The following is a 112,937-nucleotide window of genomic DNA, read 5'->3' on the forward strand; positions in this document are numbered from 1 at the left end:
TTGATGCCTTCGTGAGTCAGGCCGGCGAAGATAAAGAGCCGGATCCATTCCTCGCGCAGGATCACCGACGAATAGTCCAGATAGAAGGCGTACAGCCGTTCGGTCAGCGGCAGGGAGCGGTCCGTGATCTGGCGATCCCAGTCCGGACGCCATTGGAAAACCTCGTTGTAGACACGCTCGATCAGCGCGTCCTTGCTGGCGAAATACCGATAGAGAAGGGGCTGTGTGACGCCGATCTGCTTGGCAAGCTCACGTGTGCTGCCGCCGAAGCCATTTCGCGTGAAGTGTTCGATGGCCTTCTCGACAATCTGCTGCTCCCGCTCCTCAGGCAGCAGGCGCCGCGTGGATTTTTCGATGCCTTCGGTGGCGCTTCGTTCCATGGCTGTCTCTCTCGGGCCTGCTGTTCGGGTAATGGCCCGATTCTACCAATCACCCGATCAATAAGAAAAGGCGACGCCCCAGCGCGCTGGCTGCCGCCTCGAAGCGAGGTCGGCAGCCACGCGTCAGTGGCCGGACTTGGCCGTGATACCGAGTTCGCAGTCCACGCGCTGGTTCTGGTAGGCGTTGCGTTCCCACGCGCCGCGCGCTGAGCGATCGGTCACCGAGAACACGTAGATGCCTGCAAACGCCACCAGCATCGAGAACAGTGCCGGATACTCGTACGGATAGATGGCCGACGCGTGCCCGAGCACCTGCACCCATACCGTCGGGCTCAGGATCGTCAGCACCACGGCGGTAATCAGGCCCATCATGCCGCCCATGACCGCCCCGCGCGTAGTCAGGCCGCGCCAATAGATCGACAGCAGCAGCACGGGGAAGTTGGAACTGGCAGCAATCGAGAATGTCAGGCTCACGATGAACGCAATGGTCTGCTTCTCGAACAGGATGCCCAGCAGGATCGACAGCACGCCCAGTACCAGCGTGGTGATGCGCGACACACGCATCTCGTCCTTGTCCGACGCGCGGCCCTTGCAGATCACCGTGGCATACAGGTCGTGCGAGATGGCGGAGGAGCCCGCCAGCGTCAGGCCCGCCACCACGGCGAGGATTGTCGAGAACGCCACCGCACAGATGAACCCCAGGAAAACGCTGCCGCCCACGGCGTGGGCCAGGTGTACGGCCACCATGTTGATGCCGCCAATCACCGCGCCAGAAGGCGTGTGATAGAGCGGATCCTTGGCGACCAGCGCAATCGTCCCGAAGCCGATGATGATGATCATTGCGTAGCCCATGCCGACGATGCCGGTGGCATACAGCACGCTCTTGCGCGCGGCCTTGACGTTACTGACCGTGAAGAAGCGCATCAGGATATGAGGCAACCCCGCCGTGCCGAATATCAGCGCCAGACCGAGCGACACCGCCGAGACCGGATCGGAGACCAGACCGCCCGGGCGCATGATGGCTTCCTGCTTCCCGTGGGCGGCGATGGCATGGTCGAACAGGCTGTTCAGGCTGAAGCCAAAGCGGCTCATCACCATGAACGCCATGAACGCGCAGCCGGCCAGCAGCATGACCGCCTTGATGATCTGGATCCAGGTGGTGGCCAGCATGCCGCCGAAGAACACGTAGACGACCATCAGCACGCCAACCAGCACCACAGCCGACGTGTAGTTGAAGCCGAACAGCAGTTCCACGAGCTTGCCGGCACCGACCATCTGCGAGACCAGGTACAGCAGCACGATCACGATGGAACTCGACGCCGAGAACGCACGTATCGGCCGTTGCCGCAGCCGATACGACAGCACGTCGGCCAGCGTGTAGCGCCCCAGATTGCGTAAGGGCTCGGCAATCAGGAACAGGATGATGGGCCAGCTGGCCAGAAAGCCGATGGAATAGATCAGGCCGTCATAGCCGCTGGTAAACACCAGCGCCGAGATGCCTAGCAGCGAGGCGGCGGACATGTAGTCGCCGGCGATCGCCCAGCCGTTCTGCATGGCGGTGATCTTGCCGCCGGCGGCATAGTGGTCGGCCACGCTGTTGTTACGACGGGCCGCCCAGCGAGTGATGGCCAGCGTGGCCACCACGAAGACGACGAACATGGCGATGGCGATGCCGTTCAGGCCCTGGCCCACCGGCGGCGTGGCAGCCAGGGCGGGCGTGGCAACCGTCAGTACGGCGCAGAAGGCAAAAGAGGCGCGCGTGCGATTCATGACGGCTCTCCGTCGCGGATGTCCGCGATCATCCGGTCGTAGACCGTGTTGGTGCGATACACGTAGATGGCGACGAGCGCGAAGGTGAACGCGAACATGCCGAAACCGACGGGAATGCCGATGCTCATCGGCTGGTCCGGTACCAGCCGCATGGCGAGCAGGTCGGGACGGAAGGCCAGCGTCAGGATGAAGCCGAAGTACACCAGCAGCATCGCGGCGGTCAGTGACCACGAGAAGCGCCGCCGGGTGCGGTGCAGTCGCTCGAAATCGGCGCGGCCCAACATTGGATGCGGTGCCAGCGGGGCGTCGATGGCCTCCGGGTCTTCATGGGTGTTGTAAGGCGCGACGGGGGGCGCGGTCTGTGGGGCGGCTTGAGGCATGGTTGTCTCCTTGTGTTGTTGTCCTTGGCGGTCAGAACCGGCGCGACACGGCGGTCTCGCGCATGACCGCTTCCGGGGTTCGGTAGCGTTCGGCCATGGCGCGGTCTTCGTCGCTCTTCAGTTGGGCCTGCATGTAGGCGCCAAGGTGGCGGGCGTGCTCGACAATGGCCTGGCCCACCTGCACGCGTTCGGCGCTGTAGGCTTCGAGCCCGGCCTCGATGGTCGGCGCGTCCGACAGCGCGCGCGCGAGCGCCATCGCATCGCCGGCCGCCTTGGTGACGCCCATCCCGCAATGGGGCCGCGCCACGAAGGCGGCGTCACCCAGCAGGGCCACGCGACCAAACGCCATTTGCGAAACGGTGAGGTCATAGATCGGCTGGAACAGCGGGTGTGCAGTCCGCCTCACCACTTCGGCAAACTGGGGCGCTAGGAGGTCAGTCGCTGCGCTTTCCATGTCGGCGATGACCTCGGGACGGATCAGGCCCGGAGGAATGCCGGTGGACCAGCATTTGCCGTTGGCATCTGTGAGCAGATCGGCTAACTGGTTGGCACTGGTGGCGCGGTACCACACGAAGTTGAACCGTCGCTGGCCCAGCGTGGTGCTGTTGCGCTCGCCAGCCACCGGGTAGCCGAGAATCTGTTCATGCGGCGGCAGGCAGAACGCGAACTTGTCGAATATCGCGGCGTGCGTCGCCGGTGTCAGGTCGGTCTCGTCGACCAGTCCGCGCCAGGCGATATAGCCTGCGTATTCCAGCTGAGCGGCCGGCAGCAGTTGTTCCCGGATAGTGGACCGGAAGCCATCGGCGGCGATCACCATGTCGGCGCGGTGTATCGAGCCATCCTGCAGCGTGACTTCCGCATGGCCGGTGTGCGATGCCACCGCCGTGACATGCGCGCCGGTGCGATAGAGATCCGGAAACGCCTTACCCAGTACCTCGTACATCTTGCCCCAGGCGGTCAGCGTCTGGGGCAGCTCACGATCCGAAACCGCACTACCATCGCGAGCCAGCGTCACGCGGGTATTGACCGAGACGCCGATGCTGTCGTCGACGGTCACGCCGGCAGCGGCCAAAGCTTCGAACAGTTCCGGGTGCGTGACGATGCCGGCCCCACGACCGGTCAGCGCTTCGGGCGTGCGCTCGAAAATCTCGACTTCCCAGCCAGCCCGTGTCAAAAGGTTGGCGGCAAACAGCCCGCCTACGGAGCCGCCGATGATGATGGCCTTGCGTGGGGATGATGGGATGGGCGTCATGCTGTGGCTCCTGCTTCGGCTTGCGATTGCTGCGGCAGTGCCAGGCCTGCCACTTCTTCGGCGGGGTAGTTGAGTTCGATGGTGACGCCGGACGGGTCTTCGATGAATACCTGGTGCAAGCCCAGGCTGGGGACGGTGCGGTCGCGCCAGGCGATGCCCTCGGCGCGTAGCGTCTGCCACATGGCAGTGACGCCAGTCGCCAGGAAGGCAATATGGTCGACGGTGCCCGTGCCGGCTTCCGGCAACGCCTTGTCGCCGAGATAGGCAGTCAGCCCCGCCGGATTGCTCGGGTCGATGCCGATGATGTGCACGGTGCCGAAGTCCCGTTCGTCGTCGCCCATGTAGAGCCAGGCGCCGGGGAAGTCGAACGGCGGCCGGTACCCACGCCGGAACCCGAGAATGCGTTCGTAGAATGCGCACGACCGTTCGAGGTCCGCCGTGCGGATTGAATAGTGTGCGAGCTTGGTGATCGCCATGCTGTCTCCAACAAATTATCGATCGATTAGTGATCGTGTGATAAATGTAGTTCGGAAGAGGGACGCAGCCAAGCTCCGGAACGGTAGTGTTTACCCTTGCTCACGTCTTTCCAAGGGGAACCTCAGGGGGCGTGCTGGGACATGGCCACCGGCATCTTGGACGCCATACCGGGCCAGTGCCACACTGCTGGCCGATGGCCGCTCGAGATTGGCTGCGCCGCCAGCGACTTTGTGCCGCGCGCCCCGTGGGCCCTTGATGAATATGGCCGCCTAAGGGGGTGTAACAACCTCCGACAGGCTGCGGCACGCCGGATCGTCAGCTAGCAGGTCGCGGTTATCGGCATGACACACTTTTCTCTTCAGCTTTCGAACAACGGTCCGCGTGACTGGCGTAATCCTGCCGAGACCTCGATCAGCACTAGGGATTGTCCGGATGCTCCCGTAAGTGTTTGATTTCCATGAACTGTCATCCTGAATCGGATGGCTCGCCACATGCTCCTGCGGTTGTCCCCCTTGCCCTCAGACCGAATTCGACCATAATGCAAACGTTTGCATAAACGGGAGACGGTATGGAGACACATCACCTCGCTACGAAGGCAGAGTCCTTGCGTACGGTTGCGCTAATCGAGGGAGAGGATTCCGTGACAAAGGTCGTTCTGGAGGCTATGGCAGGGACAGAAGACCCGCGTCTGCGTAGAGTGATGGCCGCGTTGGTATCGCATTTGCACGCCTTTTTGCGCGAGGTTCGGCCCTCCGACGAGGAGTTCGAACGAGCGCTCGCATTCGTTGCCGCATTGGGCCAATCCACCCATGCGACAAACAATGAGGTAGTGCTGGCCGCCGATGTGCTCGGCTTGTCGACTCTGGTCACCACCATTAACAACAGCACCCACGATGGTCGTACCCCCGGTGCATTGCTGGGACCGTTCTATCGTGCCAATGCCCCGCGCTACGACTGCGGCGACTGCGTTGTCCAGGACGATCCTCCCGGCTTACCGCTGTTCGTCAGCGGTAAGGTGCGCGCGACGGATGGCTCGACGCTGGCCGGAGCGATGGTGGAGGTCTGGCAAGCCTCGCCTGTCGGCCTTTATGACAACCAGGATCCCCAGCAGCCCGACCGCAACTTGCGGGGCGTGTTTCATACGGACGCCAGCGGCAACTATCATTTCCGAACTGTCCGCCCGGCAGGCTACCCGGTTCCTACCGATGGGCCCGTCGGCACACTGCTTGCCGCCCAGAAGCGCCATCCATATCGCCCCGCGCATATCCATTTCATCGTCGCTGCACCTGGATACCGCACCCTAGTGACACAGGTCTTCGCCGACGACTCCGACATCCTGGAAACCGACGTTACGTTCGGCGTCCATCGCCAGTTGGTCGGCGCCTTCAGGCTGGTGGAAACAGGCTTGAGTCCATGGGGAGGGCTGCCGGCCCCGTTCTACACGCTGCAGTTCGACTTTACGCTCGAACCGGGCGAGCAGACGTTTCCCACACCTCCCATTGACTGAATCATCCCCACCAACTCACAAATGGGGCCATCTCGGCCACTCACTATCCCAAACCATGACTATTTCCAATCTCTCTGGCAAGGTTGCCGTCATCATCGGAGGAACCGGCGGCATTGGCTTTGCTGCTGGCCGCGCGCTGGCCAACGTGGGCGCCAGCGTCGTACTGACCGGGCGTGACGCCGAACGCACGGCAAAGACGGTCGAAGACCTCCCGGCTGGCAATCATATGGCCGCGCGTGCCGAAGTGGCCGATAGCGCCTCGCTGCAGGCGCTGGCCGCCGATGTGCTGCACCACTACGGCCGCGTGGACATCCTCGTTAACACGTCGGGCTTCACGCGCGCCATTCCCCACGCCGATCTCGATGCGCTGGACGACGCCCTGATCGACCAACTGTTCGCGGTCAACTGGCGCGGCCAGTTCGCGGCAATCCGGGCCTTCGCGCCGGCATTGCGGGCCGGCGGCGAAGGGCTGGTTGTCAACGTCGGATCGATTGCGGGGCGTACGGGGCAGGGCAGCAACGTGGCCTACTGCGCCGCCAAGGCCGGCCTCGACGTGATGGCGATGTCGCTGGGCCGGGCGCTGGCCCCCGAGATTCGCGTGCTCAATGTGTCGCCGGGCGTGGTCGACACGGGCTTCGTGCCGGGTCGCGACAGCTCGTTTAACGATCGGGCCGCCAAGACCACGCCGCTGCGGCGCATCGGGCATGCGCAGGACGTGGCGGACGCCATCGTCGCGTGCGCCACGTCGCTGCGGTTTGCCACCGGCACCACCATTGTGGTCGATGGCGGACGCCAGCTCGGCTGATCTTTTTTCCTTACGTGTTTTCCTTTTTCCAATCATCCATGCACGCCAGAAAGACCATCATCACCTGCGCGGTGACCGGCAATATCGTCACCCCAGAACAGCACCCCGGGCTGCCGGTGACACCGGCGCAGATTGCGGAAGCCGCGCTCGAAGCCGCGGAAGCCGGTGCCGCTGCCGCGCACATTCACGTGCGCGATCCGGCCACCGGGCGGCCGTCGATGGAACTCGACTACTACGCCGACGTCATCGACCGCATCCGCGTCCGCAATCGCAGCCTGATCATCAACCTCACCACCGGGCCGGGTGGGCGCTTCGTGCCCGACGAGAACGAGCCGCGCGTGGCCGCGCTCGGCACCACGCTGCTGCATCCGCTCAAGCGCGTGGCGCATATTGCCGCCTTGCGGCCGGACGTCTGCTCGCTGGACCTCAACACCATGAATTCGGGTGCAGACGTGGTCATCAACACGCCCACGAACGTACGCAAGATGGCCGAGGTGATCCGCAGCGCAGGTGTCATGCCCGAACTGGAGATTTTCGACTCCGGAGACCTGAACATGGCGCTCGACTTCATGCGCGACGGCGTGCTGGACGGCCCCGGCCTCTGGACCTTCGTGCTGGGCGTGAAGTACGGCTTTGCCGCCACGCCGGAGACGATCTTCTATGCCCGCAACATGCTGCCGACCGGCGCGCAATGGTCTGCGTTCGGTATTGGCCGCGCGGAATTCCCGATCGTCGCGCAGGCGTGGCTGGCGGGTGGCCACGTCCGCGTTGGCCTGGAAGACAACATCTATCTGGAAAAGGGCGTGCTGGCACCAAGCAACGCCGCGCTGGTGGCCAAGGCGCGCGACATCGTCAAGTCGCTGGGCGGCGAAATCGCGTCCGCGTCCGACGCCCGTGCGCAGCTTGGCCTGCGTGAAGCCTGAGGCCTGAGCCCTTCCGTATTCAATTTTCTATTGTCACGACATTTATCATGAATACCATTCAGGTTCACCAGAAAGCCCCGACCATCGACGCGCTGGAACTGTCGCTGATTGGCATGCCACGCCCGGAGGCCGGCGTCGGCCAGTGCATTGTTGAAGTGGCCAGCGCGGGGGTGAATCCCAGCGACGTGAAAGCCACGCTTGGCCTGATGCCGCATGCCGTGTGGCCGCGCACGCCGGGCCGCGACTATGCCGGCGTGGTCGTCGACGGACCGAGCCAATGGCTCGGGCAACAGGTTTGGGGCAGTGGCGGCGAGCTCGGTATCCGTCGCGATGGCACGCATGCCAAGTACTTGCGCATCGGTGTGGAGGCAGTTCGTGCCAAGCCGCCAGCGGTGTCGCTGATCGAAGCCGGCGCGGTGGGCGTACCCTTCATCACGGCATATGAAGGCCTGCGGCGCGCTGGCATGCCCAAGGCGGGCGATGTGGTGCTGGTGGGCGGCGGCAATGGCAAGGTAGGGCAGGCGACGATCCAGATTGCCACCGCGTTGGGCGCGCGCGTCTTCGCCGTGGAGCGCGGATCGGAACCGTATCGCGGTCACGCCAGCGGCCCGGTGCGCATGATCGATGCTAGCCGCGAAACCATTTCCACGGTGGTTCGGGACGAGACCGGAGGCCATGGCGCCGATATCGTCTATAACACCGTAGGCAGCCCGTATTTCGAGCAGGCCAACCTTGCCATGGCCATCGGCGCCACGCAGATCTTCATCTCGACCATCGAGAAGCCGGTGCCGTTCGACATCTTTGCGTTCTACCGCGGCCAGCACACCTACGTGGGCGTCGACACCCTGGCGATGGACAGCCAGGCCTGTGCCGCGATCCTGGATGCGCTCGCGCCGATGTTCGCCGCCGGCCAGCTCAAGCCGTTCCCGGTGTTGCCTGACTATACGTACACGCTGGCCAACGCCAAGGACGCCTACCGCGCCGTGCTGCAGGGCGCCACCGAACGCGTGGTGCTGACGCCATGAATACGACCCGATTCGACCAGGCGCCGGCCTACTACCCGGCCAACCACGAGGGCATGCACTGCCTGCGCCTCCAGGGGCACGAGGCGGGTCCTTCCGAAGCCCTGTGGCTGGGCGTCTCGGTGATCCTGCCAGGTGGTCACACGTCGCTGGACGCGTCACTCGTCGAAAAGCACTACGTCGTGCTGCAGGGCGAGGTCTGCATCCGGACCCCGTCGGAGAGCGTCACCCTGCGGCGCTTCGATTCCGTGCGGCTGGCGCCCGGAGAAGCCCGCCAAGTCAGTAATCCATCCAATCTTCCGGCCATGCTGCTGCTGGCCATGCCGTATCCCCCGCCCGTGGCACCGTAATTTTTTGATCCGGTTTTGCAAACGTTTGCAAAGCATCCATAACAACGAGGAGGAGACCCCCACGATGCGAAAGACCTTCAGGCGACACCGCATGGTCCCGCCAGCCCTGGTACTGGTGTCCGCCGGCATAACTGCCGGGACAACCGCCCCCGCAATGGCCGAAGATGGCGTGACGATCTACGGACGGCTCAACACGGCTTTCGAATATTCGCGCGCCAGCACGGCCACCGATGGCACCAGGCTTGGCAGCACGGCGCGGGTGACTAACAACCGGTCGGTGTTCGGCTTTCGGGGAGAAGAGGGCTTGGGCGGCTCGCTCAAGGCCGTCTGGCAGATCGAAAGCAACGTTTCGCTGGATACCGGGCAGGGGCAAATCGCCGGCCGCAATTCGCGGGTCGGCCTGCAGGGAGACTACGGCCTGGTATTCATGGGGCACTGGCAGACGCCCTATACCGAATCGACGGCGGGCTACGACCCCTACTACCCGACCACTGCCGGCTACATGGCGCTAATCGGCAACGGGTCGACGTCCAGCTCGGACAACGTGCAGGACACAAGTTCCTTCGACCGCCGCCAGAAGAACATCGTGCAGTACCGGTCGCCGCAGTTCTGGGGTGCCAGCCTGTGGCTGGGCTGGGGGCTGCCGGAGGAAAAGAACGCCGTTCTGCGCAATCCCGCGCTCTATTCGGCTGCGCTGGTTTACGACCAGGGGCCGCTCAGTGCAACGTTCGCCTACGAAATGCACCAGCACTATCAAGCTGCCGGGCGCAACGACAACGCACTGAAGGTGGCACTGGCTTACCAGTTACTTCCCGGCACCCGTCTGGCGGCGGTCTACGAACACCTGCACTACCGTACCGACACGGGGGACCTGCAGCGCAACGGCTACTACGCGTCGCTGGTGCAGAAGCTGGGGCCGGGCAGCGTGCGCGTGGGCGTTGCGTTCGCGCCCAACGGCACTGGATCGTCCACGGACACCATCGGCTTCTTCCGGAGCGGCCCGGAAACCGGTGCCACGCAGTTCACCGTGGGGTACGACTACCCGTTGTCCAAACGCACGACGCTTTACGCGTACTACAGCCGTATCAACAACAGGAAGAACGCGATCTACGACTTTGCCATCAACGAGCTTGGCGTCAGCGCCGGTGCCGATCCGCAAACCTTTGCGCTTGGCATGCGGCATTTTTTCTGACGCTGGCCCGGACATTGTTGCGAGGAGACCATCATGATTCGACAGTTTTTCAGCACCGTTGCCGTTCGCCCCATTGCCGCACTGGCGCTCGCGGTGGCTGCCGCCATGCCGATGCAGACGAGCGCCCAATCGCAGTTTCCGGCCAAGCCGATCCGTCTGGTCGTGCCGTTTTCGGCTGGTAGCGCCACCGATATCCTGGCGCGCATCATCGGCGCCAAGATGGGCGAGTCCGGCCCATGGCAGGTCGTGGTCGATAACCGGCCGGGCGCAGGCGGCACGCTGGGTGCCACCACGGTGGCAAAGGCTGTACCTGATGGCTATACGCTTGTCCTGGTGTCCGTGGGGCATGCCATCAATGCCACCTTGTACCCGAAGCTGAGCTATGACACGCTGAAGGACTTTGCCCCGGTATCGCTGGTGGCTTCGGTACCGAACGTGCTGGTGGTCAATGCTGCCAGTCCGTACAGGTCGGTGCGCGACATCGTTGCGGCGGCCAAGGCCAGGCCAGGCGCCTTGAACTTCGATTCTGCCGGGTCGGGCAGCTCCACGCACCTGAGCGGCGAGATGTTCAAGATGCAGGCAAAGATCGACATTGTGCATATCCCGTACAAGGGAACTGGCGAGGCCTTGACCGATGTGATGGCCGGGCGGGGCGACATGATGTTTGCGCCCAGCGTGTCGGCGATGCCGTTTGTCAGGCAAGGCAAGCTCCGCGCACTGGCCGTCACCACGGCCAAGCGCGCTGGTGTGCTGCCCGATATCCCCACCGTGGCGGAATCGGGGCTGCCTGACTACGCCTTCGACTCGTGGTTCGGCGTGCTGGCGCCGGCGTCGACCCCGAAGGAGATCGTCAACGCCCTCAATGCCGAAATTGGCAAGGCGCTAGCCGCTCCCGACGTGCGGGAGCGGCTGGCCGCGCAGGGTGCGGAGCCACGGGCCAGCACCCCGCAGGAATTTGCCAGCTATATCCAGGCCGAGGTCGTCAGGCTGGCTCCGGTGGTCAGGCAATCCGGGGTGCGCGCGGGAGAGTGACGTAAGCCTGCCGGCAGACGCTAGAATGGCGCATCTCAATGATCCAGCCTGGCGTCCGCCGTTCCATGTCCGATAGAAAGCGCGTGACTATCAAAGACCTTGCCGCAGAGGTGGATGTGCATTACTCCACGGTGTCGCGGGTGATGAATCCCGCGACGCGTCACCTCGTCGGCGAAGAGGTGGCGACGCGCATCCTCAAGTTGGCCGAGGCGCGCGGCTTCCGCCCGAACCGCATTGCCGCGGGACTGCGCACGCAGCGCTCGGGGATGGTTGGCGTGATTCTGCCCGATATCGCCAATCCGGTGTTTCCGCCCATCCTGGCGGGCATCGAGTCGGTGCTGGCCCGGATGGGCTATGTGCCGATCGTGGTAAATGCCGGCATCGAGCGCACGCGGCAGCGCTTTGTGGTCGACCAGTTGTTGGCGCGCCAGGTGGAGGGGCTGATCCTGGCAACCGCCGAGCGCGACGACCCTTTGCTTGAGTACTGCGTGAAGGTGGGCATCCCCGTGGTCATGGTGAATCGCGGCGAACACACGGGCCGCGCCTCGTGCGTGGTCAGTGACAGTGCGCTCGCAATGGCGTTGACGGTCGATCACCTGGTCTCGCTTGGCCATCGCTGCATTGGGCACATCGCTGGTCCGGCTAGTACTTCCACCGGCGAGTCGCGCCGCGAGGGTTTCCTGCGAGCGGTCAAGCACCATCGACTCCGGCGTAGCGAATATGGTGTGGTTGAGGCCGAAAGCTATGCGCGCGAAGCGGGTCGCAAGGCTTGCGCCCAGTTGTTCGATGCGCTGCCCGGCTTGACCGCTATCGCCGCTGGCAATGACCTCGTTGCCATGGGTTGCTACGACTACCTGCGAGAGCAGGGTATCCGCTGTCCGGACGACGTATCGATCGTCGGCCACAACGACATGCCTTTCGTCGATGCGCTGACGCCTCCACTCACTACCGTCCGTATTCCAGTGCATGACATGGGTGAGCAGGCGGCAGAATTGCTACTTCGGCGGATCGCCAGACCGCTGACGGCCAGTGTCGTGATCGAACTGCGTCCAGAACTTGTGGTGCGGGGGTCTACAAAAGCACCTCGGGCAGCAGCGAGCTAATTGCTAGTAAAGCGAACTATCCTCTTTCGTCAAACTTGGGTGGGCCTTTGAGGCTGAAGGGCATTCACCGCGTAACGCGATCCGTACACCGACGGCGCCTGAGTGCAATACCGATTGCAGAAATAGGAACGGCGTCAACCCAAACGTTGACGCCGTTTTTCTTATGCCGGTTGCGGATACCGTGCAGCCATTCAGGTTTCGCACGATGCGATGCCCCTCCCTGCACAGTTGCGCCGCCGTGTCGCCCCGGCCGGTCCAGAGCGTGGACATCACCGCGTACTCGGTTCGGACGCCAAACCGATCCTGGCGAACATGAGGCACGAATTCTGGATTAATTGTTCGGCGTTTCCAAAAATAGCAATGGCTTCTTGTCGCCAACCCCATGTCGCATTCCCGGGAAAAACCCTAGGATGCCCCACTAGATTGCTGCTGCCCGCCAGCACGACCTGTGTCCGCGATGGGTCTTCCTGCCGACGCCTTCACGCGAAGGCGTCGACGGCGTTTGATGACCCTGTCGCGCGATCGAACCCTTCACATTGCAAGAGGAACGCACAGTGAAAATTGAAGACATCCGTCGCAACGCCTTTGCCATGCCGGTCCACAATCCAGCCGGCTCTGACGTCACCCCAATCGAACACCCTGTTGCTCGCGCCGGCAATCGTGAGGTCCGGGCGGCATGAACGCGAGGATATGCGGCATGTACGCCTGGCCGCACTACTTCTGAATCCGTGATGAATGTTCCACGATTAATATCCCTCGACCTGAAGGCGCTGGCCCGCTTGCCGTCGGACCCTGCATGGTCCGGGTGGATATTTGCCATCCGTACCACGGCAGCCTCGCTGATCGCGCTTTACATCGCCTTCCTGATGAACCTGGACGATCCGAAGTGGGCGGCGATGACCGTATGGATCGTGGCGCAGCCCCATCGGGGCATGACACTCTCGAAAAGCCAGTACCGGATCGTCGGGACGGTAATCGGGGCCGTGGTGGCGGTTGCACTCACCGCGCTCTTCGCGCAGACGCCTGAGTTGTTCCTGCTGACGCTGGCAGCGTGGATTGGCATCTGCACCGCCGTGGCGACCTCCCTGCGGAACTTCCGGTCCTATGCCGGCGTGCTTGCCGGCTACACAGCCGCTATCGTTGGAATGGGTGCTGGCACTGCGCCACTGCACGCATTCGATATCGCCGTCGCCCGGTGCCTGTACATCATTCTGGGCATTGTGGTGGAGGCGGCGCTGACCAGTTGCTTCGCGATTGGTGAGCCGGATCGCGACCTGCGCAACCGGTTTGACCGCTACGTGGCGCAAGCCTCCGGCATGTGTGCCAGATTGCTGCGCCGGGATCAGGATGGCGAGGCGATGCACCGGCTCTTTGCCGGGGCGATGGTGCTCGATACCGCAGCGGAGTTCTCCGCGGCGGCGTCGTCCACGGCCAGGCGAAAGCTCGGGCACTTCCGCGAGCTGGCCGTGTCCGTGCTCGCGCAATTGGCCGCTGCGCAGACGCTGGGCGAGCAGTTGGCTCGGCATCCCGAGATCGACAACGGGCTGGTGGAGGACACCGCGTGTCTGCTCGATCGCGTGACCAAGGCGCCGGATGGCCTGCAGACGGACATTGCCGCAATGCAGTGGCGGGTTGACCAGGCGCTGCAGCGCGAGGGCTCGCGGACCGATGGCGACGCCGCGCCGCAACTGATGGTGCTGAATCGGATCCGCCTGCTGCTGGCCGCCCTGCAGGACGTGACGACGCGTGCCGCGCAGGTCGACCAGCCCGAGGTGGGGGCGTCGCGCCAGCGCCTGACCTATCACATCGACGCTGTCCTGGCATGGAGAAACGGCATGCGGGCCTTCGCCGCAGTGCTGGCTGCCTCGGCGTTCTGGATCTTCAGTGCGTGGCCGTCCGGTGCAGGCTTCGTGACGATTTCGGGGGTGGTGAGTGCGTTGTTTGCGACCCGACCAAACGCCGTGGGTGTCTCACTTGCCTTTCTCAAAGGAGCGGTGTGCGCGGCGCTGGTGGCGGCGTTGTGCAACTTTGCGTTGTTGCCTGCAATCTCGGGGTTCGTACCGTTTGCCTGCGTGGTGGGGTGCTGCATGGTCGCCGCGGGGGTGGCGATGTGCAATCCGCGCATCGCCGCGATCGGCAATGGCGCGGCGGTCTTCTTTTGGAACTTCATTTCCCCGCTCAATGGTGCGCGTATCGCGGATGCGGCATTCCTCAACGGGGCGGTCGCCACCCTGATCGGCATTGCCTTTGGCGCCGCCGCGTTCTCGATCCTGTTGCCCGCGGACCCGGATGCCGTGCGACGGCGGCTACGGCGTGCCGCCTACCAGGACCTGATCCAGATCGCCGACCGCCGCAGGGGATGGCGCGCCAAAGCATGGCTTGGTCGGACTGCGGACCGGTTGAACCGCCTGACGGCGGTGGGCAGCACCGATGGCGCCGTCGGGGAAGCCGACGTTCGTGGCCATATCGCCGCCTGGGCAATTGGCTACAGTTTGCTGGCCATGCAGGAGTTGGCCAATACCAGCGGCACCGTGCGCCGTCTCCTGGCGGTGGTGCAGCGGCACATTCAACAAGGGGATCTGGATCGCGTGGTGCGTGTCTGCCGGTCGGCGGCAAGTCGACTGCAGGGCAGGGGCAGTGGACTAAGCGATGACAGACGCGAACGGCTGACAACGGCCATCCTGCTGCATTCCATTGCGGACCGGGCCAGTACGCACGGCGCGTTCCTGCAGGGCCAGGCGCCGGCGCACTGAGCCTCGAAACGGCAGTCACGCGCACTGGCGATCGGATCATTCTGCCATCGACGCACTTGCTCAGGAACGCTACCCCAAGACACCGAGCGGGGACCAACCGCTTGACAGCAGAGGCTAGATATCGGCCTGCAGTCCTGCGTAGACCATTCTCGTAAATTGATCGCCATTGAAGACGAAGTTTCCCCATTTGGCATCGAAGTCTGCTGTTGGCTTGGCTGCGACGATCTCCTCTAGCGTCTTTCCGGCCTTCTTGAGCGCCGCTACGTTGTTGCGCACAGTCACCAGCATGTCGCGAAACTCGATGAGCTGAGCCCGCGTGCCTACGGCCCCATGCCCAGGAATGACGATCGTGTGGGAGGTCGTCCGGGCTACCGCCTTGCTGGCCCATTTGATCGCGCCGTCGATGCTGCCCCCATCTTCGTTGTCAATATACGGATATAACCCGTTCCAGAAAGTGTCGCCCAGCACCAGCACGTCGGCGTTCCTGAAGTAGACCCATAGATCCCCGTCCGTATGACCTTGGCCAAAATTCTCCACTTCGATCATGGCGCCGCCAAAGTTGAACGTCATCCCGTCGTCGATCAACAGCGTTGGGCGTGCTGATTGTTGGACCGGGTCAAACGTCCAGTTCCAGGCATTCACATGTGTTCTTTCGGTAAGGTGCTTATAGGTATTCCTATGCGCCACGATCGTGGCACCTGCCTCATGCATCCAAGCATTGCCATCCGTGTGGTCCCAGTGCCAATGCGTATTCACTACGTACCTGAGCGGGCGTGGTCCGATTTCCTTGATGGCTTCCTGGAGCTTTTCCTGTGACTTGCTGATGCCGGCATCGACCAGGAAATTGCCCTCCCGAGTCGCGAGCACAGTGATGTTGCCGCCGGAGCCCATCAGCACGGTGATATTGCCACGCACCGGCTTCCTGACGAGATCCTTGTCGGCGCGGCGCAAATATCTTGCGCCAGCCCCCGTATGAAAATAGTCGTCAGCCGTCACCTTGGCATCGGCGACGATCTGTTGGGTGAAATCGGAGGCCGATGCAGCGGTGGGGGCGAACGCAGCGGCGGCAAAGCTGATCCCTGTCAGCAAAAGGCTGAGCAGAGTGTTCACGTTGGATCGGAACGTCTTGAACTTGAAAAGGGTGGTCATCTTGATACGTGTTGTGCAGTGTCGCCATCCATGTGTGGCGGAGCGGCGTCTGTTCGGACGAACATTGGGATAGCCGCGATGGGATTACCGACCGGCAGTGCCGGGAAAGCCCAATAGGCGCGCGAAGTCCCCCACGCGTGCGCGTGGCATCCTCGTCTGATTGACCTCGGCTTCGGTGTCACCGAAGCCCAACGCCATACCGAAAGCAGTGACTTCCTCGGTAGGCATATTCAAGTACGATGCAATCTGCTCGTGGAACGGTGCGAAGGCGACCTGGGGACATGTGTCAATGCCCCGCGCCTTCGCGGCAATCATGAGGTTCTGCGCGAAAAGCCCGATATCGATCCAACTGTGCGGCTTCAGTCTGCGGTCGATGCTGATGATGAGACCCACCGGAGCGCCGAAGAACGAGAAATTCTTTTCGGTCTGGCGCGAGCGCGCCGCCGTGTCGTTGCGATCGATACCAAGCGACGCGTAGTAGCGTGCGCCGAAATCAATTAGTCTCGTGCGAAAAAGGTCAGGCAAGGGCTCAGGAAAGTGAGCGGGAGCGGGAGCCAACCCGCCCCTGTGAGCCGCGACCAGGATGTCGGCAAGTTCGTCCTTGACGGTACCTGTAACCACGTACACGCGCCAAGGCTGAATGTTGGCTCCGCTCGGCGCGGCGGCCGCTTCCTGCAGGATCTGCTCGACCACGTCCTGGCGCACGGGCTCTGGCTTGAACGCACGGACTGACCGCCGCGAGGTGACTACTGAGGCGACACATTGCGTGATCGCGTCCTGGGACCATTTACTAATCGTCTGGACCATGACTCACTCCTGCGGGGCTTCGTGATAGGAAATGCGCCCGGAAGGCAGGAAGAACAACGCGATCACTGCACCCCCTTTTGCTTCGGGGTAGTGATGGCTCCCAGGAGCGGGGGCGGTCCAGCCACCCGTACACCAGCCATTCGGACCGTTGAGTGCCGCGCCAGCATTCAAAGGCACGACCATGTTGAACTCCCCATATGGATGGCCGTGGTATTGCCCGCGGAACCGACCGTCCAGATGTCCCTGGGCATTGCCAGTGCTGTCCATATACACCGCAGTGATGCTGAAGTGCAGCGTGCGCTCGGAGGGCTCCGCGATGCGACTACGGCGATAGGTTGGGCCTTCAATATCGATGTTGGCCGCCCAGCCATCCTCCACACCCTTGCGCACCAGGGAAGACAACGTTCGGTACAGCTGGCTGGCAGGTCCGTATTTCCGGTTGAGCCAGCTTTCCACCTCGGTGCCGGTCGTGAGGTCCTTCACTTCCTCAAGGAAGGGGATGCATCGCTCGATCAATGCTTCGCGATCGCTGTCCAGTGTTTCTGAAGTCATGGTTCGCTTCCTGTCCAATAGTGGAAGCCATAATGCGCCGCCAGTGAATGGAATGGAATTGATGTCTGTGCATCTGCATAATGAAGGCAATTCAATGAGCGAGCGACACCATTATGAGCATTGGACGTACGGATCTGAACCTTCTGAAGGTTTTCGAGGCCGTCTATGAGGAGCGGAATCTGATCCTGGCCGGCAAGCGTCTGCACCTCACGCAATCTGCGGTAAGCCATGCGCTACGCAGGCTTCGCGAACTGGTGGGTGACGAGCTTTTCATACGGAGGGGCAAGGGCATGGTGCCTACCGGGCGTGCCCTGTCGATGGCGCCAACGTTGCTGGATTCGATTCGCCGTATCGAGAACGCCTTGGGCACGGAGCCGTTTTCTCCAGGCCAGTCCAGGCGTAGGTTTGTCATAGCGGCGAACGACCACGTTACGGAAGTAGTCGTAGCGCCACTTTCGCGGGAGTTGCAGAAGTCGGCGCCCGGCGTGGACCTCGTCATTCGGCCGTCGACACGACTGGATCTCGCGGAGCAGATCGACTTGGGGCGTATCGATATCGCCATCGGCATCTTCTCCCAGGTTCCACATCGCCTGAACTCGTGCGAGCTGATGTCCCAGGGTGAGTCGATCTTGATGTGCAAAGGACATCCGGCCTCACGAAGAAAGCTCAGACTCGAGGATCTGGCGACGTACCCGCTTGTCACGCTGTCAGTGGGCGGGCAGGAGGAAGGGGCGGTGGGGGGATTCATCGTCGAGCGCGGGTTGGCTCGCCAGTCCGAGATGTTCGATCGACGAGCATTGGAGGAGGCGCTCCTTGCGTCCGGTGCGACGCCGCGGCTGAGAGTCACGGTCCCACACGCGCTCGCCATTCCGGCCATGCTTCGCCAGACGGACATGCTGTCGATCGTGCCGGCGTCGCTCGCCTTGGCACTCGCAGATCGTGGGGGCCTGACTCGTCGCGCACCACCTTACCCATCACGCACGGAAATCATGCGCGCGGTCTGGCATGGCCGTGACGATGACGATGTGGGGCATGCCTGGCTGCGCGAGATGATTGTGAAGATTGCGCAGACTTCAGAAGCAGCGCTGAAGTAGGCAGAAGGCGGCCGCCTGGACCGGGTCGTCGCTCGCTTGCCGTCGAGCAGGCCAGCGTCTGCCAGTACGAAGACACCGGTGCAGAGGCCGGCGGTTCGGCGCGAGCCCTCCGACGCCGCGCGGACGAAGGTCAGTTCCGCAGAGGTGCTGGCGCGCTGGGTTGGATTGACAATGCCACTGATCATCCAGGTATCGGCGTCGGTGGCGCGGTGGACGGGTTCGGTCTTGACGGAGACGCCGAGCGATGCATGGACATCTCCACCCTGCATCGAATAGACGGTCGTGCTCAGCAAGCGTGCGGCCGCTTGGCGGCTCCTTCTTCGCCAAGTTGGGCCGCCAATAACAGTGGCTTCCTTGGGTATGCAAGGCGTGCTCCGGGCAACGCCGCGTTCACGGCGGCCCACGATGGTGTCCCCAGAGCAATCGGCGGCGGCCTGCTGATTCCAAAGTGTGAAGCCTAATCAGATTTAGTTAGGCCACTAGTCGGATATCCGATTCCGTCCTCTGGCGGAGTTTCTCGTCGACTTCCTCCGTGTAATTTTTACGAAAACGGAGAAATCAATGAAAAGACGCTATGTGGCATTTGCAACGATTTTGCTAATTGTCTTCCTTTCGGGATGCGGAGGAGGTGGCGGCGAAACTCCGACACCGGTCGCGAGCGGCGGCGGGTCCCCGCCATCAGAGCCGAGTGGACCCGCCGCGCCCCCCAGGCCCTCCTCGCCGTCACCGTTGACAGATCTGGAGGCCACGAAGGCTTTGCTCAAGGCGGCCATGTCGGCTGGCGGAGCGCCCGCCACGATGGCATCGCCTCCCATCGTTACGCCGGGCATTGCCAATATGCCGTCCAGCATCAAGGACAGCAGGCTGGTGCCGCCGGACAGCCCAGCGCTGCGATACATCGGCGCAGTAAAACAAGCAGGGCCCGACTATCCGGACGACCAACTGGTCAAGAACACAGCGGTGAACTACGGCGTGCTCGGTCCCGACTCCAACATCTATTACATCGAGTTCGTGACCGACGCTCCCACCTTCGAGATCATGGTTAAAGGAAACGTGGAGGCTTCCGCGCACCGGCTTCTCGTGGATGGCGCGTACGCCACGACCTCGGCCGTCGCTTATCCTGACGATGGCAACCTGTACCTCACGCGAGTCGACTTCCAAGGAGGTCGGAAGTCGAGGAACATTCGGATCGAGACGCCCAACATGCGATTCGGCGGGCTACGGATTGCCCCGGGCGACTCCATCTCAGCCCCGCCCGCTGAGCCGAGGCGGCGCGCAGTCATTTTGGGTGACTCGATCACGGAAGGGATGGCCGGGCAAGGATATAGCTTTGACAACTACGCCACCCGGCTTGGATATCTGATGGGCTGGAAGGACATGTATCAGTCCGGTGTCGGCGCTACGGGATACCTGGAGGCCCCCGACGGCAAACTTAAACTACGCGATCGACTTTCCACCGACGTCCTGCCATTCAGCCCACATGTGCTGGTTATCGCGGCCGGCACTAATGACACCGGTCATCCGAAGGCCGAGTTGCAAGCCGAGGCGACAGCTCTCTTTGATGCCGTGGAAAAGCAACTGCCGTTCACTGTTGTTTTTGTTCTAGGCCCCTGGTCACCAGGTTCCACATTTATCGATCAACGGGATGCCATCAAGGCGGCGGTTGGAAGTCGCGTCAATTTTCACTTCATCGACAATGTCGGCGAGCGCTGGCAGACCGGCACGGGGAATGCTGGCGATCTGAATGGAGATGGCAATGGCGACATCTATGTGTCTGAGGATGGCACGCATCCCACACCCGCCGGCCATGTGTATCTAGCAGGCAAGGTCGCCGATGCGGTGATGAAAGTTGTGAAAGGGTTCTGACATCCTAATCTGGCGTGTCAGGCCTCCACCATCCCCAGGAACTGCTGGAGTTCCGACGTTTGGGGACGGTTAAAGACCTCCTCCGGGGCACCGATTTCGTGGACCTTCCCCTGGTGCATGAACACCACGCGGTCGCACACCTCGCGCGCAAAGCGCATCTCGTGCGTCACCATCAGCAAGGTCATGCCGTCGGCGGCCAGGCCCCGCACCACCTGCAGCACCTCGTTGACGAGTTCGGGGTCCAGCGCGGACGTGATCTCGTCGCATAGCAGTGCGGTGGGTTGCATGGCCAACGCGCGGGCGATGGCAACCCGTTGCTGCTGCCCGCCGGACAACTGGTCAGGATAGGCGTCGAATTTTGCGGACAGTCCCACGCGCGCCAGGTTCAGTTCGGCGAGTTCCCGGGCCTTGGCCTCTGGCACGCCCTTGACGATCATTGGCGACAGCATCACGTTGCGCCCGGCGCTCAGGTGGGGGAACAGATTGAACTGCTGGAAGATCATGCCCACCTTCAGCCGTAGCGCGCGCAGCTGCAGTTCGCTGTCGGCCAGATGAGCGCCTGCTACGGTGATGGCCCCGGCATCGATGCGCTCCAGCCCGTTGATGCAACGCAGAAGGGTGCTCTTGCCCGAACCGCTCTTGCCGATGATGGCAATGACCTCGCCGGGTTCCACGGAAAGCGAGATACCTTTCAGGACCTCGTTGCTGCCAAACGACTTGCGGACCTGATCAATGGCGATGAGCGGCATGAAATTTCCTCTCCAGCATCTTGCTGTATTGCGAAAGCGGCCAGCACAGCGCGAAATACATCAGCGCGACGGCTGCATAGACGGTAAACGGTTGGAACGTGGCGTTCACGATCATCGTGCCCGCCTTGGAAAGCTCGGTAAAACCGATGATGGATGCAAGGGCCGTTCCCTTGATGACCTGGACCCCGAAGCCAACGGTGGGGGCCACGGCTATCCGAAGCGCCTGCGGCAGGATTACGTGGCGCATCTGCTGCACGTAGCCCATGGCCAGGCTGCCGGAGGCCTCCCACTGACCGCGCGGGATGGCTTCCACACAGCCGCGCCAGATCTCGGCCAGGAAGGCCGAGGTCCACAGCGTCAACGCCAGCCCCGCAGCCAGCCAGGCCGGCACTTCGATGCCGAACAGCGCAAGTCCGAAGAACGCCAGGAACAGCTGCATCAGCAGCGGCGTGCCCTGGAACAGCTCGATATAGCCCTGTGTCAGCCGCCTTGCCCACGGCCGCTTGCCTGTGCGCAGCAACAGCACGAGCAGGCCCACGATGCCGCCGCCTACGAAGGCGACCAACGACAGCAACACGGTCCAGCGCGCCGCCAGCAGCAGGTTACGGACGATATCCCACAACGAAAACTCGATCATCCCACCCTCCGGACGAATAGCTGCCGGCCGATGCCGCGCAGCAACTGCCGCAGGGCAATCGCAAGCAGCAGGTAGATGCAGGTGGTGACCAGATACACCTCGAACGCGCGGAAGTTGCGGCCCTGTATGAAATTGGCCGCGTACGTCAGGTCCTGGGCGGCAATCTGCGAGCACACCGCGGACCCCAGCATCACGATCACCACCTGGCTCGAGAGCGCGGGCCAGATCTTCTGCAAGGCCGGGCGCAGCACCACATGGCGGAACACCTGGAACGGTGACATGGCAAGACTGGCCCCCGCCTCGAACTGTCCGCGCGGCGTTGCTGCCAGGCCGGCGCGCACGATCTCGGTTCCATAGGCGCCCAGATTGATGACCATGGCCAGCGACGCCGCCACCATTTCCGGCAGATGCACACCGAGGCTGGGCAGCCCGAAGAAGATAAAGAACAGCTGGATCAGAAACGGCGTGTTCCGGATCAGCTCCACATAGGTGCCGACGACTGCGCGCAGCCAGGCTAGGCCCTGGGTCTTGGCCCAGGCGCCCGCCACGGCGACGGCCACGCCAAGCACCCCGCCGGTGAGCGTCAGCTGCGCCGTGACGGCGATGCCTTTCACCAGCACGTCGGTGTAGTCCAGCACCGAAACGAAATCGAACGCGTAAGCCATGCTATTACCCGGGCGGCGCGTGTCAGAGCTGGGCCGGCAGCGGACGCAGCAGCCACTTGATCGACAGCGTATTGAGCGAGCCGTCCTTCTTGGCTTCGGCGAGGATGGCGTTGACCTTGTCCTGCAAGGGTTTTTCGCCCTTGTTCATGCCGATGAAGCACGGCGAATTCTTGATCAGGAACTTGGTCTCCGGCGCCTTGGGCGGGTGCTTGGCGATCAGCGACGAAGCTACCACGTTGCCGGTGGCAATCAGCTGCACCTGTCCGGACAGAAAGGCCGAAATCGTGGCGTTGTTGTCTTCGTAACGCTTGATGTTCGCGCTGGCCGGCGCGATCTTGCTCAATTCCAGATCTTCGACCGCACCACGCGTGACGCCAACGGTCTTGCCCGCCAGGTCAGCCGCACTTTTCACGGGAAGGTCCGCCGGTCCGAACACGCCGTTGAAGAAGGGCGCGTAGGCCTCCGAGAAGTCGAGCACTTTTTCGCGCTCAGGGTTCTTGCCCATGCTCGAGATTACAAGATCCACCTTGCGCGTCTGCAGATACGGCACGCGGTTGGTGCTGGTTACCGGGACCAACTGGAGCTTGACGCCCATCTTCCTGGCCATCAGCGCGGCCACGTCGATATCGAGGCCCTGCGGCGTCATGTCGGCCCCCACCGAGCCGAACGGCGGGAAATCCTGTGGCACGGCCACGCGCAGCACGCCGGCCTTGGTAATGTCGGCGAGCGTATCGGCCTGCGCGGGCAGCGCGGCCACGCAGAGGGCGGCCAGCAATGCGCACATCACGCCACGACGGGAAGACTTGGATTGGGACAGGGCTTGGAACATCGCGTGTTTCCTCAGTTTCGGGATGGGGATGGGGATGGGGATGACATTGGCTGTGCCGCGGAAACCTCCGCGGCGGGCGTTGTGGCGTGGGGCGTGCGCGTGGGATCGACCGGGGCCAGCGCCTGCCGCAGGTGCGCAAGCGGGTCGGCGGGCCCCACGGCATCAAGGCTGGTATGCACTTCGCCAAGATGTTCGGCCATCAGCCGCGCGGCCAGCGCGCCATTGCCCGCGGCCAACGCATTGACGATGTCTTCGTGCTGGCTGCAGGAGCGGTCGGCATCGGCGGCGGACTGATTGCGGCTGGCCACCAGCGTCGTGCGTGCCGTCAGGTCACGCAGCGTGTCGACAAGCAGGCCATAGCCCAGCGAGGCGCATAGACAAACGTGAAAATCGCCCAGCAGAAAGCTGCGCATGCTGGCGTCGTCGCCCTGGAGCGCAGCCTTCTCGCGTGCGATATGCACCTTGAGCGTGTGGATGGCCTGGGCGCCGGGCGGGCGCTCCGGCCCGATCTCGCGCAGCAAGCCGGTTTCGATAATGCGCCGGGCGTCGAACGCCGCGCGAATGTCGTCGGCACCCGGTTCCACCAGGAACCAGCCGCGCCGGGCGCTGACGGTCACCATGCCGCGCGCCGCCAGGCGCGACAGCGCCTCGCGCACCAGCGTGCGGCTCACGCCGAACAGCGTGGCGAGCTCCTGCTCACCCAGGCGCGAGCCGGGCAGCAGCTTCTGGCCAAGCATCGCCTCGGTGATGCGATTGGCAATATCGGCGGGAGAGTTTTCAGTCGTTGCGTTCACGGGTACCACTTGAGCAAGTGGTATGCCATGCTTGTATGCAAGATTTGTCGCCAGAATGCGGCCTATGCGGCCATTCGGGGGCGGGGCGGATGTCGGTGTATCCCCAGCGCGGGGCGCTGCGCGCCAAGACGGTGCGACGCGTTCCGGGGCCGGGGGCGGATGCCCCAGAAACGGACCGCCAACGGGCCCGATACTGGCTCCCGCAGCTGGATATGCCGTGGCAGTACTGCCACCACGAACGAAAATGCCCCGCATCGGCGGGGCGTCAGTGCTGCGGTCTCTTCGAAGGGAAGCGCGGACGCGTCCGGCTTAGTCGGCCTGGATGCCAAACTCCTTGACCAACCGGGTATAGCGCGCGTAGTCGGCGGCGATCAGCTTCTGCAGCACGGCCGGCTCGCCGCCCACAGGCGTCACGGCGATCGTGGCCATGCGCGCCACCACATCCGGCTGCTTCAGGATGTCGTTGACGTGGCTGTTCAGCAAGCGAACGATTTCCGGCGGCAGGTTCCTGGGCCCAAGCAGGGCTTGCCATGCGCCGATCTCGACGTCCTTGTAACCCAGTTCGCCCAGTGTCGGCACGTTCGGCGCAAAGGGGGAACGCTTCGGGTCGGCCACGGCAAGCGGTACCAGGGTTCCGTTGCCCACGTACTGCACCACCGCGCCGTAGGTGACATAGGTCATCGGCACCTGGCCGCCCAGCACGTCCACGATGGCGGGTGCGGTGCCGCGGTAAGGCACCTGCGAGATCTTCACGCCGGCGGACTTGTTGAAGAGTTCACCCATGATGTGCATTGGCGATCCGTTGCCCGGGGTGGCATAGGTTTCCAGTTTGCCGGCTTTTGCGCGCGCCACCAGGTCACCCATCTTCGCGATGCCGCTGTTCTTGTTCACCACCACGAACAGGGATTGCGTGCCAAGCTGGGCGATGGGGGTGAGATCGTTGAGCACGTCGTAGCTGGCGCCGGTGCCGGCCTTCAGCACCAGCGGTGCGATCGACACTGTATTAGGGGCCAGCAGTAGCGTGTAGCCGTCGGCGGCCGCGCGTGCCACATAGGCACTTCCGATCGTGCCCGCCGCACCCGTGCGGTTTTCCACGACCACTGACTGCTTGAGGCGCGCGGCGAGCTTTTCGGCCATCAGCCGGGCCAGCACGTCGGTGTCGCCGCCGGCGGGGTAGGCCACCACGATGGTGATGGGCTTGTTCGGATAGTTGCCCTGGGCCATCGACGGGGCCGTGGCAAGCAGTGCGGCCGTGCCGATGGCCGCGCCAATCGCGCCCATGACGACGCGGCGGATAACGTTGGGTTGCATGTCGGCCTCCTTAGAAAATGTGCTTGATGCCGACCATGGCGCCAAACTGCTGGCCGCCCGGTTTCGGGTTTGCGCCAGCCTGCGCGCCGCTCACGGACATCGCCAGCGTGCCGTCGTTGTTGATATAGCCCGCCGTCGCGTACACCGCCGTGCGCTTGCTGAAGTTGTACATGCCGCGCACGGCGTACAGCATCGCCTTGTTGTCGCTGTTCTGATAGTTCAGGTAGTAGACCTGGCCTGCCAGCGTGAAGGCCGGGGTGATGTCGTAGGCCGCCCCGATGTAGTAGAGCTCCGAGAGCGGCGTCGGGCTGCCCTGGTTTTCGCGGCGGATCACGCCGGCGCCAATCTTCGTGCGATCCAGCAGGACGTAGCCGGCAATCGACGCGCGGTCGTCGCGCAGGCTGCTGCTGGTCAGGCCGCCGAAGGCGCCCGGGCCGCCGCGCTGGGAGTCATACGCGGCCGTGATGCCCCACCACTTCTGGTCCCAGCCAATCATGGCCGACCATTCGCGGCACTGGCTCTTGTTGGCGGGGTTTTCGCCGGCGCAGTTGGTGCCGGAAGGGCTGGGGCCCGCGTTGGCCGTATCGCGTCCAAAGCTGTACGTGGCGCCCATGGTCAGCCCGCCAAACGTGCCCTTGTAGGCAATGGCGTTGTCGGCACGGGTGTTCGGCAGATAGCTGTCCAGTGACCCCGAGCCGAATGAGTTCGGCCCCAGGATGTCGGTGTCGAGCGTGGCCCAGAACAGCATCGTGTACTGGCGGCCAAACGAGATCTGGCCCCACTGGTTCGATTGCAGGCCTACCAGCGCCTGGCGGCCGAACAGTCGACCGCCCTGGTTGGCATTCCCGGAATCGGGGGCGAATCCGCCTTCGAGCACAAACACGCTCTTCAGCCCGTTGCCGAGATCTTCCGTGCCGCGCAGGCCCCACCGCGACGGTACGGTGCCGGTCAGCGTGTTCATGCGGACCACGCTGTTACCGGCCGCGCCGACGTTGTTGACGAATTCCACGCCCGTGTCCACCACGCCATACATGGTGACGGACTGGGCGCAGGCCAGCAGGGGCGCGGCTGCGAGCAGGCCCGCCGCGTACTTTGCGATCTTCATCTACCGTTTCCTTCTCTTGTCTTGTGGGCTTCTCATGGACGTTTCCGTCGGCAACGGTATGGTGGCTGCCGCATTGTCGTGTTTCATTAGTAAAACAATGAACTACATAGGAAACGATGAGCGGAATATAGGCAGAGGGCGTGAGGCCGTAGATAGGGGCGAACCCTAATGAGGCTCCGGTGTGACAAGGCGGCGTTGTCCGGATACCGCGGCTGATGTGGTGCGCGCCGCACCGCCTCGGCGCATTGCGATGGGCGGCGTTCCGGCACCTCGGTCGGGCGACTCAAGCCCGGCGCGGTTCTTTGCCTGCCGCCACCCCAGCCCGCTGGCGAGGCGGATTTCACGTGTTTCGCACCGCTTTCGGGCGTCCCGCAAACACCGCGGTTCTTCTCCCTGTTTACCCTGATCGCCCCCCACAAAGATATGCGCCTATAGTCGAGAAGTTTTATTTGCAAACCTACATTTCATACATGGAACAAAGTGCGACCCCTTCTGCACCCGCTCCAGGCGTCGACCTGCTGGCCGCGCTCGACAGCCATTTCGCCGAACGTCTGGTGATGACTGGACCCGACGGCGCCCGGGTGGCCTGCCGCATCGGCGGAACACGTGGCCCGGTGGTCGTGCTGTTGCACGGCATCAGTTCGGGGGCGGCGTCGTGGCTGCCATGCGCCAGCCTGCTGGCGGCGCATGCGCGCGTGATTGCCTGGGATGCGCCCGGCTACGGCCAGTCGTCGCCATTGCCGACGCCGGCGCCGACGGCGCGCGACTACGCGCTGCAACTCGGCGCCATGCTGAGTGCGCTGCAGGTGCGGCCCGATCTGATCGTCGGGCACTCGCTCGGCGCGCTGATGGCGGCCGGCTTTGCGGCCAACGTGCCCCCGTGGCTTCAGCCGGACAGGTTTCTGCTGTTAAGTCCCGCCTTGGGCTACGGGGCGCCAGGCAAGGAAGACAAGGCGCGCGAAGTGGCGGGGCAGCGCATTGCGTCGCTGGAATCGATGGGGGTGGAGGGCCTGGCGCAACGCGGCCCAGCCAGGCTGCTGAGCCCGGCGGCCACGCCCGATGCCCAGGCATGGGTGCGCTGGAATATGCAGCGGCTCAATCCGGATGGCTACCGTCAGGCCGTGGCGCTGCTGTGTGGCGACGATATCGGCCGGTATCTCGCAGCGCAGGGGCGACCTGTGGAGGTGGGTTGCGGCGCGCAGGACGTGGTCACCACGCCCGAGGCGTCCGCTGCGCTGGCCGACCGCTTTGGCCTGCCGTTCCATCCCATCCCCGACGCCGGTCACGCGTGCTACATCGAGCAGCCACAAGCCGTGGCCCGCCTGATTCGCAGCACGCTTTCTCGTTCCTGAGCGTTCCGCCCGCGCCAGCCTGGCCGGCTATCAGCCAGCGCCCCGCCCTCGGCGCGGGTTAACCCCGATCAATCTTTAAACCGTCGTTGTCTATAGTCGTACCTGTGTTCAATATTTAAACTCGTGTTTCATAGGTAAAACGACTAGCGTGTCTACCTGAGGATCGCGACAGTGGATTGAGCCAGCCGTCCCCCACCAAGCAAGCCATGGAGCAAAGCGCAATGGAAAGCGTCGCGTACAACCCGAACCTGGTTCCCTGGGAGCGTCCCGCGCCCAACAACGTTGCGGGCAAGGGTCATATCGAAAAGCCGGGCCACGTCACCAACATCGTCTGGCAGACGCGCGCCGCCGTGCCCACCGCCTACGAGAACGCGCTCGGCGACGCGCTGGAAGCTGCGTTCGCGGGCGGCGCCAAATCCCCGGAAGACGTCGTGCGTGCGTTCAATCACGCCGGATTCCTGGCGGCCGACGGCCAGTCGTGGACCGAGGAACGCTTCCTCTCCGAAATGCGCCGCCTGGGCGCCTGAGCGCCGGCCGAGACGACAAGCGAGAAGACAGACATGGAATCGAACAAGCAAGCACGCGCCGAAACGCGCCTGAATACCGGCCTGCGCAACTACTGGTATCCGGTGGCGGCGTCGTGGCAGGTCACGCATGCCCCCATCGGCATCACGCGGCTGGGCCAGAACATCGTGGTGTGGCGTGACAACGCCGGCAAGCTGAACGCGCTGGAAGACCGCTGCCCGCACCGTGGCGCGCGTCTGTCGATGGGCTGGAACCTGGGCGACCGCGTGGCCTGCTGGTACCACGGCGTGGAAGTGGGCGGCGACGGGCAGGTGAAGAGCGTGCCGGCCGTCGAGAACTGCCCGCTGGAAGGCCGCACGTGCGTGCGCAGCTATCCCGTGGAAGAACAGGCCGGTGCCATCTTCCTGTGGTTTGGCGATCGCGCGCCCACCGACGCCGACGCGTTGCGGCTGCCCGAGGAACTGGTCAGCGCGGAACACAGCAACTTCCTGTGCGTGGCGCATTGGGACTGCAATTACCGCTATGCCATCGACAACGTGATGGACCCGATGCATGGCGCATACCTTCATGCGGTGTCGCACTCGATGGCCAGCGGCGAAAAGTCCGCCGTGATGCAGGTCGTGGAAACCGATCACGGCCTGGTCTTCGAGAAGACCGGACAGCGCGGTGTGAACTTCGACTGGGTGGAATTCGGCGAGACCGGCACGCTGTGGCTGCGCCTGTCCATCCCGTATCGCGACAAGGTCGGTCCCGGCGGGCCGTTCGGCATCGTTGGCATCGCCACGCCGGTCGATGAAGAGCACTGCATGGTGTTCTTCTGGCGTACCCGCCATGTGCAAGGCTGGGAGCGGGACGTCTGGCGCTTCCTGTATCGCAATCGCCTGGAAGGCCTGCACTGGGACGTGCTGGAACAGGACCGCGTGGTGCTGGAATCGATGGCGCCGGCTGCGCGCGATCACGAGATGCTCTACGCCCACGATGCCGGCATCACGCGGGTACGCCGCCTGCTGAAGCGCCGCGCCGAAGCAGAGGTCGCCGATGAGCCTGTGGCGATGCTGCAACCGGTGGCCGGAGCCCACAGCCATGCCTGATCGTCAGTACGCCAACCTGCTGGCCGGCCGCAAGGTGCTGATCACCGGCGCCGCGCGCGGCCTGGGCCTGGCCTTTGCCACGGCCATCGCCGAAGCCGGCGCCAGCGTGGCCATGGCCGACATCCTGGTCGACCGTGTCGAGGAATCGGCCGCCGCGCTGAAGGCGCGGGGTTTCCACGTGGTGCCGCTGCAGCTCGACCTGAACGATCCGGCATCGGTGCAGGCCTGTGCCAGCGCCGCCGCGGAGGCGCTCGGCGGCCTGGACGGCCTGGTCAACAACGGCGCGGTCACCGACTCGGGGGGCCGCAACCTGACCGAGCTGGACATCGCCACGTGGGACCGCGTGATGAACGTCAATGTGCGTGGCACCTGGCTGATGACCGCCGCCTGCACGCCGGCGCTGCGCGCCAGTGGCCGGGGCGCGGTCATCAACCTGGCTTCGGACACGCCGCTGTGGGGTGCGCCCAACCTGCTGGCCTACGTGGCCAGCAAGAGCGCCATCATCGGCATGACCCGCTCGCTGGCGCGGGAACTTGGCGATGCCAATGTCACGGTCAACGCCGTCGCGCCGGGCCTGACGCTGGTGGAAGCCACCGAATACGTGCCGCAGCACCGGCACGACCTCTACCGCGACCAGCGCGCCATCCAGCGCGAGCAGGTTCCCGATGACGTCTGCGGCGCCGTGCTGTTCGCGCTGTCCGACCTCGCCCGTTTCGTGACCGGCCAGACGCTGGCGGTCAACGGCGGCTTTGTCATGCATTAACCAAACACTCCAGAGGAAATGGAAATGAGCGATCTGTCGCAACAGGAAAACATCAAGCGCAGCTGGGAACAACCTGAAGGTGCCTCGTTCGACAAGTGGATGGAATCGCGCGTGGCGCGCTTCAGTACCCGCCGCTACGACTGGGACGCGCTGAAGTTCCAGGCGGACTACGACCCGAAATACCGTCGCGCGCAGATGCGTTACCTGGGCACGGGTGGCACCGGCGTATCGGCCGACACCAATACGGTGCCGTCGGAGCACTTCACGTTCTCCACGATGATCATCCCCGCTGGCCACGAAGGTCCTTCGCACCTGCACACCGACGTGGAAGAGGTGTTCTTCATCCTGCGCGGCAAGATCAAGCTGATCCTGGAGAAGGACGGCGAACGCTATGAAACCATCCTGACCGACCGTGACCTGGTGTCGGTGCCGCCGGGCGTGTACCGCGAGGAAATCAATATCGGCGAGGAAGACGCGCTGATGTGCGTGATGCTCGGCGCCAAGAAGCCGGTCACGCCGACGTACCCGCCCGAGCACCCGCTGACCAAGGTCAAGCGATAAGCCGCGAGCGAGCCGAGCGATGAGCGCCAACCCTGAAACCGCAGCCGCATTGAATGCCGAAGGCCTGGACAAGTACATCGTGCCGGGCCTGGAGCGCGGACTTCGCCTGCTGGCCGAGTTCAGCGCACGCGACCGCGTGTTGAGTGCGGCGGATCTGTCGCGCCGGCTCGATGTGCCGCGCTCCACGGTGTTTCGCCTGCTGGCCACGCTGGAATCCACCGGCTATGTGGAACGCGCCGACGGCGGGCGGGAATACCGGCTCGGACTGGCGGTGCTGCGGCTCGGTTTCGACTATCTGGCGTCGCTGGAACTGACGGAGCTGGGCGGTCCGCTGCTGAACCGGCTGCGCGACGATATCGAGTATCCCTGCAACATCGTGGTGCGCGATGGGCGCTCGGTGGTCTACGTGGCCAAGGCCGCGGCCTCACGGCCGTTTGCCAGCAACGTCAACGTCGGCGCACGGCTGCCCGCGCATGCCACGGTGCTGGGCCACGTGCTGCTGGAGGACCTGGATCTGGAGCAGCTGCGAACGTTGTATCCGGAAGCCCAGTTGCAGGTCTATTCCGACAGTACGCCCCGTACGGTGGAAGCCCTGCACACGCTGGTGCAGCAAGTGCAGCAGCGCGGCTACCTGCTGCAGGAAGGCTTCTTCGAAGCCAGCATTTCCACGATTGCCGCGCCGGTGCGCGACCGTACGGGCAAGGTGGCCGCCGCGCTGGGAGCCACGATTCCGGCGTCGCGCCTGCTGCAGGAAGAACTCGACCGCATGGTCGGGAAAGTCAGGGAAACCGCGGGCGAACTGTCGCGCCTGCTCGGATACCGGCCGCATCGGCATGCCAGGCGCGTGCCGGGCCAGGCGGTAGCCATCTATCGCGAATGAGGGGAGAGGGGATTCGATGTCCATGATTGAACTCGACGGCAAGGTCGCCGTCGTGACCGGCGGGTCCTCCGGCATCGGCCTGGCCACGGTCGAATTGCTGCTGGAGGCGGGTGCCGCCGTTGCCATGTGCGGCCGCGACGCCGCGCGCCTGCGCAGCGCCGAAGCCTTGCTGCGCGAGCGTTTCGCCGGGTGCCGGCTGTACGCCGCCACGTGCGATGTCTTGCAACCCGAACAGGTCAATGCATTCGCCGCAGACGTTGCGCGCGAACTGGGTCCGGCCGACATGCTGGTCAACAACGCCGGCCAGGGCCGGGTGTCGACGTTTGCCACCACCGAGGACGCTGCCTGGATGGAGGAACTGCAGCTGAAGTTCTTCTCGGTGATTCATCCGACGCGTGCGTTCCTGCCGCAGCTGGCGCAATCGAAGCAGGGCGCAATTGTTTGTGTGAACTCGCTGCTGGCCACGCAGCCGGAGCCCCACATGGTGGCCACGTCGGCCGCCCGTGCCGGCGTGCACAACCTCGTGCGGTCGCTTGCCACCGAATTCGCGCCCCGCGGCGTGCGCGTCAACGGCATCCTGATCGGCCTGGTGGAATCGGGTCAATGGCGTCGCCGCTTCGACGCGCGCCCCGAGGAAGACCGTCATCTGGACTGGACCGCGTGGACCGCGCGTCTGGCCAAACAGAAGCACATTCAACTGGGCCGCCTTGGCCTGCCGCAGGAAGCCGCGCGCGCCATCCTGTTCCTTGCCTCGCCGTTGTCTTCGTACACCACGGGCAGCCATATCGATATTTCCGGAGGACTCTCCCGTCATGCGTAACGAGCAACAACAAGTCACCGTGGGCTGCGCCATTGCAGCCTTCCTCGAACAATGCGGCGTCAAGGCTGCATTCGGTGTGATCTCGATCCACAACATGCCCATCCTCGACGCGATGGGAGAGCGCGGCAAGATCCGCTTCGTCCCGGCGCGCGGCGAAGCCGGTGGCACGAACATGGCCGACGCCTATGCCCGGACCACCGGCAGCCTCGGCGTGTGCCTGACCAGCACCGGCACCGCCGCCGGCAACGCCGCCGGCGCCATGGTGGAGGCGCTGACCGCCGGCACCCCGCTGCTGCACATCACGGGCCAGATCGAAACGCCGTACCTGGACCAGAGCCTCGCCTATATCCACGAAGCGCCCGACCAGCTCACGATGCTCAAGGCCGTGTCGAAGGCGGCCTTCCGCATCCGCAGCGCCGATACGGCGATCTCGACGATCAAGCTTGCCGTGCAGACCGCGCTGACGGCACCGACCGGCCCGGTCAGCGTGGAGATCCCCATCGACATCCAGGCGGCGCTGATTCCAATGCCGAACGACCTGAAGCCGCTGCCGGTGCCGCAGCACCAGCCGTCGGCCCACGCGCTTGATGCGCTGGCCGAGCGCCTGCTGAAGGCCAGGCGTCCGATGCTGTGGCTGGGCGGCGGCGCGCGCCACGCCAGCCAGCAGGTCAGGCGTCTGATGGACATGGGCTTTGGCGTGGTCACCTCCACCCAGGGCCGTGGCATCGTCCCCGAGGACGACCCGCGTTCGCTGGGTGCCTACAACCTCCACAAGCCCGTCGAGACGTTCTATCAGACCTGCGACGCGATGGTCGTGGTCGGCTCGCGCCTGCGTGGCAACGAAACGCTCAAATATGAACTGAAACTGCCGCGCCCGCTGCTGCGTATCGACGCCGACCCGGCATCGGAAGGACGCTGCTACCAGAGCGACTATTTCGTCAGCGGCGACGCCGCGCTGGCGCTGGACGGCCTGGCCGACCGCCTGGAAGGCCGCATGCAAATCGATGGCGGCTTCGCGGCCGACCTGCGCCGCGCCCATGAAGCCGCCGCGGGCGCGCTGGTCGAGGGCCTGGGGCCTTACAGCGCGCTGGTGCAGGCGCTGCAGCAGGCCGTGGGCCGCAACTTCAACTGGGTGCGCGACGTGACCGTTTCGAACAGCACCTGGGGCAATCGCCACCTGCAACTGTTCGATTCGCGTGCCGGCGTGCATGCGCTGGGCGGCGGCATTGGCCAGGGCCTGGCCATGGGGATTGGGGCCGCCGTCGGCGCGGCTGCCACGGCGTCGGGCAAGAAGACGTTCACGCTGGCGGGCGACGGCGGCTTCATCCTGAACCTGGGCGAGCTGGCCACGGCCGTGCAGGAACGTGCCGACATGGTCATCGTGCTGATGAACGACAAGGGCTATGGTGTCATCAAGAATATCCAGGACGCGCAGTACGGCGGCCGTCGCCACTATGTCGACCTGCACACGCCCGACTACGCCCAGCTGTGCCAGTCGCTGGCGCTGCGCCACCGTCGCGTAAGCAACCTGGCAGACATCGGCGCTGCGCTGGAAGCCGCCACGGTGGAGCCGGGCCCGTTCCTGCTGGAAATCGACATGCTGTCGATTGGCAGCTTCAAGACGGTGTTTGCCGGCCCGCCGGTCAACAAGCAGGCCCCGATCGCCAATACGGCGGCGGCAGCGGCCTGAAGGGGGATGTCCATGCTGCATGTGTCGATGGTGGGCTGCGGCGCGATTGGCCGTGGCGTGCTGGAGCTGCTGAAGTCCGACCCCGATGTCGCGTTCGACATGGTGATCGTGCCGGAAGGCGGGATGGCCGCGGCGCGCGGCGCGCTGTCGACGCTGGCGCCGAACGTACGCGTGGCGACCCGGCTGGCCGACGGCGACCGGCGGCCGGATCTGCTCGTCGAATGCGCGGGCCACCAGGCGCTGGAGGAACACGTCGTGCCGGCGCTGGAACGCGGCATTCCGTGCCTGGTGGTGTCGGTGGGCGCGCTGTCCGAGCCCGGCATGGCCGAGCGTCTGGAAGCGGCCGCACGACGCGGCCATACCCAGGTGCAACTGCTCTCGGGTGCCATTGGCGCCATCGACGCCCTTGCGGCGGCCCGCGTGGGCGGCCTCGATGAAGTGGTCTACACGGGCCGCAAGCCTGCGCGCGCCTGGACCGGTACGCCGGCGGAGCAGTTGTTTGACCTGAACGCGCTGACGGAGCCGACCGTGATCTTCGAAGGTACGGCGCGCGATGCGGCACGGCTCTATCCAAAGAATGCCAACGTGGCGGCCACGGTGTCGCTGGCGGGGCTGGGGCTGGACCGCACCGCGGTGAAGCTGCTGGCCGACCCGTCGGCGGTGGAAAACGTCCACCACGTGCTAGCGCGAGGCGCCTTCGGCGGCTTCGAGCTGACCATGCGCGGCAAGCCGCTGGCTGCCAACCCCAAGACGTCCGCGCTGACCGTGTTCAGCGTGGTGCGTGCGCTCGGCAACCGCGCCCACGCGGTGTCGATCTGAAGCGAGTAATCCCCCATGACGACGCAACAAGTCCTTCCCATCCTGATTGCCGGCGAATGGCGCCTGGGCGGCGGCGACCGCTACGCCACGCGCTATCCGGCGACGGGTGAAGTGGTGGCAGAACTTAACGCGGCCAGCCTGGCTGACGTCGAAGAAGCCATCCAAGGTGCCGATCGGGCCTTCCGCCAGAGCGGCTGGGCCCGGCGCAAGCCGCACGAGCGCGCTGCCGTGCTGTACCGCGTGGCCGAATTGATCCGCGCGAAAGCCGAAGGGCTGGCCCAGCGCCAGCGGCTCGACAACGGCAAGCCGATCAGTGAAACGCGGGCCCTGGTCGCCAGCGCCGCCGGTACGTTCCAGTTCTTTGCCGCCGCGCTGGAAACGCTCGAAGAGCACATCACGCCGCAACGCGGAGACTGCCTGACGATGAGCGTCTACGAGCCGATGGGCGTGGTCGCTGCCATTACGCCCTGGAATTCGCCGATTGCCAGCGAGGCGCAGAAGATGGCGCCCGCACTGGCCGCGGGCAATGCCGTCATCGTCAAGCCTGCCGAAGTCACGCCACTGATGGCACTGGAACTGGCTGCCATCTGCGAGGAAGCCGGCGTCCCGAAAGGGCTGATCAGCGTACTGCCGGGCAAGGGCTCCGTGATCGGCGACGCTATCACGAAGCATCCGTTGGTGCGCCGCGTGTCGTTCACCGGCGGCACCACCACCGGCAAGCACATCGCGCATATCGCGGCGGAAAAGATGATGCCGGTGTCGCTGGAACTGGGCGGCAAGTCGCCGACCATGGTGTTCGACGATGCCGACCTGGACCATGCAGTGAACGGCGTGCTGTATGGCGTATTCAGTTCGTCGGGCGAATCGTGTATCGCCGGTTCGCGCCTGTTCGTGGCGCGCTCGCAGTATGAGCCGTTCATCGAACGGCTGGCGGCTGGCGCGGCAAAGCTGCGCGTGGGCGACCCCGCCGACGAGCGCACCCAGATGGGGCCGCTGATCACGGACCGGCACCGCGACAGCATCGAATCGTATGTGGCGGTGGGTGTGGAAGACGGCGGCCAGTTGCGCACCGGCGGCATCCGCCCCGACGTGGCGGGCCTGGCCAATGGCTATTTCTATACGCCGACGATCATCGAGGGTCTCGACAACCGCGCACGGATTTGCCAGGAAGAGATCTTCGGGCCGGTGCTGGTGGCGATGCCGTTCGATGACGAAGACGACCTGATCGAGCAGGCGAATGACAGCGTCTACGCGCTGGCGGCAGGCATCTGGACGCGCGACTACAAGCGTGCATGGCGGGTGGCACGATCCGTGCAAGCCGGCAATGTCTGGATCAACACGTACAAGCAGTTCTCGATCGCCACGCCGTTCGGCGGCTGGCGAGACAGCGGCCTCGGCCGCGAGAAGGGGCGGCTTGGCATCCTGCAGTACATGGAGCAGAAGAGCGTGTACTGGGGCTTGAACGAACAACCGCTGCCGTGGGCCAACTGAGGCCATCGCACATCATTGCAACCGGCAGGACGGAGACTGGAAATGAAGGTAGTGGGAATTGACGAGATCGTCTACGGCGCCGACGACTTCGATGCATGTCGCGGCTTCTTTGGAGACTGGGGTCTGACGATCAGGCGCGACGACGCGCAGGGTCTGGACTTCGAAACCCTGAACGGTTGCCGCGTGCTGGTACGCAAGGCTGGCGACCCGGCGCTGCCGCCGGCCATCGAGGAAGGCCCCACGCTACGTGAAGTGGTATGGGGCGTCGACAACGAAGCATCGTTGGCGGCGCTGCGCGACCGCATCGGCAGTGAGCCGACCTTCGTGTCGCTGGAGAACGGCGCCCGTATCGGGTGCACCGACCCGAATGGCCTGGCCGTGCGCTTCCAGGTCACGCGCAAGCATGACGTCCAGGTGGACTGTGCGGTGATGAACACGTGGAACGACAAGCCGCGCATGAACCAGCGCAGCCCCATCTACGAGCGCGCCATTCCCATCGAGGTGGGCCACGTGGTGTTCTTCGTGAAGGACGTGAAGGCCACCGAGCGGTTCTACATCGATAGATTCGGCTTCGTGCAATCCGACAATTACCCCGACCGTGGCGCGTTCCTGCGCTGCACCGCCGAAGGGGGGCACCACGATCTGTTCCTGCTGCAGCTGCCGCATGGCAAGGCTGGCCTCAATCACGTGGCGTTCACGGTGCGCGATATCCACGAGGTATTTGGCGGGGGCATGAACATGTCCCGCAAGGGCTGGGATACGCAGCTCGGACCGGGCCGCCATCCCATCTCGTCGGCGTACTTCTGGTACTTCAGGAATCCGGCGGGCGGGCTGATCGAGTACTACGCCGATGAGGACCAGCTCGATGCCCATTGGGAACCGCGGGCATTCGAGCCCGGCCCCACCATGTTCGCCGAATGGGCGATCGAAGGGGGCATCGATGGCAATACCCGTCGTCAGAAGAATGCCGGCGGTCCGGAAGGCAAGTTCCTGACGGAAAAGCGTTAAGCATCCGGAAAGTCTTGAAGTAGAAGGAAGTCCCATGAGTGCGAGCCCATCTTTAACCCTGCGCGTGCAGGCCATGCGCTACGAGTCGCGTGGCGTCGTCAGCGTGGAACTGCGTGACCCCGACGGTGCGCCGTTGCCCGAATTCGCGCCTGGCGCCCATATCGACCTGCACCTGGCCAACGGCCTGGTGCGCAGCTACTCGCTGTGTGGTGCCCCCGAACAGCGCGACCGCTATACGGTGGGCGTCCTGAACGACCGCAACAGCCGCGGCGGCTCCCGCTTCGTCCACGAGCAGTTGCGCGTGGGCGCCACGCTGACGGTGGCGGCGCCGCGCAATCACTTCGCGCTGAACGAGGATGCCGCGCATACGGTGCTGGTGGCCGGCGGTATCGGTGTGACGCCGATCGTATGCATGGCGCGGCGCCTGGCCGAACGCGGCCGGGCGTTCACGCTGCTGTATTGCGCGCGTTCGCGTGCCGAGGCGGCGTTTATCGAGCCGCTGTCGGCCTACGGCGATGCGGTGCGCTTCCACTTCGACGACGAAGTGGGCGTGCCCCCCGACCTGAACGCCATGCTGGCAGGACAGGACGCCGGCACGCACTTCTATTGCTGCGGTCCGGGGCCGATGCTGACGGCGTTCGAGTCGGCCTGCGAGATGCACGGTTACGCGAACGTGCATATCGAGCGGTTTGCCGCCGATCCGGCGACGGAAGCGGTGCAGGAGGGGGAATACAGCGTCCAGCTACAGCGGTCGGGCAAGAACGTGCGCGTGCCGTCCGGCAAGTCGCTGCTGGACGCCCTGCTGGAGTCTGGCGTGGCTGTGGAGTACAGCTGCCGCGAAGGTGTGTGCGGATCGTGCGAGACGGCTGTGCTCGACGGTTGTCCGGATCACCGCGACAGCGTACTCAGTAGCGGCGAGCGTGCATCGAACAAGACCATGATGGTTTGCGTGTCCGGTTGCAAGGGCCAGCGCCTGGTGCTGGACCTTTGACCGACCCACGCCGCGCCATGACCGGTGCGGCGACGAAGACTGCCCGCCGGCAAGGCAGAGCCGCACGTTCAGGGACGAAGCGGCCACGCGGGTAACTGCCCTACACGTTTCAGGAATAGATACCCGTGTTGATTCAGAGACAAGACGCCGCACCTTCGCTGCAGGGTGCACAGGCGGGCGCTGTGGCCTGCGGCGGCGCAGCAACCGGCGAGACCGCCGCCACATCCCAGACGACATCGGCCGCCAAGGTCACGCGTGGCCAGATCGTCGCGCGCATCGAGCGCATGCCCGGCAACATGATGCATGTGCGTGCGCGGCTGCTGATCGGGCTGGCGACGTTCTTCGATGGCTTCGACGTGATCGTCATTGCGGCAACGCTGCCGCTGCTGATCGCGAAATGGTCGCTTTCGCCTGGCCAGATCGGCTTGCTGATCGCCGCGCCGTCGGTGGGGCAGCTGGTTGGCGCGCTGCTGTTCCCTGCATTGGCCGAACGGTTTGGCCGCTTGCGTTCGATTGGCTGGAGCGCCGGCATCATCGGCCTGATGAGCCTGGCGTGTGGCTTCGCCCCGTCATTCGAGATCTTCCTGCTGCTGCGCATCGTGCAGGGGCTGGGCCTGGGCGGCGAGTTGCCTGTGGCGGCCACCTACATCAACGAGGTCACGCGTGCGCATGGCCGTGGCAAGTTCGTGCTGCTGTACGAGATCGTGTTCCCGATCGGATTGATGGTGTCGAACGCGCTGGGCGCGGTGCTGGTGCCGCGCTACGGCTGGGAGGTGATGTACTTCCTCGGCGGCGTGCCGCTGGTGCTGTTCTTCGTGCTGCCCCGGCTGATTCCCGAGTCGCCGCGCTGGCTGGCGGAAAAAGGCCGCATGGCCGCAGCCGACGATGCGCTGCGCCAGTTCGAAGCGCGGGCCACGCAGCCATTGGCGCCCATCGGGGATACGTCGAGGTTCGATGCGATGGGCGACCGTCCGCGCCGCCGCGTGCGCGATCTGGTGGGCAAGGCCTATCTGGGACGAACGCTTGCCGTGTGGATGTTGTGGGCCACCTGCGGGTTTATCCAGTATGGGCTGTCGACCTGGCTGCCGACGGTCTACCAAACCATCTACCACGCACCGCTGCAGCTTGCACTGAACCTGGCGGCAGGGGCCTCCGTGCTGGGCGTGGTGGGGTCGTTGATCTGCGCGCTGGTGGTGGACAAGGTGGGGCGCAAGCCGGTGATCAACGTGTCGTTCGTGCTGTGTGCGGCGTCGCTGATTCTGGCAGGCGTGTTCCACGCGTCGTCGGTTTATGTGGTGGCCACCTTCTGTGCGCTGGCGATGGGCTTCCTGGCCTGCGGCTTCATCACGGCCTACGTCTATACCCCCGAGCTTTACCCGACGAGCGTGCGGGCCATGGGGTGTGGCCTGGGCGGGGCGTGGCTGAAGGTATCGGCGATCTTCGCGCCGGGCATCATCGCCTCGACCATCGGCACCGGCAATCTGAGCACCGCGTTCTTCGGGCTGGCGGTAGTGCCCCTGCTCGCCGCGGTCACCGTGTTTTTCCTCGGCATCGAAACCAAGGGCCAGGTTCTGGAAGAACTGGAGGTGTGACGCCGCCCGGCGTTGAACGGTGAGCCTACGCTTGTCATTGCGCCCCGCTGCCGACTGCCCCGGCATGCGGGGCGTTGTGGCTTGGCGAGCGGTGCGTGGGAGGCGAGGCCCAAAGATCCAAAGAGCAAAAGATCAGGGTTTTCCTTAAGTTGATAAATCAACAAAGGCGTTTACAGTGAAATCGTTCCTGTTGTGGATCTTGGTTTTATATATGGAACAAATCTGCTAGTGTTCGGAAGAGCGCCGAGTGCCCGCGCGTCGGGCCACGGGCGAAGCATGTTATATCGACATGCCTTGCTGATCATCGGCAAACCGAACGTCAAGCAGAGAGAGACCATGAATACAACCGCTCCCACGGAGGAGACGCAGGACAAGTACATCGTACCGGGGCTTGAGCGCGGGCTCAGGCTGCTGGGCGAATTCAGCAGCAAGGACCGCACGCTGTCGGCGGCGGAGCTGGCGAGGCGACTGCAGGTGCCGCGTTCAACGGTGTTCCGGTTACTCGCCACGCTGGAAATGATGGGATTCGTGGAGCGCACGGACGGTGGGCGCGAGTTCCGGCTGGGGATGGCGGTGTTGAGGCTGGGGTTCGATTACCTGGCGTCGCTGGAACTGACCGAGCTGGGCCGGCCGTTGCTGGACCGGCTGCGCGACGAGATCCACTATCCGTGCAATCTCGTGGTGCGCGATGGCCGGTCGATCGTGTACGTGGCGAAATCCGTGGCGGCCCGGCCGTTCACGAGCACGGTGAACGTGGGCACGCGCCTGCCTGCGCACGCCACGGTGCTGGGCCGCGTGCTGCTGGAGGACCTGACGCTGCCGGAGCTGCGGGAACTGTATCCCGAGACGCGGCTGGAAGTGTTCTCGGAAAGCACACCGCGCACGGTGGAGGAGTTGTACGAGATGGTGCAGCGTGACCGCCAGCGCGGCTACGTCCTGCACGAGGGATTCTTCGAGGCAAGTATCTCGACCATTGCCGCGCCGGTACGCGATCGCACCCGGCGCGTGGTGGCGGCACTGGGCGCGACGATTCCGGCAGCACGGATCGATCCTGCCCAGCTCGAACCGATGGTGGAAAGAGTGCGGGAGGCGGCAGCGGAATTGTCGCGCCTGCTGGATTACCGGCCAATGCCCGAAAGCACGGTGGCCGGCCAATGACAACGCGACGCTAGCGATCGTAACGATCGAAGGGACAGGCAGGAACAGCATGCAGCACCGCAGCCACAACGCAAAGGCAACCCAATGGACCCGGCGGTGGCTGGGCGCAGCGGCAGCAACGGCGGCCTTCGCCACGGCTGGCGCAGCGCAGGCCGATCCCTGCTCGAGCGTGCGGATCGTGGTGCCGTTTCCGGCCGGTGGGGCGGCCGACCAGCTTGCCCGCACGCTGTCCGTGGGGCTGCAGCAGCGCAGGGGCATGCCGCTCATCGTGGACAACAAGCCCGGTGCCAACGGCAACATCGGCATCGATGCGGTGCGGCGCGCGGCGGGGGACGGCTGCACCTGGCTGGTCGTGCCGGCCGGCAACCTGACGATCAATCCAACGCTGTTTCCGCAGCTTTCCTATCACGTCGCCCGCGACTTCCGGCCGGTATCGCTGCTGGCCAGTTCTCCCAACGTGCTGGCCGTGCATCCTTCGGTCAAGGCGCACACGGTCCCGCAACTGATTGCGCTGGCAAAACAGGCGGACCAGGCCGGGACGCCGCTGGGCTATGCCAGTCCCGGGGTCGGCAGCGGCCTGCATCTGGCCGGCGAACTGTTCCACCACAAGGCAGGCGCGAACATGCTGCATGTGCCGTACAAGGGCACCACGCAGGCCGTCAACGACGTCGTGGGCGGGCAGGTGCCGGTGCTGTTCGGCACATGGCCGACGCTTGCGCCGTTCATCCAGTCCGGGGCGCTGCGCGCGATCGCCGTGACGCAATCGAAGCGGTCGGCGGCGGCGCCCGATGTGCCATCGCTGGCAGAGCAGGGCATGCCCGGCATCGACGTGAGTTCGTGGTATGCGCTGCTCCTGCCCTCGGCGACGCCCAAGCCGCTGGCCGATGCGCTTGCCGTTGACGTACAGACCTTGTTTGCCACGCCGGCGATTCGCGCCGATCTGCAGCGCCAGGGCCTGGAGCCCGTGGCGAGCACGCCAGATGCCCTCGCGGCACGGATTCGCAGTGAAACCGCGTCGTGGGCCACGCTGATTCGCACGTACCACATTACGGCGGACTAGCGGAAATCGTTCCAGGGCGCCCAGCCGGCGCCATCCCAATCCTTTATTGAGTCGTATCCGGCCGCACCGCGCGCAGTGCGCGGTGGCATGCGGCCGTCTTTTCTTGCACTGTCGAGGCCAAAGCGAGGCAACCATGGATTTTGTGTTGAACGGGAAGGCGACACACTTCGCCGGCGACGGCGATACGCCGCTGCTCTGGGTGATACGCGACGATGCCGGGCTCACCGGCACGAAGTATGGCTGCGGCATCGGCGCATGCGGGGCATGCACGGTCCATGTCGACGGCCACGCGCAGCGGTCGTGCGTGACGCCTGTGTCCGCCGTGGCGGGGCGCAACGTGACGACGATCGAAGGGTTATCCCCGGATCGCTCGTCAAAGGTACAACAGGCGTGGATCGCCAAGGATGTGCCGCAGTGCGGGTACTGCCAGTCCGGGATGGTCATGGCGGTCAGCGCGCTGCTCAAGCAGAACCCACATCCCACCGACAAGGACATCGACGCGGCCGTGAGCAACCTGTGCCGCTGCGCCACGTATCACCGCATCCGGGAGGCGATCCATGCCGCAGCAAAATGACATGCCGATGCGTGCCACACGGCGCGGCTTCCTCAAGGGCAGTATCGCGGTTGCGGGTGCACTGTGCATTCCGCTGCCGGTCCTGGCCAGCCGCACCGTGGACAGCGGCCCGCATGGTACGAACGAGATCACCGACTGGATCTGGATCGAGCCCAATGGCCGGATCACGCTTGGCTTGTCCCAATGCGAATGCGGGCAGGGTGTCTACACGGGCATGCCGCAGGTGCTTGCCGACGAACTCGATGCGGACTGGCAGAACATCGCGGTGACGTTCGTCACCGGGCGCGATGCCTACCGTACCGGGGCGGCGTACGAGGAGCCGCAGCAGTTCGTGGGCGCGTCGATGTCCGCCACGCTGTTCTACCAGCGCCTGCGGATTGCCGGCGCGCAGGCGCGCGAAGTGCTGATGATCGCGGCGGCAAGGCGGCTGCAGGTGCGCCCGGGCCAGTGCCATACCGACAAGGGGCGCGTCTACCATGGCGCCACGGGGCGATCGCTGTCCTATGGCGAACTGGCCGAGGAGGCCGCGAAGCTGCCGCTCAATCCGACCCCGCGCCTGAAGAACGAGGCCGCGCACAAGCTGATCGGCAAGGATCTGCCGCGCATCGATACCCCGGCCAAGGTCGACGGCTCGGCCCGGTTCGGCATCGACGTGCAGGTGCCGGACATGCTGTACGGCGCCCTGAAGATGCCACCCACGGTCACCGGCAAGGTGACAGGCATCCGTAACGCCGATGCGGTGAAGGCGATGCCGGGAATCCAGGCCGTGGTGCAGGCGCCCGATGCGGCGATCGTCGTGGCGACAAGCTACTGGCTCGCAAAGAAGGGCGCTGACGCGCTGGAGATCGATGTGGACCCGGGCGCGTCAAAGGACCTGGACAGCGACAACATCATGGCCGCACGCCAGGCTGCGCTGGGCGCACCCGAAGCGGTTGTCGCCACCCGGCTTGGCGACCCCGACGCGGTACTGTCGGCGGGTGGCCGGATCGTCGAGGCCGACTATCACACGCCATACATTGTTCACGCGACGATGGAGTCGGTGAATGCCACCGTGCATGTGCGCGATGACGCGATCGAGGTCTGGGGGCCGATCCAGGGGCAGGACTTCGTGCGAAACGCGCTGGGCAAGCTGTACAGCCGCAAGCCCGAGACGGTGATCGTGCACACGACGTTCCTGGGCGGAAGCTTCGGCCGCAAGTTCCTGCCGGACTTCGTGATCCATGCCGCGCGCGCCTCTGCCGCGGTCGGAAAGCCCGTCAAGGTGATCCGCTCGCGCGAGGACGATATCCGGCATGGCTTCTACCGCCCTGGTGTCTCTGGACGTTTTCGCGCGGTGCTCGACGACAAGGGCATGCCGGTAGCCATGCACGCGCGCATGACCGGCCAGTCGCTCTATGGCGTGATCAAGGCCGAGCGCATGGCCAGGCAAGGTGGCTGGGACGAGACGATGCTGGAGGCCATCTACGATTGCGTCTACCGCGTGCCGAACCTCAAGGTCGACATGATCGACGTGAAGCAACCGATTCCCGTGAGTTTCATGCGCAGTGTTGGCTCGACGTCCAGCGTTTTCATGCTGGAGAGCTTTGTCAACGAGATGGCGGATGCCGCCGGCATCGATCCGTATCGCTACCGGCGGGCGCTGCTGGCCCACAACCCGTTGGCACTGCGCACGCTCGACGCGGCGGCAAAGGCCGCCAACTGGGATCGCAAGCCCGCGGCCAATGTCACACGCGCCTTCACGTTCAATCTCTACACCGGCCGTGGCGAGGCATTCCAGACCTACGTGGCCATGGCGCTGGAGCTCGAGCGCGCGGGCAAGTCATTCGCGGTAAAGCGGGTGGTGTGCGCGGTGGAGTGCGGCAGGGCCATCAATCCCAATCTGATCCGGGGCAACATCGAGGGCGGGATCGGCTTTGCGCTGACGAATACGCTCAATAGCGAGATCACCTTCAAGGCCGGCGTGGTGCAACAGAGCAACTTCCACGACTATCCGTTGCTACGTCTGTCGGACATGCCGAAGATCGAAGTCGTCATCGTCGACAGCGATCGTCCGCCGCAGGGCTGCGGAGAGGTTTCGCTCGGGCCTGTCGCCCCGGCCGTGGCCCATGCGCTGTACAAGGCAACCCGGTCGCGACATCGGTCGATGCCGATGAAGATGGAAGCCTGAAGCCGGGCGGCGCAGCGTGACGCGCCGCCCGTTATCTCGTGGCCCTCTACCTCTAGGGCTTGCGATACCCCAGTAGCGCCGACAGATCCCTGGCAGCGGCCTTGACCTCCTTCTCGGCCCGTTCGCGCAACGCGCCATCGACTTCGAAACGCTGCTGTGGACCCGCCACGCTGATCGCCGCGATGACATTGCCGCCGGCGTCGCATACGGGTGCCGCGCACGAATCAATGCCAGGTTCGAAGGCCGAGAAGCTCCATGCGCAGCCGCGTTCGCGGTCGGCCGCGAGAATGTCGGCGAGCCGCGCATGGGTGGCCGGGCTCTGCCGCGTGACCGTCGGCAGGGGATCGTCGCCGAGCCGTGCCCGCAGCTCTTCGGCGGAAAGATGGGCAAGCAGCATGCGGCCAGGGGTGGTCAGGTGCGCCGGCACGCGGCTTCCCACCTGGATGTTGCTCACCAGCCCGGTGTCAGGCATGTCGCGCAACAGGTAAAGGACGTCTCCGCCATCCGGCACCGCGAGATAGGCCGAAAGCTTGAGCGAGCTGCTCAGTTGCGCGAGTATGCGCCGCGCGAAGGTCGTCAGGTCGTTGGCAGCCAGCACGCGCGAGGCCATCTTCAGGAACGCGAAGCCAACCGTGTGGCCGCCCTGCGGAAGGCGCTCGACCATGCCCTCGTGCTCCAGCGTGTCGAGCAGCCGCATGACGGTCACGCGGTTGACGTCGATGCGCCGGCCCACTTCACTGAGGTTGGCAGTGGAACCGCCCTCGGCGATGAAGCGCAGCAGGCGCAGGCCGCGCATGACCGGTGTCACCAGTTGCGGCGATGCGCCGGCTGCATCGGCGGCGGCGTCGGCGTCGGCGTCGGATTCGGAAGGGCGGTTGCGCAAGGAAGCGGACGTGGGCATGAATGATCGGGCGATGACGGGGAACGGCCTCAGTGCAGCGCCGTGTTCCAGGCGTCGTAATCGTACACCCAGTCGGCATTGCCGCCGGCCTTGAGCCACTCATTGCCGCGCGATCCGATCTGGATGCGGCTGGTACGTGCGTGACGGGCTGACTGGTAGCGCGCCAGCGCAGCGGGAACGTCGGCAGTGCTGGCGTCGGCGAGGCAGCGCGCCAGGACCACGCCGTCCTCGATGGCCATGCCGGCCCCTTGCGCCATGAATGGCATCATCGGATGGCAGGCGTCGCCCATCAGGGTGATGTGCCCCGCGGACCATGCGGGCAGTGGGTCGCGCACGTACAGCGCGGAGATAAGGACGTCGTCGCAGGCGTCGAGCAGCGCCCGTGCATCGGGATGGAAACCCGCATAGGCGGCACGCAGGTCTTCCACGCGGCCCGGCGTGGTCCATGACTCGTTGCGCCAGCTCTCCTGTGCGACGGTGGCAAACACAAAGATCTCGCGGCCCCGGTTCAGCGGGAACGTCACGATCTGGCTGGTCGCTTCGGGTCCCCACCATTTCGTGAACGCCCCGATGTTCGGAACGCCTGCAAGGCGCTCGGCAGGCACCACCGCCCGGTAGGCGACGACACCGGTGAACGTGGGATGCTCGTCGCCGAGGATCGCCCGACGCACGACGGAATGGATGCCGTCGGCGCCGATCAACACGTCCACGTCGTCGCTGGACCCGTCGGAAAATTGCACGGTGGCACCGCGCTCGCGCGGGACGATCGCAATGGCCTTCGATGCCAGCTTCACATTGGCCGCGGGGACTGCCGCTTCGAGTGCCGACATGAGGTCGCCCCGGTGCATCGTCAGCTGAGGGGCGCCATAGCGGCGCTCGGCTTCATCGGACATGGCCAGGCGCGATGTTTCTTCGCCGCTGTCCCAGATCCGGCTGATGCGATGCGTAGGGCGAGCGGCCGTCTCGCGGAGTGCATCGCCGATGCCGAGCCCGTCCAGTGCGCGCACCGCGTTGGGGGTCAGGTTGATGTCCGCGCCGACACGCGCAAAGCGGGGCGCCTGCTCATACACGACGACGTCCATGCCGAGCTTGCGCAGGGCAATGGCCGCCGCCAGCCCGCCAATGCCGGCGCCATTGATGCCGATCCTTCCTTGAATCATGGGATGCTCCTGTCTGTTCAAAAATGAACGTAATGTTCATAAAACAGTCGCATGTTTGCGGGGGGCCGTCAAGCGCTGCGGGGGATACACAGCCGTTCCGGCTTCCGGAACCCGGGGCTCGGCCGGTAACGGCCGTTGACGGCCCCGGGGCGCGATGGCTAGGGCAGCAAGGTTTGCAAGGCCGCCTGGGCGTCGCGCCGCAGGCGTTCGATGTCGAGCCCGACCACGGCACCGTCACGCACCACGTGCCGGCCGCGCACGAACACGTCGCGCACCGGCGTTGGCTCGCCGGCCGCAACGGGCGCCGTGGCAATGTCGTGGAAGCCGGCAAAGCGCAAGCCGCTGACGTCGTAGATGGCCAGGTCGGCGGACTGGCCCGGCTGGAGCGTGCCGATGCCTGGCAACCCGAGCACCTGCGCACCACCGGCCGTGCCCCAGTGGATCACCTCTTCGACGCGTGTCTGCGATGCGCCGCCCAGCGCACGATGGATCAGCCAGGCGAAATTGGCTTCGTGGACCATGCTGCCCGATTCGTTCGACGCGACGCCATCGACCCCGATCGACACCCGCACGCCGGCGTCTGCCATGGCACGCACCGGCGCGATACCGCTGCCCAGCCGCGCGTTGCTGACCGGGCAGTGCGCCACGCCGGTCGCCGTCTGGCCGAGCATGCGGATCTCGTCGGGTGTCACGGTGACCAGGTGGGCGAACCACACGTCGGGGCCCAGCCAGTCGTGATCGGCCACGAACTGCACGGGCGTGCAGTGGAATTTTTCGGCGCAGAAGCGCACATAGTTGTCGGTTTCCGACAGGTGCGTATGGAGCCGCAACTGCATGCCGCGCGCGAACGCCGCCACTTCGCGCAGCATCGCGGGGGGCATCGAGAACGTGGGTGTGGTAGGCGCCACCACCACGCGCCGCATCGCGTCGGGGCTGGCATCGTGATAGCGCGACTTGAGGCGTTCTATGTCGCCCAGCATTTCGTCGAACGTTTCGGGCACCAGTGCCGTGGCGCGCATGCCAGGATGATTGGCCTTCGATTGCACGGCGCCACCGCGACACAGCACCAGGCGCATGCCGAACTCTTCGGCCACGTCGAACAGCACATCGCCCGTTTCGGCGCCATGGCCGTGGTGATACAGGTAGTGGTGGTCGGCGCAGGTGGTGGTGCCCGACAGCAGCAGTTCCGCCATGCCCAGCCGGACGGCGGTGCGGAAGCTGTCCGGCGTGAAGCGGTCCAGCCGCGGATACGGCACGCTGGCCAGCCATTCCTGCAGATCGGCGTTCATGCCCGCGGGCACGGCCTTGAGCAGGTTCTGGAACAGGTGGTGGTGCGTGTTGACCCAGCCGGGATAGATCACGCAGCCGGTGGCGTCGATCACGGCTTCATCGGACTGCGGCGTCAGGTTGGCGGCCAGTTCGGCCACGCGGCCGTCGCGGATGCGGATATCCACGGCACCGGCCCGGGCGTTGGCACCGGCGCGGCCGGTCATGACGGCGGCGGGGCCGCGGATCAGCATCGGACTTGTCGTCGTCATGATTCAGACCTCCGGAAAGTGTTCGGGCACCACGGCGTGCTGGGCCGGCTCGACGCTGTCGTCGCGCGCCGGAATGCCGTTGAGGACGAGATTCAGAAGCACCGACACTACGCACGAGATGATCACGCTGCTATGCAGGAACGGCTGCAGCGGGGCGGGCAGCTTTTCCAGCAGGTTCGGCATGATCACGGGCATCAGCGAGCAGGCCAGCGTGATGGCCACCACGCTCAGGTTGGCGGGTTCGCGTTCGTAGTCGACCTGGCCAAGCGTGCGTATGCCGGCGGCTACCACCACGCCGAACATGACGATGGTGGCGCCGCCCAGTGCGGCGGCCGGAATCGACGAGAACAGCGCGCCGATCTTCGGCACGAGGGCCACGGCGCACAGCATGACGCCGCACACGGCCACCACCCAGCGGCTGCGCACGCCGGTGACGATGACCAGCCCGACGTTCTCCATGAAGGCGATGAACGGGAAGGCGGCGAACATGCCACCGATGGCGCTGGCGAGACCGTTCGCGCGCAGGCCCGCCGTGGCTTCCTGTTCGGTGACAGGCCGCTTGACGATGTCGCCGATGGCGACGAACAGGCCCATCGATTCCACCATCTGCACGACCATCACGATCACCATCGTCACGATAGCGCTGGCATGGAACGTCGGCATGCCGAACGCGAACGGCGTGACCATGGTGAACCAGGGCGCGCGGGCCACTTCGTCGAAGTTGCCCATGCCCATGAGCCAGGCGGCCGCGCCGCCCAGCATCAGGCCGATCAGGACGGCAAGGCTGCGCACCAGCCGGCCGCCGTGGCTGTTGGTGAACAGGATCAGCGCTACTGTGCCGAAGGCGACGATAAAGAACAGCGGCGAGCCGAATTCCTTCGCGCCATGGCCGCCGCCAGTCCATTGGTAGGCCACCGGAAACAGCGACAGGCCCACCGAAGTGATGATGCAGCCGCTGACCACTGGCGGAAAGAACCGCTTGAGCCGTCCGATCACGGGCGCGAGGAACATCGTCACCACGCCCGCTCCGATCACCGCGCCGCAGACGCCGGTAAAGCCCAGCGACGGATCGGTGCCGATGGCGATGACCGGTCCTACCGATCCGAACGCCACACCCTGCATCAGCGGCAGGCGCACGCCGAACTTCCAGAAGCCCACCGTTTGCAGCAGCGTGGCAATGCCGGACGTGAACAGCGCGGTACTGATCAGCAGTGTGGTTTGCGCCGGCGTCATCTTCAGCGCGCCGGCGACGATCATCGGCACGGCGATCGCGCCAAGATAACTCACCAGCATATGCTGGAAGCCCAGCGAGATCATGGCCCGCGCGGGCAGGATCTGGTCGACGGGATGGACGGGGGTTGACATGGCTCTCTCCTGCCTTGGACGTGTGGGGTGTGCACCCAAGGTAGCGAGCCCGCAACCGCGTGCGTAGCAACATTGCGAAGGCGGGCGCACGGAACCGAAATACAGCGGGTTTTCCTTAGCTTGCATGAAACGTGCATGGCTCCCTAGCATGCACACATTCCCTGCCGTTCGTCCCTCCGTTTGCACCATGGGCCATCATGCTGCACCAAGAATGAACACTGCGAGCCATGCGCGTGCACTGGATCACGTGCAGGCGCTGTCCGCGCGCGTGTTCGGTCCCACGCGGCTGCACACGGACGATGCCGACCCGGAAGTGGCGCTGCAAAGCTGCCAGATCGGCCACCTGACCCTGGCCACCACGCGCTATGCGCGCGACATGATGGTGGAGCCGGTGCCCGGCAAGGACGAGTACGTGATCCAGACCGTGATCTCGGGCCAGTGCAACGTCGAGGTCGAAGGCGTATCGGTCACGATGGAGCCCGGTAGCACGTGGGTGTTCTCGCCATCGCTGTCCGTGCGGCTGCGGCTGGAAGCCGGATGCGAACGCTTCAGCGTTGTGGTGCGGCGGCATGCGCTGGAGGATGCGTTCCGTGCGTGCTTCCACTTCGATCCACCGAGCCCCATGTTGTTTGCATTGCAGCCGTTGCCCGATGCCCAACGCGCCGGACGCTGGCGCGCCTTGATGACGTGGATGCGCACCGAAGCCGCAATGCGCGAGGGCCGCCACGGCCTGCCCGCCGTCGATGCGGCCATCGAACAGCTTTGCCTGAATACCTTGCTGGTGGACCATTTCGGCGAGGACGGCAGCCTGCTGCCGCGCGGCTATCTGCCATCGTTGCCGGCCTATGTGCGTCGTGCCATCCGGTACCTGCGCGCCAATCTGGACAAGCCGGTGATGATGCAGGAACTTGCCGCCCATTGCGGCGTGTGCGAACGCACATTGCAGCTTGGCTTCCGCAAGAGCAAGAACACCACGCCGATGGAATACCTGCGTGTGCTGCGCCTGCAGGGGGCGCACGCCGACCTGCAACGCGCGATACCCGGCCCGGGCGTGGTGTCGACCATCGCATTGCGGCACGGGTTTACGCACCTGAGCCTGTTCGCGCGCGAGTACCGGCGCGAATTCGGTGAATCGCCTTCGGCCACGCTGCGTCGCGCGGGATAAAAAAATGACGCAGCCGACGTGAGACGGCTGCGCCATCAAAACACCCGCCAGTATCGTGGCGGGGTCCCAGAGCGGGTCTGGCCGCGTTGGCGGCTGCGTGCTATGCGGGTAGTGGCGTGGGCTGGCACACGCCCAGCAGCGTCTGCAGCCGCGCCCGGTCGAGATTGCGGCCGATAAAGACGAACTTGCTTTCGCGAGGCAGGTCGCCCCATGCGTCTGCCGGATGGAAGTCCATCAGCCGGTGCACGGCCTGGAGCACGTACCGCCGGTCGTCGTCGTGCACGGCCACGATGCCTTTCATGCGGAAGACGTCGTCGCCTTGCGCGGCCAGCAATGCGCGCAGCCCGTGTTCCAGCCGCTGGCGGTCGAACGGCGTGTCGAACACCAGCGAAACCGACGTGACCGACGGATCATGTCGATGTGCGGGGTCGTTCTCGTCATGGCCGTGGTCGCAACGTTCGTCGCAGACGTGGTTGGCGTCGTGGTGATGGGCGTGGTCATCGTCGGGCAGTCGCGCGGCACCGGTCGTGAAGCCGCCAATGCCGAGAATGCGCGACAGATCCACCTGCGCGTAGTTGGACGGCAGGATCTGCGCGCCTTCGTTCAGGTGATGCAGCCGGTGCGCCAGCGCGTCCAGCCGCTCGGCGCTCACGAGGTCGGACTTGTTCAGGATGATGCGGTCGGCGGCTACGATCTGGTCGAGGGCCTGGTTGTCGAAGCCGGACAGCTGCGGATCGTCGAGATGGTCTTCGATGTGCACCGCATCGACCAGCGTCAGGATGCCGTCCAGGGTGACCTGCTTGGCCACGTCGTTATCCATGAAGAACGTGGCGGCCACCGGTGTCGGGTCGGCCAGGCCACTGGTTTCCACCAGGATATGGTCGAATCGCTTGGGACGCTCCAGCAACTTCCGCAGGATGGCCACCAGATCGGTCCGTACGTCGACCACGCAGCAGATGCAGCCGTTTGTCATTGTGTAGATTTCTTCGTCGGACGTCATGACCAGATCGGAATCGACATCGACCTCGCCAAACTCGTTCTCGATCACCGCGATGCGGTGCCCGTGCTTCTGCGTCAGGATGTGGTTGAGCAGTGTGGTTTTTCCCGACCCCAGAAAGCCGGTCAGGATGGTGACGGGTACCGGCGGCTGGGTGTGGCGATGCAATTCGTTCATGGTGTCTCCCGGGTGATGACTTCGGCGTTGACGGCGGCAAGTGTGGTGCGCATGCCGGCCCAGCGCGAGAGCAGGCCTTCATGCGGAATGTCGAACAGGTCCAGAACGCGGCCCACGGTGTGGTTGACGATGTCGTCGACGTGCTGCGGATGGGTATAGAACGCTGGCATCGGCGGCATCACGATGGCCCCCATTTCGGTGACGGTGGTCATGTTGCGCAGATGCACCAGGTGCAGCGGCGTTTCCCGCGCCAGCAAGACCAGCCGGCGGCGTTCCTTGAGCATGACGTCGGCCGCGCGCGTGATTAGGTTGTCGGCCAGCCCGGTGGCCACGGCGGCCAGTGTGCGCATCGAGCAGGGCGCCACCACCATGCCGTCGCAGCGGAACGACCCGCTGGCCACGCTGGCGCCGATATCGCGCACGTTGTGCACGACGTCCGCCAGCCCTTCCACCTGGGCGCGTTGCAGGCCCAGTTCGTGATGCACGGTGAGCAGGCCGGACGGCGAGCAAACCAGGTGCGTTTCCCAGCCGTCGATCATCCCAAGTGCCTGCAGCAGCCGCACACCGTACGCCGCGCCGCTGGCGCCGGTGATGGCTACCACCAGCCGGCGCGTCGTGTTCATGGGCGGGCCTCCGTCGCGCGCTTTGCCGCCAGCGCCTGCAATACCTGCTCGGGCTTGATCGGATAGTGGCGGAAGCGTACGCCGATGGCGTCGAACACGGCATTGGCGATGGCTGGCCCGATGGCGACGATCGGATCTTCGCCGACGCCCTTGGCACCGAACGGGCCGCCCGGGTCGGGCGCGGCTTCCAGCAGCACGGTGTGGATCTCCGGCATGTCCATGGCCAGCGGCATCTTGTAGTCGACGAAATTGGCGTTCAGCGACCGGCCCGTCGTCATGTCGATCTGGTAGTCCTCGTAGAGCGTGTGACCAATACCCTGCTGTATGCCGCCCTCGATCTGGCCCGCGGCGGCAATCGGATGAATCACCTTGCCGATGTCGTGCACGGGAACGACCTGCTTCACGGTGACAAAGCCGGTTTCGGTATCGACTTCCACTTCGACGAAATGGGCGGCAAACGAGTACGACTTGGTGGGGTGATAAGTGGCGGTGCCCACCAGTTGTGCGGCGGGCAGGCCCTTGCGCGGCATCACCGCTTCGCGCACGGTCATCGTCGGGCCCAGGCGGCCGCGCACCGAGATCACGCCGTTCGCGATATCGAGGTCGGCCGGTTCGGCTTCCATCTGTTTCGCCGCGCGCGCCAGCAGCTGCGTCTTGATGTCGCCGGCCGCCATCTGCGCGGCGCGTCCCACCATGTAGGTGGTGTGGCTGGCGAATGCGCCGATGTCCCACGGTACGACGTCGGTGTCGCCGTGTACCACGCTGACCGATTCGAACGGAATGGCCAGTTCTTCGGCCACGATCTGCGCCAGCGCCGTATGCGCGCCTGTGCCCAGGCCGGCCGCGCCGGTCAGCAGCACCACGGTGCCGTCCTCGTTCATCTTGACAATCGCATTGGCCTGCTCCTTGATGCCCGGATACGCGCTGCTGCCGTGCATCTCGCAGCCGATGCCCCAGCCGCGCCGGAGCACGCCGCGCTGCTGGCGCGTTTCGGCACGGCGAACGTTCCAGTCCACCACGTCCATGCCCTTGCGGATGCAGGCTTCGAGACCATGGCCGATGAGCGGGTGATTGGACGGTGCGATATCGCCGTCACGCACCGCGTTGCGCAGCTTCAGTTCGGCCGGATCGACGCCCAGTCGTTCGGCGGCCTCGTCCATCTGGATGTCAAGCGCGTAGTACGTCTGCACCACGCCATAGCCACGGAATGCGCCGGCAATGGGGCTGTTGGTGTAGACGCAGCGGCCTTCCAGCCTGATGTTCTCGCATCGATACAGCGACACCATGGCCGCCGTGCCGACATTGGTCACGCCGGGCCCGTGCGAACCGTACGCACCGGAGTTGAAGACCACCTTGGCTTCGCGCGCGGTGATGGTGCCGTCGTTGCGAAAGCCCTGCCGCAGCCAGACCTTTGCCGGATGGCGCGTGCGCCCACCCAGGAAGGTCTCTTCGCGGGTGTATTCCATCCGTACCGGACGATGCGTCTCGCGCGCGAGCAGCGCGCACAGGAACTCGGCCTGGAAAAGATCCTGCTTGGCGCCGAATCCGCCGCCCATGTGGTCCACCAGCACCCGCACCTTGTGCAGCGGCAGGCCCAGCACCTCGGCCATGATGCCGCGCACCATGAACGCGGTCTGCGTCGAGATCCACACCGTCAGGTTGCCGTTGCCGTCCCACTTGCAGGTCAGCACGTTCGGTTCCATGTAGGCCGGCGTGGGACGGCCGCCTTCGTAGACGCCTTCGAGGATGAAGTCGGCTTCGGCAAAGCCCTTGTCCACATCGCCGCGTTCGATCCTGACCGGCGGAAGTACCAGGTTGCCGCCCGGTTCGCGATCGTGGATCAGCGCGGCGCCTGGCGCCGCTGCGTCTTCCACGGTGAAATACGCCGGCAGTGCTTCGTACTCGACCTGGATCAGTTCGATGGCGCGTGCCGCGATGTCCTCGCTGGTGGCCGCAACGGCCGCGACGCCTTCGCCCCAGTAGCGCACCTTGTCGTCCAGGATGTACTGGTCGCACGTGACCGACGCCGAGCGCGGATGCGGCGAGCCCGCATGCAGCACGCGCGGCACGTTTTCATGCGTGAGGATCGCCTTGACACCCGGCAGCGCCAAAGCGGCAGACGTGTCGATGCCGACGATGCGCGCATGCGCCACATTGCATCGCTTGAGCCTGGCGTGCAGCAGGCCAGCCATCGGCATGTCCGATACGTACTTGGCGTTGCCGGTGACCTTGTCCAGCAGGTCGGTACGCTTGACGCTGTGTCCTATCACGGCGTGGGTCATCGTGCGTTCTCCGTCAGTGCGCGAGCGGCGTCGCCATCCGGACGGCGCATGGCCTCGGCGGCCCGTTCCACCGCTTCGATGATCCGGGTGTAGCCGGTGCAGCGGCAGATGTTGCCCGCGAGGGCAAAGCGGATTACTTGCCGCGTTGGCTGCGGATTGGCGTCGAGCAGTGCCTTGATGGCGACGATGAATCCGGGCGTGCAGAAGCCGCATTGCGCGGCGCCGCAGCGCATGAACTGTTCCTGTATGGGATGCACCCGATCGGCGGCGGGCTGGATGCCTTCGATGGTGACGATCTTGCGGCCATGGGCTTCTGGGGCTAGCATCAGGCAACTGTTCATCGGCGCGCCGTCGACCAGGATCGTGCACGACCCGCATTCGCCCACATCGCAGCCCTTCTTTGTGCCGGTCAGTCCGGCGTCGTCGCGCAGGGCGTCCAGCAGGGTACTGTTGGGTTCCACGGCGAGCTCGCGGACTTCGCCGTTGATATCGACTTCGATCAGCTTGCGCATCACAGCATCTCCAGGGCTTGGGCGATGGCGCGGCGCGTCAGCACCCCCACCATTTCGCGGCGATATTCGGCGCTTGCGCGCACGTCGCTGATGGGCCGCGCATCTTCCATGGCGGCATGCGCGGCCTGCAGGACCAGCGCGTCGGTGACGGGGCGATGGCGCAGCACCGCTTCGGCATGTCGGGCGCGAATCGGCGTGGGGCCGACTGCGGCCAGCACGATGCCAACGTCGGTGCAATGCCCGCCATCGACCGTGACCGACACGGCCACGCCGACGGTGGCCAGTTCCATCTGCACGCGCCGTCCGTGCTTGATGTAGGCCTTGCCGGTGTGCGGGGCCGGCGCGGGAATGGTGATATACGACACGAGTTCGTCGGGTGCCAGCGCGGTCTTGCCGGCGCCAGTCACAAAGTTCTCCACGGACATCGAACGCGAGCCTTGCAGGCCGTACAGATGCACCGACGCGTGGTCGGTCATCAATGGCGCGAGCGAATCGGCCGATGGCGATGCGCGGCACACATTGCCCACCACCGTGGCGCGGTTGCGTACCTGGATCGATGCGAAGTCCGTGACGGCCTTGGCCAGGCTGGCGTAGTGGCGGCGCACCGCGTAGGACGTTTCCACCTCGCGCGTGGTGACCAGCGCCCCGATGCGCAGGCCATCGGCCGGATGGAACGCCAGCACGTCCATGCCGGGAATTTTCTTGATGTTGATGACGTGCGAGGGCTGGCGGTGCGATTCCTTGATCTGCACGAGCAAGTCGGTGCCCCCGGCCAGCACGCTGGCACGGCCGCCACAGCGATGCAGCAGCGCCGAGGCCTCTGCAAGCGTGGCGGGTTCGAGATATTCAAACGCTCTCATCTTCGCTCCTTTGGGGGTGCTCGCGGCCCGTGCAGCGCATGTGTTTGCGGCTGACCGTGCTTGCATCATGGTTCGCGGCCCATCATCGGTAAATACCCATAACGGGATTTATTGATCGTGTTACCCTCTGAATCACTGCCGCGACACCGTTGAGGCGGACCACAGAGCAGGGGGAGACATGCCGGTCAACATGAGCGTTTCGCTGCGGCAACTGCGCGCCTTCGTGGCTGTTGCCGAAGAACTGCATTTCACGCGCGCGGCGGAGAAGCTGAACCTTTCGCAGTCATCGGTCAGCGCGCTGATCCACGAACTGGAAGGCAACCTGGGCATCAAGCTGTTCGACCGCCACACACGCCTGATGCAAATCACGCAGGCCGGTGCGGAACTGCTGCCAATGGTCAGGAAGGCCGTGGCCGACATCGACAGCGTGATCGACACTTCGGCCGAGTTACGGTCGCTGGGGCGCGGGCGAGTGTCGATTGCCGCGTCATCGATCCAGGCTGCACTGATGCTGCCGCGTTTCATTCGTGAGTTCTGCGTGGGCCATCCGGGCGTGAAAGTGGAACTGCATGACGTCGCCGAAGACGAAGTGCCCCGCATGGTCAGCGCGGGCGAGGTCGACTTCGGTATCGGCACGATTCCTGAAGGTCAGCCCGACCTCAGCGCGCACCGGCTATCGTCCGACGCGTTCGTGATCGTGATGCCGCCCAGTCATCCGCTGGCACGCCGGCGAGCGCTGACGTGGGAAGACGTGGCGAAGCTGCCGGTCATCGGGCCGCACCGCGGTAATCCCATTCGCGACTGCCTGGATGCCGCACTGGCCATGCGCGGCATCTCGCTGACGCGCGTGCACGAGGTGTTCCTGCCGCTCACGATGGTAGGTATGGTCGATGCCGGATTGGGCATCGCGGTGATGAGCACGGCCGTCACGCGCCTGACGTCGGCGCTGGGCCTGGTAACAGTCATGCCGCAAGACCCCGTCATCTCGCGCGAGATCAGCCTGCTTGTGCATACGGACCGATCCCTGTCACCACCCGCGCAGACGTTCCGCGATCTGTTGATGCGACATCGCAGCGATCTGGGGAAATAGAAAGGACGCGTGCAGCCGCCGCGCCCTTGCTTCCGGCCCGTCTCACGTACGTGGGGCACGAGCGAAGGCCACGCGCCGCTACGCCACGTTCTTCGCCAGCAACTGGGGGGCACGCTCGGTGCGGACGTTGAACAGCAGGTTCAGCAGCACCGCGCACAGGGTGCCGAGCAGGATGCCGTTCTGGCAGAATCTGGCCAGCAGTTCGGGAAGCTGTGCGAAGAACCTGTCCGCCACCAGCGGAATCATCCCCAGCGCCACGCTCACGGCAACGATGTACGCGTTCTTCTTGTTTTCCACGAAGTCCACGTGCCCCAGTATGCGCACGCCCGTGGCCGCCACCATGCCGAACATCACCAGTGCGGCGCCGCCCAGCACGTATTGCGGAATCGACGCGGCGAAGAACGCGAGTTTGGGCAGGCAACCCAGCACGATCAGGATGCCGCCGGCCGTGGCGCATACCCAGCGGCTGCGTACGCCGGTTACCTGCACCAGCCCCACGTTCTGCGCATACGACGTGTAGGTGAACGTGTTGAACACCGCGCCCACCAGCGCGCCCACGCCATCGGCGCGCAGGCCGCGCGCCAAGTCCTCGGGCGTGACCGGACGTTCCACGATTTCGCCCAGCGCCAGGAACTGACCCACACCTTCGATCATGATCACCACCATGACAACGCACAGCGTGATCGACGTCATGGGGTCGAAGGTGGGCCATCCAAAGTGGAACGGCGTGATCAGTGCCACCCAGTCGGCCGCATGCACGCCGGCAAAGGTGACCTTGCCCAGCACCACGGCGATCGCGAATCCCACCGTGATGCCGATCAGCACGGCAATATTGCAGAGGAAGCCCTTGAAGAACGCGATCATGCAGAGCACCGTCAGCAACACCACGGCAGCGATGCCGATATGCAAGGGCAGGCCGTAGGCGGGATTTGGCACAGGGCCTGCGGCTGTGTTCAGCGTGGGGTTGCCGCCCGCTGCCCAGTTCACACCGACACGCATCAGCGAAATGCCGATCACCAGTACCACGGTGCCTGTGACCACGGGCGGAAACCAGCGGATGAGCCGGCTTACGTACGGTGCGGCCAGCAACGTAAACACGCCGGCCACCATCACTGCCCCAAAAACGGCCGGCAGCCCCAGCGACGGGTTCGTGCCGGTGGCGATGATCGGTGCGATGGCCGTGAACGTCACGCCCATCATCACAGGCAGGCGGATGCCGATCTTGCCGATGCCGATGCTCTGGATCATCGTGACCAGGCCGCAGCAGAACAGGTCCGCCGCGATCAGGAACGCGATCTGGTCCTTGGGCAGATGCAGCGCACCGCCGATGATCAGCGGCACCGCAATTGCGCCCGCGTACATCACGAGCACGTGTTGCAGGCCAAGCGCGGCGAGCCTGAGCGGGGGCAAGACTTCATCGACCGGGTGCGCCGGGCCGAACCCATGGGGGGTGGGGTTGTGGGTCATGCTGTCTCCTTCGTCTTCCAGGCCGGTGTTGCCCGCGCGGTTGGTTCGGAAGGGGACAGCAGCTGTATCCCCATGGTCTGCGCCACGTGTTCCCGCCACCTGCGTGTCATTGTCAGGGCAGCATGCCAGCGTCCGGACATTGGGTAAATGGGGCGTTTGGATGAATGGATCGGGTTGTCCGATCAATGCCGCGCGCCTTCGATCAAGTGCTGTGAGACTCAGTGTTTTCCCGAATCCATGCGCGCGAGCAGCGCGGCGGCACGCGCCATCGCATCGTCATCGATCCGTGCGCGCACGCCGTCGAAGTGCGGCCCGCGCGTGGCGTCGAGTCCCATGCGCGACGTCGTGCCGACACCCGAAGCCGACGGGTCCAGCGCGCTGCCGGGCAAGCCGTCCACGATCACCACGTCCAGATGCGGCTGCAGATGCGTGGCCAGGGCCCAGAGCACCTGCTCGTCGTTCGTGATGTCGATGTCGTGATCCACGGCAACCACGGTTTTCAGGTACGGGTCCCAGCCAAGGAGGCCCAGCATGACCTGGCGCGCCTCGCCCGGGCGCGACTGCCGCAGTGCCACGTACGCATGAAAATGCGTGCCCGAGCTGGGATAGTGCACGGCGGTGACCGACGGAAATCGCTCCTTGAGCTTTTCCACCATCTCGGATTCGCGCGGAATGCGCCCCAGGTTCAGGTGCTCTGCCGAATTGCCGCCGACCACGTCGACCAGCCACGCGTCGCTGCGCCGCATCACGGTCTCCACGCGCAGCAGGTTGTTGGTGGAGCGATCGGACGAGTAGCCGGTGAACTCGCCGAACGGCCCTTCGTCCACGCGCGCGCCGGGATCTAGCACCCCTTCGAGCACGATTTCCGCATGCGCCGGGACCTCGATGCCGTATCGCGGCGTGCGCACGACTTCGAGCGGTGCACCGAACAGCCCGCCCGCCACCTGCCGCTCATCCACGCCATAGGGCAGACGTGCGGCGCCGGCCAGCATGAACAGCGGATGCGCGCCGATCACCATGGCCACGGGCAGCGGCTTGCCCAGTTCGGCCGCACGCTGGTACATGCGCCACAAGTGGCCGCGCGAATGCAGGCTCGTGGCGATCTCGGTGGGCGAATGCAGCATCGAACGGTGGTAGCTGGCGTTGCCGATGCCCAGCTCCCGGTCTTCGGCGATCAGGATGGCGTTGGTGATATACGGCCCGCGATCGGTGGCGAAATGCCGGATGGCAGGCAAGGTGGTCAGGTCCACCTGCTCCTGCACGATGCCGGTTACCGCGCCCGCATCCAGCACGCGGGGCAACAGCAGGCGTCGCGCGCGCGCCTGGTACTCGGCATGGATGCCGCTGGGCGAGACGCCGAGCATGCGGCCCACGCGTTCACGCGATGCGAACAGGTTGGTCACCAGCGGCGCGCCCAACCGGGCCACGTCGTCGAACTTCACGACGGGATGACGCTGTTGCGCGGCCAGCGCCCATACCAGCGCGGTGGGGTCCTGGTTGGCGGTGACCGGCTCGCGCACGGTCAGGACATCGTCGGGAAATGCCGCGCAATAGGCGGCCAGGAAGGTGTGAAAGTCCTGCGAGGTGTCTTCGAACACCGGGCCGGACCCCTGGCCGGCATGTCGCGCGATACCTGGCAGGGAAGTTGAGGCAGTCATGGCATGGCTCCGCTTGGGATGCTTCAACGGGACACCGTTGCCGCGCACGGGCGCGCGTCGAGGTTGACGACGCGCCCGTGTGTGACCAGACGGGAAGGAAAAACGTCAGTGGCTGCGGCCGGATCAGGCGTAGATGTGCTTGCTGGCGTAGGTGTCTTTCAGGCGTGCCTGAGCGTCTTCCTGGGTTTTCGGCGGCGGCGTGGTCTCGATGCCGACCAGGCGGGCGATGTTGTTGCCCATGTAGTCCTCCAGGCCGTCCTCATCGAGATCCATGCCTTGCGGCGCGGGGCCGCACAGCATCTCCAGCTCGCGCAGCCACATGCCGGGTTCGTTTGGCGGCGTGTCGGTGCCGAACACGATCTTGTCGCGCGGCAACTGGCGTGCGAACTCGACAATGCGCGACTGGAAGCACCAGCCCGATTCGCAATACACGTTCGGCGTGTCCATGGCCATCCAGAACGCCTCGAACGAATAGTTGCCGCCGGTCTGGATGCCGAAGTGTCCGATGATGAAGTTGACCATCGGAAATTCGCGGATGACCGGATAGAACATCGTCGGAATAGTGTAGGGTCCGTCGCCGGTATGGATCAGCACCACGATGTTGTATTTGGCGCAGACCTTCATGGCGGGACGCAGCCAGTCCAGTGCGCGGTCCGGGCGGTAGCCGTGCATGTTGGCATGCAGCTTGAGCATCTTGAAGCCATATTCCTTGACGTGGAATTCCAGCTCCTGCGCGCCTTCCTCCGGGCCCCAGCGCGGGTTGAACGTGAAATTGCCGATAAAGCGGTCCGGGTACTTCTGGCACAGGCTGGCCACATAGGCCATGTAGTCGCGAATGCCCTCGCGGCCGCGGCGGTTGCCATCGCGATAGCCGGTGTTGCCCGGCGGCGGCTGGATGAATCCCATGTCGATGCGGCGCGGCTTGCCGTTGATGATGTAGGGGCCGTCCATCATCTTGAGCAGGCGTTCGCCGGTGAACGGCTCGCCCGTGTGCCGCCAGGCCTCGTCGACAAGGTTGGTCGGGTGCAGGTGGGTGTCGATGATCATGTTCGTATGCTCCGTCGGAATCTCTTGGGGGTGTCCGCGTTCATGCGGCCAGGCGCGCTTTCGCTTCTTCCAGCGAACGCGGCACCGGCGTCGGCGCCAGGCCGATCATGCGGGCAACGTTGTTGCCGAGGTAGTCCTCGAGCGTGTCCTCATCGAGATTGAGTCCCTGGGGCGGTTCGAAGCACAGCACCTCCAGCAGGCGCAGCCACATGCCGGGTTCGTTCGGGGGCGTGTCCGAGCCGAACAGGATCTTGTGCCTTGGCAGCACCTTCGCGAACTCGACGATGCGCGATTGCAGGCACCAGCCGGATTCGCAATAGACGTTAGGCATGTCCATGGCCATCTGGAACGGCTCGAAACAATACACGCCGCCGGTCTGCACGCCAAAATGGGCCATGATGAAGTTGATGGTAGGAAACTCCTTCATCATCGGCACCCACTCGGTGGGAATGCTGTAGGGGCCGTCGCCAGTGTGCAGCTTCACCAGCACGCCCAGTTCCGCGCATTTCTGCAGGGCGGGGCGCAGCCAGTCCAGCGCGCGATCCGGCCGGTATGCGTGCATGTTGGCCTGGAACTGCACCATCTTGAAACCGAGCTTCCTCACATAGTGCTCGATGGCATTGACGCCATTTTCCACGCCGCACCGCGGGTTGTAGACAAAGCAGCCGATGAAGCGGTCCGGATACCTGGCCACCATCTCGCGCGTGTAGGCCATGTAGGCGTCGATGGATTCGCCGCCCGACTTCACGCCATCGGTATAGGTGTAGATCGTGTTGCCTTGCGGCGGCTGGATGAACGCCTTGTCGATGCGACGCGGCTTGCCGTTGATCGTGAACGGGCCATCCATCATCTGGATCAGACGTTCGCCCGTGAACGGGTCGCCGTCATGGCGCCAGGCCAGGTCGACCAGATTGGTCGGATAACAGCTGGTGTCGATGATCATTGAGATTCCCTAACGAAGACTCTGGTGAAAGGCTTGGAGTCCTGCCAGGGGCGGTGGGACCGGTCGGGTCATGGCGCCACTGACGGGAACTCCGTCAGTGAGCAATCTCCAGATGAACCTCGCGGCATTGCGCCGCTGCTGTTCGATCGACCGCTTCTACCCACGCGTTCGTTATATAGCGTGCCGCCGACGCACGTCAAGCGCGACGTGTGGTGCGATGCACGAAGCGCGAGCGCGCCATCCTCGGCATCGGCGGCGCCGTCTCCTTGCGCTCATCATGGCCGCATCGGGGTTTACGCGCAGAACGGAAATTCCGCTTGAGATATCAGGTAGGTTGATAATACACTGACAAACATCGCGAAACCGGATTACCGAGGAGAAGCAGAGATGGCTGATTACGAAGGGCGCTGGAAGGCTGTGAAGGTCAGTGTGGAAGCGGGCATTGCGTGGGTGACGTTCAACCGTCCCGAGAAGCGCAACGCGATGAACCCGACGCTGAACGCCGAGATGGTTCAGGTGCTCGAAGCGCTGGAACTGGATGCCGACGCCAAGGTGCTGGTGCTGACCGGCGCGGGTGACGCCTGGACGGCGGGCATGGATCTGAAGGAGTACTTCCGTGAAGTGGATGCCGGTCCGGAGATCCTGCAGGAGAAGATCCGCCGCGATGCGTCGCAGTGGCAATGGCGGCTCCTGCGCATGTACAGCAAGCCGACCATCGCCATGGTCAACGGCTGGTGCTTTGGCGGCGGCTTCTCGCCGCTGGTTGCCTGCGATCTGGCCATCGCCGCGGACGAGGCCACCTTCGGCCTGTCGGAGATCAACTGGGGCATTCCGCCCGGCAACCTGGTCAGCAAGGCCATGGCCGATACGGTCGGTCACCGCAAGGCGCTGCACTACATCATGACGGGCGACACCTTCACCGGCAGCGAAGCCGCCGCGATGGGCCTGGTCAACGAGAGCGTGCCGCGCGCCCAACTGCGCGAGCACACGATTGCGCTGGCCGCAAAGCTGCTCGAGAAGAACCCGGTGGTGCTGCGGGCGGCCAAGATCGGCTTCAAGCGCAGCCGCGAACTGACGTGGGAGCAGAACGAGGACTACCTGTACGCAAAGCTCGACCAGGCGCAGCTGCGCGATCCCGAGCACGGCCGCGAGCAGGGCCTGAAGCAATTCCTCGACGACAAGTCGATCAAGCCGGGCCTGCAGGCTTACAAGCGCGCCTGAGCGGCCGTCAACCCCCGATCGAGACGGCGGCCCAAAGAGCCGCCGCCAGGAGACAACGCTGATGAACGAACTGACCATGCTGATTGGCGGGCAGGATCGGCCCGCCGCCAATGGCGCCACCTTCGCGCGCCGCAATCCGCTGAACGATGCCGTGGTGTCGCGCGCCCCGGCCGCCACGCTCGCGGATGCCGATGCCGCCGTCAATGCCGCCGCGGCCGCCTTCCCGGCGTGGGCCGCACTGCTGCCGGGCGAGCGCCGCCGCCGGCTGCTGAAGGCGGCCGACCTGATGGACCAGCGTACGCAGGACTTCATCCGCATCGGCGTGGCCGAGACCGGCGCCATGCCGAACTGGTACGGCTTCAACGTGATGCTGGCGGCCAACATGCTGCGCGAGGCCGCCGCGATGACGACGCGCATCGAGGGCAGCGTGATTCCTTCGGACGTGCCGGGCAGTCTGGCCCTGGCCGTGCGCCAGCCGTGCGGCGTGGTGCTTGGCATCGCGCCGTGGAACGCGCCGGTGATCCTCGGCACCCGCGCCCTGGCGATGCCGCTCGCGTGCGGCAACACGGTCGTGCTCAAGGCATCCGAGGCGTGCCCTGGCGTGCATCGTCTGATCGGCACGGTGCTGCAGGAGGCGGGGCTTGGCGACGGTGTCGTAAACGTGGTCACCAATGCGCCGGAGGATGCGGCGCAGGTGGTCGAGCGGCTGATCGCGCATCCGGCCGTGCGCCGCGTCAACTTCACCGGCTCCACGCACGTGGGCCGCATCGTTGCCGAGCACGCGGCCCGGCACCTGAAGCCGGCGCTGCTGGAGCTGGGCGGCAAGGCGCCGTTGCTGGTGCTCGACGATGCGGACCTCGATGCGGCAGTCGATGCCGTGGCCTTCGGTGCGTTCTTCAACCAGGGGCAGATCTGCATGTCGACGGAGCGTGTGATCGCCGACCGCAAGATCGCCGACCGCTTCGTCGAGAAACTGGCCGCGAAGGCGAAGACACTGCGGGCTGGCGATCCCGCCGATCCGGCCAGCGTGCTGGGTGCGCTGATCAGCAAGGATGCCGCGCGGCGTATCGCCGCATTGGTGGAGGACGCGCGCGCGCAGGGCGCAAACCTGCCCGTGGGCTTGCACGCAGACGGCGCGATCCTGCAACCCGTCATCGTCGACGGCATTGCACCGGGCATGAAGCTCTACCGCGAGGAATCGTTCGGTCCGGTAGTGACGGTCGCGCGCGTGGATGGCGACGACGAGGCGGTGCGTATGGCCAACGACAGCGAATATGGCCTCTCCGCGTCGGTATTCAGCCGCGATGTGTCGCGGGCGATGTCGGTTGCCCAACGGATCGAATCGGGTATCTGCCACATCAACGGCCCTACTGTGCATGACGAGGCGCAGATGCCGTTTGGCGGCGTCAAGTCGAGCGGCTATGGGCGCTTTGGCGGCCAGGCGGCCGTGGCCGAATTCACCGACCTGCGCTGGATCACGATCCAGAACACCCCGCGCCACTATCCGGTCTGATCCGGCGGCCGACCCACAGACTCCCCGTAGAGGGAGGCAACACTACAGTGAGGAGACAGACGTGAAAAACGTCTCGACGCAAGGCCCCCCCGGCCACGGGGGCGCTGCCGTGTCCTACCGCGACGTCGCCATCGGGCGCACGGAGGCCGAGTTCCGCCGCGATGGCGAGATCTGGCGCGTGCGTTCGCGGGAAACGCTGCAGGGCTATCCGGAACGGATGTCGGATTGCCTCGCCACCGGCGCCGCCGGTCACCCCGCGCGCGTGCTTGCGGCGCAGCGCGGCCCCGACGGCAACTGGATCAACATCACCTATGCCGAGATGCTGGCGCGTGCACGGTCGATCGGGCAGGCGCTGCTGGACCGTTCGCTGAGCGCCGAGCGGCCGCTGCTGATTCTCTCCGGCAACGATCTCGAGCATCTGCAACTGGCGCTCGGCGCGCTGTGGGCTGGCGTGCCGTTCTCGGCCGTATCACCGCAGTATTCGCTGGTCTCCGGCGATTTCGGCAAGCTGCGGCACGTGTTCGATCTACTGACGCCTGGCCTGGTCTACGCCGCCGATGGCCCCGCGTTCGCGCGCGCTATCGAAGCCGTGGTCCCTGCCGGCGTCGAGGTCGTGACCCGTGACGGTCATCTGCCCGGCCGCGCCGCGACGTCGTTCGATGTGCTGGTACAGACGCGTCCCGGCAGCGTTGACGCTGCCAACGCGGCGGTGGGTCCCGATACGATCGCCAAGTTCCTCTTCACCTCTGGCTCCACGCGGCAGCCCAAGGCGGTAACGACCACGAACCGGATGCTGTGCAGCAACCAGCAAATGCTGCGCCAGGCGATGCCGGAGCTCGGCCGTGTACCGCCGGTCCTGGTGGACTGGCTGCCCTGGAGCCATACGTTCGGCGGCAGCCACAACGTCGGCATCGTGCTCTACAACGGCGGCACGCTCTACATCGACGGTGGACGTCCGTTGCCGGGCGGCTTCGATGAAACGCTGCGCAATCTGCGCGAGATTGCGCCCACGATCTACTTCAACGTGCCGAAGGGTTGGGAGGAACTCGGCAGGGCGCTGGAACAGGATGCCCGGCTGCGCGAGACGTTCTTCTCGCGCGTCAATCTCTACTTCTTCGCCGCCGCCGGCCTCTCGCAGGAAGCGTGGGACCGCCTGGAGCGCGTCACCGAGGCGCATTGCGGACAGCGCATCCATATCATGTCCGGCCTCGGCATGACGGAAACCGCACCGTCGAGCATGTTCACCACGGGTCCGGTCGCGCGCTCGGGCTATGTCGGCCTTCCGGCCGCGGGCTGCGAGCTGAAGCTGGTGCCGGCCAACGGCAAGTTCGAGGCGCGTTTTCGCGGGCCGCACGTCATGCCGGGTTACTGGCGCGCAGAGGCGGACCCCGACCGGCAGGTGTTCGACGAGGAAGGCTACTACTGCACTGGCGATGCGCTGCGCTTTGTCGATCCCGAACGGCCGGAGCTGGGTTTCCAGTTCGACGGGCGCATTGCCGAGGACTTCAAGCTCAGCACCGGCACGTTCGTGAGTGTCGGACCGCTGCGCGCGCGCGTGATCGGCGCCGGCGCGCCTTACGTCCAGGACGTGGTGATCGCGGGCGCGGACCGGGACGAGATTGGTCTGCTCGTCTTCCCGCACCTGGCGGAATGCCGCCGCCTGGCTGGCCTGCCGGCGAACGCGGGCACGCGCGAAGTGCTGGCGTCCGCGCCGGTGCGCGAAGCGTTCTCGACGATGCTGCGCAAGCTCGACCTCACGGCCACGGGCAGCGCCACGCGCGTCAGGCGGCTGCTGTTGCTCGAAGCGGCGCCGTCGCTCGATGACGGCGAACTGACCGACAAGGGCTCGATCAACCAGCGTGCGGTGCTAACGCGCCGCGCCGCGCTGGTCGATGCGCTCTACGACGACGCCGGCAGCGATAGCCGCGTGATCCGTTTGCACGAAGCCGCGCCACAGAGCCGGCAAGCATGACAACAGCAACGCCGACAACGATCGGCCATGACAAGAGGAGACAGCAGATGAAGTTTGGACGGGCAGGTCTGGCAGCGCTGGCGGCAGCGCCGGCCATCGCGGGCGCGCAATCGGTGACGCTCTATGGCGTCGTCGATACCGGCGTCGAGTACGTCAACAACATCGGCACCGCGAAGAACAGCGTGGTGCGCATGCCAACGCTGACCGGCACGGTGCCGTCGCGTTGGGGGCTGCGCGGCACCGAGGATCTCGGCGGTGGCCTGAAAGGCGTGTTCGTGCTCGAGTCCGGGTTCACGCCCGACGCCGGCGCGTCGGGGCAGGGTGGGCGTCTGTTCGGCCGGCAGGCGCTGGTCGGACTCTCCGGGCCCTGGGGCCAGGTCGGGTTCGGTCGCCAGTACACGATGCTGTTCTGGGCGACGCTGGACGCCGACATTCTTGGCCCGAACGTCTATGCATCGGGCTCGCTCGACAGCTACCTGCCGAATGCCCGCGCCGACAACGCGATTGCATACAAGGGCACGTTCAACGGCCTGACGGTGGGGGCCACCTACAGCTTCGGCCGCGACACGGTCAATGCCGGACCGAGCCCGACGGGCCAGAACTGTGCCGGCGAGAACCCGGCGGACAAGCGGGCGTGCCGCGAATGGTCGGCGATGCTGCTGTACGAATTCAAGGGGCTCGGTCCGACGATCGGCCTGTCCGCCGCCTACGACTCGTTGCGGGGTGGGCCCGGTGCGTTCGGGGGGCTCACAAGCAGCAGCTTCACGGACGACCGCCTGTTTGTTGGCGGCTACGCGATCTTTTCGCGGACCAAGGTCGGCCTCGGCTGGATTCGCCGCGACAATGATGGCAGCCCCACGCCGCGCAGCGACATGATCTACGGCGGCGTGTCCCACGACGTGACCCCGGCTTTCAACGTCGCCGGACAAGTCTATTACTACAAGTTCCACAACAGCGATAACAAGGCGATGCTCTACGCGCTGCGCGGCACCTACGCGTTCTCGAAGCGCACGTCCGTCTACGCGACAGCCGGCTACATCAATAACAGCGGCCAACTGACCCTTTCGGTCAGCGGCGGCGCCACGGGTTCCAATACCGGCCCGGGCGGCCAGCAGTTCGGCGTGATGACCGGCATCAAGCATATTTTCTGACCTCCGCCTGCAGGAGGCAGACCGGGGCGCCACGAGGCGGCGACGAGATACGCCAGGGCGCCCGACACACGACAACGAGGAGACAAGTCATGACAACACGCCGCGATCTTCTTCAGGCGTTGATGGCCGCATCCGCATGCGGTGCGCTGGCGCCCGTGGCCGCGCTCGCGCAGGCGGTCCAGCAGGCAAAGGTACTCTATGGTTTCCCGGCCGGCAGCGTGGGAGACCAGGTCGCCCGGCGCGTCGGCGAGAAATTTGCCAACACGGCGTTCTCGCGCAGCGGCGCGGTGGTGGACAACCGCCCCGGCGCGGGCGGGCGCATCGCGCTCGAACTGCTGAAAGCGTCCCCGGCCGACGGTAGCGTGCTGGCGCTCTCGCAGGCATCGGCGCTGTCGACATATCCGCACGTCTATACGAAGCTCAGCTATTCGGCGGCGGATTTCGCACCGATCTCCACGGCCGCATACATGACGTTTGCGCTCGCCGTCGGACCGGCGGTGCCGGCCAACGTGCGGACAGTGAAGGACTACATCGCGTGGGCGAAGGCTCACCCTGCGGACGCCAACTACGGCTCGCCGGGCGCGGGCTCGACACCCCATTTCGTCGGTGCGCTGTTCGGCCTCAACGCAGGCCTGGACTTGCGCCACGTACCGTATCGTGGCTCGCTGCCCGCGGTCAACGACGTGGTGGCCGGGCAGATCGCCTCGAGTTTCACGCTGACTGGCGATTACCTGCCGTTCGTCAAGAGCGGCAAGCTGCGCGTCCTGGCCACCTCGGGTGCCACGCGTGCGCCATACCTCCCGGAAGTGCCAACGTTCGCGGAACTCGGCTTTCCGGAAGTGGTGGCCGACGAGTGGTTCGGCTTTCTGGCGCCGGCCAGGACGCCGCCAGCCGTTCTGGCCGCGGCCGGCACCGCGATCAACCAGGCGCTCAAGCACCCAGCCATCGTCGATGGCTTCCTGTCGATTGGCCTCGTGGCGAAAGGCTCGTCCGCCGACGACATGAAACGCGCGATGGACGCCGAGTACCGCAAGTGGGGCGTGCTCGTGAAGAAGGTCGGCTTCACGGCCGAATCCTGATAGCGTCCCGGAGCCCATGATGGATCACCAGAACCTTGTGGCGATCGACTTCCATACGCATGCGGAAGTCAGTTGCTGGAACCCGTTCGACAACTACGGCGAAGAGTACGATGCCGCCGCCGACAAATACTTCGGCAACAAGCGCCGGCCGACGATCGAAGAAACTGTCGCCTATTACCGCGAGCGAAGGATCGGCCTGATCATGTTCACGGTGGACAGCGAGTCGAACCTTGGCCGGCGCCGGATTCCGAACGAAGAAATCGCTGCGGCGGCGAAGGCCAACGACGACATCATGATGGCCTTCGCCAGCATCGACCCCCACAAGGGAAAGTTCGGTGCACGCGAAGCGCGCAGGCTGATCGAGGAACACGGTGTGAAGGGCTTCAAGTTCCATCCGACCGTGCAAGGCTTTCATCCGAACGACAGGATGGCGTGGCCGATCTATGAGGTCATCAACGGGCACGGCCTGCCCGCGATCTTTCATACGGGACACAGCGGCATTGGCTCAGGCATGCGTTGCGGTGGCGGGCTGCGGCTCGAGTACAGCAATCCGATGCACCTGGACGACGTGGCGATTGCCTTTCCCGACATGCAGATTGTGATGGCGCACCCGAGCTTCCCGTGGCAGGACGAGGCGATCAGCGTGGCGATGCACAAACCTAACGTATGGATCGACCTGTCCGGCTGGAGTCCGAAGTACTTTCCACCGCAGCTCGTGCGCTACGCCAACACGCTGCTGAAGGACCGGGTGCTGTTCGGCAGCGATTTTCCGCTGATTACCCCGGAGCGGTGGATGGACGATTTCAAGCAGGCCGGATTCCGGCCAGAGGTGATGCCCGGCATTCTGAAGGACAACGCCGTCCGGTTGCTGGGGCTTTGACAGCGCGGCGCATTGCGAAGATCGTCCGGACGCGCATTTCTCTCGCGAACTAGCACGCGGCACGTAGGCCCGAACCGGCCTGCGTGCCGCTGTCGTTGAGATAGCCAGTACGCGGCCGGTATCGGGTCACTGCGCGGATCAGTGCGCGCCGACCCGCACGGGTTGGCCAACGGACGCCGTCAGGCGCCCGAGCAGGCCTACGCTGGCGATACCCATCAGCAGGGGGATCGCAAACACATAGTACAGATGCGCCGAAGGCCAGCCCGCATCGAGCAGCGACCCCGCCACGAGCGGGGCAAGCACCGCGCCGAACCGCCCCATGCCAATCGACCAGCCCATGCCCGTGGTGCGCGTTTGCGCCGGGTACAGAATCGGCGCGTAGGCATAGAGACCCACCATGCAGCCAAAGATGCCGGCGCCAATCACGACCGCCAACGCCAGTGCCGCCGCCAGCGTGCTCGCGTACAGGCCAAAGGCGATCATCATCAGCGCGGTCAGGATAAAGCAGCTCCACAGCAGCGGGCGCAGTCCGATGCGCGCGGAGAGGAACGCGAACGCTGTGCCGCCGACGATGCCGCCCACGTTGAGCAGTACCCCGCCCGTAATGCCTTGCTGCGCCGACATCCCTGCTGCCACCAGCAGCTTCGGCGTCCATGAGAGCACGAAGTAGAAGGTGAACATCACGAGGAAGAACGACATCCAGATCATCAGTGTCTGCATGGCCAGGCTGCCTCGGAAGAGGCTGCGCACGTCGCCGGCCTCGCGTGCTTGTGTCGCCTCGTGCGCCGGTAACGCGGCGACGGTCGGGCGTCCCATGCGTGCCAGGAGCCGGTTGAGCTTGTCGAGCGCCCCCTCGGGGCGCCGCGCGATCAGGAAGTCGAGCGATTCCGGCAGCCGCGCAAGCACCACCGGGACCATCGCCAGCGTGACCAGGCCGCCAAACACGAACACGCTGCGCCAGCCGTAATGGGCGAGCAGTATGCCGGCGATGGCACCGCCGATCGTCGCGCCAACCGGATAGCCCGTCGCCTGCAGCACGATCGCCGTGCTGCGCCACTTGTCGGACGCGTACTCGCCCGTGATCACGTTGATGCTGGCGAGCATCCCCCCGATGCCGAGCCCGGTCACGGCGCGCAGCGCCGCAAGCTGCGGCACGTTTTGCGCGAGCGCCGAGCACAGCATGCCGGCCGAGATCGTGCCGAGGCAAATCAGGATCAGCGGTCGGCGGCCGATACGGTCCGCCCACGGCGCGAGGAACAGCGAACCGGCGGCCATGCCGAACAGGCCGGCGGAGAGCAGTACGCCGACCTCCTTGCCGGTCAGGTGCCAATCGGTGGAAATGTGCGATGCCGTGAAGGCCATCGCGAGCACATCGAACCCGTCGAGCATGTTGAGGACGATGCAGATGGCAATCGCCATTACCTGGGCGGGGCTCATCGTGCCGCGGTTGATGGTTTCCCGGATCTCTGGCTGCATTTGTCTACCTCCTTGTGTTTGTTGAAGTACCGCCACGGACGGGCGGTTTTCGGGGGACGGCGTCTTGCAATACAGCGTAGCTACAGGTCCAGGACCAGCATCCCGGTCCTGGCGCGGGAGCAGCAGGGCAGGAACTGATCATTGGCGGCGCGCTCCTCATCGGTGAGGTAGGCGTCGCGATGATCGGGCGTGCCAGACAGCACGCGCGTGAGGCATGTGCCGCAGACACCTTGCTCGCAAGAGGTCTGGATCTCCACACCGTTCGCGGCCAGCGCCTGCACCACGGTCTCGTCCGCGGCGATGTCGATGACGCGGCCCGTGCTCTGCACGGTTACCTGGAAGGCGCCGCCTGGCTCGGATGGCGTTTCGGGCGCCGCGAAGTACTCGCGGTGCAGGTTCGACTCCATCCAGCCTGCGGCGCGCGCCGTGTCCAGTACGGCCGCCATGAAGCCGCCTGGCCCGCAGACGTAGAGATGCGTATCGGCACGGGGCACGGAGAGGAGACGCTGCAGGTCGGCGCGCTGGCCGTCGTCGTGGTACAGGAACGTGCGTTCGCGCAAGTCGTCGCCGGCGATCCGGTCCTGGAATGCCGTGCTGGCGGCGCTGCGCGTGCAGTAGTGGAACTCGAACGATGCGCCGCTGCGCGCGAGGCTCTGTGCCATGGCCAGGATCGGCGTGACGCCAATGCCTCCAGCGAGCAGCACCGAATGCCTGGCGTCCGCATGCAAAGGGAAGTGATTCTTCGGCGCGCTAATCTCCAGGATGTTCCCGGCCGCGAGCGCGTGCATGGCTACGGAGCCGCCGCGCGATGCGGCATCGCGCAGCACGCCAAGCTGGTAGCGGTGCGTCTCGGCCGGGTCGTTGCAGAGCGAATACTGGCGTACCAGCCCGTCGCCGAGATGCACGTCGACATGTGCGCCGGCGGTAAAGGGCGGCAGCGCGCCGCCATCGGCGGCCACCAGTTCGAACAGGGCGATGCCGTCGGCGGCCGCCGTCTTGCTTGCGATCCGGACCTGCATCATGCCGCTCCCGCCTGTGCAACCGCTTGCGCGTCCTGCGCCTGTTCCTGCGCGAGCAGCCGGTCCAGAATGCGGCGGGCCTGCACGCCTCCGGCGTCGATGTTCAGCTTTAACAGCTTGCGCGCGGGATTGGCCAGCAGGTTGCGCTGTTGCGCTTCCAGCATTTCCAGGTCCTCGCCAAAGATCTTGCCCTGGCCTTCGCGGATGGTCGCGGTGAGCGCCGCGTCGTCCGGCTTGAAGTTGCGCGCCATGCCCCAGAAATACCAGATCGACGTCTCCGTCTCCGGGGTGATGAAGTCTACGACGATGCTCGAAGCCTTGTGCTCGGCGGGCGCATCGTAGCCACCCTTGCCTGCGTGGGCCACGCCGACTTCGATCATCACGTGGCTGGGCGGTGTGAAGCGGCAGATCTGCCAGCGGTCGCAGGGCACGTCGTCGGCAAGACCGTTGCCGCGCAACGCCGCGGCCCAGAATGGCGGTGGCAGTATGCCTTCCATATGGCGGCTGGTGATGACCGAGTCACCCTCCACGCGCGTTGCCGGTGCGGATTCCTCGATCTCGGCCTGGCCGATGCTTGACGCGTGCACATACGTCTCGTGCGTCAGGTCCATCAGGTTGTCGATCATCAGGCGATAGTCGCAGCCGATGTGGTACAGCCCGCCGCCGTGGGCCCACTCGGGGCTCACCGCCCATTCGAGATGCGGGATCAGCGCGTCATCGGCCAGCGCGGCATCGCCGGGCCAGATCCAGACAAAGCCGTATCGCTCCACGGCGGGGTAGTTGCGGATCGACGGAAAACCGCCCACGCGCTGACCGGCCATGGCCTTGCATTTGCCATCGCGGCCCATGGTCAGGCCGTGATAGCCGCAGACCAGTTGCCCCTCGCGCACGAAACCCAGTGACAGGGGTGCCCCGCGATGCGGACAGAAGTCCTCCAGCGCGGCGACGCTGTCGGTGCCATCCCGGTACAGCACCATCTTTTCGTTGCAGATGGTGCGGCCGAGCGGCTTGCCATCGAGTTCATCGGGTGTGCAGGCGACATACCAGGTGTTTTTCAGGAACATGACTTTCCCCTCCCGGCGCGCGCGGCGCCAGGATACGTTGGTTGACGAAGAGAGTGGTGAAGGAACCCGCGGTGCGGGTCAGGCGGTACGGCGGGCGCGCCGGATCAGGCTGCCGCCAAGTACCTGTGACATTGCCTGCTGGTTCTGCAATGCGAACTTCAGGTTTCGGTTGGCGATGCGGCTGTGCTCGCGCATCAGCGCCTCGGCCCGCGCGCCTTCGCGCTGCTCGATGGCCTCGACCACCGCGCAGTGCTGAGACTGCGCCAGCAGCAGCATCTCGCGCGCGCTTTCGTCGATCGACTGCACCATGACGAAAGCGCTCGCGGAAGCGAACGGCAGGCTCGTCACCTTGTCGATCTGGCGCGCGACGAGCCCACTGCCGCAGGCCGCGGCCAGCAATTGGTGAAACCGCGCGTTGAGGTCGACATACTGCGAGAATTTCACGGCGGTCAGTTCGCCGGTCAGCGCGCTGTCGATCTGCGCGATGACATCGCGCATGGCGTGAAGAAGGCGCGTGCTAACGCCACGCTCGGCGGCCAGGCGCGCGGCCAGGCCCTCCATCGTGCCGCGCAGTTCGATCGCGTCGCTGATTTCGTTCTCGTCGAACGAGCGTACGGCGAAGCCGCCGGACGGGATCGGCTCGACGAGTCCTTCCTCCTGCAGCCGGATCAGTGCCGCGCGGATTGGCGTGCGAGACACGCCCAGGCGTTCCGAAACCCATACTTCCGAAATGCGTGCACCGGGCGGCAGTTCGCCGCCAAGCACCAGCTCGCGAAGACCGAGCAGGGCGCGCACTGCCTGGGACGTGCTGGCGCCCGCCTTGCTGTCGCCGAGGTTGTGATTGTCCGTATCCATCAGGGTTGTCTCCGTGGGGGCGAGCCGCGCAGGACCAGGCGGCGTTTCATTGCTTTGTTGTATACAGACTGTATTCAGTCTGCCTTGCAATGACAAGAGAAGACCCGGAAACCGAGGGTAAACGTGGATGAGATTGCGGGAGTTTCAGGCGGGAAAGCGGTGGTGCCCAGAAAGCTGGATACAGCGCCCGGTCGCGATGGCGCTGTTCGCTGCTGTCCAGCGCCGTCCTCGACTGAGCGAGCGGTATGCGCTTTCAGCGCAGGTTACGCGCGCACGTTTTCAGCAGCTCTTGCAGCATGGCAGCGTGCGCGGCATCGATGCCCTCCAGCATGTCGCGCTCCATCGCTGCAACCGTGTCATCGCATTGCCGAAGCAAATGCCGCGCGCTCTCGGTCAGGCTTAGCAGTACGATGCGCCCGTGCAATGGGTCGGGCTGGCGCACGATCCAGCCGCGCGCTTCCATCGTCTTGACCACCTCGTTCGCCGACTGAGGCGAGATCAGCGAGCGCTCGGCCAATTGCGCGTTGGAAGTCGGGCCTCGCGCATGCAACACGGAAAGGGCCGTGAACTGCGGCAGGGTCAGCCCGTGCGGGGCCAGCACCTCGCCCAGGCGGCGCTTGACGATCCGGTCGGTGCGCCCAATCAGGTAAGGCAACCGACTAGGCAATGCCGTCGGGGCCTGCGCCGCCGACTGCGCGCCTTCTTTTATCTGCTCGGTCGTTTGTGCCGAAGATGCCTTCGTGGTCCGGCGTGTCATTCTTGTCGTTTGTCCTGTCTTGGGCGGGAAGGTCGTTCCTTCTCCGATTCAAAGGTGCCGGTCAAGGCAATCGCGTCGGGGTTCCCAAGTGTGGATGATATGCCAATGGCAGGTGGCCTGACACCGGGTTGATGCCGATGTGGGTCCTTCGGGCGGCTTGTTTTTGGGCGGGGTTCAGGCGGCAAGTATGCGGCGCAGGGGTTGCACCGATACCTGTGAGAACCCGCGACAGGGCACGCGCGGCACTACTGCAATTTCTTGTCTTCGCGTTTCGCCTCTTCCATGGCCTCTGGTTCCAGCTCTTCCGCCGATCGATTCAGGTAGACGAACAGACCCCAGGCGGCCAGGAGCAAGGCTGTCGAGGCAATCAGTCCGGCCGCATAGCCGAGCTGCGACGGATCCTGGTGCAGCGCCTTGAAGGTCGCCACGAGCCCTTCGATGGCCAGCGCGACCACGACGACCACCAGGAATCGCGACAGGAAGCGTCGTACCCGTGTCGGGGCACTCACGTCAGCCTCCCGTATGACCTCTTCCTCGACGATAGTCTCGGCGATCTGCAATGCGACCACGGCTCCCGCCAGCAATCCAATGGCTTCAATAACAGCTTGCGCGCTGGCCTGGTCCCACTGGCTCACAAACACGGTCGAGCCGATGCGAGCCGCAATTGCAATCAACATCAGCGTTGCGCAGGTGAAGAGCAGGGCCATCAGACCATGGATGACCGTGAAGATGCGCACCGGGATCTTCATGGGGGCTCCGTCGATAGGTGGATCCGAAGGCAGATGCAACAAGCACGCCCGATTGGCGGTGCAGGTCCGGAAAGGGCGCGGGCGTTGCGTGGCAACGTCAGCGTGCGGCGGCCCCAGTCTTTTGCGGTTCTTTGTTCGTGCATGACGCCGATGGCGGCGACCGCAGAAGTTTCGTCGGCATGCAGTATTGACGTATGAAAATTACCGGGCAGTGCCGCGGAGCCCGGACCGCTCAATCAAGCCGCCGGCACATGCACAGCATTCGCGCCCCAAACCGTCTTTGGAATTCACGCGACAGTTTTAGTTTTCGCGATACGGCATCCAGCGATGTCAGCGAAAAACCATGACGGGCAAAAAAGGTGGGATGGTCCGTGGTGAGTAATATTGCTGTCGTGCAACGATGGGTGCGGGCGCGCATCAGCAAAGCGCCCACCAGAAGCGTTGCAATGCCTTGCTGTCGGAGTTCGGGCAGGACGAACACCGCACGCACGACAAACGTCTCGTCAAGGCATTCGCCGAATGCCCATGCGACGATTCTTCCTTGCAGGCGGCCCACATGGTGAAGCCGTGTTTCATCCGCCGTGTCTGTCTGTGCCTCGATTTCCCAGGCGGTACAGAATTCCGCCACGGCATGCATATCTGCAGCGCGGGCTGCTCCAAACCTGATTTCTCTCAACATCTCGATTTCGCAAAAAGAGGCGTTATCCGCGCGGAAAACTGACACCACGTGAATTCAAGTGCTCTCTTTGGAGCATCTCATGCGCATTCGACGTCGCGATATCAATGTAGCGTACGCTTACATCGTGGCTGTATTATGGTTAACACAAATACGCGAAATAGGTGAGTTGGTATCGCTTAAATTCGGAGAGATTTTGTGACGGGAAGAGCCCCAGCCACAGCAGTTTAGGATTTTTTTGCGGTTTTTGCTGCGCAGAAACCCAGCGTTTTTATCGGGAATGGCGGATAAACGGGAGCAAAAACAGACGTCCGCAGCCATTCGTTTCGAAAAACCCGGGCGATTCGTGTCAGGAAAGGGCGCAATCAGGACAGCAAAATACAAACGATTATCACTGCGCCGCCAATAACATACCCCTCACGATAATCCAGCTGCTTGCTCGGCTTAGCCCAGTTCGTTCGCAAGGTAATCCGCGGTCACGCTGGCGGGGGAGGTGGCGACGACATCGGGACGGCCGCTTGCGACGATGCGTCCACCTTCGTCGCCGGCGCCGGGTCCGATGTCGATGACCCAGTCGGCCTGCGCCACCACCCGCATGTCGTGTTCGACCACAACCACGGTGTTGCCAGCATCCACCAGCGCCTGCAACTGTACGAGCAGGCGGTCCACATCGGCGGGATGCAGGCCATTGGTGGGTTCGTCGAGGACGTACAGCGTGTCGCCGCGCTGTGCGCGCTGGAGTTCGGTGGCCAGCTTGATACGCTGCGCCTCGCCGCCCGACAGTTCCGTGGCCGGCTGTCCGAGTCGGAGGTAACCGAGCCCGATGTCGCGCAAAGCTGTTAGCGCGCGCATCGCGGGGGCTTCCCTGGCAAAGAATTCGCAGGCAGCGTCGACGGTCAGGTCCAACACTTCGGCAATGTTTTGCCCCTGCCAGGTGATTTCCAGCGTCTGCGGCCGGTAGCGCGTGCCGTGGCACGCCGAGCACGGCGCGTAGACGCTTGGCAGGAACAGCAGCTCCACGCTGACAAAGCCTTCGCCTTCGCAGGTCGGACAGCGGCCCTGGGCCACATTGAACGAGAAGCGGCCGGCCGTGTAGCGCCGCTTGCGCGCCGCGGGCGTCGCGGCGAACAGCTTGCGCACGTGGTCGAACAGGCCGGTGTAAGTGGCCAGGTTCGAGCGAGGCGTGCGTCCGATCGGCTTCTGGTCCACGCGCACCAGCCGGCGCACCCCCTCCATGCCGCCAGCGATACGGCCCTCGGTCGGCGTGTCGGTGACGGCGAACAGCGGGTCGCGCTCGTCGTCGGCGTCGCTGTCGTCGGTGCGTCCCAGATGCCGGTTCACGAGTTCGGGCAGCGCCTGACTGATCAGGCTGGACTTGCCGGACCCCGAAACGCCGGTCACCACCGTAAAGCTGCCAAGCGGGATTTCCGCATCCACGCGGCGCAGGTTGTTGCGCGAGACATGGGCCAGCTTCAGCCACCCTGCCGGTTCGCGCGGCGCACGATGTTGCCGCGCCGGTGCGTCGAACAGGTAGGCCGCGGTGCGCGACGCCGTGATCCCCAACAGGCCAACGGGCGGCCCGCTGTAGAGCACGTGCCCGCCATGCTCGCCGGCGGCTGGCCCGACATCGACGATCCAGTCCGCCTGGCGCATGGTCTGCGTATCGTGCTCGACGACAAACAGCGAGTTGCCGGCGGCCTTCAGACGACGCAATGCCACGAGCAACGCCTCGCCATCGGCGGGATGCAGTCCGGCCGACGGTTCGTCGAGCACGTACACCACGCCGAACAGTTGCGACGAGATCTGCGTGGCCAGTCGCAGCCGCTGCAGTTCGCCCGAGGACAGCGTCGGCGTGCTGCGGTCGAGCGACAGATAGCCCAGGCCCAGATCGATCAGCGTGGCCAACCGTTCCATCAGTTCCTCGGCGATGCGTTGCGAGGCCAGACGCTTCTCGTCGGACAGATTGGGCGTGCGCCGCACGTCGGGGGCGGCCTTGTGCGCCGACCCGCCCGCCGCCACACGCCGCGCCGTATCCGCGCGCGCCGCCTTGCGGCTCAGTACCGCGGCGGCCCCAGCCGGGCCGGGCGATTCGCCTTGCGCGACCGGATGCATGATCTCGGCCACGCGGGCCAGGGGCAGGTGCGTGAATTCGCCGATGTCCAGGCCGGCGAACGTTACCGACAGCGCCGCCTTCTTTAGCCGCTTGCCGTGGCATGCCGGGCAATCGCGCCCGATCATGTATTGCGCCACGCGCTTCTTCATCAGCGCACTTTGCGTGGTGGCGAAGGTCTGCAGCACATAGCGCCGCGCGCCCGTGAACGTACCCTGATAGCTGGGCTCCAGCTTGCGCTTGAGTGCCGCGCGCACCTCACGCGGCGTGAAGCCGGCATAGACCGGCACGGTGGGCTGGTCCTCGGTAAAAAGGATCCAGTCGCGGTCCTTCTTCGGCAGGTCGCGCCAGGGCGTATCGACGTCGTAGCCGAGCGTGACGAGGATGTCGCGCAGGTTCTGCCCATGCCAGGCCGGCGGCCAGGCGGCCACGGCGCGTTCGCGGATGGTCAGGGAATCGTCGGGCACCATCGACCGCTCGGTGACATCGTAGATGCGTCCGAGCCCGTGGCATGTCGGGCAGGCGCCCTCCACGGTGTTCGGCGAGAAGTCCTCGGCGTAGAGCATCGGCTGGCGTGCCGGATAGGTGCCGGCGCGCGAGTACAGCATCCGTACCAGGCTCGACAGCGTGGTGACGCTGCCCACGGTAGATCGTGCGTTCGGCGCGCCGCGCTGCTGCTGCAACGCCACGGCGGGCGGCAGGCCTTCGATGCTGTCGACTTCGGGCACGCCCACCTGGTCGATCAGCCGCCTCGCATACGGCGCGACGGATTCGAAATAGCGCCGCTGCGCCTCGGCGTAGAGCGTGCCGAACGCGAGCGATGACTTGCCGGAACCGGACACGCCGGTGAACACCACCAGCGCATTGCGCGGGATATCGACATCTACATTCTTGAGATTGTGCTCGCGCGCGCCGCGTACGCGGACGAAGTTGTCGCCCTCGAGTGACGCGGGCGCCGTCGCCGGGGCATCAGTGTCCGAAGGCCGAACTGGCAGGATATCGTCGGTCATGCGCACCTTCGCTTGCATAAATTGCCGCTCGAACCCCGGTACATCGGCTATTTGCGACGCCGTTGGGTTGTGCGCTTGCGCGCGGGCTTGGGCGGCGTCAGCGCGGCAAGCCACGCATCCGTTGCCGCCTTCGTGACGGCCGCGGCGGCCGTGGCCGTCTGGCGCCTGCCCTCGGACTGCGCGCGTCCGCGCGCCGCGCCGATCACGCCGTTGGCGCCGCTGAGCCACATGCTAAGCAACGGATTCTTCTTGAGCCAAGGGTTTTTCATCGCAGGGTCCTTTGAACGATGTCCAGCAGCGATGCAAAAGGGCAGCAGGAAGCATGCCACGCACGGACCATCCCGTTGCTGGCGAGTGGCCGTTGCGGTACTGTCCCATGCAGCCCTGGCCGCATCCGCCGTCGGGACACGATCCGGGAATGAAGATTGCGAACGGTCGAGAGATCCAGGTGGACACGACAGCTCACATGATCGCTTTCCAGGGTAGTTCGAATTCGAGTCAAGCGCGCACGCAATGACAGTCCGCATCGGCATATCGGGTTGGCGCTATGCGGGGTGGCGGGGCGTCTTCTATCCGCCCAAGCTTCCCCAGCGCCGTGAGCTGGAGTATGCGTCGCGCCAGGTGGACACCATCGAAATCAACGGCTCGCATTATTCGCTGCAGTCGATAGAGAGCTGGCAGGCCTGGCACGATGCGGTGCCCGACGATTTTGTGTTCGCGGTGAAGGGCCCGCGATATTTGACGCACCTGCTGCGCTTCCGCGACGAGAAAGCCGTACCGGCGATGGCCAACTTCTATGCGTCCGGGGTGCTTGCGCTGCGTCGCAAGCTGGGACCCTTCCTTTGGCAGTTTCCGCCCAACTTCCGCTTCGATGCCGAGCGGTTCGACAGATTCTTGTCGCTCTTGCCAAAATCTTCGCGCGAAGCGCGGGCGCTGGCGGCCCAGCACGATACCCGTGTCAGGTCGCCGTGGTATGGCACCAAGGGAAACAGCCGCCTTCGGCACGCGGTGGAGGTGCGACACGACAGTTTCTGCACCGCGGAGTTTCCCGCGCTGCTCCGCGAGCATCGGGTGGCATTGGTGGTGTCGCACGCCATTGCTGACTGGCCCTACGCGGAAGACGTGACCAGCGATTTCATCTACATGCGCCTGCACGGCGCCGACGCGCTGTACAGCGGCGCCTATCCCGATGCATCGCTGGACCGCTGGGCGGCCCGCATCTACGCCTGGGCCCATGGGCGGGAGCCTGCCGACGCGGTCCGCATCGCCCCACAGCCGCCGCGACGGGCTACCCGGCGCGACGTGTACTGCTATTTCGATAACGACAAGAAGGTGAACGCGCCTTTCGATGCCAAGCGGCTGCGCGAGCGCGTCATCCCCTGATCTACAACGTCTCCATACGCGACTTGCAATTCGCCGCGCCTTCCGGGATGGCGCATGCGGTGCTACGTCCCGCGCGCTGGCCGGCTCCGGCGGACGTTGCGCAGGTACGTTCCATGCGGAACGCCTCACGGCGGCTCCCGGCGGAGCCGTTCATATCGTCTCCTCTCCTTTTGGCCCGCGTTCGCGCGGGCCTTTTCTTGCCGGGCGCGTCGGGCGTGAAGGTGGCACAACCGTTGCGAACGCCGGTAGGCGCGTTTGCCATCATTGGTGATCTACCTGGAGGATTCGTCATGTTTATCCACAACAAGCGATTGCAGTACACCGTGCGCGTTTCACGTCCCGATCCGGGCGTGGCGAATCTGCTGCTGGAGCAATTTGGCGGTCCGCAGGGAGAACTGGCAGCTGCGTGCCGGTACTTTACCCAGGCGCTGGCGGAGGAAGATCCCGGTCGCAAGGACATGCTGTTCGACATCGCGACAGAGGAGCTCAGCCATCTGGAGATCATCGGCTCGCTGATCGCCATGCTGAACCGGGGCGCCAAGGGGGAACTGGCGGAAGGCGTGCAGCAGGAGGCGGAACTCTATCGCTCCCTGCAAGGTGCGGGCAACGACAGCCACGTGACGCAGATCCTGTATGGCGGGGGTCCCGCCCTGGTGAACTCGGCCGGCGTGCCGTGGACCGCGGCGTATATCGACACAATTGGTGAGCCGACCGCCGATCTGCGGTCGAACATCGCTGCCGAGGCGCGGGCGAAGCTGATCTATGAGCGGCTGATCAATGTCACTGATGACCCGAGCGTGCAGGAAGCCCTGGGGTTTCTGATGACGCGGGAGGTGTCGCACCAGAAGTCGTTCGAGAAGGCGTTGTACTCGATCACGCCAAGCTTCCCGCCGGGAAAAATGCCCGCCGATCCCAAGTTTGCCAGCGTGTATTTCAAGATGTCCCAAGGCGGCGAGGTGATTCGCGGACCCTGGAATGCGGACAGTACGTTCTCCTTTGTGGATACGCCTGCGCCCGCCGTCGATGGCGGAGATGGGTCGGCCAGCGTGGCCCTGCCGGCAGACCAGCAATCGACGCTCGAAGCATTCGCGATGCGAGGGCAGTCGGATGTCAATAGCGATCCGGTCACCGGCGCGGATCTGGGCAAGGCGGACGGCGATGTGGATGGCGTGGGAGATGCCGCAGCCGACGACGCGCCGGCACGCTAGGAAGCCATCATGTCCCTCGCAGATTCTGCCGCTTTCCATTGGCGTCGGCACCCCGTCCGGATGTTGACAGGGATCGCGATCACCTTGGCCGGGATGATTGCCGCTGCCGGCCTGGTCTAGCCGGCGATCGCTGGCCAGCCACCCCTGTCGCTGCTGCGCGGTGACAGGGGTGACAGGGGCGGCAGCGGCATATACGCTAGGCCGGGGCGGTGCTAGGGCGGTCAGTCGCCGACCTTCTTCTTCAGATCGCGCGCCATCTGGAGATGGCCTTCCAGGTCGGGCAGATGCTTGGCGGCAAACGCCTTGACGTCGGCGTCCTTCGCGGTGTTTGATGCCTCGCGGAATGTCTTCACGGCGCTTTCGTGCGCGGCGACGCCGATGCGGCTTGCGTACATCTTGTCGAATTTGGAACCGCTGAGCGCGCTCAAGGCCTTGATCTCGCCCTTCTGCGCGGCGGAGGGTTCCTTTGGTGTCGTGACGCCTTTCCTGGCAGCCAGGGCATCCAGTTCATCACCCACCTTGCCATGGTCCTGGATCATCCTGTCGGCAAACGATTTGACATCCGCGTTCTGACTTTTTTGCTGAGCGAGCTTGCTCGCCTCGATTTCGGCGTGGCCCGAGTGCGCGGCGTCTTCGATGAATTTGCTATCGCTGTGAGCCGGTCGTGATGCACCGGCCGAGACGCCCGCCGTGGTGCCTTTCGTGCTGTCCGGCGTGACGTTGCCGGTGGTGCCCGAGGCCGGCGACAGGCTGGAACCTTGCGCCACGGCCGCCGACGACCAGACGAGTACGCTGGCAATGGCGACCAGCGGACGCCAGAAGTGACTTTGCATAAGAGCCTCCGTTTCAGTGTCCTCGGCCCCGGATTTATTTCGGACCGTGGCGTTGTTTGGCGCCGCCGCCCGCACCGTGCGTCTTGCCCGCCTTCACGTGGCTCGCGGCGTGGTGGCCGCTAGCGGGTTTCTTGCTCGGTGTCGTCGCGGCTTTGCCCGACTTGTCTTCTGCCCGGGCGTCCTGCTCCGAGCGGTTGGACGGTGATGCAGTCTTGGTCATGATCGATGACTCCTGTTGCGGTACGGATCGCTCCGAAGCGCGGGCGGCGGGTGGGGGATCAAGCCGGCTGGCCGGTGAGTTCGGCCTTGCGCGCTTCAAGCTGTTGCGCCACTTCCTTGAGATCGACCTTGGCGCGGATCACGGCCTGGAAGAGTTCGTTCTCTTCTTCCTCGACGTGGTGGCCCACGTACTCCGACAATACGGTGTAGTGCGCCTCCAGCATCTCGCTGTTGCCGGCCTCGATCTTGGCGATCAGGTCCTTCGCCACAGCGTGCTCGACCTTGGCCTCGTCGAGCATGTCGTCGATCTTGTCGCTGGCGCCGCGCAGGGCAGGGTAGAAGATCTCTTCCTCGATCTGCGCATGGACGGTCAATTGCTGGCAGGTCTCGGCCGCGATCGACTGCTTCTCGGCGTCGTCCTTGGCATCCTGAAAGGCCTTGAAGAGTTTCTTGACGCTGCGGTGATCGTCCACCAGCAGGGAGAGTGCGGCGCGCTGTTCGACGGGTAGTTTGGATTTGTCCATGATGTCTCGTGCTGTGGGGTGGTTTGATGGTGAGACGGCCAAACCGAGCGCCGTCCCGCAAGGCCCCTGCAAGACGTATTCCAGCTATGCCGCACGGCGCCAGAGCGCGCAGGGTTGCAGCCATACAGTGACGCGGCGCCTCGGATTTGTCGGCTGCGCCGCCATAAACGCCACGAATTGAAAGAATGCCAGTCGGCCCGAGTCCCGGACATGTGGCGTGAGACGGCGGAGCCGTCCGATGGTGCGGTGCAAAAAATCAGACAGTCACCGACAGGGAACGCAACGCCGGCACGCTAATGTGCCGCCATGCAGTCGTGAAGCTTGGGCCCGATCCATCTCCAGTGGCGGGCTTCTTTTTTTCAACCCGAAACGGCCGTCACGCAGAGAACGAGCACCGTCAGCCACATCACGCCCGTGGCGCACCATGCCAGGCGATGTACCCACGGCGACGGCGCGAATGGCCCCACGATCCGGTGGTCGCGGGACATCAATTGCAGCATGACCATCGCGGGCGCGGCGGCGATTCCGTTGAGGACGGCGCTCCATACCAGCAGCCTGGCCGGCTCGATCGGCGCGAAGCAGAGCGCTGCGCCGATGATCATCGAGACCGCAATGACCGCGTAGAAGTGCCTGGCCGACAGCGGCTTTTCTTCGAGGCTTCGTCGCCAGCGCATCGCCTCGGCCGCCGCGTAGCCGACTGAGCCAGCCAGCACCGGCACGGCAAGCAGGCCCGTGCCAATGATGCCGAGTGCGAACAGCAGCACGCCCCACTTTCCGGCAACCGGCTCCAGCGCCTTGGCGGCGTCGACGGACGACGCGATGTCGAGCACACCGTGCGCGTGCAGCGCGTAGGAGGCTGTCAGCATGATGCAGAGCGCAATCACCGCCGACACGACCATGCCGGTCATCGTGTCGATGTTGATGCGGCGAAGTTCCTGCCTGGCCTGCTCCGGCGCGTCGCGTAAAGGATGGGCCGTGCGGTCCGCTTCGAGTTCCTCGACCTCCGATGCCGCCTGCCAGACAAAGAGGTACGGGCTGATGGTAGTGCCGAAGACCGCGACCAGCACCAGCAGATAGCCGTTGGATAAATGGACGTGCGGCAGGATGAGGGAAACCATCGCGTCGCGCCAGTTCACCTTGAGCAGGAACATGGCGACAACGTAGACCAGCAGCGACAGGCTCAGCCAGCGTAGATACCCGGCATAGCGTCGGTAGGGGACAAAGAGCTGGAGCAGGAGGGAGACACCGGAAAACGCCAGCGTGTAGATCCAGCGATGTCCGCCTGCGACAAGCGCCAGCGCATCGCCCATCGCAGCCAGATCGGCGCCGATGTTCAACGTGTTGGCCAGGACCAGCAGCACCACGAACCCGTAGGCCAGCTTTTGTGACTTGTGCCGGCGGACGTTCGCCACGATGCCGCTGCCAGAGATCCGGCCCAGCCGTGCACAGACAAGCTGGATCGCAATCATCAGCGGCAAGGAAAACAGCAGGCTCCACAGCAATCCGTTACCGAACTGGGCGCCGGCCTGCGCATAGGTGACGATGCCGCTGGGATCGTCATCGGCCGCCCCGGTCACGAGACCCGGCCCCATCAACTTGTACCATGGGGCGCCCCCTTGGCCTTTCGGATCGCTGGCGGCGGAATCACGGCTGTCCTCTGGCGTGTGCGCTTGCATGGGTATCTCCCTGTACGGTCTGCCCGCGGCGCCAGGACGGGAACGACATGCACGCAAGGCGGGGACGGTTCGAGACCAAGGGATACGTGGTTGCGTGGCATGCCGATGTCGGACGGACGCTGAAGCCGATGCCGGACTGCGGCGCCTCTTGATCTTCGCGGAGGGACTGCCCGATGACGCATGGGCAGGCATCGACATACCGGACGCGCCAGTCGTGCGTGGAACGCAAGTTGCGTGGGGTGCGGGATCGGGCGCGTACAGCGGTGACGTACCCATGCGCTGCGCCCCGCTTCAGGAGGTTGTGCGGAGACTTCATGGATATCGCTACCGAATCGCCCGAGCCGTGCGCGGCGGCATGTTCCGCCCCCGACCAGCAATGTCCCCGACGCTCCCGCCCGCTTTGATGCGGGTGCTACGGCGCCGCTTTGGTGTCACGCACTTGCGCCCTGGCCAGGCGGAGGTACTGGCCAGCGTGCTGAAGGGGCGGGACACCATCGCCGTCATGCCGACCGGCAGCGGCAAGTCACTGTGCTTTCAACTTCCGGCGCTGATGCGCGACGGCCTGACCGTGGTCGTATCGCCACTGATTGCGTTGATGCAGGACCAGGCGACGAAGCTGGGCGCGCTCGATCTTGCGCCTGCCGTGCTCAATAGCGCGGTAGGCGATGCGGCGCTCGACGATCTGGCGCAGCGCCACGAGCGCATCCTGCTGACGACGCCCGAACAACTGGAGAACCCTGAAGTTCTGGATGTCCTGCGCCGCAATCGGATCGCCCTGTTCGTGGTGGACGAAGCGCACTGCATTTCCCAGTGGGGCCATGACTTCCGGCCTGCCTACCTGGGTCTGCGTGACGCCGCCGCCGCGTTGTCCCGGCCCCCGTTGCTGGCGTTGACGGCCACGGCCACGGAAGCGGTCATTGACGACATCGTCCGGGAACTCGGCATGCGGGACCCCCGCGTCGTGCGCGCACCGCTGTTCCGGCCGAACCTGGCCTACGCGGTCGAGCATGTGTCCGGGGACGCCGCCCGGCTTGACGCCGTAAGGCGTCTCGTGTCCGCGCAAACGGGCGCGGGCATCGTCTATACGGCGACGGTCGCCGTGGCCGAACGGTTGCATGGCGCCTTGCAGCAGACCGGCAGTCGCGTGGCGCTCTATCACGGGCGCCTGGCGGCGACGCAAAGGCGCGATGCGCAGGACGCCTTCATGTCCGGCGAGGTGGATGTGATGGTGGCCACCAACGCGTTCGGCATGGGCATCGACAAGCCCGACGTGCGGTTCATCGTGCACGCCCAGTCGCCGGGCAGCCTCGATGCCTACTATCAGGAATCCGGCAGGGCAGGGCGCGATGGCGATCTTGCGCGCTGCACGCTGGTATTCGACGAAAAGGACAAGCGGATTCACCAGTTCTTCCTGGCGGGCCGATATCCGTCCGCAGCGGATCTGCGCCGGATGGCGACGATGGTCCGCGAGACGCCAATGGACATGTTGTCGCTGCGTGCGGCACTGGACGATATCGGCGTACGGCGCCTGCAGGCCGGCATGCGCATGCTGCGCGAATTTGGCATTGTGCAGCGCGACGGCCGCGGCCAGTTTTCGTTGCGCGATCGCGATGAAGCCGGTGTCGACAAGATCGCCGATTGCTACGCGGCGCGCAGTCGGGAGGACCACGCAACGCTTCAGGCGATGCTCGATTACGCGCGGAGCGGAAGCTGCCGGTGGGCGACGTTGCTGGCGTACTACGGCGAGACGGACTGGCCGGAACGCTGCGGCATTTGCGATAGCTGCCAGCGCCTGGCCGAGGTGGCGTCGAATCCGGCCAGCGACACCGCGCGTGCGCCGGCAGCGTTGCCGGCGTTGCCTTTCGCGAAGGGAGACGCCGTGCGGGCGCGCCGGTTTGGGGATGGCGTCGTCGTTGACGTATCGGAGGAATGGGTCGACGTACGGTTTCCGGACGACAGCGTGCGGCGCTTCCTGCCGCAATTCCTGAGGCGCCCACGCAGGCGTGCAGCATCGAATGCCAGCACCATGCCCCTGCAAGGCGTCCCGGAACCGCGCGAATAACAGCCGATGCGGTCAGCAGGCAGGTAGGGGGCGTTCGAGCCATGGGCGAATTTCAGCGCACTTTCTGGCCCTGGGCGCTCCATCGACGTTGGTGCCCCAGTCACGGTTCTTGCGTCGATCCGAGGTTTCGGCGCCATTCAGGCCGCGCCGAAGGAACGTGCAACAGGAGATCGCAGCCATGAATGAATACCCACAGCATACGAGGGCAGCCCCCAAGGGCTACACGCGCCCTGACGAGAGCATTCGGGAGGATCTTTGCCGGCGGCTGGCATACAGCGATACCGTGGATGTGCGCGATGTCGAGGTCGGCGTCGATGGCGGCGTCGTGGAACTGAGCGGATCTGTCCAGGACCGGCGCCAGAAGCGGTGGATCGAGGAACTGGCTGCGCAAGTGCCTGGCGTGCGCGATGTGTTGAACCGGATACGGATCGCGCAGCAGCGTGCCAGCGCAAGCGAGGGCGGGCATGTCAGCGGTATCAGCCATTCCAGCCCTGCCACCGGCTCTGCCGCAAGCAGTTATGGCGGCGGCGTCGAGCGGGGGGATTCGAACGAATTTCCGAAGGGGCGTGATCCGTATGGCGGCACGACCAATCCCATGAAATCCGTGACGTGAACCGTAGCGGTGATGCGTCAGGGAGCCGCGCGAATCTACAACGTCTCCCGTCGCGAGTTGCAAGGTTCGTCGCGCCCGCACCGCGCATGCCGCCCGCCGGAACTGTGTCGGCGCCGCACCGATAGGGGTTGGGGCCGGGTACATTCCATGCGAGATGAACCCCGACGGCGCCCCGGTGCCGTCCTTATCGTCTCCTCTCCTTTCGCCCGCGTGCGCGCGGGCTTTTTGTTGCCGGCCCGGCCCCGACTGTACGGAATGCTTGCCTTCCCTAACGCGCAGGCGCCGTGCCGATGGCGTAATTTTCAAAATAAAAAGAGCGAATTGCCATCGTTCCGGACAGATCATGAAAAACTTCAAAAGCGCCTTGCTCATCCACCGCTACATTGGCGAACTGGAAGGCCAGATCTCGGCGCAGGAGCGCCGTATCCGGGCGAGCCTGCAGGCCGGCTCACCGGACGTGGATGCCGAGCGCCAGCTGGCCGCGCTGCGCGGGTCTCTGGCGGCGCTGCGTTTCCGCGCGCGCAGTATTCCTGGAGGGCGCTGAAATGTTTGCCGATCGGCCGCGGTTTCTCAGCGATGTGGTGCTGGACGTGACGCTGTATCGAGGCGCGCGCCGCGCGCTGCTGGTGCGCTCGGGGGTCGAACTGGAAAATCTGCCGACCCATGTCCTGAAGTGGCTCGGCGAGATTCAATCGACGGAGAAAGCGGAATTTACCGAAACCACCTCGATGATCGGTATTTCGGCGCCAGCGGTCATGTACGACCTGCTCATCCACGGCTTCTACCTGATGGAGCAGGCCGCCATCGACCCCGCGCCGAAGCCGTAGGCCCAACGCCGGGCCTGTCGGCATGAGGTCATTGGGGGGGAGCGGATCAGCCACTCACGTGGGGCTTGTCGGACTGGTCGCGATTGCCTTGCTCGTCTCGCGGCGACACTTGCTCGTTCATGATCTCGTTGGGCGTCGGCTGCTTGCCGCCTTGCGACGCGCCGGGCCCCTTGGTCTGGGGATTGCGCCCCGGAATGGCCTCGGCATCCGTCGATGGCTTCTGCCGTTCGGCGTTTGTGGGCTGGCGCGCCGGGTGGCGGCTGCTGGTTTCTTCGTGCTTCATGGCGGGTCCTCCAGGAAAACGTTCGGGCGGTCAAGGCAACCGCGATGGCTGGGTGGCAGGCCGCCCAGCCAGGTGTTGCAAGACGCATTCCATCGCCGCGGTGGCGCGCTACATGGTCATGACGACCTTTATGCAGCCGTCCTGCTTGTCGCGGAACGTCTTGTACATGTCGGGGCCGTTTTCCAGTGCCACGCGGTGCGTGATGATGAAGGAGGGGTCGATCTGGCCGTCGAGGATGCGCTGCAGCAGGTCGTCGGTCCAGCGATTCACATGGGTCTGTCCCGTGCGGATCGTGAGCCCCTTGTTCATCAGGGCGCCCATGGGGATTTTGTCGACCAGGCCGCCATAAACGCCAGGAATTGAAAGAATGCCAGCCGGCCGGCACACGTAGATCATTTCGCGCAGCACATGCGGCCGATCGGATTCCAGCATGACCGCCTGCTTGATGCGGTCGTAGACGGAATCGAGCGACGCCGTGGCGTGGGCTTCCAGGCCGACCGCGTCGATGCACTTGTCCGGCCCCTTGCCGTTGGTCAGTTCATTCAGCGCCTCCACGACGTTGACCGCATCGAAATTCACCGGCGAGGCGCCAAGCTGCTGGGCCATGGCCAGCCGTTCCACGACGTTGTCGATGGCGAGAATCCGCTGCGCGCCCATGATCTTTGCGCTCAGGATCGCGAACTGGCCCACGGGGCCTGCGCCCCATACGGCAACCACGTCGTCTGGCTGGATGTCGCAGGCGGCTGCCGCCTGCCAGCCGGTGGGCAGGATATCGCCAAGAAACAGCACCGATTCGTCGCTGATGCCCTGGGGTATCTTGACCGGCGCAACGTCGGCATACGGCACGCGCACGAATTCGGCCTGGCCGCCCGCATAGCCGCCTGTCAGATGGGTGTAGCCAAACAGGCCGGCCGTGGCGTGTCCGAACACCTTGTCGGCAGTGGCCTTGTTGCGGTTGGTCCGTTCGCAGACCGAGAAATTGCCCCGGCGGCACTGATCGCATTCGCCGCAAATGATGGTGAAGGGAACGACCACGCGGTCTCCCACTGTCAAGCGCCGGTTCTCCGCGCCCACCTCGACGACCTCGCCCATGAACTCGTGGCCCATGATGTCGCCCTTTTCCATGCCGGGCACGAAGCCGTCGAACAGGTGAAGGTCCGAGCCGCAGATGGCGCAGCTGCTGACCTTGATGATGGCGTCGCGCGGATGCTCGATGGTCGGGTCGGGGACGGTGTCACAGCGGATGTCGTGCTTTCCATGCCAGCAAAGGGCTTTCATGTTTGGCTCCAGGCGGTGGGGGTCGGCAGGGCCGGCCGTCATGACCGGCCCCGGATGCGGTCGCGGCACGCATCGAATGTGCCCGGCGGGTCCGGCGGGCCCGCCGGTGCGCGAGATGCGAATGAATATCCGCCGGGCACGCAATTTGCGCGCTTCCGGGGGATCATTTGCCGACTGACGGAGATGTCCATGCCAACCATCGTTGCCGGATTTGCCGAGAGCGCCGCGGCCGGGGCCGCGTGTCAGGCGCTTGTCGAGACGTACCCGGGGCTCAACGTGGCCTTGCGGCTGGCTGCCGAGAATGAAAGGGAAGCGGGAGGCGAAGGCCTTCTGGCTGACCTTCGGAGCCTGATGGTGGAAATCGTAGGGGTGCAGAGCGCCGACGGCGCCGAGCACCCGGATGGATACGCGGCACGACTGATCGTGTCCGATGTGCCGGTCACGCAACTGGACGCCGTAAAGGCGCTGCTGTCGGGGCACAGCGCCGTCTTTATCGGTGAATTCGCCGACGGGGACGCACGCGAAGGAGCGCCCCATGGAACACGGTAAGGCAGAAGCCAATCCGACCGGGTCCGCCGGCGGGTGGGGATCGCTCAAGGCCGTGGCGAAGATCCTGGTGCTGGAGCATGTGCCGGTCCGGGCGAGCCACGCGCTGGCGCATCAGAACAAACCGGACGGCTTCATGTGCGTCAGCTGTTCCTGGGCGAAGCCGAGGGACCCCCACACCTTCGAGTTCTGCGAGAACGGTGCCAAGGCGACAGCCTGGGATTTGACGGCCCGCAGCATCGCCGCCGATTTTTTCGCGCGTCACACCGTTGCGGAACTGGAGCAATGGCATGACCACGATCTGGAGGATGCTGGCCGGGTAGCCGTGCCGCTGCGCTGGGACGCAAGCACCGACAAATACGTCCAGGTAACGTGGGCACAGGCATTCGACGAAATCGGGCGGGAACTCCGCGCGATGGACCCGAAGTCCGTGGTGTTCTATACCTCCGGGCGGGCATCGCTGGAGACGGCGTACATGTATCAGCTGTTTGCGCGCATGTATGGCACCAACAATATGCCGGACAGTTCGAACATGTGCCATGAAAGCACGTCGGTCGGGTTGACGGCGTCCATCGGGGTTGGCGTGGGCACCATCACGCTGGATGACTTCGAGAAAACCGACCTGATGTTCTTCTTCGGGCAGAACGTGGGCACGAACAGCCCGCGCATGCTCCACCCGTTGCAGGACGCCCGCAAGCGCGGCGTGCCGATCATCACCTTCAATCCGATTCGCGAACCGGGCCTGGTGAGCTTCGTCAACCCCCAGTCGCCGGCCGAGATGCTGACGCCGGGTGCCACGCAGATCAGTACGCAATACCACCAGGTGAAGGCCGGCGGTGACATGGGCGCCATCATGGGCATCTGCAAGGCACTCCTGGAGGCCGATGCCGACGCCATCCTGAATGGCGGCACCGGCCTGCTGGACCGCGATTTCATTGCGCAGCACACCGTGGGATTCGACGCGTTCAGTGACTGCGTGCAGGCGACGGCGTGGGAAGACATCACGCGCGTGAGCGGACTGACCCGTGCAGCCCTGACGGAGGCGGCAGCGGCGTATGGCAATGCCAAGGCCGTCATCGCGCATTTCGGGATGGGGCTGACGCAGCACCGGCATGGCGTACAGAACGTGCGAATGGTCGCCAACCTGCTGATGCTGCGCGGGAACCTGGGCAAGCCGGGTGCCGGAGCGTCGCCGATCCGGGGGCACTCGAACGTGCAGGGCCAGCGCACCGTGGGCATTACCGAGAAGCCTGAGCTGGCCCCGCTCGACAAACTTGCGGCGCAGTTCGGCTTCGAGCCGCCGCGCGAAAAGGGGCTGGATACCGTTGGTGCGTGTCGGGGCATCATCGATGGCAGCGTGCAGGCCGTGGTGCAGCTGGGCGGCAATCTGGTGCGCTCGGTGCCCGACCGCTACGTGGTCGAGCCTGCCTGGCGCAAGCTGCGGCTGACGGTGGGCATCACCACGAAGCTGAACCGGAGCCACCTCGTCCATGGCGCGATTTCCTATGTGTTGCCATGTCTGAGCCGCATAGAGATCGACCAGCGCGCGCAAGGCGCCCAGGCGGTATCGATGGAAGACAGCACGGGGTGTTTCCACGGTTCCCGGGGGGTGGCCGAACCGGCCAGCCCGGACCTGCTGTCCGAGCAGCAGATTGTCGCGGGCATCGCCCGGTCGGTGCTCGGTGCAGGCAGTCGTGTGGACTGGAATGCCTGGGCCAATGATTACGCGCTGGTGCGGGACGCCATCGAGCAGACCTATCCGGACATTTTTCGGGGCCTTAACGAACGCATGTGGGAGCCCGGCGGCTTTCACCGGCCGATGCCCGTGGCCCAGCGGCAATGGAAGACAAAAAGCGGCAAGGCCGAGTTCTTTACGCCCGCGTCCCTGCTCGAAGATCCGGACGCGCCCGAGACCGGCGCAGACGCGCTGCGGCTGTTCACGCTGCGCAGCGACAACCAGTTCAATACCACGATCTATTCGCTCGATGACCGGTTCCGGGGGATCAAGGGCACGCGAATGGTGGTACTGATGAATGACGGCGACATCGCGCGCCTTGGGCTCTCGGCGGGGCAGCGCGTCAGCCTGGAAGCCGTGACGACCGACGGCGTGACACGGCGAGTCGACGGCTTCGAACTGGTGCCTTTCGATATCCCGGCCGGATGCGTGGCGGGCTATTTTCCCGAGTGCAATCCGCTCCTGCCGCTTTGGCACCATGCCGAGGAAAGCCACGTTCCGGCTGCCAAGTCCATCCCAGTGCGGGTGTGCCCTGTGACGGCCGCCTGATCACGCCATCGCCGCCATCCCGTCATCCCGCCATCCCGCCATCCCGCCAAAATCCCGTCGTCGGGAGCACGCCCGCCGCACGCACCGATTCTGACAACGCAGAAAACGTCAGAAACGATAATAGCGGTTAAAGGTTCCTCTTAATACGTTTTTTGAAATATTTCATGTAGGTTGCCGGGACGCGGATTGTATTCTGAACCCATCGCGATTCCGGCCAGCCGTGCTGGCTCCCTGCATGGGGAAGCATGCCCGTTCGGGCGCGTGATGCCGCCGGCCAGTATCGGGCGCAGCATGCATGCCCGGCTCGCCATTCACTGCAATCGTTCCAGCGAGAGGTTTGCAAGCATGGTCAGATGCCGGTCCTGCGCCCGATACCCATTCCTGATCGTCGCCATGTGCATGGCGCCCGGTGTTGTCAGATCGGCGCTGGCCGCCACGTACGGCCCGGGGAACATCACCACGCCAATCATTGTCAGCACCGCCGACGGGACGGTCGCCGGGTCGACGACGATAACGGTCACGGGCAACGGTGTCAGGATAAATGCCGGTCGGACGGCTACGCTGGACCCGACTTTCGGTACTTTGCCCGGCCCGATCGTCCTCAATACCACCGGCTATGGCCTGTATGTGTATGGCGGAACCGGTGTCATCCGCCCTGGGACGGGCGGGGTATCGATCACGACCAGCGGAACCGGCACCAGTGCCACGGGCATCCTCGTCCAGACCGCTGGAGCAGCCGGCGGCACCTTGAATGCAGACGGTGTGTCGATCGCGACGAGCGGCAACAGCGCGAACGGCCTTTGGGTGTACGGTACCGGCGCCAATGCCACGGTAAGCCATGCACGCATCGCGACGGGCGGGGCCAGCGGCGCATCGACGCTGGCATTCGGCATGATGGTGAACGGCGGTGCCAGCGGATCGATATCGAACTCGACCATCTCGACGACCGGCCCGGGCGGGTTTGGCGTCTACGTAGCGGGCGCCGGCAGCAGGGCATCCGTCACCAACGTCGATATCACGACGGCGGGCAGCACGTTCCTGTCGGGCTCCGAGAACGGCGCCTACGGCGTCGTGGCGTCCGGCGGTGCGGCGGTCACGGTCAATGGCGGCAGTGTCACCACATCGGGCGCGTTTGCGGGCATTACGGGGGCCTACGGCGTCTTCGTCAAGGATGCAGGATCGAGCGGCATCGTATCGGGCACGACGATCACGACCACGGGCCAGATCGGCGGCGCCATCAGTGCGCGGCTTGGCGGGACCGTGCAGGCCGATCACGTGACACTCAGCACCTCCGGCGAGGTCGCCGCCGGAAACATCGGTTCCTATGGCTTCAACATGCAGGAAGGGTCCAGCGGCACGCTCACTGCCAGCTCGATCAAGACCTATGGCACGACGGGCGTCGGCCTGCGGGCCTCGGAGTCGTCGTCGATCAACGCAAGCACCACAACCGTGGAAACGTTCGGTACAAACGGCACCGCGGCGTCGGCATCCGTCGGCGGCAATATCACGGTGAACGACACACGGTTTCAGACCCACGGCACGAGCGCCGCCGGGTTGCTGGCCTCGGGCACCAACGCGGCGGGCAACAGCCCATCGCGTGTGACGGCGACGGGTGGCAGCATTGCGACCAGCGGTGCCTGGGCGCACGGGGCCTTGGCGCGGGGCGGCGGTGCGATATCGCTCGACACCGTTCCGGTCACGACATCGAACCAGCACGCTATTGGCCTGGCCGCGACCGGCGCGAACAGCCAGTTGCAGGCGAATGGCGGCAGCGTGACGACCACGGGGCTGGACGGCCACGGGGCCTATGCGGAGCAGGGCGGCCTGCTGACCCTCAATGGGACGACGATCACCACCAGCGGCGATGGCGCCCATGGTCTGGTGGTGGATACCACCGCCACCGCCATCGTCCAGCCTGCCGCGGGAGGCGGCAATGCTTCGCTTGCCACCGCCGGCGCCAATGCCGACGTCGTGCGTGTCGGCAGCGGGGGAATCTTCACCGCGACGGGGGCCACGCTCCATGCGTCGGGGACTGGGGCCAATGGACTGACACTGATGGGTGGCACCGGATCGGTCGGCCTTGGCACGACCCTGACCGGTGCAAGGGACGGCGCGGCCGATGCCAGTGGCGGGGAATCCGAGCTGCTGCTGGCGCCCGCGTCGGTGATCGCGCCATCGCTGCTGCCGAAGGCCACCACGCCGCTGTCCGTGGAAACGGCCAACCTGACGGATACCGTGCTGAAGTCCGATCAGGGGGCCGCCATCGCTGTCATCGGACCGGACGCCACCGTCAACCTGACGCGCTCCACGGTCTCCGGCGCCACGGCGCTGCTGACCGTCTCGGCCGGTGCGGCCGGCCCCGGCGTGGGCGTGGTCAACGCCGACGCTTCCACCTTGACCGGCGCCGCGCTCACCGATGCGGCCAGCACATCGACACTCAATCTGGCAAACGCCAGCACCTGGCATGTCACGGCGAACTCCACGCTGACGAACCTTGCCAACAATGCCAGCCTGATTGCGTTCACGCCGCCGGCAACGGGAGGATTCAAGACGCTGACTGCCCAGCACTACAGCGGCACGGGTGGCGTCATCGCGCTGAACACGGTGCTTGGCGCGGACGGCTCCGCATCGGACAAGCTGGTGATTCATGGCGGCACGGCCACCGGCACGACCGGCCTGCGGGTGACAAACGCTGGCGGCGCCGGGGCGCTGACCGTCGCCAACGGTATCCAGGTCGTGGACGCCATCCAGGGCGGCACCACTGCCGCCGATGCCTTTGCGCTCGATGGCCGCGCCGTCGCCGGTGCCTACGAGTATCGGCTGTTTCGTGGCAGTGTGGATGGATCCAACGCGGATGCGTGGTATCTGCGGTCGGAGGCGGCGTCGCCAGCCCCCGATCCGCTCTATCGCCCGGAGATCGCCGCGTACCTTGCCAACCAGCGGCTGGTGGGCGAGATGTTCGTGCATAGCCTGCACGACCGCCTGGGAGAGCCGCAGTACGTCGAGGGCCAGGGCTTCAACCCGGAGCAGGACAAGCCGCGCGCCGGCTGGCTGCGGGTGGTGGGCAACTGGCAGGGCAGCAAGAGCGCCAACGGCATCTTCACCGCGCGCACCAACTCGTTCCTGTTGCATGGCGGCGCCGAGCTTGCCAAGTGGAAGGTGTTCAGTGACGGGGCGGATCGCGGTCACCTGGGCCTGATGGGCAGCTACGGCTACGCCAATACCAATGCGTCCGCGCAGGGGAACCCGTTCTCCGCAAAGGGCACGGTCGAAGGCTGGAGCGTGGGCGGGTATGGCACCTGGTACCAGAACGACGAGCACAAGCTCGGGGCCTACGTGGACACGTGGTTCCAGTACGGCTGGTTCACCAACCATGTCGACGGGCAATACCTGCCATCGGTCCGTTACAACGCCCAGGGCTGGGCCGCGTCGGGCGAGACCGGCTATGCCGTGCCGCTTCGCAATGACTGGGTGATCGAGCCGCAGGGGCAACTGATCTATGTGGGCTACAACGAGTCGGACGTCACCGAGCCGAACGGCACCAGCGTACGGGGTGCCAACGCCCACGGCTGGATCACGCGCCTGGGTGCGCGCTTCCACCGGACCTTCGTGCGTCCGGAGGATCGCAAGATCCAGCCGTATCTGACGCTGAACTGGTGGCACACCAGCGTATCGAGCAGCATATCGTTCAACGACCTGCCGCTGGGCAGCATGTATCCGAGCAACCGTTATGAAGTGAAGCTTGGCGTGAATGCCGATCTGGGCAAACGCTGGACGGCATGGAGCAATGTGTCGGGCGCGTGGGGCGCGCAGAGCTTCTACCAGTATGCCCTCAGGGTTGGTGTGAAGTACGCGTGGTAGGCGTCGCTGGGGCCCAATCCCGCGTGTCGGGTGCAGTGATATTGAACGATCCGGGGGATCTCAATGACGACTGCAAATGAAATGCTGATCAGGCATGCGCTGTCCTATGCGCGACGGATTGGGCGTCCGATCGGGCCCTTCCATCGCGACACCCGCCTGCATCTGGACGACGTGGAGATCGCGCGCCATGGCTACAGGACTTCCCAGATTGTCCGCGTCATGCTGAAGGTATTGCGAACATGGAACCTGGATGGGTACGTCATCAGCGCCGAACAAGCCAGCTTGTTCGTGGTGGGTGCCCGCCATCACGACATCGGAAAGATCGGGGTGCCGCCGGAAGTCCTGCATAAGCCCGGGAAATTGAGCCAGGCCGAATACGGTGCCATGAAGCGCCACACGACGATGGGCAGCGATATCGCCGGGGCGACGCGGCGCGATTGCGCCACGCTGGCCGCGCAACTGCAATCCGTGGAGGAAGTCGCGCACTACCATCACGAGCGATGGGACGGTTCGGGGTATCCCGCCGGCCTTCGCGGGCGGGACATCCCGCTCTCCGCCCGCATCGTGGCGCTCGCCGATTCCTACGATGCGATGGTGAGCGCGCGGGTCTATAAGCCGGGCATGCCACACGAACTGGCCATGGCGGCCATTTGCGACGGGGCGGGAAGTCTGTATGACCCGGCGCTGGTCGACGTGTTTGCCGTCGCACTGGCAACGCCGCCGTTTCGTCCGGACCCGTTACCCGCTGGCCGGCCATGATGGCTCTGGCACCTGTCCATTTCTCTTAAATCTCTCCATCAAAACATTCAACATCGGGCCGTCATGGGGCAGGTGTGCCTTGCGATATGCTCGATCGGCAATTGCCATGCCTGCCATGATCCACATGGCGCGGCATGCCAACTTCCACGGAGAATCCGCATGACACGTTCCAGGATGATGCTGTTCACGCTGCTGGTAGCGGCATCGGCCAGCAGCTTCGCCCAAGGCGCCACGGGGTATGTATTCGAGCGCGGCTATCCGACGGCGCAGACCACACAGGCCGCACGCAACGATGCGGATTTCCAGCGCGCCATGACGGCGTATCGGTTCTGGTATCCGACGGTCTCGGTGGAAGGTATCTTCAACGGCAACCGGGAACTCGGGATCAAGGATGGAGAGTCGTGGGGCATGGCGGCGGCCGGTCCGAGGCAGGTCGGCTTCACGCTGAATTCCGACACGCCCTATGCATCGGCCGTGATCGACCTGAGTCAGGGCCCGGTCGTCATCGAGCTGCCGCCCGGCCCCTATATTGGCCTGGTAGACGATCACAACCAGGGTTGGGTGCAGGACGTGGGTATTCCGGGGCCGGATGCCGGCAAGGGCGGCAAGCACCTGGTGGTGCCGGCCGGCTACAAGGGAAAGATCCCCAAGGGCTACCACGTTGGCACGTCGCCTTCAGTAAAGAACCTGTTCGCGGTGCGCGCGCTGCCGGTCGGCGGAGACCTGCCCCGCGCGCTCAATGCCCTGCGGGCGATCCGGATCTACCCGCTGTCGTCGGCGGCGAGTCCGGTGCCGCTGAAGCTGGTCGATACGACCGAGCAGCGCATGGACAGCTCGTCGCTGCGCTGGGAAGGCAATCTCCAGTTCTGGCAGGTGTTGCAGAAGATCATCGACGAGGAACGGATCGTGCCGCAATTCCTGCCCATGTACGGCTTGCTGGCCGAACTGGGTATCGAGAAAGGCAAGCCGTTCCAACCCGATGCACGCATGAAGGACATCCTGGAGCGCGCGGCCAGGGCCGGGCGTGACCAGATGCTGGTGTCGGCCTTCGACAGCGCCCGCCCCGACCGGGTGAACTGGCCTGACCGGAAGTGGGAGTGGGTCGGCCTGACGCCGGGCAGCGCGCAGTTCGAGACGCCGGCAGGCATGGACCTGGAATCGCGCGACCGCTGGTTTGCCCAGGCCATCGTCACGTCGCCCGCCATGTTCCGGCGCAGTGCCGGCGCTGGTTCGCTGTACTGGATGGCCGTGCGCGACGGCAGCGGGGCATTCCTCGATGGCGGCAAGCACTACAAGGTGACCTTGCCCCAGCCGGTGCCCGGCAAGCTGTTCTGGTCGGTCACCATCTACGATGCCGAAACGCGCTCGCAGGTGCAGACCGACCAGGACAAGGCAGCGCTGCGCTCCTTGTTTGAACTCAAGGATGTGCCGACTGACGCCCCGCTGGATCTCTATGTGGGCCCGACCGCGCCGGCCGGCAAGGAAGGCCGCTGGATCAAGACCACGCCGGGCAAGGGATGGTTTGCCTACATCCGCATCTACGGCCCGGAGGCGGCGGCATTCGACAAGAGCTGGAAGCCGGGCGACTTCGAACCGGTGAAGTGAGCCGGTCGCTGCCTGCAGGCCCGGTATGAACGAACGGGGCGCGGCGATGCCGGCAGCGACGCCGGCAGTGACGCCGGCAGTGACGCCGGCAGCCGCAGGGGCTTCGCCTAGCGCCGCCCACCCCGGCCGCCGCCGCCGAATCCACGCCCACCACCGCCGCCGCCACGGAAGCCGCCGGCATTTCCACGATTCGAGCCTGAGCCCAGGCTCGAATTGCCGCGGTTCATGTCGCGTTGCATCTCGCCACGGCCATTGCCGACCCCGTTGAACCCGCTGTCACGGCCCGCGCTGCCGTCGCGGCCCCGGAACCCATTGCGGGCTTCCGCGCCGGGCGAACTGCGTCCGAACCGCTCGCGCGACGCGCTATCGCGGTAGGCCACGCCCTGGCGATGGCGGGCGTCATGCTGCCAGCGGTCTCCGCTCAGCTTGCTGGCATCGAAGTTTCGGTCGATATTGCGGGCCTTGTGATGTTCGACATGGACGTTGTTGTTGTTCCAGTCGCAGTTGCCGAAGATCGCCGCTGCCGTGATCAGCCCCACGCCGAACGCGATGCCCGAGCCGTAGCCGGGATAGTAGGCGGGGTAGGGCGGCCAGTAGTAGTACGGGTACGCGGGATAGGCCCACGGGCCGTACACGACGCCGGGGTCGTACGCCGGCACGTAGATGGTCTGCGGGTTGGCGGGCTCGATGATCACGACGCTCTGGCCCGCCGCGGTGGTCTGGGTGGTGACCGTCTGCTGGGCGTTGGACTGCAGGTTGCCGGCCTGCCGCGCCTTGGCGCGCAGCCGCTGGATGGCATCGAAGACATCCTTCTGCTGCGCCAGGAAGGCATCGCCCAGATTCTGCGTCCAGTCGATCTTGTCGTTCATCGGCGCCAGCACCTGCGGAAAGGCCAGCATCGACTTGACGCTGGCGTCCCACGGCTCGCTTTGCGCGGCCTGGATGGCGGCGTCGCCTTTCAGGTCCGGATGGGCTTTGAGCCAGCGGGCGGCCAGGACGATTTCCATCGGGTAGGTGGATGCCATCAGCACCTGGGACAGCAGGCTGTCCGGATACAGGGCGATGGGCGCCACCAGCGCCTCGATCTCCTCGGGCTTGTACGCGGCACCGGCCGGTTTCTGCACGGCGGCCAGGCGGGCCTGGTCCAGTTGGGCCTGGGCAGACGCCGGCGATGGCGCGGCGCTGTCCGGGGCGCCCGTGGTTGGCGGGTGCGTCTGGCACCCCGCCAGCATCAGCGCGACGCAGCCCGTTGCGATGGCCATGCGCTTCATGGGGATACCCGCCTCCAGCCCGGGGCTGGATCGAAGGTCTCGGTGCCGGACGCCTTCATGTCGGTCTGCGGGCCGAGATTGCGTTCATAGACGATGCCGAGGTGATTCACCATGAACGTCATCACGCCGGTGTCGCCATAGCGCACGGGCCAGGCGATCACCGCGAAGCCCCCGAAGAGCTTGCCGTCCACCATGTAGTTCATTGCGCCGGACTGGGCATGCTTGCCCTGTGCCCTGAGGAGCTTGAAGCGGTATCCGTTGTAGCCGTCCTCGCCCTGGTTCGGGCGGCTGGCATGGCTGAAGGCCTCGCCAAGCGGGCTCGGCGGCTCGCTGGGCCCGGTCGGCCAGTACAGGCCGTCGTGCCTGCCCGGCGAACTCGCCAGCTTGCTCGCGTAGACGTGGAGCTTTTCGCCGTCGTGCGTGGTCTCGGCGTAGTCGTCCTGCGCGTCCCGGATGGCCAGCAGGGTTTGTATCGCGGCAAGTTCGTTGCGGCCAATCCGGCGCACGCGCATTTCCTGCAGGCCGGCCCGGGTGTCGAATTGCCAGCCCGCCGGGCGTTTCACCAGCGGGACGGGCAGGGTCCAGCCGTCGTCGCCCACGACGATGAATGCATGGCCATCGGCCGTTCGAACGGTGTGGGACACGTTCCACGCGCGCACGAACGTCTCGCGGGCCGCGTCGCCGACGGGCGGGACGATGGCCCGGAAGTCATCGCCGAGCATTTGCGTGAGCGCGGGCTGGTCGTCAGCCAGCACGGCCTGGCCGAACGCCAGCATGCCGTCCTGGGCGGTGCCAAAAAGCTGCTGGGCCAGCGCCACGGGGGCCAGCAGCGATAACACCGTCGCCAGGCCCCACGATCGTGGCGAACCCAGGCGCATCCGAAATGGTCCCGGCCGCATGGTCATGTCATGGCTTCCTTTGCGCGTGGTGCCGGACATCGGCTGGCGCGGGCGGCGACGTTCCCGGCGGCCCGGCGGCCCGCCCGCTACTTCATTTTATGGGCGGGCGGACGGGGCGCAATGGCACTTTGGGGTAACCCGTGCGGGCCCCCGGGACACTCAGGCCCTGACGCGCTGCGCCGCCCAGCGCCGATACTTGCGTGCGCGGCAGGCATCGGACATCTGTTGCAGGATCAGCGCGCGCAACGGCGACACCCCGGGGTGGGTGGCCTTGCCCCGGCTCAGGTTGCGCAGCTGGAACTTGACCGCCGCCATGTTGGCCAGCGACGCCAGCGCCTTGTTTTTCCACGTGATCGGCGGCAGCGCCGGTGCGCTGTCCTTGCCGGCCAGCCAGTCGCGCGGCAGGTTGGGGTTGATGGCCAGGGCGGTGCCGATGCCCACCATGTCCACGCCGCTGCGGATCACCTGCTCGGCCACCGGCTGGCGGCGGATGCCGCCCGTGACCATCACGGGCATCGTCGCCACGGCGCGGATGTCCTGCGCGAACTCGACAAAGTAGGCTTCCCGGGCCAGCGTGCGGCCGTCGCGCGCCTGACCCTGCATGGCCGGCGCCTCGTAGCTGCCGCCCGACAGTTCCACCAGGTCGACGCCCAGGTTGTCGAGCATCTTCACGACCTCGCGGGCGTCCTCGACGCTGAAGCCGCCGCGCTGGAAGTCCGCGGAATTGAGCTTGACCGCGACGGCGAACCCCGGCGAGACCGCCGCCCGTACCGCCTTGACGATCTCGACCAGCAGGCGGGCGCGGTGCTCCAGTGGGCCGCCCCAGGCGTCGTTGCGCAGGTTGGTCAGCGGCGACAGGAACTGGCTAAGCAGATAGCCGTGCGCAGCGTGGATCTGGACACCCGTGAAGCCGGCCTGTTCGCCCAGTTGCGCGGTGCGGGCAAAGCGCCGGATCACATCCTCGATGACGTCCTGGGTCATCGCCTTCGGCGGGCTGAAGTGCCTGGACATGTTGCCCAGCGCCATCGGCACGGCGGAGGGCGCCCACGTGGGCTGCCGCAGGCTGGCGGGCATCTGGCGGCCGGGATGGTTGATCTGCAGCCAGAACTGCGCCCCGTTGGCGCGCCCGGCGCTGGCCCAGCGCCGGAACCTGTCGAGGTGCGTGGCGTCTTCCAGCACAACGCCCCCCGGCCCCGTCATGGCGCGGCCGTCCACCATCACGTTGCCGGTCAGCAGCAGGCCGGCGCCGCCGTCTGCCCACGCCCGGTACAGGCGAATCAGCGCGTCGGACGGCGCATGGTCGGCGTCAGCCATGTTCTCTTCCATCGCGGCTTTGGCGATGCGGTTCGGAATGCTGGAACCGTTGCGAAGGACGAGCTTGTCGAACACGTTCATGAGGTCACCTCGTTGGATCGAGGCTCGACTCTAAGATTAAAGTCAACTTCAAGGTCAAGGCCTTTTTGTGCGACCGGTCCGGCCGCGCCATGCAAAAGGCCCGCCTCGGAAATCGGGGCGGGCCTGCTGGAGGGATCGATGTTAAAGGTGATTAGCTGCGCACAAACGCCAGCAGGTCGGCATTGATCGTGTCGGCGTTGGTCGTGGGCATGCCGTGTGGAAATCCCGGGTAGGTCTTCAGCGTGCCGTTCTTCAGCAGCTTGGCCGACAGCGGGGCCGAGTCGGCATAGGGCACGATCTGGTCGTCGTCGCCGTGCATGACCAGGACCGGGATCGTGGCGCGCTTCAGGTCCTCGGTGAAATCGGTCTGCGAAAACGCCACGATGCCATCGTAGTGGGCCTTCGCGCTGCCCATCATGCCCTGGCGCCACCAGTTGCGGATGACCCCTTCGGACGGCTTGGCGTTGGGCCGGTTGTAGCCATAGAACGGTCCGGTGGGAATGTCGAGGTAGAACTGCGCGCGATTGGCCGCGACCTGCGCCTGGAAACCGTCGAAGACGTCCTTGGGCAGGCCGCCCGGGTTGCTTTCGGTCTTGACCATCAACGGCGGCACCGCGCTGACGAGCACGGCCTTGGCGACGCGGTCCTCGCCATGGCGGGCAACGTAGTGGATGACCTCGCCGCCGCCCGTGGAGTGGCCAATATGGACGGCCTTCTGTACGCCCAGGTGTTTCACCACGGCCGCCACGTCGTCGGCGTAGTGGTCCATGTCGTGTCCGTCCCAGACCTGGCTGGACCGGCCATGGCCGCGTCGGTCATGGGCCACGACCCGGTATCCCTGCGCCAGGAAGAACAGCATCTGGGCGTCCCAGTCATCGGCGCTCAGCGGCCAGCCGTGATGAAAGAAGATCACCTGTGCGTCGCGTGGTCCCCAGTCCTTGTAGAAGATATCAACGCCGTCGCTGGTTGTGACGTATCCCATGATTCGCTTCTCCTGAGTGGTGCGGCCATCAAGCCTCGATGCGGGAATCCGGCGGGCGGCGCTGGTACGCCGCGGCCGGGCGCGGCCCGTCGTGCCGGGAATTGTCCAGCGCATCGTTCGGGCCAGAGACCACTGTAGGATTGAAGTCCACCTCAGGGTCAAGCTTTTTCAGTTGGTGAGAACTGGCGACCGCCGGGGCCGGTGCCCCGACTTTTTCCTACACTTACTCCGGGCAGGCTCAGGCAGGTGCGACGATGCGGGCCGATTCTGGTCGTGGGGACGACACGGGCAGCGACCGAACGCTGGTGTATTTCGGATGGCTGACGTTGTTCGTCTACCTGGCGACGCCGGCCGGCGCCCTGGTCGACATCCAGACGTCGTACATGCTCAAGAACGAGCTGCACGCCACGGCCACGCAGATTTCCACGTTCCGGCTGGTGACGGGCATCCCCGTCTATGTGGCGTTCGTGTTCGGGCTGGCACGCGACCAGTGGAGCCCGTTCGGCATGCGCGATCGCGGCTATTTCCTGGTCTTTGCGCCGCTGACGGCGCTGGCCTGCGTCTGGATGGCCCATTCGGGCTTTTCTTATCCGGGCCTGCTGGTGGGCACGCTGATGGCCATGCTGGCATTCCGCTTCGTGGCGGCGGCCTGTCAGGGGCTGATCGCCCTGGTCGGCCAGGAAAAGCTGATGTCCGGCCGGCTCAGCGCGCTGTGGAACGTGATCAGCGCCGTGCCGGTGGTGGCAGGCGCCTTCGCTTCGGGCTACGTGTCCGACCACCTGGCCGCCAGGCAGGCCATCTACCTGGTGGCCGTCTTCAACCTGATGATCGTGGCGTTGGCGCTCTGGAAGCCGCCGTCGGTGTTCGGGCAGCTCTATGACCGGAGGCAGGCCCGCGCCACCGACTTCGTGGGGAACATCAAAAGGCTGGTCCGGCACAAGGCCGTCTATCCGGCGGTGCTGATCTGCTTCCTGTGGAACTTCGCCCCGGGTTCGGCCACGCCGTTGCAGTTCTACCTGACCAACGAGCTGCATGCGTCGGACAGCGTGTACTCGTACTACAACGGCATCTTCGCCGCCGCCTTCGTGCCGACTTTCCTGATCTACGGCTACCTGTGCAAGCGGGTCGCGCTGGGCAAGCTGCTGTGGTGGGGCACGATCATCGCCGTGCCGCAGATGATTCCGCTGGCGTTCATCCAGTCGGCCGATCTGGCGCTGGTGCTGGCGGCGCCGACCGGGCTGATGGGCGGCATTGCCACCGCCGCCTACCTGGATCTGGCGATGCGATCCTGTCCGCCCGGCCTGCAGGGCACGCTGATGATGCTGGTGGATGGCGTGCTCGCGCTGTCCGGGCGTGCCGGCGACCTGCTCGGGTCGTGGATCTACAACAGCGCGCCGTCGCACGGATTCGTGTACTGCGTGATGGCCACCACAGCCGTGTACGCGCTGATCCTGGCCTTGATTCCGCTCACGCCCAAGGCGTTGATTGCGACGCGCGATGGCGAGCCCGTCGCGGAGGACCCTGCGCCCGCGTCGCCGCCTGGCCGGGAGCCCGCCTGACCGGCGTCACCTGCTGGCCTGAGGGCGGTGCGGGCACCGTCGCTCAGGCCGTGCCGCTCCCGGACCGGGACGACCTGGTCCGCGCCTTGCGCGGGGCAGGGGCGCGTGGCGCCTCGCGGTCGGGCACGAGCGAGATGGCGTGCATGCCCTCCAGCCAAGACAGCGCATCGACGTACGACAGGAACTGCTCCAGATAGCCGGGCGACACCTCGCGCATCAGCGACAGCGAGCGATGCACCAGGTGATTCGTGTTCAACGGCCCGGCGTTTTCCGGCACACCGGCCTGCGAATCGCGCAACTGTCGATCGACGCTGACGCGCGCCCAGGTGTCGCGGAAATAGTCGGCCAGCGCCGGCTCGGCGTGTCGGGCGCGATGCGCGTTGACGGCAGCCGGCGTGCCGGATGCGCCCGGTACCTGGGACGCGGAGCGGGTGCCCGGCGGTGCGGCCGGATCTGCCGCCGGATGCGGGTCCGGAAGAGCGTCCTGCGGATAGGCCCGGCCAAGCCGCGCCGTGAGGGCGGCCAGGCCGGAGTGGGCGTCGGCCCGCTGCAGCGACGTGCCGGACGCAGGCGCCTCGATCCCGGCGCGCGACAACCGATCGCCAAAATCGGCAACCAGCGCAGCCAGGCGCTGCTCCAGCCGTCGCCGCGGCTCGCCATCGTAGGCCGATGCGCGCCGGGCCAGTGCGTCGATAAAGCGGAAGCGAACCGGATCGGCGCGGTCGGCGCCGCTGTCGCGCCAGCCGTCGATCCGGGCGCGGGCGTCGCGGCGTTCCTCGCGCGGGTCGGCGGTTGGCTCGTCGCGCAATTCTTCGCTATGCATCGGGTTTGGACTGGGCTGCCGTGGCGCCGCCACCGGCCGAGATGCGCGGCACTGGCGCAATTTCCACGCGGCGGTTCTTCGCCCGGCTGTCTTCCGTGGCATTGGACGCAACCGGCTGCTGCGATCCAAACGCCGCCGAGAACACCGACGCTGGCGGCACGCCCGACTCGATCAGCGCGCGGGTCACGGTCAGCGCCCGCTGGGCCGACAGTTCCAGGTTGTCGGCGAAGCGCCGGTTACCTTCCCTGACCTGCTGGTCGTCGGTGAAGCCGCTCACCATCAGGATCTCGTCGCGCGCGCCCAGATAGGCCGACAGCGGCGCCGCCAGGCTCTTGAGCAGGGTGCGGCCCTCGGGCTGCAACTGGTCGGAGTTCAGCGCGAACAGCACGTTGCCGCTGATGCCGATGCGGCCATCCTTGAGCGTGACGCGGCCGGCTGCCAGCGGCCCGGCCAGCGCCTGTTCCAGCGTCTGGCGGCGCTTGAGCTCCGCCTGCCGCTGCTTGACCTCGTTCTCGAGCCGTGCCGACAGCTCCATCTGCACGCCGATGACGCCCAGCAGCACCAGCACGAAGGCGCCCAGCATCACCGACATCAGGTCGCCAAACACCGCCCAGGCCGGGACGGTCGGCTCCACGCCGGCGTCGATATCGTCCGTCATGCCGCCTCGACCCCAGACTGTTGCGCGGAAAACTGCTGCAGGTTCTCCAGGATCTGCTTCTGCGACAGCATGCTGAGATCGACCACCTCGCGGGCCTGCGCCACGTAGTAGGCCAGTTGCTCGTCGCTACGGGACATCGACTTGTCGAGCGCGGCCTCGATGCGGGCCAGGTGCTCGGCCAGCTTGTCGTTCGAGGCGCCAAACAGCTGCACCGCCGCGCCGAATGCTTCGCCCAGGCTCGCCACCTCGACGGCGCTGCTGGTGATCTGCGCGGCAATGCCGTCCAGCTTGCCGGTCTCCTGCGCCACCTGCTCGGTGAAGCGCGTGCCCACGCGTTCCAGCAGGTCGGCCGTGGTCGTGACCAGGCCATCCACCGCCGTGCGCTGTTCGGTGGAAGCGTGGTTCACGGCGTCGAGCAGCGTGCCCAGTGTCTCCAGCAGGCGGCCACGTTCCTCCAGCATCGCGTTGTCGCGCGCCATGCCGTCGGTCAGCTTCTGGCGCAGTTCGGCGATGACGTCGGCAGCCGCCTTGGGCGCCTCCGTTGCCACCTGGGCCAGACGGGCCACCTCGGCGATGGTCTCGCTGGCTTGCTGCTGCGTGTGCGTGGCGATGTCGTGGGCGGTCTGCGACAGGGCGTCGCGGATTTCCCGCTGATGATCGGCCGATTGCGTGCTGGCCTGCTGCCATTCGTCGCGCATGGTTGCGGCCATGGCGGCCAGCGTGTCGCGCCATGCGGTCAGGCGGGCTTCGTCGCGCGATGCCAGTTCGGCCTGCAGCGCGGATGCGGCCTGCAGCAGGCGGTCGATCTCGGCCACGGTGCCGGCGGCGTGGGCCTGGGCGTGCGTGGCGATGTCGCGCGCGCTTTGCGACAGGGCGTCGTGCACGTCCTGCTGGCGGGCCGCCGCCGTGGCGCTGGCCTGCTGCCATTCGTCGCGCATGGTTGCGACCATGGCGGCCAGCGTGTCGCGCCATGCGGTCAGGCGGACTTCGTCGCGCGATGCCAGTTCGGCCTGCAGCCCGGATGCGGCCTGTAGCAGGCGGTCGATCTCGGCCACGGTGCCGGCGGCGTGGGCCTGGGCATGCGTGGCGATGTCGCGGGCACTTTGCGATAGCGCATCGTGGACGTCCTGCTGGCGGGCCGCCGCCGTAGCGCTGGCCTGCTGCCATTCGTCACGCATGGTCGTGGCCATGGCGGCCAGCGTGTCGCGCCAGGCGGACAGGCGGGCTTCGTCGCTGGCGGCCAGTGCCGACTGGCGCGCTGTCTCCTGCGCGGCCAGTTGCGCTTGCAGGTCGGCGTGCGACTGGCTGACCGTGGCGGCGATGCCGGCGGCGTGTTGGGCAAAGGCGGACGAGGCGTCGGCCATGGCCTGGCGGCCGGCGCCGGCGAGTGCGGCACCCGATTGCTCCAGCCGCGACAGCGCCGCATCCCACGTACGGGCCGCGCCGGCGTTGGCGGCGTCGAGACGGGCAGCCACTGCGTCGACCATTGCCGACGAGCGTGCCGTGAAAGCTTCCCCGAAACCGTCAAGCGATGTCCGCAGGTCGGACGTCAGCGCCGTGTTCGCCTGCTGGTGCTGCACCAGGGCCTGCTGCCAGGTGTCGGTCACGGCGGCCGTCGTGGCCGCGAAGCGCGCGGACAGGCTGTCCAGATGCTGCTGCACGGTCTGCGTGACGGTGTCGCGCACGGTGGCGGCTTCGTGGGCAAGACCGGCCATCGTGGTGTCCACGGCGGGCTGGATGGCCGCGCTGGCGGCACGCGCGCTATCGGCGATGCCTTCCTTGAGCGACTGCCCCACGGTGTCGGCCAGCCGCGCATAGGCGGCGTCGGTGCGCGCGTGAAAGGCATCCTGGTTGGCTGACAGGCGCTCGCCAAGGGCTTCGTTCTGGCGGGCCATCGCGGTGGTCATGGTTTCCAGCCGGTCCACGAGCACGGGCATCAGCTCGGCCTGCCGCTGCAGCAGCGCATACACGGCGTCGTGCTGGTGATGGCGCGAATGCACGTGCAGCGTGGTGGCGATGCGTTCATCGAGCATTTGCGCCGCCTGCACCCGCTCGCGGCGGACCAGCGCGGAAAGCAGCCCAAGCATGGCGGACGTGGCCACGCCGGCCACCGACGTCCCGAACGCGAAGCCCAGGCCCTTGACCGGGGCGGCCAGCGACGCGCGGATGGCCTGCAGGTCCGCGGCGCTTTCCAGCGCCACGCCGGTGGTGCGCAGCGTGCCGACCATGCCGAGGAAGGTGCCGAGCATGCCCAGCAACACCAGCAGGCCCACCAGATACGGCGTCATGGCCGGGCCGGGCAGGGCCACGCGCTCGCCTTCCACGCGCAGGCGCACCGCGTTGCGCAGGCTCGGATGCAGGCGGTCCAGCCACGCTGCAAGGCTCGCTGGCGGCGTGGCCAGGTCGGCTAGCGCGGCGGTCAGCGTGGGCGTGGCGTCGCGGTAGCGGCGCAGTTCCAGTGCGCCGCCCACATAGAAGCCGCCGATGATCAACGTGACGGCCAGCGCCAGCGCGTTCGTGCCGGCGTAGCCCGCGCCGACCCAGCCGACGACGGCCAGGCCCGCAAGAAAGACCGCCAGGGGTGCGGCAACGGTTGTGAAAGGTTTCTTCATGTCGATTCAGCTTTCGCGCAGGGCCGCGAGCAGCGCATCCACCGGCTGGAAGCGGATCTCCAGTTCGGCCAGCAGCACACTCTGCATATCCCTGCGAAATTCGTTGAGCCACGCGCCCTCAGCGCCGCGCAGCCGTGTGAAATGCGGTTCCAGCATCCCAGGCACGGCGGCCAGCACAGCCTGTTCGCGCGGGCCGAGCACCTGCTCCATGACGGCATCCAGCATGGCCAGCCGCCCCGCCGGCGCCGTCCGCGCCGCCAGGGCCGTACGCAGCCGCGCACGCAGTCCGGCGATCTCGTGTTCCATTTGCTGCTGCAGCGTCACGTAGCGCTGGCGATGCACGGCGAAGTCGGCTTCGGCCGGATCGGGCGCGGCGGCGCGCGACGGCATGCGGCGACGGGTATCGGCCGACGAGGCCTGGCCCGTGATCGCCGCGGTCAACTGGGCGCGCACATGGGCGCCGGCGGCGTCACCCATCGGTGAAGGCCTGCCATGGCTTACCCGCGCCGGTGCGCCGGACGGCACTTCCGGCGGATTGCCGTTGAGCGCGGCCGATAGCGCGATGGCGTCGGTCCAGCCCAGCCACCGGCTCATCACCGCAGACAACGACGGCGCGGCGCCAGAGGCACCGGCATCCGTCAGGCGAGCCAGCAGGCGTAGCAGTTTCGGGCCGCTGAGACCCGTGCGCTGTGGCACTTGCATCATGTCGCCAGGATGAAAAAACGGGGAGTTTACACGGTCGGGGGCCGGTAGCGCCGGCAAATCAGGGAAGACGATGAAGATCGCCAGCTTGGTCTGGCGGACACGCCACCTCTCGCCGAGCGTGCATCCGGCAGGCGGACCCAGGCCATCCATTGCGGAAAGCCCCTTCGCCCGGGCGGGAATGCCGGGGGAGGGCGGCGGCCGATGTCACGGCACAGGCTTCAGTCGTGCGGGACGTTCCCCGTGCCGTAGATCTTCTCGCACCATGCCGGACTCGCGCCCAGCAGCCTTGACAGTTTGGTGGCCGCCACGAGCTGCGCGCGGCTGATCTCGGCGCGATCCGCCGCCTCCAGGCGCGAGGCCGGGCCGGAAAGCGCAAGCGCGGCGATGAACTTGTCGCCGGCGCCGAACAGCGGCGTGGCGAAGGCTGCGGTGTAGATGTCGCGCACGCCGGCGGTGAACCACGGCAGCGGCTCGTCGCGCCGGGCCGATTCGTCCGCCTTGCCCCAGTACTTGAGCACCGACGCGATGGCCGTGTCGTCGAGCGGAAGGATGGTGCCCGGCAGGCGCGTCTCGCGCAGGCCCTCGCTCGGCTCGGCGCGATACGGGCACATGCGATGCTCGTCGCCGTGCAGCACGTAGTACGACGCGCTTTCGCGGGTGGCCAGCGCCAGTTCCTGCAACACGGGTTCGATCAGCGAGCCGAGCTGGAACGATTGCTCGTACAGCTTGCCCAGGTAAAGCACACGCGGCCCCAGCGCATAGCGCCCGTCGGCCGTGCGCACCACATAGCTCATCCGCTCCAGCGAATTCAGCAGACGGAACACCGTCGTCTTGTGCATGCCGGAGTTGCTGGACAGTTGCGCCAGCGACTGGACCTCCGCGCCAAGGCGGAAGCAGTCCAGCAAACCAAGCGCCTTTTCGACGGCGGCTACCCCGTGGTTACTCATTGTTGGTTCCGGTACGTAATTTCGATGATTGTACTGTGTACAACGCCGTTTTGTACCGTACACGGGTATACGCCAAGTGGAGTCGCGACCTTTACGGACTATAGTTGTCTCAAATTTATGAAACGCTGTTGTACATCGTACAACGCAGCAAAACGGAGACAACCAATGCGTCAAGTCCGGTCCCCCCGATCCTTGCGATCGCTTTTCGTCGCGGCATTTGCGATGACCGCCATGTCCGCGCACGCGGCCTGGCCCGACGACCGGCCCATCGAGGTCTACGTCGGTTTTGCCGCCGGGGGCGGCACGGACCTGCTGGCGCGCGCGATGGCGCCGTACCTGCAGAAGCATCTGGGCGGCAAGGCCCGCATCGTGGTGGTGAACAAGCCGGGCGCCTCGGGCGAGATTGCCTACTCGGCGCTGGCGCGGGCGGCGGCCGATGGCTACACGATCGGCATCGTGTCGACGCCTTCGCTGCTGACGATTCCGATCCAGCGCAAGCCCAAGTACGACCCGGCCGGCATCGTGCCACTGGCCCGCGTGGTCGACGATCCGGCCATGTTCGTGGTGGCGGGCGACAGCAAGCTGGGGTCGCTGGCCGATCTGGTGAAGCAGCTCAAGGGCAACCCCGAAGGCTTGTCGATGGGCAGCAACGGCATCGGCACCAATGGCCATATGGCCGCGCTGGCCTTGCAGCAGGCCACTGGCGCCCGCGTCAATCACATTCCGTTCGCCGGCACGTCGCAGACCAAGACGAGCCTGCTG

Annotated in this window: 101 protein-coding genes and 1 pseudogene (1 of these 102 running past the window's edge); 48 read left to right on the forward strand and 54 right to left on the reverse strand. The window is 65.4% G+C overall.

Translation table 11 applies throughout. The annotated features are described in order from the left end of the window. The 5 genes from AC3FJ6_RS19395 to AC3FJ6_RS19415 all read right to left on the reverse strand — a co-directional run. The coding region (locus AC3FJ6_RS19395) for a TetR/AcrR family transcriptional regulator (RefSeq protein ID WP_488773335.1) at positions 1–380 on the reverse strand (380 nt) is incomplete at its 3' end. Between the two features lie 123 nt (positions 381–503). Beyond that, complete coding sequence (gene actP / locus AC3FJ6_RS19400; RefSeq protein ID WP_488771344.1) at positions 504–2,150, reverse strand: cation/acetate symporter ActP; 1,647 nt, start codon at positions 2,148–2,150, stop codon at positions 504–506. Beyond that, complete coding sequence (locus tag AC3FJ6_RS19405; protein WP_488771345.1) at positions 2,147–2,530, reverse strand: DUF485 domain-containing protein; 384 nt, start codon at positions 2,528–2,530, stop codon at positions 2,147–2,149. Before AC3FJ6_RS19405 ends, actP begins: the two co-directional genes overlap by 4 nt. Before the next feature lie 31 nt (positions 2,531–2,561). Continuing rightward, complete coding sequence (locus AC3FJ6_RS19410; RefSeq protein ID WP_488771346.1) at positions 2,562–3,782, reverse strand: FAD binding domain-containing protein; 1,221 nt, start codon at positions 3,780–3,782, stop codon at positions 2,562–2,564. Next, positions 3,779–4,258 carry a VOC family protein gene (locus tag AC3FJ6_RS19415; RefSeq protein WP_488771375.1) on the reverse strand — a complete coding sequence of 160 codons (480 nt, stop codon included), beginning with the start codon at positions 4,256–4,258 and terminating at the stop codon, positions 3,779–3,781. Before AC3FJ6_RS19415 ends, AC3FJ6_RS19410 begins: the two co-directional genes overlap by 4 nt. A gap of 569 nt (positions 4,259–4,827) precedes the next feature. On the opposite strand from AC3FJ6_RS19415, the gene AC3FJ6_RS19420 reads away from it, so the two are divergent. The 9 genes from AC3FJ6_RS19420 to AC3FJ6_RS19460 all read left to right on the forward strand — a co-directional run bounded on the left by AC3FJ6_RS19420 (position 4,828) and on the right by AC3FJ6_RS19460 (position 14,946). Next, positions 4,828–5,766, forward strand: a complete 939-nt coding sequence (locus tag AC3FJ6_RS19420) for an intradiol ring-cleavage dioxygenase (protein WP_488773336.1) — start codon at positions 4,828–4,830, stop codon at positions 5,764–5,766. Positions 5,767–5,821: 55 nt separating this feature from the next. Beyond that, entirely contained in the window at positions 5,822–6,571 is a 750-nt protein-coding gene (locus tag AC3FJ6_RS19425) for an SDR family NAD(P)-dependent oxidoreductase (protein WP_488773337.1), read from the forward strand. A gap of 38 nt (positions 6,572–6,609) precedes the next feature. Beyond that, positions 6,610–7,494, forward strand: coding sequence for a beta-keto acid cleavage family enzyme (locus AC3FJ6_RS19430; protein WP_488773338.1), 885 nt, complete (start codon positions 6,610–6,612; stop codon positions 7,492–7,494). A gap of 47 nt (positions 7,495–7,541) precedes the next feature. Continuing rightward, a complete protein-coding gene (locus AC3FJ6_RS19435; RefSeq protein ID WP_153948875.1) occupies positions 7,542–8,519 on the forward strand; it encodes a quinone oxidoreductase family protein in 978 nt (325 codons plus the stop codon). After that, positions 8,516–8,866 carry a cupin domain-containing protein gene (locus tag AC3FJ6_RS19440; RefSeq protein ID WP_153948874.1) on the forward strand — a complete coding sequence of 117 codons (351 nt, stop codon included), beginning with the start codon at positions 8,516–8,518 and terminating at the stop codon, positions 8,864–8,866. The genes AC3FJ6_RS19435 and AC3FJ6_RS19440 overlap by 4 nt, the downstream gene beginning before the upstream one ends. A 91-nt stretch (positions 8,867–8,957) precedes the next feature. Beyond that, a complete protein-coding gene (locus AC3FJ6_RS19445) occupies positions 8,958–10,058 on the forward strand; it encodes a porin (protein ID WP_488773339.1) in 1,101 nt (366 codons plus the stop codon). Between the two features lie 33 nt (positions 10,059–10,091). Next, positions 10,092–11,090: a tripartite tricarboxylate transporter substrate binding protein gene (locus AC3FJ6_RS19450; RefSeq protein WP_488773340.1), complete on the forward strand. Its 999-nt coding sequence runs from the start codon at positions 10,092–10,094 to the stop codon at positions 11,088–11,090. Between the two features lie 65 nt (positions 11,091–11,155). Then, on the forward strand, positions 11,156–12,193 hold the full coding sequence (locus AC3FJ6_RS19455; protein ID WP_153948871.1) for a LacI family DNA-binding transcriptional regulator: 1,038 nt from the start codon (positions 11,156–11,158) through the stop codon (positions 12,191–12,193). Positions 12,194–12,924: 731 nt separating this feature from the next. Next, the gene (locus tag AC3FJ6_RS19460) at positions 12,925–14,946 is read left to right on the forward strand and encodes an FUSC family protein (protein WP_488773341.1); all 2,022 of its coding nucleotides are present in this window, start codon (positions 12,925–12,927) and stop codon (positions 14,944–14,946) included. Between the two features lie 114 nt (positions 14,947–15,060). Here AC3FJ6_RS19460 and AC3FJ6_RS19465 read toward each other — a convergent pair whose 3' ends face one another. From AC3FJ6_RS19465 to AC3FJ6_RS19475, 3 genes are all read right to left on the reverse strand, one after another. Further along, positions 15,061–16,095, reverse strand: a complete 1,035-nt coding sequence (locus AC3FJ6_RS19465; RefSeq protein WP_488773342.1) for an MBL fold metallo-hydrolase — start codon at positions 16,093–16,095, stop codon at positions 15,061–15,063. 84 nt (positions 16,096–16,179) lie between these two features. Then, complete coding sequence (locus AC3FJ6_RS19470) at positions 16,180–16,902, reverse strand: nitroreductase (RefSeq protein ID WP_488773343.1); 723 nt, start codon at positions 16,900–16,902, stop codon at positions 16,180–16,182. Positions 16,903–16,905: 3 nt separating this feature from the next. Beyond that, the gene (locus tag AC3FJ6_RS19475; RefSeq protein ID WP_488773344.1) at positions 16,906–17,454 is read right to left on the reverse strand and encodes a 4-hydroxylaminobenzoate lyase; all 549 of its coding nucleotides are present in this window, start codon (positions 17,452–17,454) and stop codon (positions 16,906–16,908) included. Between the two features lie 113 nt (positions 17,455–17,567). Between AC3FJ6_RS19475 and AC3FJ6_RS19480 the strand changes: the two genes are divergently transcribed. Beyond that, positions 17,568–18,548, forward strand: a complete 981-nt coding sequence (locus AC3FJ6_RS19480) for a LysR family transcriptional regulator (RefSeq protein WP_488773345.1) — start codon at positions 17,568–17,570, stop codon at positions 18,546–18,548. 35 nt (positions 18,549–18,583) lie between these two features. Here the strand turns inward: AC3FJ6_RS19480 and AC3FJ6_RS19485 are convergent. After that, positions 18,584–18,952: pseudogene (locus AC3FJ6_RS19485) on the reverse strand (type 1 glutamine amidotransferase family protein); the annotation flags it as partial. Positions 18,953–19,277: 325 nt separating this feature from the next. On the opposite strand from AC3FJ6_RS19485, the gene AC3FJ6_RS19490 reads away from it, so the two are divergent. Continuing rightward, positions 19,278–20,414, forward strand: a complete 1,137-nt coding sequence (locus AC3FJ6_RS19490) for an SGNH/GDSL hydrolase family protein (protein WP_488773346.1) — start codon at positions 19,278–19,280, stop codon at positions 20,412–20,414. Positions 20,415–20,431: 17 nt separating this feature from the next. Here the strand turns inward: AC3FJ6_RS19490 and AC3FJ6_RS19495 are convergent, their stop codons facing one another. The 7 genes from AC3FJ6_RS19495 to AC3FJ6_RS19525 all read right to left on the reverse strand — a co-directional run bounded on the left by AC3FJ6_RS19495 (position 20,432) and on the right by AC3FJ6_RS19525 (position 26,504). Further along, positions 20,432–21,163 (reverse strand): amino acid ABC transporter ATP-binding protein, encoded by a 732-nt coding sequence (locus AC3FJ6_RS19495; RefSeq protein ID WP_488773347.1) that lies wholly within the window; start codon positions 21,161–21,163, stop codon positions 20,432–20,434. Beyond that, on the reverse strand, positions 21,144–21,800 hold the full coding sequence (locus AC3FJ6_RS19500; RefSeq protein WP_488773348.1) for an amino acid ABC transporter permease: 657 nt from the start codon (positions 21,798–21,800) through the stop codon (positions 21,144–21,146). Before AC3FJ6_RS19500 ends, AC3FJ6_RS19495 begins: the two co-directional genes overlap by 20 nt. Next, on the reverse strand, positions 21,797–22,465 hold the full coding sequence (locus tag AC3FJ6_RS19505) for an amino acid ABC transporter permease (protein ID WP_488773349.1): 669 nt from the start codon (positions 22,463–22,465) through the stop codon (positions 21,797–21,799). Before AC3FJ6_RS19505 ends, AC3FJ6_RS19500 begins: the two co-directional genes overlap by 4 nt. 22 nt (positions 22,466–22,487) lie before the next feature. Beyond that, on the reverse strand, positions 22,488–23,249 hold the full coding sequence (locus tag AC3FJ6_RS19510; protein WP_400396033.1) for a transporter substrate-binding domain-containing protein: 762 nt from the start codon (positions 23,247–23,249) through the stop codon (positions 22,488–22,490). Between the two features lie 56 nt (positions 23,250–23,305). Next, on the reverse strand, positions 23,306–24,088 hold the full coding sequence (locus AC3FJ6_RS19515) for a GntR family transcriptional regulator (protein ID WP_488773350.1): 783 nt from the start codon (positions 24,086–24,088) through the stop codon (positions 23,306–23,308). Positions 24,089–24,397: 309 nt separating this feature from the next. After that, positions 24,398–25,399, reverse strand: a complete 1,002-nt coding sequence (locus AC3FJ6_RS19520) for a Bug family tripartite tricarboxylate transporter substrate binding protein (protein ID WP_488773351.1) — start codon at positions 25,397–25,399, stop codon at positions 24,398–24,400. A gap of 10 nt (positions 25,400–25,409) precedes the next feature. Next, positions 25,410–26,504 carry a porin gene (locus AC3FJ6_RS19525; RefSeq protein WP_488773352.1) on the reverse strand — a complete coding sequence of 365 codons (1,095 nt, stop codon included), beginning with the start codon at positions 26,502–26,504 and terminating at the stop codon, positions 25,410–25,412. Between the two features lie 470 nt (positions 26,505–26,974). Between AC3FJ6_RS19525 and AC3FJ6_RS19530 the strand changes: the two genes are divergently transcribed. The 17 genes from AC3FJ6_RS19530 to AC3FJ6_RS19610 all read left to right on the forward strand — a co-directional run bounded on the left by AC3FJ6_RS19530 (position 26,975) and on the right by AC3FJ6_RS19610 (position 45,046). Next, positions 26,975–27,856 carry an alpha/beta fold hydrolase gene (locus AC3FJ6_RS19530; protein WP_488773353.1) on the forward strand — a complete coding sequence of 294 codons (882 nt, stop codon included), beginning with the start codon at positions 26,975–26,977 and terminating at the stop codon, positions 27,854–27,856. Between the two features lie 221 nt (positions 27,857–28,077). Continuing rightward, positions 28,078–28,383 carry a recombinase-like helix-turn-helix domain-containing protein gene (locus tag AC3FJ6_RS19535; RefSeq protein ID WP_488773354.1) on the forward strand — a complete coding sequence of 102 codons (306 nt, stop codon included), beginning with the start codon at positions 28,078–28,080 and terminating at the stop codon, positions 28,381–28,383. Between the two features lie 33 nt (positions 28,384–28,416). Continuing rightward, positions 28,417–29,472, forward strand: a complete 1,056-nt coding sequence (locus AC3FJ6_RS19540; RefSeq protein ID WP_488773355.1) for an aromatic ring-hydroxylating dioxygenase subunit alpha — start codon at positions 28,417–28,419, stop codon at positions 29,470–29,472. Next, positions 29,465–30,235, forward strand: a complete 771-nt coding sequence (locus AC3FJ6_RS19545) for an SDR family oxidoreductase (protein WP_488773356.1) — start codon at positions 29,465–29,467, stop codon at positions 30,233–30,235. The genes AC3FJ6_RS19540 and AC3FJ6_RS19545 overlap by 8 nt, the downstream gene beginning before the upstream one ends. 24 nt (positions 30,236–30,259) lie before the next feature. Next, positions 30,260–30,796 (forward strand): cupin domain-containing protein, encoded by a 537-nt coding sequence (locus tag AC3FJ6_RS19550; protein ID WP_488773357.1) that lies wholly within the window; start codon positions 30,260–30,262, stop codon positions 30,794–30,796. Positions 30,797–30,815: 19 nt separating this feature from the next. Then, the gene (locus tag AC3FJ6_RS19555) at positions 30,816–31,676 is read left to right on the forward strand and encodes an IclR family transcriptional regulator (protein ID WP_488773358.1); all 861 of its coding nucleotides are present in this window, start codon (positions 30,816–30,818) and stop codon (positions 31,674–31,676) included. Between the two features lie 16 nt (positions 31,677–31,692). Beyond that, positions 31,693–32,496: an SDR family oxidoreductase gene (locus tag AC3FJ6_RS19560; RefSeq protein ID WP_488773359.1), complete on the forward strand. Its 804-nt coding sequence runs from the start codon at positions 31,693–31,695 to the stop codon at positions 32,494–32,496. Further along, positions 32,489–34,186 carry a thiamine pyrophosphate-binding protein gene (locus AC3FJ6_RS19565; RefSeq protein WP_488773360.1) on the forward strand — a complete coding sequence of 566 codons (1,698 nt, stop codon included), beginning with the start codon at positions 32,489–32,491 and terminating at the stop codon, positions 34,184–34,186. The genes AC3FJ6_RS19560 and AC3FJ6_RS19565 overlap by 8 nt, the downstream gene beginning before the upstream one ends. 12 nt (positions 34,187–34,198) lie before the next feature. After that, positions 34,199–35,005 (forward strand): aspartate dehydrogenase, encoded by an 807-nt coding sequence (locus tag AC3FJ6_RS19570; protein ID WP_488773470.1) that lies wholly within the window; start codon positions 34,199–34,201, stop codon positions 35,003–35,005. Positions 35,006–35,020: 15 nt separating this feature from the next. Further along, positions 35,021–36,496 (forward strand): aldehyde dehydrogenase, encoded by a 1,476-nt coding sequence (locus AC3FJ6_RS19575; protein ID WP_488773361.1) that lies wholly within the window; start codon positions 35,021–35,023, stop codon positions 36,494–36,496. A gap of 42 nt (positions 36,497–36,538) precedes the next feature. Further along, positions 36,539–37,504 (forward strand): VOC family protein, encoded by a 966-nt coding sequence (locus AC3FJ6_RS19580; protein WP_488773362.1) that lies wholly within the window; start codon positions 36,539–36,541, stop codon positions 37,502–37,504. Positions 37,505–37,538: 34 nt separating this feature from the next. Then, positions 37,539–38,495, forward strand: coding sequence for a PDR/VanB family oxidoreductase (locus tag AC3FJ6_RS19585; protein WP_400391972.1), 957 nt, complete (start codon positions 37,539–37,541; stop codon positions 38,493–38,495). 284 nt (positions 38,496–38,779) lie between these two features. Further along, positions 38,780–40,087: an MFS transporter gene (locus tag AC3FJ6_RS19590; RefSeq protein WP_488773471.1), complete on the forward strand. Its 1,308-nt coding sequence runs from the start codon at positions 38,780–38,782 to the stop codon at positions 40,085–40,087. A gap of 336 nt (positions 40,088–40,423) precedes the next feature. After that, on the forward strand, positions 40,424–41,245 hold the full coding sequence (locus tag AC3FJ6_RS19595; protein WP_488773363.1) for an IclR family transcriptional regulator: 822 nt from the start codon (positions 40,424–40,426) through the stop codon (positions 41,243–41,245). Positions 41,246–41,294: 49 nt separating this feature from the next. Further along, the gene (locus tag AC3FJ6_RS19600; protein ID WP_488773364.1) at positions 41,295–42,305 is read left to right on the forward strand and encodes a tripartite tricarboxylate transporter substrate binding protein; all 1,011 of its coding nucleotides are present in this window, start codon (positions 41,295–41,297) and stop codon (positions 42,303–42,305) included. Positions 42,306–42,438: 133 nt separating this feature from the next. Beyond that, positions 42,439–42,879 carry a (2Fe-2S)-binding protein gene (locus AC3FJ6_RS19605; RefSeq protein WP_488773365.1) on the forward strand — a complete coding sequence of 147 codons (441 nt, stop codon included), beginning with the start codon at positions 42,439–42,441 and terminating at the stop codon, positions 42,877–42,879. Continuing rightward, on the forward strand, positions 42,863–45,046 hold the full coding sequence (locus AC3FJ6_RS19610; RefSeq protein ID WP_488773366.1) for a xanthine dehydrogenase family protein molybdopterin-binding subunit: 2,184 nt from the start codon (positions 42,863–42,865) through the stop codon (positions 45,044–45,046). The genes AC3FJ6_RS19605 and AC3FJ6_RS19610 overlap by 17 nt, the downstream gene beginning before the upstream one ends. A 52-nt stretch (positions 45,047–45,098) precedes the next feature. Here AC3FJ6_RS19610 and AC3FJ6_RS19615 read toward each other — a convergent pair whose 3' ends face one another. The 4 genes from AC3FJ6_RS19615 to AC3FJ6_RS19630 form a co-directional block, all read right to left on the reverse strand. Beyond that, positions 45,099–45,947: an IclR family transcriptional regulator gene (locus AC3FJ6_RS19615; RefSeq protein WP_488773367.1), complete on the reverse strand. Its 849-nt coding sequence runs from the start codon at positions 45,945–45,947 to the stop codon at positions 45,099–45,101. 29 nt (positions 45,948–45,976) lie between these two features. Then, entirely contained in the window at positions 45,977–47,107 is a 1,131-nt protein-coding gene (locus tag AC3FJ6_RS19620; protein ID WP_488773368.1) for an FAD-dependent monooxygenase, read from the reverse strand. A gap of 158 nt (positions 47,108–47,265) precedes the next feature. Continuing rightward, positions 47,266–48,645, reverse strand: a complete 1,380-nt coding sequence (locus AC3FJ6_RS19625) for an amidohydrolase family protein (protein WP_488773369.1) — start codon at positions 48,643–48,645, stop codon at positions 47,266–47,268. A gap of 3 nt (positions 48,646–48,648) precedes the next feature. Continuing rightward, on the reverse strand, positions 48,649–50,010 hold the full coding sequence (locus AC3FJ6_RS19630) for a nucleobase:cation symporter-2 family protein (RefSeq protein ID WP_488773370.1): 1,362 nt from the start codon (positions 50,008–50,010) through the stop codon (positions 48,649–48,651). A 211-nt stretch (positions 50,011–50,221) separates the two neighbouring features. Between AC3FJ6_RS19630 and AC3FJ6_RS19635 the strand changes: the two genes are divergently transcribed. Next, positions 50,222–51,175 carry an AraC family transcriptional regulator gene (locus tag AC3FJ6_RS19635; protein WP_488773371.1) on the forward strand — a complete coding sequence of 318 codons (954 nt, stop codon included), beginning with the start codon at positions 50,222–50,224 and terminating at the stop codon, positions 51,173–51,175. A gap of 100 nt (positions 51,176–51,275) precedes the next feature. Here the strand turns inward: AC3FJ6_RS19635 and AC3FJ6_RS19640 are convergent, their stop codons facing one another. From AC3FJ6_RS19640 to AC3FJ6_RS19660, 5 genes are read right to left on the reverse strand one after another with little or no spacing between them, the layout of a single operon-like run. Then, complete coding sequence (locus tag AC3FJ6_RS19640; RefSeq protein ID WP_488773372.1) at positions 51,276–52,349, reverse strand: CobW family GTP-binding protein; 1,074 nt, start codon at positions 52,347–52,349, stop codon at positions 51,276–51,278. Next, on the reverse strand, positions 52,346–52,972 hold the full coding sequence (locus AC3FJ6_RS19645; RefSeq protein WP_488773373.1) for a UbiX family flavin prenyltransferase: 627 nt from the start codon (positions 52,970–52,972) through the stop codon (positions 52,346–52,348). Before AC3FJ6_RS19645 ends, AC3FJ6_RS19640 begins: the two co-directional genes overlap by 4 nt. Further along, positions 52,969–55,254: a xanthine dehydrogenase family protein molybdopterin-binding subunit gene (locus tag AC3FJ6_RS19650; RefSeq protein WP_488773374.1), complete on the reverse strand. Its 2,286-nt coding sequence runs from the start codon at positions 55,252–55,254 to the stop codon at positions 52,969–52,971. The genes AC3FJ6_RS19645 and AC3FJ6_RS19650 overlap by 4 nt, the downstream gene beginning before the upstream one ends. Beyond that, a complete protein-coding gene (locus tag AC3FJ6_RS19655) occupies positions 55,251–55,766 on the reverse strand; it encodes a (2Fe-2S)-binding protein (protein ID WP_488773375.1) in 516 nt (171 codons plus the stop codon). The genes AC3FJ6_RS19650 and AC3FJ6_RS19655 overlap by 4 nt, the downstream gene beginning before the upstream one ends. Next, the gene (locus AC3FJ6_RS19660; RefSeq protein ID WP_488773376.1) at positions 55,766–56,626 is read right to left on the reverse strand and encodes an FAD binding domain-containing protein; all 861 of its coding nucleotides are present in this window, start codon (positions 56,624–56,626) and stop codon (positions 55,766–55,768) included. Before AC3FJ6_RS19660 ends, AC3FJ6_RS19655 begins: the two co-directional genes overlap by 1 nt. A 190-nt stretch (positions 56,627–56,816) precedes the next feature. Between AC3FJ6_RS19660 and AC3FJ6_RS19665 the strand changes: the two genes are divergently transcribed. Continuing rightward, positions 56,817–57,716: a LysR family transcriptional regulator gene (locus AC3FJ6_RS19665; RefSeq protein ID WP_488773377.1), complete on the forward strand. Its 900-nt coding sequence runs from the start codon at positions 56,817–56,819 to the stop codon at positions 57,714–57,716. Between the two features lie 78 nt (positions 57,717–57,794). Here the strand turns inward: AC3FJ6_RS19665 and AC3FJ6_RS19670 are convergent, their stop codons facing one another. The 4 genes from AC3FJ6_RS19670 to AC3FJ6_RS19685 form a co-directional block, all read right to left on the reverse strand. Further along, complete coding sequence (locus AC3FJ6_RS19670) at positions 57,795–59,183, reverse strand: nucleobase:cation symporter-2 family protein (RefSeq protein ID WP_488773378.1); 1,389 nt, start codon at positions 59,181–59,183, stop codon at positions 57,795–57,797. Between the two features lie 218 nt (positions 59,184–59,401). Further along, positions 59,402–60,841: a UbiD family decarboxylase gene (locus tag AC3FJ6_RS19675; RefSeq protein ID WP_488773380.1), complete on the reverse strand. Its 1,440-nt coding sequence runs from the start codon at positions 60,839–60,841 to the stop codon at positions 59,402–59,404. 123 nt (positions 60,842–60,964) lie between these two features. Further along, the gene (locus AC3FJ6_RS19680) at positions 60,965–61,888 is read right to left on the reverse strand and encodes an amidohydrolase family protein (RefSeq protein WP_488773381.1); all 924 of its coding nucleotides are present in this window, start codon (positions 61,886–61,888) and stop codon (positions 60,965–60,967) included. A gap of 40 nt (positions 61,889–61,928) precedes the next feature. Beyond that, entirely contained in the window at positions 61,929–62,831 is a 903-nt protein-coding gene (locus AC3FJ6_RS19685) for an amidohydrolase family protein (RefSeq protein ID WP_488773382.1), read from the reverse strand. 387 nt (positions 62,832–63,218) lie between these two features. Between AC3FJ6_RS19685 and AC3FJ6_RS19690 the strand changes: the two genes are divergently transcribed. The 6 genes from AC3FJ6_RS19690 (at position 63,219) to AC3FJ6_RS19715 (ending at position 70,647) form a co-directional block, all read left to right on the forward strand. After that, complete coding sequence (locus AC3FJ6_RS19690; protein ID WP_153948269.1) at positions 63,219–64,052, forward strand: p-hydroxycinnamoyl CoA hydratase/lyase; 834 nt, start codon at positions 63,219–63,221, stop codon at positions 64,050–64,052. 61 nt (positions 64,053–64,113) lie between these two features. Beyond that, positions 64,114–65,565 carry an aldehyde dehydrogenase gene (locus AC3FJ6_RS19695; RefSeq protein ID WP_488773383.1) on the forward strand — a complete coding sequence of 484 codons (1,452 nt, stop codon included), beginning with the start codon at positions 64,114–64,116 and terminating at the stop codon, positions 65,563–65,565. Between the two features lie 61 nt (positions 65,566–65,626). Next, on the forward strand, positions 65,627–67,537 hold the full coding sequence (locus AC3FJ6_RS19700) for a feruloyl-CoA synthase (RefSeq protein ID WP_488773384.1): 1,911 nt from the start codon (positions 65,627–65,629) through the stop codon (positions 67,535–67,537). Between the two features lie 47 nt (positions 67,538–67,584). Next, a complete protein-coding gene (locus AC3FJ6_RS19705; protein ID WP_488773385.1) occupies positions 67,585–68,688 on the forward strand; it encodes a porin in 1,104 nt (367 codons plus the stop codon). An 89-nt stretch (positions 68,689–68,777) separates the two neighbouring features. Then, positions 68,778–69,767: a tripartite tricarboxylate transporter substrate-binding protein gene (locus tag AC3FJ6_RS19710; RefSeq protein ID WP_488773386.1), complete on the forward strand. Its 990-nt coding sequence runs from the start codon at positions 68,778–68,780 to the stop codon at positions 69,765–69,767. A 19-nt stretch (positions 69,768–69,786) separates the two neighbouring features. Next, positions 69,787–70,647: an amidohydrolase family protein gene (locus AC3FJ6_RS19715; protein WP_488773387.1), complete on the forward strand. Its 861-nt coding sequence runs from the start codon at positions 69,787–69,789 to the stop codon at positions 70,645–70,647. A 138-nt stretch (positions 70,648–70,785) separates the two neighbouring features. Here the strand turns inward: AC3FJ6_RS19715 and AC3FJ6_RS19720 are convergent, their stop codons facing one another. From AC3FJ6_RS19720 to AC3FJ6_RS19760, 9 genes are all read right to left on the reverse strand, one after another. Beyond that, the gene (locus tag AC3FJ6_RS19720) at positions 70,786–72,123 is read right to left on the reverse strand and encodes an MFS transporter (protein WP_488773388.1); all 1,338 of its coding nucleotides are present in this window, start codon (positions 72,121–72,123) and stop codon (positions 70,786–70,788) included. Between the two features lie 80 nt (positions 72,124–72,203). Further along, positions 72,204–73,142: a PDR/VanB family oxidoreductase gene (locus tag AC3FJ6_RS19725; RefSeq protein ID WP_488773472.1), complete on the reverse strand. Its 939-nt coding sequence runs from the start codon at positions 73,140–73,142 to the stop codon at positions 72,204–72,206. Continuing rightward, positions 73,142–74,206, reverse strand: a complete 1,065-nt coding sequence (locus AC3FJ6_RS19730) for a Rieske 2Fe-2S domain-containing protein (RefSeq protein WP_488773389.1) — start codon at positions 74,204–74,206, stop codon at positions 73,142–73,144. The genes AC3FJ6_RS19725 and AC3FJ6_RS19730 overlap by 1 nt, the downstream gene beginning before the upstream one ends. A gap of 78 nt (positions 74,207–74,284) precedes the next feature. Then, positions 74,285–75,061, reverse strand: coding sequence for a GntR family transcriptional regulator (locus AC3FJ6_RS19735; protein ID WP_488773390.1), 777 nt, complete (start codon positions 75,059–75,061; stop codon positions 74,285–74,287). Between the two features lie 253 nt (positions 75,062–75,314). Next, on the reverse strand, positions 75,315–75,818 hold the full coding sequence (locus AC3FJ6_RS19740; RefSeq protein WP_488773391.1) for a MarR family winged helix-turn-helix transcriptional regulator: 504 nt from the start codon (positions 75,816–75,818) through the stop codon (positions 75,315–75,317). 245 nt (positions 75,819–76,063) lie between these two features. Further along, positions 76,064–76,567 (reverse strand): hypothetical protein, encoded by a 504-nt coding sequence (locus AC3FJ6_RS19745; protein WP_487523920.1) that lies wholly within the window; start codon positions 76,565–76,567, stop codon positions 76,064–76,066. A 232-nt stretch (positions 76,568–76,799) separates the two neighbouring features. Then, the gene (locus AC3FJ6_RS19750) at positions 76,800–77,246 is read right to left on the reverse strand and encodes a GNAT family N-acetyltransferase (RefSeq protein WP_488773392.1); all 447 of its coding nucleotides are present in this window, start codon (positions 77,244–77,246) and stop codon (positions 76,800–76,802) included. A 441-nt stretch (positions 77,247–77,687) separates the two neighbouring features. Then, positions 77,688–80,363, reverse strand: a complete 2,676-nt coding sequence (locus AC3FJ6_RS19755; protein ID WP_488773393.1) for an excinuclease ABC subunit UvrA — start codon at positions 80,361–80,363, stop codon at positions 77,688–77,690. A gap of 47 nt (positions 80,364–80,410) precedes the next feature. Beyond that, entirely contained in the window at positions 80,411–80,632 is a 222-nt protein-coding gene (locus AC3FJ6_RS19760; protein ID WP_488773394.1) for a hypothetical protein, read from the reverse strand. Positions 80,633–80,876: 244 nt separating this feature from the next. Between AC3FJ6_RS19760 and AC3FJ6_RS19765 the strand changes: the two genes are divergently transcribed. Both AC3FJ6_RS19765 and AC3FJ6_RS19770 read left to right on the forward strand, forming a co-directional pair. Further along, positions 80,877–81,746, forward strand: a complete 870-nt coding sequence (locus AC3FJ6_RS19765; protein WP_153948281.1) for a DUF72 domain-containing protein — start codon at positions 80,877–80,879, stop codon at positions 81,744–81,746. Between the two features lie 290 nt (positions 81,747–82,036). Continuing rightward, a complete protein-coding gene (locus AC3FJ6_RS19770) occupies positions 82,037–82,954 on the forward strand; it encodes a manganese catalase family protein (protein WP_488773395.1) in 918 nt (305 codons plus the stop codon). A gap of 221 nt (positions 82,955–83,175) precedes the next feature. On the opposite strand, the gene AC3FJ6_RS19775 is transcribed toward AC3FJ6_RS19770, so the two are convergent. The 4 genes from AC3FJ6_RS19775 to AC3FJ6_RS19790 all read right to left on the reverse strand — a co-directional run bounded on the left by AC3FJ6_RS19775 (position 83,176) and on the right by AC3FJ6_RS19790 (position 86,206). Further along, positions 83,176–83,787, reverse strand: a complete 612-nt coding sequence (locus tag AC3FJ6_RS19775) for a DUF4142 domain-containing protein (RefSeq protein WP_488773396.1) — start codon at positions 83,785–83,787, stop codon at positions 83,176–83,178. Between the two features lie 34 nt (positions 83,788–83,821). Beyond that, positions 83,822–84,007 (reverse strand): hypothetical protein, encoded by a 186-nt coding sequence (locus AC3FJ6_RS19780; RefSeq protein WP_153948283.1) that lies wholly within the window; start codon positions 84,005–84,007, stop codon positions 83,822–83,824. Positions 84,008–84,065: 58 nt separating this feature from the next. Beyond that, complete coding sequence (locus tag AC3FJ6_RS19785) at positions 84,066–84,530, reverse strand: hemerythrin domain-containing protein (protein WP_488773397.1); 465 nt, start codon at positions 84,528–84,530, stop codon at positions 84,066–84,068. Positions 84,531–84,889: 359 nt separating this feature from the next. Further along, positions 84,890–86,206: an Nramp family divalent metal transporter gene (locus tag AC3FJ6_RS19790; RefSeq protein ID WP_488773398.1), complete on the reverse strand. Its 1,317-nt coding sequence runs from the start codon at positions 86,204–86,206 to the stop codon at positions 84,890–84,892. 274 nt (positions 86,207–86,480) lie between these two features. Here AC3FJ6_RS19790 and AC3FJ6_RS19795 point away from each other — a divergent pair, with 274 nt between their 5' ends. From AC3FJ6_RS19795 to AC3FJ6_RS19810, 4 genes are all read left to right on the forward strand, one after another. Beyond that, positions 86,481–88,268, forward strand: a complete 1,788-nt coding sequence (locus AC3FJ6_RS19795; RefSeq protein ID WP_488773399.1) for a RecQ family ATP-dependent DNA helicase — start codon at positions 86,481–86,483, stop codon at positions 88,266–88,268. 178 nt (positions 88,269–88,446) lie between these two features. Then, on the forward strand, positions 88,447–88,881 hold the full coding sequence (locus AC3FJ6_RS19800) for a BON domain-containing protein (RefSeq protein ID WP_488773400.1): 435 nt from the start codon (positions 88,447–88,449) through the stop codon (positions 88,879–88,881). A gap of 343 nt (positions 88,882–89,224) precedes the next feature. Beyond that, complete coding sequence (locus AC3FJ6_RS19805; RefSeq protein ID WP_488773401.1) at positions 89,225–89,425, forward strand: hypothetical protein; 201 nt, start codon at positions 89,225–89,227, stop codon at positions 89,423–89,425. A 1-nt stretch (position 89,426) separates the two neighbouring features. Then, entirely contained in the window at positions 89,427–89,708 is a 282-nt protein-coding gene (locus AC3FJ6_RS19810) for a hypothetical protein (protein ID WP_488773402.1), read from the forward strand. A gap of 46 nt (positions 89,709–89,754) precedes the next feature. Here the strand turns inward: AC3FJ6_RS19810 and AC3FJ6_RS19815 are convergent, their stop codons facing one another. Continuing rightward, positions 89,755–89,991, reverse strand: a complete 237-nt coding sequence (locus AC3FJ6_RS19815) for a hypothetical protein (RefSeq protein ID WP_488773403.1) — start codon at positions 89,989–89,991, stop codon at positions 89,755–89,757. A gap of 108 nt (positions 89,992–90,099) precedes the next feature. Next, entirely contained in the window at positions 90,100–91,269 is a 1,170-nt protein-coding gene (locus AC3FJ6_RS19820) for a zinc-dependent alcohol dehydrogenase (RefSeq protein WP_488773473.1), read from the reverse strand. A gap of 535 nt (positions 91,270–91,804) precedes the next feature. On the opposite strand from AC3FJ6_RS19820, the gene AC3FJ6_RS19825 reads away from it, so the two are divergent. Further along, entirely contained in the window at positions 91,805–94,099 is a 2,295-nt protein-coding gene (locus AC3FJ6_RS19825) for an FdhF/YdeP family oxidoreductase (protein ID WP_488773404.1), read from the forward strand. 311 nt (positions 94,100–94,410) lie between these two features. Here AC3FJ6_RS19825 and AC3FJ6_RS19830 read toward each other — a convergent pair whose 3' ends face one another. Then, positions 94,411–94,620, reverse strand: a complete 210-nt coding sequence (locus tag AC3FJ6_RS19830; protein WP_488773405.1) for a hypothetical protein — start codon at positions 94,618–94,620, stop codon at positions 94,411–94,413. Positions 94,621–94,861: 241 nt separating this feature from the next. Between AC3FJ6_RS19830 and AC3FJ6_RS19835 the strand changes: the two genes are divergently transcribed. From AC3FJ6_RS19835 to AC3FJ6_RS19845, 3 genes are all read left to right on the forward strand, one after another. Then, complete coding sequence (locus tag AC3FJ6_RS19835) at positions 94,862–97,960, forward strand: autotransporter family protein (protein WP_488773406.1); 3,099 nt, start codon at positions 94,862–94,864, stop codon at positions 97,958–97,960. Between the two features lie 81 nt (positions 97,961–98,041). Continuing rightward, positions 98,042–98,719 (forward strand): HD-GYP domain-containing protein, encoded by a 678-nt coding sequence (locus AC3FJ6_RS19840; protein ID WP_488773407.1) that lies wholly within the window; start codon positions 98,042–98,044, stop codon positions 98,717–98,719. A 159-nt stretch (positions 98,720–98,878) separates the two neighbouring features. Next, entirely contained in the window at positions 98,879–100,324 is a 1,446-nt protein-coding gene (locus AC3FJ6_RS19845) for a DUF1254 domain-containing protein (protein WP_488773408.1), read from the forward strand. A 107-nt stretch (positions 100,325–100,431) separates the two neighbouring features. Here the strand turns inward: AC3FJ6_RS19845 and AC3FJ6_RS19850 are convergent, their stop codons facing one another. The 4 genes from AC3FJ6_RS19850 to AC3FJ6_RS19865 all read right to left on the reverse strand — a co-directional run bounded on the left by AC3FJ6_RS19850 (position 100,432) and on the right by AC3FJ6_RS19865 (position 104,871). Continuing rightward, entirely contained in the window at positions 100,432–101,586 is a 1,155-nt protein-coding gene (locus AC3FJ6_RS19850) for a DUF3300 domain-containing protein (protein WP_488773474.1), read from the reverse strand. Between the two features lie 5 nt (positions 101,587–101,591). After that, positions 101,592–102,500 (reverse strand): DUF2950 domain-containing protein, encoded by a 909-nt coding sequence (locus tag AC3FJ6_RS19855; protein WP_488773409.1) that lies wholly within the window; start codon positions 102,498–102,500, stop codon positions 101,592–101,594. A 153-nt stretch (positions 102,501–102,653) separates the two neighbouring features. After that, positions 102,654–103,889, reverse strand: coding sequence for an NADH:flavin oxidoreductase/NADH oxidase family protein (locus AC3FJ6_RS19860; protein WP_488773410.1), 1,236 nt, complete (start codon positions 103,887–103,889; stop codon positions 102,654–102,656). Positions 103,890–104,040: 151 nt separating this feature from the next. After that, positions 104,041–104,871 carry an alpha/beta fold hydrolase gene (locus tag AC3FJ6_RS19865; RefSeq protein ID WP_153948297.1) on the reverse strand — a complete coding sequence of 277 codons (831 nt, stop codon included), beginning with the start codon at positions 104,869–104,871 and terminating at the stop codon, positions 104,041–104,043. Positions 104,872–105,125: 254 nt separating this feature from the next. Here AC3FJ6_RS19865 and AC3FJ6_RS19870 point away from each other — a divergent pair, with 254 nt between their 5' ends. After that, positions 105,126–106,430: an MFS transporter gene (locus AC3FJ6_RS19870; RefSeq protein ID WP_488773411.1), complete on the forward strand. Its 1,305-nt coding sequence runs from the start codon at positions 105,126–105,128 to the stop codon at positions 106,428–106,430. 43 nt (positions 106,431–106,473) lie between these two features. Here AC3FJ6_RS19870 and AC3FJ6_RS19875 read toward each other — a convergent pair whose 3' ends face one another. The 5 genes from AC3FJ6_RS19875 to AC3FJ6_RS19895 form a co-directional block, all read right to left on the reverse strand. After that, positions 106,474–107,253, reverse strand: a complete 780-nt coding sequence (locus AC3FJ6_RS19875) for a DUF2894 domain-containing protein (RefSeq protein WP_488773412.1) — start codon at positions 107,251–107,253, stop codon at positions 106,474–106,476. After that, positions 107,246–107,911, reverse strand: a complete 666-nt coding sequence (locus AC3FJ6_RS19880) for an OmpA family protein (protein WP_488773413.1) — start codon at positions 107,909–107,911, stop codon at positions 107,246–107,248. The genes AC3FJ6_RS19875 and AC3FJ6_RS19880 overlap by 8 nt, the downstream gene beginning before the upstream one ends. Further along, positions 107,908–110,523 carry a DUF802 domain-containing protein gene (locus AC3FJ6_RS19885; protein ID WP_488773414.1) on the reverse strand — a complete coding sequence of 872 codons (2,616 nt, stop codon included), beginning with the start codon at positions 110,521–110,523 and terminating at the stop codon, positions 107,908–107,910. The genes AC3FJ6_RS19880 and AC3FJ6_RS19885 overlap by 4 nt, the downstream gene beginning before the upstream one ends. Before the next feature lie 6 nt (positions 110,524–110,529). Further along, positions 110,530–111,228: a DUF3348 domain-containing protein gene (locus tag AC3FJ6_RS19890; protein ID WP_488773475.1), complete on the reverse strand. Its 699-nt coding sequence runs from the start codon at positions 111,226–111,228 to the stop codon at positions 110,530–110,532. Positions 111,229–111,446: 218 nt separating this feature from the next. Further along, entirely contained in the window at positions 111,447–112,175 is a 729-nt protein-coding gene (locus tag AC3FJ6_RS19895; RefSeq protein WP_488773415.1) for an IclR family transcriptional regulator, read from the reverse strand. Positions 112,176–112,397: 222 nt separating this feature from the next. Between AC3FJ6_RS19895 and AC3FJ6_RS19900 the strand changes: the two genes are divergently transcribed. Next, positions 112,398–112,937: the 5' portion of a tripartite tricarboxylate transporter substrate binding protein gene (locus AC3FJ6_RS19900; RefSeq protein WP_488773416.1), read on the forward strand. It continues 384 nt past the right edge of the window; only the first 540 of its 924 coding nucleotides appear in the window; it begins with the start codon at positions 112,398–112,400; its stop codon lies beyond the right edge, outside the window.

The sequence above is a fragment of the Cupriavidus sp. 94F1 genome, from assembly GCF_057798875.1.

Bases quoted from the DNA above. Each gene is read 5' to 3' on its own strand.
- AC3FJ6_RS19615 (WP_488773367.1), bottom strand. From the start codon at position 45,947: ATGCCCACGTCCGCTTCCTTGCGCAACCGCCCTTCCGAATCCGACGCC.
- AC3FJ6_RS19635 (WP_488773371.1), top strand. From the start codon at position 50,222: ATGAACACTGCGAGCCATGCGCGTGCACTGGATCACGTGCAGGCGCTG.
- AC3FJ6_RS19530 (WP_488773353.1), top strand. From the start codon at position 26,975: ATGGAACAAAGTGCGACCCCTTCTGCACCCGCTCCAGGCGTCGACCTG.
- AC3FJ6_RS19630 (WP_488773370.1), bottom strand. From the start codon at position 50,010: ATGTCAACCCCCGTCCATCCCGTCGACCAGATCCTGCCCGCGCGGGCC.
- AC3FJ6_RS19620 (WP_488773368.1), bottom strand. From the start codon at position 47,107: ATGATTCAAGGAAGGATCGGCATCAATGGCGCCGGCATTGGCGGGCTG.
- AC3FJ6_RS19455 (WP_153948871.1), top strand. From the start codon at position 11,156: ATGTCCGATAGAAAGCGCGTGACTATCAAAGACCTTGCCGCAGAGGTG.
- AC3FJ6_RS19555 (WP_488773358.1), top strand. From the start codon at position 30,816: ATGAGCGCCAACCCTGAAACCGCAGCCGCATTGAATGCCGAAGGCCTG.
- AC3FJ6_RS19585 (WP_400391972.1), top strand. From the start codon at position 37,539: ATGAGTGCGAGCCCATCTTTAACCCTGCGCGTGCAGGCCATGCGCTAC.
- AC3FJ6_RS19885 (WP_488773414.1), bottom strand. From the start codon at position 110,523: ATGAAGAAACCTTTCACAACCGTTGCCGCACCCCTGGCGGTCTTTCTT.
- AC3FJ6_RS19650 (WP_488773374.1), bottom strand. From the start codon at position 55,254: ATGACCCACGCCGTGATAGGACACAGCGTCAAGCGTACCGACCTGCTG.
- AC3FJ6_RS19865 (WP_153948297.1), bottom strand. From the start codon at position 104,871: ATGGGATACGTCACAACCAGCGACGGCGTTGATATCTTCTACAAGGAC.
- AC3FJ6_RS19510 (WP_400396033.1), bottom strand. From the start codon at position 23,249: ATGTGCGCATTGCTGGCCGCCCTCTGCGTGGCCGCGCTGCCCGCGCAG.
- AC3FJ6_RS19445 (WP_488773339.1), top strand. From the start codon at position 8,958: ATGGTCCCGCCAGCCCTGGTACTGGTGTCCGCCGGCATAACTGCCGGG.
- AC3FJ6_RS19610 (WP_488773366.1), top strand. From the start codon at position 42,863: ATGCCGCAGCAAAATGACATGCCGATGCGTGCCACACGGCGCGGCTTC.
- AC3FJ6_RS19525 (WP_488773352.1), bottom strand. From the start codon at position 26,504: ATGAAGATCGCAAAGTACGCGGCGGGCCTGCTCGCAGCCGCGCCCCTG.
- AC3FJ6_RS19535 (WP_488773354.1), top strand. From the start codon at position 28,078: ATGGAAAGCGTCGCGTACAACCCGAACCTGGTTCCCTGGGAGCGTCCC.
- AC3FJ6_RS19860 (WP_488773410.1), bottom strand. From the start codon at position 103,889: ATGAACGTGTTCGACAAGCTCGTCCTTCGCAACGGTTCCAGCATTCCG.
- AC3FJ6_RS19665 (WP_488773377.1), top strand. From the start codon at position 56,817: ATGAGCGTTTCGCTGCGGCAACTGCGCGCCTTCGTGGCTGTTGCCGAA.
- AC3FJ6_RS19680 (WP_488773381.1), bottom strand. From the start codon at position 61,888: ATGATCATCGACACCCACCTGCACCCGACCAACCTTGTCGACGAGGCC.
- AC3FJ6_RS19725 (WP_488773472.1), bottom strand. From the start codon at position 73,142: ATGCAGGTCCGGATCGCAAGCAAGACGGCGGCCGCCGACGGCATCGCC.
- AC3FJ6_RS19770 (WP_488773395.1), top strand. From the start codon at position 82,037: ATGTTTATCCACAACAAGCGATTGCAGTACACCGTGCGCGTTTCACGT.
- AC3FJ6_RS19675 (WP_488773380.1), bottom strand. From the start codon at position 60,841: ATGACTGCCTCAACTTCCCTGCCAGGTATCGCGCGACATGCCGGCCAG.
- AC3FJ6_RS19895 (WP_488773415.1), bottom strand. From the start codon at position 112,175: ATGAGTAACCACGGGGTAGCCGCCGTCGAAAAGGCGCTTGGTTTGCTG.
- AC3FJ6_RS19640 (WP_488773372.1), bottom strand. From the start codon at position 52,349: ATGAACGAATTGCATCGCCACACCCAGCCGCCGGTACCCGTCACCATC.
- AC3FJ6_RS19740 (WP_488773391.1), bottom strand. From the start codon at position 75,818: ATGACACGCCGGACCACGAAGGCATCTTCGGCACAAACGACCGAGCAG.
- AC3FJ6_RS19495 (WP_488773347.1), bottom strand. From the start codon at position 21,163: ATGCCGCTCATCGCCATTGATCAGGTCCGCAAGTCGTTTGGCAGCAAC.
- AC3FJ6_RS19810 (WP_488773402.1), top strand. From the start codon at position 89,427: ATGTTTGCCGATCGGCCGCGGTTTCTCAGCGATGTGGTGCTGGACGTG.
- AC3FJ6_RS19880 (WP_488773413.1), bottom strand. From the start codon at position 107,911: ATGACGGACGATATCGACGCCGGCGTGGAGCCGACCGTCCCGGCCTGG.
- AC3FJ6_RS19450 (WP_488773340.1), top strand. From the start codon at position 10,092: ATGATTCGACAGTTTTTCAGCACCGTTGCCGTTCGCCCCATTGCCGCA.
- AC3FJ6_RS19800 (WP_488773400.1), top strand. From the start codon at position 88,447: ATGAATGAATACCCACAGCATACGAGGGCAGCCCCCAAGGGCTACACG.
- AC3FJ6_RS19545 (WP_488773356.1), top strand. From the start codon at position 29,465: ATGCCTGATCGTCAGTACGCCAACCTGCTGGCCGGCCGCAAGGTGCTG.
- AC3FJ6_RS19765 (WP_153948281.1), top strand. From the start codon at position 80,877: ATGACAGTCCGCATCGGCATATCGGGTTGGCGCTATGCGGGGTGGCGG.
- AC3FJ6_RS19890 (WP_488773475.1), bottom strand. From the start codon at position 111,228: ATGATGCAAGTGCCACAGCGCACGGGTCTCAGCGGCCCGAAACTGCTA.
- AC3FJ6_RS19435 (WP_153948875.1), top strand. From the start codon at position 7,542: ATGAATACCATTCAGGTTCACCAGAAAGCCCCGACCATCGACGCGCTG.
- AC3FJ6_RS19760 (WP_488773394.1), bottom strand. From the start codon at position 80,632: ATGAAAAACCCTTGGCTCAAGAAGAATCCGTTGCTTAGCATGTGGCTC.
- AC3FJ6_RS19475 (WP_488773344.1), bottom strand. From the start codon at position 17,454: ATGACTTCAGAAACACTGGACAGCGATCGCGAAGCATTGATCGAGCGA.
- actP (WP_488771344.1), bottom strand. From the start codon at position 2,150: ATGAATCGCACGCGCGCCTCTTTTGCCTTCTGCGCCGTACTGACGGTT.
- AC3FJ6_RS19405 (WP_488771345.1), bottom strand. From the start codon at position 2,530: ATGCCTCAAGCCGCCCCACAGACCGCGCCCCCCGTCGCGCCTTACAAC.
- AC3FJ6_RS19550 (WP_488773357.1), top strand. From the start codon at position 30,260: ATGAGCGATCTGTCGCAACAGGAAAACATCAAGCGCAGCTGGGAACAA.
- AC3FJ6_RS19775 (WP_488773396.1), bottom strand. From the start codon at position 83,787: ATGCAAAGTCACTTCTGGCGTCCGCTGGTCGCCATTGCCAGCGTACTC.
- AC3FJ6_RS19540 (WP_488773355.1), top strand. From the start codon at position 28,417: ATGGAATCGAACAAGCAAGCACGCGCCGAAACGCGCCTGAATACCGGC.
- AC3FJ6_RS19780 (WP_153948283.1), bottom strand. From the start codon at position 84,007: ATGACCAAGACTGCATCACCGTCCAACCGCTCGGAGCAGGACGCCCGG.
- AC3FJ6_RS19840 (WP_488773407.1), top strand. From the start codon at position 98,042: ATGCTGATCAGGCATGCGCTGTCCTATGCGCGACGGATTGGGCGTCCG.
- AC3FJ6_RS19590 (WP_488773471.1), top strand. From the start codon at position 38,780: ATGCCCGGCAACATGATGCATGTGCGTGCGCGGCTGCTGATCGGGCTG.
- AC3FJ6_RS19660 (WP_488773376.1), bottom strand. From the start codon at position 56,626: ATGAGAGCGTTTGAATATCTCGAACCCGCCACGCTTGCAGAGGCCTCG.
- AC3FJ6_RS19430 (WP_488773338.1), top strand. From the start codon at position 6,610: ATGCACGCCAGAAAGACCATCATCACCTGCGCGGTGACCGGCAATATC.
- AC3FJ6_RS19600 (WP_488773364.1), top strand. From the start codon at position 41,295: ATGCAGCACCGCAGCCACAACGCAAAGGCAACCCAATGGACCCGGCGG.
- AC3FJ6_RS19410 (WP_488771346.1), bottom strand. From the start codon at position 3,782: ATGACGCCCATCCCATCATCCCCACGCAAGGCCATCATCATCGGCGGC.
- AC3FJ6_RS19575 (WP_488773361.1), top strand. From the start codon at position 35,021: ATGACGACGCAACAAGTCCTTCCCATCCTGATTGCCGGCGAATGGCGC.
- AC3FJ6_RS19465 (WP_488773342.1), bottom strand. From the start codon at position 16,095: ATGACCACCCTTTTCAAGTTCAAGACGTTCCGATCCAACGTGAACACT.
- AC3FJ6_RS19470 (WP_488773343.1), bottom strand. From the start codon at position 16,902: ATGGTCCAGACGATTAGTAAATGGTCCCAGGACGCGATCACGCAATGT.
- AC3FJ6_RS19710 (WP_488773386.1), top strand. From the start codon at position 68,778: ATGACAACACGCCGCGATCTTCTTCAGGCGTTGATGGCCGCATCCGCA.
- AC3FJ6_RS19785 (WP_488773397.1), bottom strand. From the start codon at position 84,530: ATGGACAAATCCAAACTACCCGTCGAACAGCGCGCCGCACTCTCCCTG.
- AC3FJ6_RS19655 (WP_488773375.1), bottom strand. From the start codon at position 55,766: ATGCGCAAGCTGATCGAAGTCGATATCAACGGCGAAGTCCGCGAGCTC.
- AC3FJ6_RS19825 (WP_488773404.1), top strand. From the start codon at position 91,805: ATGGAACACGGTAAGGCAGAAGCCAATCCGACCGGGTCCGCCGGCGGG.
- AC3FJ6_RS19850 (WP_488773474.1), bottom strand. From the start codon at position 101,586: ATGGCCATCGCAACGGGCTGCGTCGCGCTGATGCTGGCGGGGTGCCAG.
- AC3FJ6_RS19580 (WP_488773362.1), top strand. From the start codon at position 36,539: ATGAAGGTAGTGGGAATTGACGAGATCGTCTACGGCGCCGACGACTTC.
- AC3FJ6_RS19560 (WP_488773359.1), top strand. From the start codon at position 31,693: ATGTCCATGATTGAACTCGACGGCAAGGTCGCCGTCGTGACCGGCGGG.
- AC3FJ6_RS19520 (WP_488773351.1), bottom strand. From the start codon at position 25,399: ATGCAACCCAACGTTATCCGCCGCGTCGTCATGGGCGCGATTGGCGCG.
- AC3FJ6_RS19565 (WP_488773360.1), top strand. From the start codon at position 32,489: ATGCGTAACGAGCAACAACAAGTCACCGTGGGCTGCGCCATTGCAGCC.
- AC3FJ6_RS19715 (WP_488773387.1), top strand. From the start codon at position 69,787: ATGGATCACCAGAACCTTGTGGCGATCGACTTCCATACGCATGCGGAA.
- AC3FJ6_RS19870 (WP_488773411.1), top strand. From the start codon at position 105,126: ATGCGGGCCGATTCTGGTCGTGGGGACGACACGGGCAGCGACCGAACG.
- AC3FJ6_RS19730 (WP_488773389.1), bottom strand. From the start codon at position 74,206: ATGTTCCTGAAAAACACCTGGTATGTCGCCTGCACACCCGATGAACTC.
- AC3FJ6_RS19605 (WP_488773365.1), top strand. From the start codon at position 42,439: ATGGATTTTGTGTTGAACGGGAAGGCGACACACTTCGCCGGCGACGGC.
- AC3FJ6_RS19855 (WP_488773409.1), bottom strand. From the start codon at position 102,500: ATGACCATGCGGCCGGGACCATTTCGGATGCGCCTGGGTTCGCCACGA.
- AC3FJ6_RS19845 (WP_488773408.1), top strand. From the start codon at position 98,879: ATGACACGTTCCAGGATGATGCTGTTCACGCTGCTGGTAGCGGCATCG.
- AC3FJ6_RS19420 (WP_488773336.1), top strand. From the start codon at position 4,828: ATGGAGACACATCACCTCGCTACGAAGGCAGAGTCCTTGCGTACGGTT.
- AC3FJ6_RS19625 (WP_488773369.1), bottom strand. From the start codon at position 48,645: ATGACGACGACAAGTCCGATGCTGATCCGCGGCCCCGCCGCCGTCATG.
- AC3FJ6_RS19750 (WP_488773392.1), bottom strand. From the start codon at position 77,246: ATGTTGAGAGAAATCAGGTTTGGAGCAGCCCGCGCTGCAGATATGCAT.
- AC3FJ6_RS19815 (WP_488773403.1), bottom strand. From the start codon at position 89,991: ATGAAGCACGAAGAAACCAGCAGCCGCCACCCGGCGCGCCAGCCCACA.
- AC3FJ6_RS19570 (WP_488773470.1), top strand. From the start codon at position 34,199: ATGCTGCATGTGTCGATGGTGGGCTGCGGCGCGATTGGCCGTGGCGTG.
- AC3FJ6_RS19500 (WP_488773348.1), bottom strand. From the start codon at position 21,800: ATGATCGAGTTTTCGTTGTGGGATATCGTCCGTAACCTGCTGCTGGCG.
- AC3FJ6_RS19645 (WP_488773373.1), bottom strand. From the start codon at position 52,972: ATGAACACGACGCGCCGGCTGGTGGTAGCCATCACCGGCGCCAGCGGC.
- AC3FJ6_RS19685 (WP_488773382.1), bottom strand. From the start codon at position 62,831: ATGATCATCGACACCAGCTGTTATCCGACCAATCTGGTCGACCTGGCC.
- AC3FJ6_RS19480 (WP_488773345.1), top strand. From the start codon at position 17,568: ATGAGCATTGGACGTACGGATCTGAACCTTCTGAAGGTTTTCGAGGCC.
- AC3FJ6_RS19820 (WP_488773473.1), bottom strand. From the start codon at position 91,269: ATGAAAGCCCTTTGCTGGCATGGAAAGCACGACATCCGCTGTGACACC.
- AC3FJ6_RS19720 (WP_488773388.1), bottom strand. From the start codon at position 72,123: ATGCAGCCAGAGATCCGGGAAACCATCAACCGCGGCACGATGAGCCCC.
- AC3FJ6_RS19790 (WP_488773398.1), bottom strand. From the start codon at position 86,206: ATGCAAGCGCACACGCCAGAGGACAGCCGTGATTCCGCCGCCAGCGAT.
- AC3FJ6_RS19695 (WP_488773383.1), top strand. From the start codon at position 64,114: ATGAACGAACTGACCATGCTGATTGGCGGGCAGGATCGGCCCGCCGCC.
- AC3FJ6_RS19425 (WP_488773337.1), top strand. From the start codon at position 5,822: ATGACTATTTCCAATCTCTCTGGCAAGGTTGCCGTCATCATCGGAGGA.
- AC3FJ6_RS19595 (WP_488773363.1), top strand. From the start codon at position 40,424: ATGAATACAACCGCTCCCACGGAGGAGACGCAGGACAAGTACATCGTA.
- AC3FJ6_RS19705 (WP_488773385.1), top strand. From the start codon at position 67,585: ATGAAGTTTGGACGGGCAGGTCTGGCAGCGCTGGCGGCAGCGCCGGCC.
- AC3FJ6_RS19805 (WP_488773401.1), top strand. From the start codon at position 89,225: ATGAAAAACTTCAAAAGCGCCTTGCTCATCCACCGCTACATTGGCGAA.
- AC3FJ6_RS19415 (WP_488771375.1), bottom strand. From the start codon at position 4,258: ATGGCGATCACCAAGCTCGCACACTATTCAATCCGCACGGCGGACCTC.
- AC3FJ6_RS19690 (WP_153948269.1), top strand. From the start codon at position 63,219: ATGGCTGATTACGAAGGGCGCTGGAAGGCTGTGAAGGTCAGTGTGGAA.
- AC3FJ6_RS19735 (WP_488773390.1), bottom strand. From the start codon at position 75,061: ATGGATACGGACAATCACAACCTCGGCGACAGCAAGGCGGGCGCCAGC.
- AC3FJ6_RS19795 (WP_488773399.1), top strand. From the start codon at position 86,481: ATGCGCTGCGCCCCGCTTCAGGAGGTTGTGCGGAGACTTCATGGATAT.
- AC3FJ6_RS19505 (WP_488773349.1), bottom strand. From the start codon at position 22,465: ATGGCTTACGCGTTCGATTTCGTTTCGGTGCTGGACTACACCGACGTG.
- AC3FJ6_RS19440 (WP_153948874.1), top strand. From the start codon at position 8,516: ATGAATACGACCCGATTCGACCAGGCGCCGGCCTACTACCCGGCCAAC.
- AC3FJ6_RS19875 (WP_488773412.1), bottom strand. From the start codon at position 107,253: ATGCATAGCGAAGAATTGCGCGACGAGCCAACCGCCGACCCGCGCGAG.
- AC3FJ6_RS19670 (WP_488773378.1), bottom strand. From the start codon at position 59,183: ATGACCCACAACCCCACCCCCCATGGGTTCGGCCCGGCGCACCCGGTC.
- AC3FJ6_RS19460 (WP_488773341.1), top strand. From the start codon at position 12,925: ATGAATGTTCCACGATTAATATCCCTCGACCTGAAGGCGCTGGCCCGC.
- AC3FJ6_RS19755 (WP_488773393.1), bottom strand. From the start codon at position 80,363: ATGACCGACGATATCCTGCCAGTTCGGCCTTCGGACACTGATGCCCCG.
- AC3FJ6_RS19745 (WP_487523920.1), bottom strand. From the start codon at position 76,567: ATGAAGATCCCGGTGCGCATCTTCACGGTCATCCATGGTCTGATGGCC.